107 protein-coding genes and 3 tRNA genes (1 of these 110 only partly in view) are annotated in these 115,343 nt (G+C 36.3%); 78 read left to right on the forward strand and 32 right to left on the reverse strand.

Features of this window, described 5'->3' with window-relative positions; all coding sequences use genetic code 11:
* The first annotated feature begins 102 nt into the window (after window positions 1-102).
* The 8 genes from ZA07_RS07695 to ZA07_RS07730 all read left to right on the forward strand — a co-directional run bounded on the left by ZA07_RS07695 (window position 103) and on the right by ZA07_RS07730 (window position 9,106).
* On the forward strand, window positions 103-552 hold the full coding sequence (locus tag ZA07_RS07695) for a PA2169 family four-helix-bundle protein (RefSeq protein ID WP_053971128.1): 450 nt from the start codon (window positions 103-105) through the stop codon (window positions 550-552).
* Window positions 553-711: 159 nt separating this feature from the next.
* Window positions 712-5,091: a DNA polymerase III subunit alpha gene (dnaE, locus tag ZA07_RS07700; protein ID WP_053971129.1), complete on the forward strand. Its 4,380-nt coding sequence runs from the start codon at window positions 712-714 to the stop codon at window positions 5,089-5,091.
* 18 nt (window positions 5,092-5,109) lie between these two features.
* Window positions 5,110-6,411, forward strand: coding sequence for a DUF2254 domain-containing protein (locus ZA07_RS07705; protein WP_053971130.1), 1,302 nt, complete (start codon window positions 5,110-5,112; stop codon window positions 6,409-6,411).
* A 148-nt stretch (window positions 6,412-6,559) separates the two neighbouring features.
* Window positions 6,560-6,877: a thioredoxin gene (gene trxA / locus ZA07_RS07710; RefSeq protein ID WP_053971131.1), complete on the forward strand. Its 318-nt coding sequence runs from the start codon at window positions 6,560-6,562 to the stop codon at window positions 6,875-6,877.
* Window positions 6,878-6,954: 77 nt separating this feature from the next.
* Window positions 6,955-7,497 (forward strand): ClpP family protease, encoded by a 543-nt coding sequence (locus ZA07_RS07715; protein WP_053971132.1) that lies wholly within the window; start codon window positions 6,955-6,957, stop codon window positions 7,495-7,497.
* A 4-nt stretch (window positions 7,498-7,501) separates the two neighbouring features.
* On the forward strand, window positions 7,502-8,431 hold the full coding sequence (locus tag ZA07_RS07720) for a DUF58 domain-containing protein (RefSeq protein WP_053971133.1): 930 nt from the start codon (window positions 7,502-7,504) through the stop codon (window positions 8,429-8,431).
* Between the two features lie 66 nt (window positions 8,432-8,497).
* Window positions 8,498-8,571, forward strand: a tRNA-Asp gene (locus tag ZA07_RS07725).
* Window positions 8,572-8,776: 205 nt separating this feature from the next.
* Window positions 8,777-9,106 (forward strand): YegP family protein, encoded by a 330-nt coding sequence (locus ZA07_RS07730; protein ID WP_053971134.1) that lies wholly within the window; start codon window positions 8,777-8,779, stop codon window positions 9,104-9,106.
* Between the two features lie 105 nt (window positions 9,107-9,211).
* Here ZA07_RS07730 and ZA07_RS07735 read toward each other — a convergent pair whose 3' ends face one another.
* Window positions 9,212-10,069 carry a hypothetical protein gene (locus ZA07_RS07735; protein WP_053971135.1) on the reverse strand — a complete coding sequence of 286 codons (858 nt, stop codon included), beginning with the start codon at window positions 10,067-10,069 and terminating at the stop codon, window positions 9,212-9,214.
* Between the two features lie 82 nt (window positions 10,070-10,151).
* Between ZA07_RS07735 and ZA07_RS07740 the strand changes: the two genes are divergently transcribed.
* On the forward strand, window positions 10,152-11,342 hold the full coding sequence (locus tag ZA07_RS07740) for a site-specific integrase (protein WP_053971136.1): 1,191 nt from the start codon (window positions 10,152-10,154) through the stop codon (window positions 11,340-11,342).
* Window positions 11,343-11,367: 25 nt separating this feature from the next.
* Here the strand turns inward: ZA07_RS07740 and ZA07_RS07745 are convergent, their stop codons facing one another.
* From ZA07_RS07745 to ZA07_RS07755, 3 genes are all read right to left on the reverse strand, one after another.
* Window positions 11,368-13,167 carry a restriction endonuclease gene (locus ZA07_RS07745; protein WP_053971137.1) on the reverse strand — a complete coding sequence of 600 codons (1,800 nt, stop codon included), beginning with the start codon at window positions 13,165-13,167 and terminating at the stop codon, window positions 11,368-11,370.
* Between the two features lie 8 nt (window positions 13,168-13,175).
* A complete protein-coding gene (locus tag ZA07_RS07750) occupies window positions 13,176-13,418 on the reverse strand; it encodes a hypothetical protein (RefSeq protein WP_053971138.1) in 243 nt (80 codons plus the stop codon).
* Between the two features lie 85 nt (window positions 13,419-13,503).
* Complete coding sequence (locus tag ZA07_RS07755) at window positions 13,504-13,677, reverse strand: hypothetical protein (RefSeq protein ID WP_157492090.1); 174 nt, start codon at window positions 13,675-13,677, stop codon at window positions 13,504-13,506.
* 174 nt (window positions 13,678-13,851) lie between these two features.
* On the opposite strand from ZA07_RS07755, the gene ZA07_RS07760 reads away from it, so the two are divergent.
* From ZA07_RS07760 to ZA07_RS07820, 13 genes are all read left to right on the forward strand, one after another.
* A complete protein-coding gene (locus ZA07_RS07760; protein ID WP_053971140.1) occupies window positions 13,852-14,580 on the forward strand; it encodes an SOS response-associated peptidase in 729 nt (242 codons plus the stop codon).
* Between the two features lie 79 nt (window positions 14,581-14,659).
* Entirely contained in the window at window positions 14,660-15,715 is a 1,056-nt protein-coding gene (locus tag ZA07_RS07765) for an endonuclease (protein WP_053971141.1), read from the forward strand.
* A 1-nt stretch (window position 15,716) separates the two neighbouring features.
* Window positions 15,717-15,941 carry a hypothetical protein gene (locus ZA07_RS07770; RefSeq protein ID WP_053971142.1) on the forward strand — a complete coding sequence of 75 codons (225 nt, stop codon included), beginning with the start codon at window positions 15,717-15,719 and terminating at the stop codon, window positions 15,939-15,941.
* Between the two features lie 17 nt (window positions 15,942-15,958).
* Entirely contained in the window at window positions 15,959-16,717 is a 759-nt protein-coding gene (locus ZA07_RS07775) for a hypothetical protein (protein WP_053971143.1), read from the forward strand.
* Between the two features lie 101 nt (window positions 16,718-16,818).
* On the forward strand, window positions 16,819-17,166 hold the full coding sequence (locus ZA07_RS07780; protein ID WP_053971144.1) for a hypothetical protein: 348 nt from the start codon (window positions 16,819-16,821) through the stop codon (window positions 17,164-17,166).
* Window positions 17,167-17,213: 47 nt separating this feature from the next.
* Window positions 17,214-18,068: an AAA family ATPase gene (locus tag ZA07_RS07785; RefSeq protein WP_053971145.1), complete on the forward strand. Its 855-nt coding sequence runs from the start codon at window positions 17,214-17,216 to the stop codon at window positions 18,066-18,068.
* Entirely contained in the window at window positions 18,069-19,046 is a 978-nt protein-coding gene (locus tag ZA07_RS07790; protein ID WP_053971146.1) for a DUF3871 family protein, read from the forward strand.
* Between the two features lie 18 nt (window positions 19,047-19,064).
* Window positions 19,065-19,319, forward strand: coding sequence for a hypothetical protein (locus ZA07_RS07795; protein ID WP_157492091.1), 255 nt, complete (start codon window positions 19,065-19,067; stop codon window positions 19,317-19,319).
* A 345-nt stretch (window positions 19,320-19,664) separates the two neighbouring features.
* Complete coding sequence (locus ZA07_RS07800; RefSeq protein WP_053971148.1) at window positions 19,665-20,726, forward strand: AAA family ATPase; 1,062 nt, start codon at window positions 19,665-19,667, stop codon at window positions 20,724-20,726.
* Window positions 20,727-20,777: 51 nt separating this feature from the next.
* Window positions 20,778-21,431, forward strand: a complete 654-nt coding sequence (locus ZA07_RS07805; protein WP_053971149.1) for a GIY-YIG nuclease family protein — start codon at window positions 20,778-20,780, stop codon at window positions 21,429-21,431.
* Between the two features lie 213 nt (window positions 21,432-21,644).
* On the forward strand, window positions 21,645-22,871 hold the full coding sequence (locus ZA07_RS07810) for an ABC-three component system protein (protein WP_053971150.1): 1,227 nt from the start codon (window positions 21,645-21,647) through the stop codon (window positions 22,869-22,871).
* Window positions 22,871-23,383 carry an ABC-three component system middle component 4 gene (locus tag ZA07_RS07815; protein WP_053971151.1) on the forward strand — a complete coding sequence of 171 codons (513 nt, stop codon included), beginning with the start codon at window positions 22,871-22,873 and terminating at the stop codon, window positions 23,381-23,383. Before ZA07_RS07810 ends, ZA07_RS07815 begins: the two co-directional genes overlap by 1 nt.
* The gene (locus tag ZA07_RS07820) at window positions 23,367-25,424 is read left to right on the forward strand and encodes an ATP-binding protein (protein ID WP_053971152.1); all 2,058 of its coding nucleotides are present in this window, start codon (window positions 23,367-23,369) and stop codon (window positions 25,422-25,424) included. Before ZA07_RS07815 ends, ZA07_RS07820 begins: the two co-directional genes overlap by 17 nt.
* 228 nt (window positions 25,425-25,652) lie before the next feature.
* On the opposite strand, the gene ZA07_RS07825 is transcribed toward ZA07_RS07820, so the two are convergent.
* The 3 genes from ZA07_RS07825 to ZA07_RS07835 all read right to left on the reverse strand — a co-directional run bounded on the left by ZA07_RS07825 (window position 25,653) and on the right by ZA07_RS07835 (window position 26,650).
* Window positions 25,653-25,925: a hypothetical protein gene (locus ZA07_RS07825; protein ID WP_053971153.1), complete on the reverse strand. Its 273-nt coding sequence runs from the start codon at window positions 25,923-25,925 to the stop codon at window positions 25,653-25,655.
* A 226-nt stretch (window positions 25,926-26,151) separates the two neighbouring features.
* Entirely contained in the window at window positions 26,152-26,436 is a 285-nt protein-coding gene (locus ZA07_RS07830; RefSeq protein ID WP_053971154.1) for a GNAT family N-acetyltransferase, read from the reverse strand.
* 7 nt (window positions 26,437-26,443) lie between these two features.
* The gene (locus ZA07_RS07835; RefSeq protein WP_053971155.1) at window positions 26,444-26,650 is read right to left on the reverse strand and encodes a (4Fe-4S)-binding protein; all 207 of its coding nucleotides are present in this window, start codon (window positions 26,648-26,650) and stop codon (window positions 26,444-26,446) included.
* Window positions 26,651-27,135: 485 nt separating this feature from the next.
* Between ZA07_RS07835 and ZA07_RS07845 the strand changes: the two genes are divergently transcribed.
* From ZA07_RS07845 to ZA07_RS07880, 8 genes are all read left to right on the forward strand, one after another.
* Window positions 27,136-28,674, forward strand: a complete 1,539-nt coding sequence (locus tag ZA07_RS07845; protein WP_157492092.1) for a DUF6377 domain-containing protein — start codon at window positions 27,136-27,138, stop codon at window positions 28,672-28,674.
* 308 nt (window positions 28,675-28,982) lie between these two features.
* The gene (locus ZA07_RS07850; protein ID WP_053971158.1) at window positions 28,983-32,132 is read left to right on the forward strand and encodes a TonB-dependent receptor; all 3,150 of its coding nucleotides are present in this window, start codon (window positions 28,983-28,985) and stop codon (window positions 32,130-32,132) included.
* Between the two features lie 10 nt (window positions 32,133-32,142).
* Entirely contained in the window at window positions 32,143-33,654 is a 1,512-nt protein-coding gene (locus ZA07_RS07855) for a RagB/SusD family nutrient uptake outer membrane protein (RefSeq protein ID WP_053971159.1), read from the forward strand.
* A 12-nt stretch (window positions 33,655-33,666) separates the two neighbouring features.
* Window positions 33,667-34,518 carry a hypothetical protein gene (locus ZA07_RS07860; RefSeq protein ID WP_157492093.1) on the forward strand — a complete coding sequence of 284 codons (852 nt, stop codon included), beginning with the start codon at window positions 33,667-33,669 and terminating at the stop codon, window positions 34,516-34,518.
* Window positions 34,519-34,596: 78 nt separating this feature from the next.
* Window positions 34,597-36,072 (forward strand): glycoside hydrolase family 30 beta sandwich domain-containing protein, encoded by a 1,476-nt coding sequence (locus ZA07_RS07865; RefSeq protein ID WP_053971161.1) that lies wholly within the window; start codon window positions 34,597-34,599, stop codon window positions 36,070-36,072.
* Between the two features lie 12 nt (window positions 36,073-36,084).
* Window positions 36,085-37,554 carry a glycoside hydrolase family 30 beta sandwich domain-containing protein gene (locus ZA07_RS07870; protein WP_053972087.1) on the forward strand — a complete coding sequence of 490 codons (1,470 nt, stop codon included), beginning with the start codon at window positions 36,085-36,087 and terminating at the stop codon, window positions 37,552-37,554.
* 7 nt (window positions 37,555-37,561) lie between these two features.
* The gene (locus ZA07_RS07875; protein WP_053972088.1) at window positions 37,562-39,292 is read left to right on the forward strand and encodes a cellulase family glycosylhydrolase; all 1,731 of its coding nucleotides are present in this window, start codon (window positions 37,562-37,564) and stop codon (window positions 39,290-39,292) included.
* Window positions 39,293-39,338: 46 nt separating this feature from the next.
* The gene (locus ZA07_RS07880) at window positions 39,339-40,169 is read left to right on the forward strand and encodes an alpha/beta hydrolase (RefSeq protein ID WP_053971162.1); all 831 of its coding nucleotides are present in this window, start codon (window positions 39,339-39,341) and stop codon (window positions 40,167-40,169) included.
* 19 nt (window positions 40,170-40,188) lie between these two features.
* Here the strand turns inward: ZA07_RS07880 and ZA07_RS07885 are convergent, their stop codons facing one another.
* From ZA07_RS07885 to ZA07_RS07910, 6 genes are all read right to left on the reverse strand, one after another.
* On the reverse strand, window positions 40,189-40,764 hold the full coding sequence (locus tag ZA07_RS07885) for a TMEM175 family protein (RefSeq protein ID WP_053971163.1): 576 nt from the start codon (window positions 40,762-40,764) through the stop codon (window positions 40,189-40,191).
* Between the two features lie 10 nt (window positions 40,765-40,774).
* Window positions 40,775-41,128: a DoxX family protein gene (locus ZA07_RS07890; RefSeq protein ID WP_053971164.1), complete on the reverse strand. Its 354-nt coding sequence runs from the start codon at window positions 41,126-41,128 to the stop codon at window positions 40,775-40,777.
* A 118-nt stretch (window positions 41,129-41,246) separates the two neighbouring features.
* Entirely contained in the window at window positions 41,247-41,651 is a 405-nt protein-coding gene (locus ZA07_RS07895; protein ID WP_157492094.1) for a hypothetical protein, read from the reverse strand.
* 20 nt (window positions 41,652-41,671) lie between these two features.
* The gene (locus ZA07_RS16005; RefSeq protein WP_157492095.1) at window positions 41,672-41,848 is read right to left on the reverse strand and encodes a hypothetical protein; all 177 of its coding nucleotides are present in this window, start codon (window positions 41,846-41,848) and stop codon (window positions 41,672-41,674) included.
* Between the two features lie 32 nt (window positions 41,849-41,880).
* On the reverse strand, window positions 41,881-43,215 hold the full coding sequence (locus ZA07_RS07900; protein ID WP_053971166.1) for a DUF5723 family protein: 1,335 nt from the start codon (window positions 43,213-43,215) through the stop codon (window positions 41,881-41,883).
* A gap of 258 nt (window positions 43,216-43,473) precedes the next feature.
* Complete coding sequence (locus ZA07_RS07910; protein ID WP_053971168.1) at window positions 43,474-44,289, reverse strand: SDR family oxidoreductase; 816 nt, start codon at window positions 44,287-44,289, stop codon at window positions 43,474-43,476.
* Window positions 44,290-44,452: 163 nt separating this feature from the next.
* Between ZA07_RS07910 and kduI the strand changes: the two genes are divergently transcribed.
* The 12 genes from kduI to ZA07_RS07970 all read left to right on the forward strand — a co-directional run bounded on the left by kduI (window position 44,453) and on the right by ZA07_RS07970 (window position 57,004).
* Window positions 44,453-45,289: a 5-dehydro-4-deoxy-D-glucuronate isomerase gene (kduI, locus tag ZA07_RS07915; protein WP_053971169.1), complete on the forward strand. Its 837-nt coding sequence runs from the start codon at window positions 44,453-44,455 to the stop codon at window positions 45,287-45,289.
* 4 nt (window positions 45,290-45,293) lie between these two features.
* Entirely contained in the window at window positions 45,294-46,076 is a 783-nt protein-coding gene (locus tag ZA07_RS07920; protein WP_053971170.1) for a gluconate 5-dehydrogenase, read from the forward strand.
* 13 nt (window positions 46,077-46,089) lie between these two features.
* Entirely contained in the window at window positions 46,090-47,490 is a 1,401-nt protein-coding gene (gene uxaC, locus ZA07_RS07925) for a glucuronate isomerase (protein ID WP_053971171.1), read from the forward strand.
* Between the two features lie 14 nt (window positions 47,491-47,504).
* Window positions 47,505-47,843, forward strand: coding sequence for a cupin domain-containing protein (locus ZA07_RS07930; protein WP_053971172.1), 339 nt, complete (start codon window positions 47,505-47,507; stop codon window positions 47,841-47,843).
* Window positions 47,844-47,861: 18 nt separating this feature from the next.
* Complete coding sequence (locus ZA07_RS07935) at window positions 47,862-48,902, forward strand: sugar kinase (RefSeq protein WP_053971173.1); 1,041 nt, start codon at window positions 47,862-47,864, stop codon at window positions 48,900-48,902.
* An 86-nt stretch (window positions 48,903-48,988) separates the two neighbouring features.
* Window positions 48,989-49,657 carry a bifunctional 4-hydroxy-2-oxoglutarate aldolase/2-dehydro-3-deoxy-phosphogluconate aldolase gene (locus tag ZA07_RS07940; protein ID WP_053971174.1) on the forward strand — a complete coding sequence of 223 codons (669 nt, stop codon included), beginning with the start codon at window positions 48,989-48,991 and terminating at the stop codon, window positions 49,655-49,657.
* A gap of 1 nt (window position 49,658) precedes the next feature.
* Window positions 49,659-50,639, forward strand: coding sequence for a TRAP transporter substrate-binding protein (locus tag ZA07_RS07945; RefSeq protein WP_053971175.1), 981 nt, complete (start codon window positions 49,659-49,661; stop codon window positions 50,637-50,639).
* Window position 50,640: 1 nt separating this feature from the next.
* Complete coding sequence (locus ZA07_RS07950; protein ID WP_053971176.1) at window positions 50,641-51,102, forward strand: TRAP transporter small permease; 462 nt, start codon at window positions 50,641-50,643, stop codon at window positions 51,100-51,102.
* Between the two features lie 2 nt (window positions 51,103-51,104).
* Window positions 51,105-52,400, forward strand: coding sequence for a TRAP transporter large permease (locus tag ZA07_RS07955; protein ID WP_053971177.1), 1,296 nt, complete (start codon window positions 51,105-51,107; stop codon window positions 52,398-52,400).
* A gap of 10 nt (window positions 52,401-52,410) precedes the next feature.
* Complete coding sequence (locus tag ZA07_RS07960; protein ID WP_053971178.1) at window positions 52,411-53,877, forward strand: tagaturonate reductase; 1,467 nt, start codon at window positions 52,411-52,413, stop codon at window positions 53,875-53,877.
* A gap of 14 nt (window positions 53,878-53,891) precedes the next feature.
* Window positions 53,892-55,508, forward strand: coding sequence for a UxaA family hydrolase (locus ZA07_RS07965; RefSeq protein WP_053971179.1), 1,617 nt, complete (start codon window positions 53,892-53,894; stop codon window positions 55,506-55,508).
* Window positions 55,509-55,531: 23 nt separating this feature from the next.
* Complete coding sequence (locus ZA07_RS07970; protein WP_053971180.1) at window positions 55,532-57,004, forward strand: Ig-like domain-containing protein; 1,473 nt, start codon at window positions 55,532-55,534, stop codon at window positions 57,002-57,004.
* A 76-nt stretch (window positions 57,005-57,080) separates the two neighbouring features.
* Here the strand turns inward: ZA07_RS07970 and ZA07_RS07975 are convergent, their stop codons facing one another.
* The 5 genes from ZA07_RS07975 to ZA07_RS07995 form a co-directional block, all read right to left on the reverse strand.
* Window positions 57,081-58,331, reverse strand: a complete 1,251-nt coding sequence (locus ZA07_RS07975; protein WP_231628651.1) for a polysaccharide lyase family 1 protein — start codon at window positions 58,329-58,331, stop codon at window positions 57,081-57,083.
* A gap of 72 nt (window positions 58,332-58,403) precedes the next feature.
* A complete protein-coding gene (locus ZA07_RS07980; protein WP_231628652.1) occupies window positions 58,404-59,957 on the reverse strand; it encodes a DUF5123 domain-containing protein in 1,554 nt (517 codons plus the stop codon).
* 25 nt (window positions 59,958-59,982) lie between these two features.
* Complete coding sequence (locus tag ZA07_RS07985; RefSeq protein ID WP_053971182.1) at window positions 59,983-61,770, reverse strand: RagB/SusD family nutrient uptake outer membrane protein; 1,788 nt, start codon at window positions 61,768-61,770, stop codon at window positions 59,983-59,985.
* An 18-nt stretch (window positions 61,771-61,788) separates the two neighbouring features.
* Window positions 61,789-65,049, reverse strand: coding sequence for a TonB-dependent receptor (locus ZA07_RS07990; RefSeq protein ID WP_053971183.1), 3,261 nt, complete (start codon window positions 65,047-65,049; stop codon window positions 61,789-61,791).
* Window positions 65,050-65,369: 320 nt separating this feature from the next.
* Window positions 65,370-66,383 carry a LacI family DNA-binding transcriptional regulator gene (locus tag ZA07_RS07995; protein ID WP_053971184.1) on the reverse strand — a complete coding sequence of 338 codons (1,014 nt, stop codon included), beginning with the start codon at window positions 66,381-66,383 and terminating at the stop codon, window positions 65,370-65,372.
* Between the two features lie 300 nt (window positions 66,384-66,683).
* Between ZA07_RS07995 and ZA07_RS08005 the strand changes: the two genes are divergently transcribed.
* From ZA07_RS08005 to ZA07_RS08065, 13 genes are all read left to right on the forward strand, one after another.
* Window positions 66,684-68,120 carry a glycoside hydrolase family 28 protein gene (locus tag ZA07_RS08005; RefSeq protein ID WP_053971186.1) on the forward strand — a complete coding sequence of 479 codons (1,437 nt, stop codon included), beginning with the start codon at window positions 66,684-66,686 and terminating at the stop codon, window positions 68,118-68,120.
* Window positions 68,121-68,224: 104 nt separating this feature from the next.
* Entirely contained in the window at window positions 68,225-69,133 is a 909-nt protein-coding gene (locus tag ZA07_RS08010) for an alpha/beta hydrolase (protein WP_082316543.1), read from the forward strand.
* A 5-nt stretch (window positions 69,134-69,138) separates the two neighbouring features.
* Window positions 69,139-70,155, forward strand: coding sequence for a DUF4861 family protein (locus ZA07_RS08015; protein ID WP_053971188.1), 1,017 nt, complete (start codon window positions 69,139-69,141; stop codon window positions 70,153-70,155).
* A complete protein-coding gene (locus ZA07_RS08020) occupies window positions 70,155-70,574 on the forward strand; it encodes a cupin domain-containing protein (RefSeq protein ID WP_053971189.1) in 420 nt (139 codons plus the stop codon). The genes ZA07_RS08015 and ZA07_RS08020 overlap by 1 nt, the downstream gene beginning before the upstream one ends.
* A 7-nt stretch (window positions 70,575-70,581) precedes the next feature.
* Window positions 70,582-71,811 (forward strand): glycoside hydrolase family 105 protein, encoded by a 1,230-nt coding sequence (locus ZA07_RS08025; RefSeq protein ID WP_231628653.1) that lies wholly within the window; start codon window positions 70,582-70,584, stop codon window positions 71,809-71,811.
* Window positions 71,812-71,820: 9 nt separating this feature from the next.
* Window positions 71,821-72,864 carry a Gfo/Idh/MocA family oxidoreductase gene (locus ZA07_RS08030; protein ID WP_053971190.1) on the forward strand — a complete coding sequence of 348 codons (1,044 nt, stop codon included), beginning with the start codon at window positions 71,821-71,823 and terminating at the stop codon, window positions 72,862-72,864.
* Entirely contained in the window at window positions 72,861-74,471 is a 1,611-nt protein-coding gene (locus ZA07_RS08035) for a glycoside hydrolase 43 family protein (RefSeq protein ID WP_053971191.1), read from the forward strand. The genes ZA07_RS08030 and ZA07_RS08035 overlap by 4 nt, the downstream gene beginning before the upstream one ends.
* Window positions 74,472-74,545: 74 nt before the next feature.
* Entirely contained in the window at window positions 74,546-75,670 is a 1,125-nt protein-coding gene (locus tag ZA07_RS08040) for a sialidase family protein (protein ID WP_053972090.1), read from the forward strand.
* A 21-nt stretch (window positions 75,671-75,691) separates the two neighbouring features.
* A complete protein-coding gene (pelA, locus tag ZA07_RS08045; protein ID WP_082316544.1) occupies window positions 75,692-77,710 on the forward strand; it encodes a pectate lyase in 2,019 nt (672 codons plus the stop codon).
* Window positions 77,697-78,485, forward strand: coding sequence for a rhamnogalacturonan acetylesterase (locus ZA07_RS08050; protein ID WP_082316545.1), 789 nt, complete (start codon window positions 77,697-77,699; stop codon window positions 78,483-78,485). Before pelA ends, ZA07_RS08050 begins: the two co-directional genes overlap by 14 nt.
* A 40-nt stretch (window positions 78,486-78,525) precedes the next feature.
* Window positions 78,526-79,410: an alpha/beta hydrolase gene (locus ZA07_RS08055; protein ID WP_231628654.1), complete on the forward strand. Its 885-nt coding sequence runs from the start codon at window positions 78,526-78,528 to the stop codon at window positions 79,408-79,410.
* Entirely contained in the window at window positions 79,407-80,762 is a 1,356-nt protein-coding gene (locus tag ZA07_RS08060) for a glycoside hydrolase family 28 protein (RefSeq protein ID WP_053971194.1), read from the forward strand. The genes ZA07_RS08055 and ZA07_RS08060 overlap by 4 nt, the downstream gene beginning before the upstream one ends.
* Window positions 80,763-80,854: 92 nt before the next feature.
* The gene (locus ZA07_RS08065) at window positions 80,855-81,241 is read left to right on the forward strand and encodes a DUF1428 domain-containing protein (protein WP_053971195.1); all 387 of its coding nucleotides are present in this window, start codon (window positions 80,855-80,857) and stop codon (window positions 81,239-81,241) included.
* 10 nt (window positions 81,242-81,251) lie between these two features.
* Here the strand turns inward: ZA07_RS08065 and ZA07_RS08070 are convergent, their stop codons facing one another.
* The gene (locus ZA07_RS08070; protein ID WP_157492096.1) at window positions 81,252-81,824 is read right to left on the reverse strand and encodes a hypothetical protein; all 573 of its coding nucleotides are present in this window, start codon (window positions 81,822-81,824) and stop codon (window positions 81,252-81,254) included.
* Between the two features lie 239 nt (window positions 81,825-82,063).
* Complete coding sequence (locus ZA07_RS08075) at window positions 82,064-83,719, reverse strand: sodium/sugar symporter (RefSeq protein ID WP_053971197.1); 1,656 nt, start codon at window positions 83,717-83,719, stop codon at window positions 82,064-82,066.
* A 492-nt stretch (window positions 83,720-84,211) separates the two neighbouring features.
* On the opposite strand from ZA07_RS08075, the gene ZA07_RS08080 reads away from it, so the two are divergent.
* The 6 genes from ZA07_RS08080 to ZA07_RS08105 all read left to right on the forward strand — a co-directional run bounded on the left by ZA07_RS08080 (window position 84,212) and on the right by ZA07_RS08105 (window position 89,028).
* A tRNA-Arg gene (locus ZA07_RS08080) sits at window positions 84,212-84,283 on the forward strand.
* A 26-nt stretch (window positions 84,284-84,309) separates the two neighbouring features.
* Complete coding sequence (locus ZA07_RS08085; protein WP_053971198.1) at window positions 84,310-85,176, forward strand: zinc-dependent peptidase; 867 nt, start codon at window positions 84,310-84,312, stop codon at window positions 85,174-85,176.
* Window positions 85,177-85,247: 71 nt separating this feature from the next.
* The gene (locus ZA07_RS08090; RefSeq protein ID WP_053971199.1) at window positions 85,248-85,664 is read left to right on the forward strand and encodes an HPP family protein; all 417 of its coding nucleotides are present in this window, start codon (window positions 85,248-85,250) and stop codon (window positions 85,662-85,664) included.
* 381 nt (window positions 85,665-86,045) lie between these two features.
* Window positions 86,046-86,234: a hypothetical protein gene (locus ZA07_RS08095; protein ID WP_053971200.1), complete on the forward strand. Its 189-nt coding sequence runs from the start codon at window positions 86,046-86,048 to the stop codon at window positions 86,232-86,234.
* Window positions 86,235-86,329: 95 nt separating this feature from the next.
* Window positions 86,330-88,339, forward strand: a complete 2,010-nt coding sequence (locus ZA07_RS08100; RefSeq protein ID WP_231628655.1) for a sensor histidine kinase — start codon at window positions 86,330-86,332, stop codon at window positions 88,337-88,339.
* An 8-nt stretch (window positions 88,340-88,347) separates the two neighbouring features.
* The gene (locus tag ZA07_RS08105; RefSeq protein ID WP_053971201.1) at window positions 88,348-89,028 is read left to right on the forward strand and encodes a response regulator transcription factor; all 681 of its coding nucleotides are present in this window, start codon (window positions 88,348-88,350) and stop codon (window positions 89,026-89,028) included.
* Window positions 89,029-89,297: 269 nt separating this feature from the next.
* On the opposite strand, the gene ZA07_RS08110 is transcribed toward ZA07_RS08105, so the two are convergent.
* On the reverse strand, window positions 89,298-89,807 hold the full coding sequence (locus ZA07_RS08110) for a DUF456 domain-containing protein (RefSeq protein WP_053971202.1): 510 nt from the start codon (window positions 89,805-89,807) through the stop codon (window positions 89,298-89,300).
* Window positions 89,808-89,947: 140 nt separating this feature from the next.
* On the opposite strand from ZA07_RS08110, the gene ZA07_RS08115 reads away from it, so the two are divergent.
* From ZA07_RS08115 to ZA07_RS08125, 3 genes are all read left to right on the forward strand, one after another.
* Window positions 89,948-90,310: a BlaI/MecI/CopY family transcriptional regulator gene (locus ZA07_RS08115; protein WP_053972093.1), complete on the forward strand. Its 363-nt coding sequence runs from the start codon at window positions 89,948-89,950 to the stop codon at window positions 90,308-90,310.
* Window positions 90,307-92,166 (forward strand): M56 family metallopeptidase, encoded by a 1,860-nt coding sequence (locus ZA07_RS08120; protein WP_053971203.1) that lies wholly within the window; start codon window positions 90,307-90,309, stop codon window positions 92,164-92,166. The genes ZA07_RS08115 and ZA07_RS08120 overlap by 4 nt, the downstream gene beginning before the upstream one ends.
* Before the next feature lie 194 nt (window positions 92,167-92,360).
* Window positions 92,361-92,777, forward strand: coding sequence for a hypothetical protein (locus ZA07_RS08125; RefSeq protein ID WP_231628656.1), 417 nt, complete (start codon window positions 92,361-92,363; stop codon window positions 92,775-92,777).
* On the opposite strand, the gene ZA07_RS08130 is transcribed toward ZA07_RS08125, so the two are convergent.
* Genes ZA07_RS08130 through ZA07_RS08140 form a run of 3 tightly spaced genes read right to left on the reverse strand, consistent with a single transcriptional unit; the run spans window position 92,774 to window position 95,616 of the window.
* Window positions 92,774-93,640 carry a hypothetical protein gene (locus ZA07_RS08130; RefSeq protein WP_053971205.1) on the reverse strand — a complete coding sequence of 289 codons (867 nt, stop codon included), beginning with the start codon at window positions 93,638-93,640 and terminating at the stop codon, window positions 92,774-92,776. The genes ZA07_RS08125 and ZA07_RS08130 overlap by 4 nt on opposite strands.
* Before the next feature lie 54 nt (window positions 93,641-93,694).
* Complete coding sequence (locus ZA07_RS08135; protein WP_053971206.1) at window positions 93,695-94,822, reverse strand: glycosyltransferase; 1,128 nt, start codon at window positions 94,820-94,822, stop codon at window positions 93,695-93,697.
* Window positions 94,819-95,616 (reverse strand): hypothetical protein, encoded by a 798-nt coding sequence (locus ZA07_RS08140; RefSeq protein ID WP_231628657.1) that lies wholly within the window; start codon window positions 95,614-95,616, stop codon window positions 94,819-94,821. Before ZA07_RS08140 ends, ZA07_RS08135 begins: the two co-directional genes overlap by 4 nt.
* A gap of 215 nt (window positions 95,617-95,831) precedes the next feature.
* Here ZA07_RS08140 and ZA07_RS08145 point away from each other — a divergent pair, with 215 nt between their 5' ends.
* The 10 genes from ZA07_RS08145 to ZA07_RS08190 all read left to right on the forward strand — a co-directional run bounded on the left by ZA07_RS08145 (window position 95,832) and on the right by ZA07_RS08190 (window position 102,466).
* Window positions 95,832-96,467, forward strand: coding sequence for an outer membrane beta-barrel protein (locus tag ZA07_RS08145; protein ID WP_053971207.1), 636 nt, complete (start codon window positions 95,832-95,834; stop codon window positions 96,465-96,467).
* The gene (gene ruvC, locus ZA07_RS08150; RefSeq protein ID WP_053971208.1) at window positions 96,467-97,021 is read left to right on the forward strand and encodes a crossover junction endodeoxyribonuclease RuvC; all 555 of its coding nucleotides are present in this window, start codon (window positions 96,467-96,469) and stop codon (window positions 97,019-97,021) included. The genes ZA07_RS08145 and ruvC overlap by 1 nt, the downstream gene beginning before the upstream one ends.
* Before the next feature lie 28 nt (window positions 97,022-97,049).
* Window positions 97,050-98,189 carry a radical SAM family heme chaperone HemW gene (gene hemW / locus ZA07_RS08155; protein ID WP_053971209.1) on the forward strand — a complete coding sequence of 380 codons (1,140 nt, stop codon included), beginning with the start codon at window positions 97,050-97,052 and terminating at the stop codon, window positions 98,187-98,189.
* Window positions 98,190-98,202: 13 nt separating this feature from the next.
* Window positions 98,203-98,955: a cyclase family protein gene (locus ZA07_RS08160; RefSeq protein WP_053971210.1), complete on the forward strand. Its 753-nt coding sequence runs from the start codon at window positions 98,203-98,205 to the stop codon at window positions 98,953-98,955.
* Complete coding sequence (locus ZA07_RS08165) at window positions 98,952-99,296, forward strand: DUF4260 domain-containing protein (RefSeq protein WP_053971211.1); 345 nt, start codon at window positions 98,952-98,954, stop codon at window positions 99,294-99,296. The genes ZA07_RS08160 and ZA07_RS08165 overlap by 4 nt, the downstream gene beginning before the upstream one ends.
* 5 nt (window positions 99,297-99,301) lie before the next feature.
* Complete coding sequence (locus tag ZA07_RS08170; RefSeq protein ID WP_053971212.1) at window positions 99,302-99,919, forward strand: DUF4230 domain-containing protein; 618 nt, start codon at window positions 99,302-99,304, stop codon at window positions 99,917-99,919.
* The gene (locus ZA07_RS08175; RefSeq protein WP_053971213.1) at window positions 99,916-100,275 is read left to right on the forward strand and encodes an MmcQ/YjbR family DNA-binding protein; all 360 of its coding nucleotides are present in this window, start codon (window positions 99,916-99,918) and stop codon (window positions 100,273-100,275) included. Before ZA07_RS08170 ends, ZA07_RS08175 begins: the two co-directional genes overlap by 4 nt.
* A gap of 226 nt (window positions 100,276-100,501) precedes the next feature.
* Window positions 100,502-101,329 carry a hypothetical protein gene (locus ZA07_RS08180; protein WP_157492097.1) on the forward strand — a complete coding sequence of 276 codons (828 nt, stop codon included), beginning with the start codon at window positions 100,502-100,504 and terminating at the stop codon, window positions 101,327-101,329.
* Between the two features lie 98 nt (window positions 101,330-101,427).
* On the forward strand, window positions 101,428-102,006 hold the full coding sequence (locus tag ZA07_RS08185; RefSeq protein WP_053971215.1) for an alkylphosphonate utilization protein: 579 nt from the start codon (window positions 101,428-101,430) through the stop codon (window positions 102,004-102,006).
* 175 nt (window positions 102,007-102,181) lie between these two features.
* Window positions 102,182-102,466, forward strand: a complete 285-nt coding sequence (locus ZA07_RS08190; protein WP_082316546.1) for an STAS domain-containing protein — start codon at window positions 102,182-102,184, stop codon at window positions 102,464-102,466.
* Here ZA07_RS08190 and ZA07_RS08195 read toward each other — a convergent pair whose 3' ends face one another.
* Complete coding sequence (locus ZA07_RS08195; protein ID WP_053971216.1) at window positions 102,467-102,904, reverse strand: DUF4440 domain-containing protein; 438 nt, start codon at window positions 102,902-102,904, stop codon at window positions 102,467-102,469. It lies immediately after the preceding gene.
* Window positions 102,905-102,942: 38 nt separating this feature from the next.
* Window positions 102,943-104,043 (reverse strand): DUF4407 domain-containing protein, encoded by a 1,101-nt coding sequence (locus ZA07_RS08200; RefSeq protein WP_053971217.1) that lies wholly within the window; start codon window positions 104,041-104,043, stop codon window positions 102,943-102,945.
* Between the two features lie 264 nt (window positions 104,044-104,307).
* On the opposite strand from ZA07_RS08200, the gene ZA07_RS08205 reads away from it, so the two are divergent.
* From ZA07_RS08205 to ZA07_RS08210, 3 genes are all read left to right on the forward strand, one after another.
* Entirely contained in the window at window positions 104,308-104,829 is a 522-nt protein-coding gene (locus tag ZA07_RS08205) for a hypothetical protein (RefSeq protein ID WP_157492098.1), read from the forward strand.
* Between the two features lie 56 nt (window positions 104,830-104,885).
* A complete protein-coding gene (locus ZA07_RS16010; protein WP_157492099.1) occupies window positions 104,886-105,083 on the forward strand; it encodes a hypothetical protein in 198 nt (65 codons plus the stop codon).
* 85 nt (window positions 105,084-105,168) lie between these two features.
* On the forward strand, window positions 105,169-106,005 hold the full coding sequence (locus ZA07_RS08210; protein WP_053971219.1) for a hypothetical protein: 837 nt from the start codon (window positions 105,169-105,171) through the stop codon (window positions 106,003-106,005).
* A 65-nt stretch (window positions 106,006-106,070) separates the two neighbouring features.
* On the opposite strand, the gene ZA07_RS08215 is transcribed toward ZA07_RS08210, so the two are convergent.
* From ZA07_RS08215 to ZA07_RS08225, 3 genes are all read right to left on the reverse strand, one after another.
* On the reverse strand, window positions 106,071-107,981 hold the full coding sequence (locus ZA07_RS08215; RefSeq protein WP_082316547.1) for a M56 family metallopeptidase: 1,911 nt from the start codon (window positions 107,979-107,981) through the stop codon (window positions 106,071-106,073).
* 1 nt (window position 107,982) lies between these two features.
* Window positions 107,983-108,348, reverse strand: coding sequence for a BlaI/MecI/CopY family transcriptional regulator (locus tag ZA07_RS08220; protein WP_053971221.1), 366 nt, complete (start codon window positions 108,346-108,348; stop codon window positions 107,983-107,985).
* A 112-nt stretch (window positions 108,349-108,460) separates the two neighbouring features.
* Window positions 108,461-109,849 (reverse strand): dipeptidase, encoded by a 1,389-nt coding sequence (locus ZA07_RS08225; protein WP_053971222.1) that lies wholly within the window; start codon window positions 109,847-109,849, stop codon window positions 108,461-108,463.
* A gap of 122 nt (window positions 109,850-109,971) precedes the next feature.
* Here ZA07_RS08225 and ZA07_RS08230 point away from each other — a divergent pair.
* Window positions 109,972-110,053, forward strand: a tRNA-Leu gene (locus ZA07_RS08230).
* A gap of 195 nt (window positions 110,054-110,248) precedes the next feature.
* On the opposite strand, the gene ZA07_RS08235 is transcribed toward ZA07_RS08230, so the two are convergent.
* From ZA07_RS08235 to ZA07_RS08245, 3 genes are all read right to left on the reverse strand, one after another.
* A complete protein-coding gene (locus tag ZA07_RS08235) occupies window positions 110,249-112,120 on the reverse strand; it encodes an OmpA family protein (protein ID WP_053971223.1) in 1,872 nt (623 codons plus the stop codon).
* Window positions 112,121-112,404: 284 nt separating this feature from the next.
* On the reverse strand, window positions 112,405-113,493 hold the full coding sequence (locus ZA07_RS08240) for an FUSC family protein (protein WP_053971224.1): 1,089 nt from the start codon (window positions 113,491-113,493) through the stop codon (window positions 112,405-112,407).
* 80 nt (window positions 113,494-113,573) lie between these two features.
* Window positions 113,574-115,343, reverse strand: the 3' portion of a protein-coding gene (locus ZA07_RS08245; RefSeq protein ID WP_082316548.1) for a DUF4982 domain-containing protein. The gene runs 666 nt beyond the window's last position; only the last 1,770 of its 2,436 coding nucleotides appear in the window; its start codon lies beyond the right edge, outside the window; it ends in the stop codon at window positions 113,574-113,576.

A 115,343-nucleotide genomic window follows, 5' to 3' on the forward strand; every position in this document is an offset into this window, starting at 1 on the left:
ACTAGTTGCTTTCATAGCAATTACATGGTACCTTGATTTAGAGATGTTGAACAATGCGCATCTTTAAATAAGGTCATTGAAAAACTTAAAAATCTAAATATCATGGAATTTGCAAAAGATATGTCGAACAAGTTGAACGAGTTACTTGAAAAGAATTATGATGCCGAGAAAGGTTATTTAAATGCCATGGAACAAGTGGATAATGATCGTTTAAAAATGTTTTTTAAACGTCGAGCATCTGAAAGAAGCATGTTTGCTAAGGAGTTAAGGACTGAAATTCTTCAATACGGAGAGACGCCAGAAAAATCCGGTACGTTTCAAGGGGCATTGCATAGAAATTGGATGAATTTGAAAAATACGTTTTCTCAGAATAGTGAGGAGGCTGTTTTGGAAGAAGCTATCAGAGGAGAGGAAGCCAGTCTTGAAGAATATAATGCCATTTTAAAGGACAGGAACTTACCGCCAAGTATAGATTCCTTGCTAAATAAACATAAGAATGCCATTCAATCGGCCATCAATACCGAAAAGGTGCATGAAGAAAGTATTTCTTAATTTATTAAAATAAAATAAAAAAAAGCGTCGCTGTTTATGCGGCGTTTTTTTGTTTAAAACTATTGAAAAGTTCTTTGATTTTTTCCGATAAAACTCTTTATTTTTAATCACTTTTCTTATTCCAAATTTAAGAGTCACTTTAAAAAAATCAATTGTTGTATGTACCTCATTTTTGATACAGAAACCACAGGTTTACCAAGAAGTTTTCAAGCGCCAATAAGCGATACGGATAATTGGCCTAGGGCCATCCAGATAGCTTGGCAGCTTCATGATGCTATGGGGAATGTTATAGAACATGAAGATTTTTTGATTCAACCAGAAGGATTTAATATTCCTTATGATGCGGAAAAAGTCCACGGAATTTCAACGGCATTGGCTGAAAAACAAGGTGTGCCTTTGACTGAAGTTTTACATAAATTTCATGCCGTATTGCAGAAAGCCAAATTTGTGGTTGGGCAGAATGTGGAGTTTGATGTCAAGGTGATGGGATGTGAATTTTTTCGTGAGGATTTTGAAAATCAATTACAGGAACTACCTATTTTAGATACCTGTACTGAGAAAACGGCAGAGCTGTGTCAAATCCCTGGAGGACGTGGTGGGAGATTTAAACTGCCTACATTGACGGAGCTTCATGAGTTTTTATTCAACGAGCCCTTTGCTGAGGCCCACAACGCCACTGCCGACGTTGAGGCTACAACAAGATGTTTCTTTGAGTTAGTAAGAAGAGAGGAATTTGACAAAAAAGAATTGGATGTAGAATCTGATTATTTTGAGAATTTTTCACAAGCTAACCCTAGGGAAATTCAACTCATAGGTTTAAAGCACATCAATTTAAAAAAGGAGAGTGCCAAAATCTATGAGCGATTAAAAAAGCAGGAAGATTCGATATCGTCGGCTGAAATCAAACAAAACATTCAGGAGCTGGCCGATGTTGATTTTGTGCATTTGCATAACCACTCACAATTCTCCATTTTACAATCGACGATTAGCATTCCAGATTTGGTGGCCTCTGCCGCCAAACATAATATGCCTGCTGTAGCCTTGACAGATCATGCTAATATGATGGGAGCCTTTCATTTTGTGAAGGAAATTGGGAATTACAATCGATCAATAAAGGATAAAATTGAAGCCGCAGAAGAAAATGGAGAGAAAGTTGATGTTAAGCCTATTAAGGGAATTGTAGGATGTGAATTCTTTGTTTGTGAAGATCATACCAATAAAAATGTCAAGGACAATGGATACCAAATTGTTCTTTTGGCAAAAAATAAAAGGGGCTATCACAATTTGGCAAAACTTTCTTCTATAGCATATACAGAGGGGTTTTATTATGTGCCCAGAATCGATAAAAACTTAATAGAAAAGTACAAAGAAGATGTTATTGTGCTTACAGGAAACTTATATGGAGAGGTGCCTAGTAAGGTGCTTAATGTAGGTGAAAAGCAAGCTGAAGAGGCTTTGGTATGGTGGAAAGAAACCTTTGGTGACGACTTGTATATTGAGTTAATGCGTCACAATCAAGAGGATGAAAATAGGGTAAACAAAGTTTTGGTTGAGTTTGCTCAAAAACATGAGGTGAAACTGGTGGCTTCAAATAATACCTATTATGCAGAACAGGAGGATGCCAATGCCCATGATATTTTATTGTGTGTTAAGGACGGTGAGAAACAGGCTACACCTATAGGACGTGGACGAGGATTCCGTTATGGCTTACCTAATCAGGAGTATTACTTTAAATCTTCTGATGAAATGAAAGAGCTCTTTAAAGATTTGCCTGAGGCAATTACCAATATTCAAGAAATTGTAGATAAAATTGAGCCTTTTGAATTGGCTCGGGACGTCTTGCTTCCGAAGTTTAATATTCCTGAGGAGTTTCAAGTAGATGAAGATCAGGTTGATGGAGGAAAACGAGGTGAGAATAAATTCTTAAGGCATCTTACTTATGAGGGAGCTAAAAGGCGTTATGAAGAGATTACCGAATCCATCAAAGAACGACTTGACTTTGAATTGTCCGTTATTGAGAATACGGGATACCCTGGTTATTTCTTGATTGTTGAGGACTTTATTCGTGAGGCCAGAAATATGGGGGTTTCGGTGGGTCCGGGACGTGGTTCTGCTGCAGGTTCGGCTGTGGCTTATTGTCTTGGGATTACCAATATTGATCCTATCAAGTACGACTTACTTTTTGAGAGATTCTTGAATCCAGACCGTGTAAGTATGCCCGATATTGATATTGACTTTGATGATGAAGGTCGGGGACGTGTTATGGATTATGTAATCAATAAATATGGGGCGAACCAGGTGGCACAGATTATTACTTATGGTACCATGGCTGCCAAATCATCTATTCGAGATACAGCGAGGGTTTTGGATTTGCCATTATTTGATGCCGATAGAATTGCCAAGTTGATTCCGAATACCAAATTGGCCAAGATATTTGGTATGGATGAAAAGACCTTGAAAAGCAAATTTCGTTCAGAAGAGGTGGAAAACATCAATCAGTTATTGAATATTGCTGACGGAAGTGATTTGGAGGCTGAAACTGTCAACCAAGCAAGGGTTTTGGAAGGGTCTGTAAGAAATACTGGTATCCATGCCTGTGGCGTGATTATTACCCCTGATGATATTACCAACTTTGTTCCGGTTTCTACAGCTAAAGATTCTGATTTATACGTTACCCAATTTGATAACTCGGTAGTAGAAAGTGCTGGGTTGTTAAAAATGGACTTCTTGGGTTTGAAGACCCTTACATTGATAAAGGACACGGTCAAAATCGTCAAAGCCAAACATGGTATTGAATTGGACCCAGAGAATTTTCCTCTGGACGATCAAAAGACCTATGAGTTGTTCCAACGTGGTGAAACAGTTGGGGTGTTCCAATACGAATCTCCTGGGATGCAAAAACACATGCAGTCCTTAAAGCCTACCGTGTTTGATGACCTTATTGCAATGAATGCCTTGTACCGTCCGGGGCCAATGGAATACATTCCAGACTTTATTGCGCGTAAACATGGAGACCAGGAAATTGTTTACGATTTACCAGCAATGGAGGAATATCTAAAGGAAACCTATGGGATTACGGTATATCAAGAGCAGGTAATGTTACTCTCGCAAAAATTGGCCAACTTCTCCAAGGGTGATGCCGATATGCTCCGTAAGGCGATGGGTAAAAAGATATTTGCTTTATTGGAGAAACTGAAGCCTCAGTTTTTGGATGGCGGAGAGGCTAACGGACATCCGAGGGAGGCGCTGGAGAAAATTTGGAAGGATTGGGAAGCTTTTGCCAGTTATGCATTTAACAAATCGCACTCTACTTGTTATGCTTGGATTGCTTATCAAACAGCCTATTTAAAAGCTCATTACCCAGCCGAATATATGGCGGCGGTACTTTCAAATAACATGAATGACATCAAGCAGGTGACCTTTTTCATGGAAGAGTGTAAGCGTATGAAATTAAACGTGTTGGGGCCTGATGTAAATGAATCGTTCTATAAGTTTTCTGTAAACAAAGATAACGCAGTTAGGTTTGGAATGGGAGCTATTAAGGGTGTAGGTCATGGTGCTGTTAAGACCATTGTGGAGAATAGAAAGGAGAATGGGCCATATAAATCCATCTTTGATTTGGCAAAACGTATAGACTTAAGAGCAGCCAATAAGCGTGCATTCGAGAACTTGGCCTATGCTGGGGGGTTTGATTGTTTTGACGATACGCATAGAGCCCAATACTTTAAAGACGAAGGTGATGGCATTACCTTTTTGGAAAAGGCTATGAAGTATGGAGCCAAACATCAAGAGAACGAAAATTCTGCACAGGTAAGTTTGTTTGGGGATGCTAGTGAAGTGCAAATTGAGGAGCCTAAAGTGCCGCCTTGTGAAGAGTGGGGTACTATGGAAAAGTTGGCGCAAGAAAAGGAGGTAGTGGGTATTTATATTTCTGGACATCCATTGGATGATTTCAAAATAGAGATGAAAACCTTTTGTAATGCTGTGGTGTCCAATTTTAAAAACTTAGAGCCTTTTGTTAATCGGGAAATGGTTTTTGGAGGCGTGGTTACCGATATCCAACACCGTACCAGCAAACAAGGAAAAGGATGGGCCTTGTTTATCATTGAGGATTATGATGATAGTTTTGAGTTTCGGATTTTTGGTGAAGAATATCTAAAATTCAGGCACTTTTTGGTTAAAAATTCCTTTGTGTTTGTTAAAGCCTTTGTAAGAGAAGGTTGGGTCAACAAGAATACAGGTGTTAAAGGTGAGCCTCGATTGCAATTCAATAGTTTTCAATTGTTGCATGATGTCATGGATACCTATGCCAGAAAATTATCTGTACAATTGAATATTTTGGACTTAAAGGATGATCGTATTAAAACCTTACAGAATTTGTTTAAAGAGCATGAAGGTGACAAGGCGTTGACTTTTATCATTTATGATAATGAGGACCAATTAAAATTAACGATGCCAAGTAGAAGACAGAAGGTGAAAATTTCCCAAGAATTGTTAAATCAGTTGACGGAACAAGAGTTATTTTATAAATTGAATTGATTTGTCAAATAACCAACTATGGATAATTCCTATTTTTCAAGTTTTTGGAAAATAAAGACCTTTTTTAAAACCATTGCAAATAACATTGCCTTTATTCCCGGAGTCTTGGGAGTTGCCGGATTTCTGTTAGGTGTTCTTGCAGGTCTTTCCGAAAAATGGGGTATTACTCCCTATTTAATCGAAAAGGCCCCTTTTTTAATAATCAATAATTACGAAACAGCGGCAACACTGTTGAGTTATTTGTCAGCTGGAATAATTTCCATCATGGTGTTTAGTTTTTCCATGGTGATGTTATTGCTTAATCAGGCTTCCAGTAATTTTTCCCCACGCGTTTTGCCAGGATTGATTTCTGTACGAAAGCATCAGTATATTTTAGGTCTTTATTTAGGAACGTTACTTTATAATACCTTTGTAATGGTGGGTATTGAGCCAACAAAAGATCAATACCAATTGCCAGGGTTTTCTATTCTTGTTGGGATTATCTTAACCATCATCTGTCTGTTTTTTTTCATTTATTTTATTGATTCGATTTCTAAATCCATACAGGTTGAAAGTATATTGGACAGTATTTTCAATAAAGCTAGTAAGCGGCTTCAGTTTATCATTGACAACCAAAAGGATGCTGTTTCTTTTCCGGATTCGGAAAACTGGACATCATATTCCGCAAAGACGTTTGGGTACTTTAGAGGATTAAATAGGGAAGGACTTTTGGATATCTGTGAAAAGGAAAATTTTAAACTTGAGTTGTTGCAATATCAAGGTTTTTTTGTCGGAGAAGGAATGCCGCTTTTTAAATCGAGTAAGCCCTTATCTGATGACGAATTAAATAGTGTCTTTGATTTTATTCTTCTTAATAGATCCACTGAAAATGTCAGCGAGAATTATGTGTTGGGATTTAAACAAATTGCTGAGATTGGAGTAAGAGCTATGTCACCAGGAGTTAATGATCCCGGAACAGCAGTGAATACCATAGATTATTTAACCGAACTTTTTGCATTAAAATTACTGGAGGCTGATTGTGATTTTATCTGTAAAGAGGAAGGTAATCCCTGTGTGAAATTAAGAACCTTGTCTTTTTCAGATTTGTTGTCTCAAATCATGATGAGTTATAGGACTTACTGTAAGCAAGACATGACATGTAGTCAAAAATTGGTTGTGATGATGGCTACACTGGTTGCAAATCCAAACACAACTAAAATCCATAAGGACGCCATAAAAGAAGAATTGAATAAATTGATGTATGATGTGGAGGGCCATATAAAAAACGCACAAGATCTGGATCTTTTAAAACAGTTGGCGAATAAGGTATCCTTTGACTAAATATTAGTTTTTTAAAAGATTACCGCATAATCTGCAACAATGTCGGCATAAAAAAAACAAATTGTCAGGCTGTAAGGTTTGGCAGAATTTTTGACTAAGTTTGCATTATTAATAGATGAGTTAAGTAGAACATATTAAATTATATATTATGGCATTAGAAATCACAGATGCAACGTTTGAAGAAACGGTATTAAAAAGCGACAAACCAGTAATGGTTGACTTCTGGGCTGCATGGTGCGGACCTTGTAGAATGGTAGCTCCTATCATAGATGAATTAAGTAAGGAATATGAAGGAAAAGCAGTAATTGGAAAAGTAGATGTTGATGCCAATCAAGAGTTTGCTGCAAAATACGGTGTGAGAAACATTCCAACCGTATTGGTATTCCAAAACGGTGAAGTAGTAGGACGTCAGGTTGGTGTAGCTCCTAAAGGAACCTACAGTGAAGCTATCGATTCGCTTTTGTAAGATAAAAACATAAAGTATTGATAAAAGGTTTGCAGTTACTGCAAACCTTTTTTTATTTTTAGGTAAAATTATTTCATATGAGCAAAACAACTAAGGTCCAAGACCTATTAGACCATAAATTACTAGAGGAACGCAAAGTGTTTCTTTGGGGACAAGTGGACGATGATTCGGCCAAACATGTCATTGATAGATTACTATATTTGGATGCTTTGGAAACCAAAGACATCCATCTCTATATCAACAGTCCGGGAGGCTATGTAACTTCGGGTTTTGCTATGTACGATTGCATTCAATCTTTGAAAAGTGATGTGTCTACAATTTGTACAGGATTGGCAGCTTCAATGGGATCTATTCTTTTGTCTGTGGGGACAAAGGGTAAACGATTTATCCAACCGCATGCCAAAGTGATGATCCATCAACCAAGTGGAGGGGCTAGAGGACCAGCCAGTGATATTGAAATCACGGCACAAGAAATTCTAAAAACGAAAGAATTAAGTGCAAAGATTTTGGCCGATAACTGTGGACAGGATTATGAAAAGGTCTTAAAGGATTTTAATAGAGACCATTGGATGGATGCTGAAGAATCGGTGGCATACGGAATTGTGGATGCTGTAATTTAATCACGTGGATTTAACCAAGGAGCTTAATAAAACAAGTGGATTTACCAATTTAGAACTGTTGGCAAAACAGGTGGTGGAAGGGTTTATTGCGGGGATGCATAAAAGTCCGTTTCATGGTTTTTCAGCAGAATTTGCAGAGCATAAAATTTATAACAGTGGTGAGAGTACCAAACATATTGATTGGAAGCTCTATGCCAAAACGGATAAATTGTACACCAAGCGATATGACGAGGAAACCAATTTGCGGTGTCATTTGATTATTGATAATAGCAGTTCCATGCATTATCCAAACATGAGTTCCTTCTCCATTGATAGGCTTAATAAAATAGGCTTTTCTGCTTTGGCCGCTGCGAGTCTAATGCACATTTTAAAAAAGCAGAGAGATGCTGTAGGATTGAGTATCTATAGTGATGCCTACGATTATTACGCGCCGGAAAAGGGAAGTGATAGACACCATCATATGTTGTTGCATCAATTGACTCAAATGGTGTTAAACAAGCCAGAGAATAAGCAAACGGAAACTTTCACCTATCTACATCAGATTGCTGAAAAAATCCATAGGAGGTCCTTGATTTTCTTCTTTACAGATATGTTCCAAACCGAAACAGATCAGACTAAATTATTTGAAGCCTTAAGGCATTTGAAGTATAATAAGCACGAAGTCGTGTTGTTTCATGTTTTTGACAAGGAAAAGGAATTGGATTTTGATTTTGACAACGCACCCAGACGATTTGTAGATGTTGAGACGGGAGAACATATCAATTTATATGCGGAGAATATTCAGGAAAGCTATCAAAAAGCTGTGAAAGAGTACTTTCAGGCCGTTAAATTAAAGTGTGGGCAATACCAGATAAAGTACGTTGAGGCCAATATAAATGACGCCTTTGACCACATCTTGACGACCTACATGGTAGAGCGGCAAAAATTTATTTAAAAAAAGCAGAAAAAATATTTGACTTTTTAAAAAAGCCACGTATATTTGCATCCGCATTAAAGCAACGGTCTGGTAGTTCAGTTGGTTAGAATATCTGCCTGTCACGCAGGGGGTCGCGGGTTCGAGTCCCGTCCAGACCGCAACAATGCACAAAGCTCCAAGAAATTGGGGCTTTTTTTGTGTTTATAGGTTACTGAAAAGTAGTCCTTTTTCTCCCGTTTTAGGTGTCCTATTAGGTGTCCCAATTTACTTCTTGGTGTCCCTTTATTTTTTGTTAAAATATCTAAATAACAGGTTGTTAGTCGTGGTATTTGTATTTTTAAGTATTAATTTAAAATAAATATCATGGCAAAATTTGAAATTTACAAAGATAACTCTGGTGAGTTTAGATTTAGATTAAAGGCTAGTAATGGACAGAACATATTAGCTAGTGAAGGTTATAGTGCTAAATCTGGATGTAATAATGGGATTGATTCCGTTAAGAAAAATGCTCCAGATGATTCCAAGTACGAAAGACTTGAATCCAAGGGAGGAAGCCCTTATTTTAATTTAAAAGCTGGAAATAACCAGGTTATTGGTACAAGTCAAATGTATTCTTCCGTGAGTGCCATGGAAAACGGAATTGAATCAGTAAAAACAAATGCTCCATCGGCACCAATAGATGATTTATCTTAGAAAGGTTAGAATATCTTTCTTTTATTAATATAAGAGCTACAATCTTGTGGCTCTTTTCCTCTTTTAAAAATAATAAATAAGAAATCTAACTGTTGAAGGCTATTATTAATCCAAATAATTAAAGTGTTCCGTATCCCATTCTGCATTTGCACCAATACATCTTTGATAATAAACTGAAGTCGGATATCCATTTTGGTCATAACTATAGCTAGCATCATAGCAGCTAACATCTCCATTTGGTTCATAATACCTTACTAGATTGTTTACACTGATATAACTAGTGTTTTGGTCAAAAATATTACATGACTCTAAGAAAAATAGCCCATATTTTTTAAATAAAGCAAACATAGGATTAGGGTTATTGTCATAGTCATATGTGTGCCCTTCTGTATCTTCAATCATATTGCCATTAGAATCAAATTGAGCTGCCTCTATGTAAAAGGAATCAAAATTATGAGCATAATTTATTTTGTATGGTCTATTGTTTGAATCATAAGCAAGTGAGATAGTAAATTCTAATTCTAATTCTCCTTCAAAATTAACATCATACCCAATTATCTTAATTAATTCATTATTGCCATTATATGTATGGACATATTTATTCCAAAAAGTTCCTGGTTGGGATATGTCATTTTCCAAATTATCATACCCAGAACCAACAGTTCCCCCTATATAGTGTGTTGATATTTTACCATTTTCACCATATTCAAACTGATGTAGGGTACCAGAACATCCAAAAAATAGAGCTTTAGTCAATTGATTGTTTTGGTAAACCAATGTATCACGATAAAATCCATAAAAATCCTCATGATCTTCAGAGTATGAGCTAGTAATATATTTAAAATTGTATTGTTGGGAAGAATTGTTTTCTTCGTTAGAATTATCTCCGTCTGATGAACAGGATACCAAAGAAAATATATAAATACAGAAAAAATAGAATGAATTGGAACTGATTCGTTTCATTACAAATATAGGATTGATTAAATAATTTCTTAGAGGAGAGATAGCTAAATAACAAAAAATAAATCAATTTAAAAATTATAAGATGAAAATTAATATACTATTCATACCGTACATCGCAAAGTCAAATTCAAAAAAGCGATGCCCAATCAAATGTAGAATAACTTACCTTAAGAAAAGAAAGGAGTTCTCTACAGGAATATTTATAAATCCCAAACAATGGGACAGTAAGCAACAGGTTATCAAACCACCAGAACCTGACAGTGATATCCACAATACACAATTGAGCCTGATTAAGACCAAACTTAGTCGGGCTTTTTTGTTTTTACAGGTGGCTGGTTCAGAATTTTCAGTAGAAGATATCTACAGGCAGTACAAGGGAGTAGCTCCAAAAAATGATATGGGATTGATGCAGGTCTATAATCTACATAGTGACAGAATGAAAAAGTTGGTGGGTATAGAAATTGAAATGGTCACTTATAATAAGTACGTGGAGTCAGGTAACCACCTAAAGGATTTTATCAGGTTCAAATTCAAGCTAAGGGACATCCAAATAAAGACTCTTAAAAGCAGTTTTGTTGACCAATATGAGTATTATCTCAAGACTGAGAAGAAACTCCAGCAAAGCACCATAAACAAGGCTATACAGAGGTTTAGGAGAGTCATTAGATATGCTATTTCTGAAGATTATATAGGCAAAGACCCATTCATATTGTACAAGGCTAAAAGAGTCAAGAAACCTATTGTTTACCTCTCTAAAGAGCAACTGAAAACAATGGAAGAAACAGAGTTTGGAATCAAGCGTATCCAACAAATAAAGGATATGTTTGTTTTCTGCTGTTATACAGGTTTAGGATTTAAGGAAATGAAGAATCTTAGGAAGAAGGATGTCATCAATGAAGACGGTGATTTGTGGCTGCGGATTTATAGAGGCAAGACCAAAAGAGTCTATACGATCCCTTTACTTCCCAAGGCTAGGGTTATTTTAAATATTTATAGTGTGGAAGGAGAAGAATATATTTTTAATAATATATCCAATGTGAAGTTTAATCTCTATTTAAAGGAAATAGCTGATGTAGTAGGGATTGATTTTAACCTGACCCACCACCTTGCCAGAAAGACGTTTGCAACCACTGTATTGCTCTCTAATAAGGTTCCAATGGATGTTGTTAGTAGGCTCTTGGGTCATTCCAAATTGCAGACAACTCAAGACCATTATGGAGAGATTTTAAAGCAGCGGTTGATAGATGAAATGGATAAAATAGGGGGGAGTTGAAAGGCTTCCTCTTTTATTTAAAATTTTAGTCGTTGCCCATTTCCTTTCTTGCCTTTTCAATATCAATACTAGCTTTGTAGCCATGTTTTTCCATCAGGAATAATAGATTACTACCATTCAAAAGGGTTAGTGGTTTGTCCTTTATGAAATTATATGAATCCGAACCATAATCTGTAGTTGTGACCAAAATACCTTTTGAAGCTCCTTCATTTAATACAGTTCCATATAAATCCCTAACGGCAGAAACCCCAACTGTATTGGTATATCTTTTTGCTTGAATTACTATTTTCCCTCCTCTTATGGGGTCTGGGTCAAAGGCTATGGCATCAACTCCACCATCTCTACTTGCTTGAGTAACCTTAACAGAACCACCAGCAGGACTGAATTCCTTTTCAAATACTTCTCTTATTAGATGTTCAAAATCTTTCCAGTGCATGGATGCTAAATTTTGGAAGCTTTCAATTGGGATATTTTCGGGGTCAACAAATCTTGAATCAGTTTCATTGTTAATCATAATAGGTCTGATAGGTGCCAAATCCTTTAAGTTCTGAGCAGATATACCTTTTAAGTTTTTAAAGCATGATTTTGGATTTACTAAAGAGAGATTGATTTTGGAGAATTCATCTATTGTAGTTTGAACAGATAGTATGCAGATAGTATTTCTATTTCCTGTACTAGGATTTATGGCATTTGACCATCCATTTAAAACAATAGAGTCAATCCAGGAATGGATGTCATTTATGTATACTTCATTTATTGAATCAAGAACAATTTTATATATGGTTTCATTAAAAATCTTACTTAGTTCCTTTTCTGTGTATAAAATTGGTTTAAGTTCATTTCTAGTTTTAATAAATCTATGTTCTTTAACCGTGGGGAAATTTTCCAACTCAGGCAAAAGGTAATCCACTAGAATGTAGTTTTCTTTTTCAGAGTATTTGCATCTTACCTTAGGGGTAAATTCAATATTGTAATTTTTACTCTCAAGTAAAATTTTTATAAATAATGAAAAGGACTCATTATTCCCTTCTGTAATAGATTTTTTAATGGTCTCAATAATATTATTATGATTGTTTTTTTGTTGTAAGAAATACTGATGTTTTATGTCCCATATCTCTTTTAACTTGTCAATCTCAAAATGAAGTCTTTTGTACTCTTTATTTCTTTGCTCTTTAAATTCTGAATATCTTAAATTAAGAACTGTATTTTCTTCTTTAATTTTATTGGTAGCGATTTCTTGCAGCCTCCCATTTAGAATATTAAGTTTAGTTTTATTGAAACTGAGTGGAGCCAAATTGTTCAAATCAATTGGTCTTGGTGGATTTAAAGGATGTATTCTTTCTTTGAAATCCTTTAATAATACTTTTGGGTTAGGAAGTTCAAATTTGTCCAAATAAAAAAGGGAATCCCAATCTATAGCTTTGTTGGAGTTAACATTTTCTAAAATATGCTTAATATCTATAAAGTTTGGATTTTGGAAATTTAAATCCTCCATGTCTTTATTGACTTCTTTTGAAATTTTCTCTAATATTTCTTTATAATTATTAGTAAGGAATGTAAACTCCTTTTCTAATAAGGCAGTTTGTTGTTCAGCATATTCCTTTAGTTTTTGTTCCAAAGATTCTAGTGCAATTTCATTCTCCTTTTCATTTATTTTTTTTCTTTTTAGATATCTTATCAGAATGTAAACACTCAAGGTTAATAAAAGTATAGAGCCGATAAGGATGTAATATTCAGAAACAAAATCAAATATAGTTTTGAGAATAAATAATAGTAACCCAATGGCAACTAACAAAACAATTCCAGTATCCTTGCTCCTAGACATATTTACACCTATTTCACTATAATTAACTTTTTACCATTCAACTCTACCTTGTTGGAATAGAACATTCCCTTGTCATCACCAATTTCAGAAAAATCAATATTTCTTTTTTCATATTGTTGTCTAATAGCCCCTAGGTAATTTGCCCTAGCAGAGCCCCACCCATGATTTCCTATTTGGTTATTAAATTTTTCTATGATTTCTTGGTCTGTAAGCTTATCAAACTTATCCATATATTCTTCAAGTAAGCCCATTTATCAACTGTTTTCTAATATTTCAATTTTCTGATTTGTTAAGCCAAACAACTCATAAACCAATTGGTCATTTTTTGTGTCCATTTCATCCATTTTTGATAGTAGCATCCATTCTAAATTTTTTATTTGATTTATTGAGTTCTTTAATAAAATCTACAAATTTCAACTCATGCAGGTTTTGTAATGTATTTGGTAGTTTTTCCATTAAAAATTGGGATTGTAGGTATTTTGAAACTACATAATTTTGAATTAAGGACATAATTAGTTGGTTGGGCAATTTGAAATTATTCATTAATAAATTCAAGGGAGAATTTAAAAATAGTTCAAAAAATCAGAAAATTAAAGAATTTAAGGACAAACTGAGGACCTGAATAGGTCAAAGCAATTGTTATTTTAATGTCTGTTTGGGAGATTTTTTAACTAAATTTAATGCATGTGTTACCATATTTCATTGACCAAAACTAAGGAAGAGATAAAGGAACGTTTTTATGTCTTTCCAGAAGCACTGGATGTCTACAAACCTTTTTTTCATCGCAATGGTTTTGAGAAGGAATATATCTACATTATAAAGGATATTGAGCCCTATAATTTCACTCCAGCCTATTGGGGTATGCTACCTGAGAATTTTGAAATATTCCAAAGGGATGACTTTTTGAGAAAGACCAATACGTTAAATGCAAGAGCAATGCACCTGTTTGAAAGTCCATTGTTCAGAAAGCCATTGGAGTATAATAGATGTCTTATAATAGCTGATGGATTTTTTGAACCACATCAGTTTAATGGAAACAACTATCCCCACTATATAAGATGCAAGGATAGGTCACTTTTTTCTTTTGCAGGAATCTATACTGAATTGGATGATGACATCTACACCGTCTCCCTTATTACCACTGTAGCCAATGATTTCTTTAAGGAAATCCATAACAAGAAAAACAAGCATGGAGAATATAGAATGCCATTGATTTTGGATGAAAAGGATGAAATAGATTGGCTTGATCCTGATTTGCCATTTCAAGAGGTCATGGAACTTCTTTTTTCATTTACAAATAAGGATTTTGAGGCTTATACGGTTTCCAAGGATGTTATGAACAGTAGGGTAATGAGTAATAGGAAAGATGTTTTGGAGCCTGTGGTATACCCAGAATTAAATACGCTATTTTAATTTAAAGGATATTTTCATATTCAGGTACATTGTTTCAGCTTTAGATAAGATTATTTACTTTTATATAAAAAGTAATAGGATGTTTCAAAAGTTGTTCTTAATTGGTTTTATGTTTTTAATGGTTACTGGATTTTCCCAGATACCAACCTATTACCAAGATATTGATTTTACAGAATCTCCCAGTTCCATCAAGACGCAATTATCTGACCTGATAACTACCACACATACCACTGAAATTCCCTATACATCATCTGAGACAGATACTTGGGATGCAGTTAAATTAACTGATGAAGTACCTGAAAATATGAATCAAGTATTTCTGATATATGGTTTTGACAATAATGATGGAGATTTTGAAACGGATTATACAAGGGATAAGGATTTGTCATGCCATACCTCCAATTGTAGTGGTCTTTGGACTAGGGAACATGTATTTGCAAGGTCATTGGCAATACCATCGCTTACAACAGACCAACCAGGTCCAGGAACAGATGTACATAATCTTAGGGCTTGTGACGGTAATATGAACTCTACAAGGAGCAATAGGCTCTTTCAGGATAGTTCTGGGGACTCACACATAACAACCAGTGGTGAATGGTATCCAGGAGATGAATGGAAGGGAGATGTGGCAAGAATAATCATGTATATGTATCTAAGATATCCAACCCAATGCCTACCCAATAATACGGGTTATGGAAACAATATGTACCATCCAGATATGCCTGATGTATTCTTGGATTGGAATGAACAAGACCCTGTGTCAGAAGTGGAACTACAGAGGAATGATGTCCTTGAGGATATGCAGGGAAACAGGAACCCTTTTATAGATAATCCATATTTGGCAACAATGATATGGAATGGTCCTGATGCAGAGGATACTTGGAATTTGATGAGTATTGAGGAAGAGCAAATTGAGAAAATCAAGATATATCCCAATCCTGTTGTGACGAAACTTTACATTTCAAACAATACCAACGCGCAGTTTCAACATTCCATTTACTCACAGTCAGGTAAGAAGATAGCATTGCCACTTCTCAACAATGTAATAAATGTAGAGTCATTAGTGAATGGATTCTATATTTTAAAGCTTTTAAGCGGAGAGAAGGTCATCTATTATAAGTTTATAAAGAACTGAAATGACACTGGAGGACTTCAATAAATTGGATTTTGATTCAAAGCTTTATGAAGTTGTTGATAATGGCGTCTTTGTAGATAACTATGTGACATCAAGAGTTAGAATTAATTGCTACTCACTTCATAAATTTTTTGTAGAACTTGAATATGATGGGGATGAGAACAAAATCAAAGATGTGAGAACTTTTGTGGATGGAAACCAACTAGATAAATACATTAGAAAATAATACTTAAAACAATTATCATGAAAAAGTTTGAATTGTCAATGGTCGCCCTATGGTTTGTTCTAAATTTTTCATATGGACAAAATGGAACATTTACTGAAACATTTAATTCCTATTTTAATGATGGAAATTATAATCAGGCTTTAAGCGTATGTAATGACTATATCAATAGTAACCCTAATGATGAAGAAGCCTATACATTTAGGGCTATGGTATACATTGAATTACACGAGATTAAAAAGGCAATCAAGGATTATGATATAGTTCTTAGTCTAAATCCAAAATACGGATATTACTATTATCAAAGAGGTTATTGGAAATTCTATCTTAAGGATGTAATTGGAGCTATGGAAGATTTTTCAAAGGCGATAGTTTACGGTAAAGACCATTTTGATTATTGTCATTTTATCTACTATAGGGCTGAATGTAAAAAAGCATTAAATGATAAATATGGTATGATTCAAGATTATGGTTTAATGATTGACTATCTATCTGAAATAGGTATAAATAATTATAATGAAAAGGCCATTTTTAAATTTCAATTAGATGCTCTATATAATGCAAGGGCAATAGTTAAATTTGAATTAGAAGACCTTAATGCTGCTATTTTAGATTGGCAAATGGCAAATAAAATCAAAAAATATCACTCATATTATTATAATATTGGAATATCCCAATATAGATTGGGGGATGAAGATTTAGGTTGTTTAAATCTATATAAAGCATTAAATCTTGGAAGTCCCTTGGCTTCTGAGCTTATTGATGAATACTGTAATTAAAATTACCCCCTACAAGACCCAAATAATCCACAAGTCATCCCCCCAGACTTAGTGAATTGGGGATCCCCCCCGTCTAAGTTTAACATATAAAAAATTTAAAAATGGTTACGATTAAAAACTTTAAAGCCATCACAAAAAGTGATGGGGAGAAATTCTTTGCCCTAATTGTAGAGGGTGGCGTACAACCAGTCAAAAGTCAGAACACTGGAAGGATATATTTTACTACACGTTCAGCTACAGTGCCCACCACTTTTGATGAGGCTATCTGCAAACAGGTCATTGGGGAGGCATTCAATGGCGATATAGTAAAGGTGGATTGTGAACCTTACGATTACACCATAGAACAGACAGGAGAGGTCATACAGTTATCCCATAGGTGGGAATACAAGGATGAAGCCTTGGATGTCATGGAGAACATGGTGGTCAAGAAAAACCAAAAAATCAAGTAAAACCTAAAGGACTTCAAAATTGAGGTCCTTTTTTAATTTAAAACATTATGAAATTAACAACCGCAAAAAAACAAAGTATTAAGTTAAAGATAGGTCTTTCAGGAGCCTCTGGTTTTGGAAAAACCTATTCTGCACTATTGCTTGCCCATGGAATGACTGGTGACTGGTCAAAGATTGCCCTGATTGATACAGAGAATGGGAGTTCAAACCTCTACTCCTCATTGGGAGAATTTAACGTTCTGGATCTACAGGAGCCCTATACGCCAGAAAGGTATATAGAAGCAATTAAAACCTGTGAAAACGCCTCTATGGAGGTCATAATCATAGATTCCATATCACATGAATGGAATGGTAAAGGAGGATGTCTTGAAATTCATGAAAAACTAGGTGGTAGGTTCCAGGATTGGGCTAAAGTCAGTCCTAGGCACACGTCTTTTTTAGATGCCATTCTAAAGTCATCTAGCCATATCATAACCACAGTCAGAAGAAAGATAGACTATTCAATGGATGTAGGTTCCAATGGAAAGACAGTAGTTGTAAAACACGGAACCAAGGAGATTACCAGGGAGGGATTTGAATATGAGCTTACGGTCAATTTTGAGCTTATCAATGACAACCATCTAACTAAGGCATCCAAGGATAGGACAGGGCTCTTCATGAACAAAAATGAGTTTGTTATCAATCAATCAACAGGAAAGAAACTCAAATCCTGGTGCGATATGGATCGTGAAATTGAATTAGCTACTAGTGAGATAAACCAATGTCAAACATTAGAAGGATTAAGACATGTCTATGAAAAGTATCCTAACCTAAGAAAAGAACTCTATGATCTGATACTAACCAAGAAGGAATCACTTCAGGCAAAACAATCACTCATTGAAACCGACAAAAAAATAACTTAAATGGAAACAAACATTATAAACCAGAATGACCTGATAATTCAGGACGTGGACGTAGATGTTAGGGCGACCAAACCCTTTATTGAAGCCAATACCAAGCCAGTAAAATTAAAACACCTAAAGGACGATTGTATCATACCCGTATTCTCCAAGGACAATGAGATGACCATATCCCATTATCAGTTTATTGAGGCAGTAAATAATATGGTGCACAATTATTTTCCTGATGAGCAGATCCTGGCGCCAGATATCAGGGTGAGCCATGTTATTAAAGGCAGGGTTCCATCAGCTATAGGCAAGCCAGTTAAGGAGCTTTTGGAGGAAGAGAAGACAATCTATTATGAAAGATGTGCTTTTATAATTCAGGTTCCCTCTATTCAGCTGGAGGTGAATAACAACCATTTGGGATTGACCATTGGTGGGGTACGTGCCTATAACCAGGAAAACCTCTACAGTAAAAAATCCCTGGAACGTTTCAAGGTATTTATAGGGTTCAGGAACAAGGTGTGTACCAATTTATGTGTTTCCACGGATGGAATACTAAATGATGTTAGGGTGGGTTCAGTAACTGATTTATCAGAGCATTTTGGAAACTTACTGCATGACTACAACCAAGAACAGCACCTTAGTACAATTGAGGAATTTGGTGATATCAGTATCACTGAAGAGCAATTCGCACATCTGATAGGTAAACTCCGTATGGCACAATATTTAGGTTCCAACGAGGAAATAATAACACCTATGTTGTTCAATGATTCACAGATAAACAACGTGGTTAAGAACTATTATGTAAACCCTGATTTTGGTGTAGAGGATAACAAATCAATTAGCCTTTGGAAGCTATACAACCTGTTTACTGGTTCCAATAAGTCTTCCTATGTGGATAGTTTTCTTTCAAGGAGTGTATTTGCATTTGAGTTTGTAAAAGAACTGGCAATATCACTGGATCAGGGAAAGCCAAATTGGTATCTGAATAATTAATGATAGTTAAATAGACAGATGATGACTCCTAACCAATGGGCTGATTTTTTAAAATATGCTTCACCCTATAGTATTATGGTACTGACTTGGGACAACCAAATTGTGGAATTGAAATGCCCTTTTATTGTCAAGCTCAAGTACGACCTAGAAAATTTCAAAAGGCAAGAATTAGTAGAAGTTGAACAGGTTAAGCTTTCAACCAATCTTGTGACTGTTTTTATGGTGAGGGGTGAGGCATATTACTATTATCATTTCCATATAGTAATTAAATAAAAGTTGTATACTGTATTTTTTGAAAAACCAAATTTTTGAGACGGCTCAACTTTAAAAAAGCCACTGAAAAAAGAATGCTTAAGCTAGATTTAAAAGCCCCAAATCTACTTTTTTTAAAAAAACGTTTAAAAAAACTTGATATTTGTTAAACAAAATTATATATTTGCAAAATTATTGAAGTTGAGCAAGGACATTCTAATTTCTTTTTATAAAAATATTTACTTCACAGCGGCTTCATTTATAATTCGTTACAATAATAAATGGTCTGACCATACTGACTAGTCAGACTAAATAGAATGTTTCAATAGTTGGAACATAGACATAGACTCTTTTTAATTATTACGAATGGAAAAAGAAAGTAAAGAGACTATGATTAAGGCTGAATCAGCTTGGGATAAAATACAACGTGTACAAGCTGAGCCAGAACCTAAATTTATTTGGGCATCAATCCCACAAGGATCAGTGGGAATGTTTGTAGGAGCACCAAAAACTGGTAAAACAAGATTTGCTGAAAACTTAGCAGTATCACTCGCAGTAGGACGAGAGAAATTTTTTGATATGGAGATGATAGGGGAGCCTCAAAAGGTTCTCTTTATAAATCTTGAAGAGAGTGACAAGATTTACTCAAGGAGATTGGCTAAACTAGTTGATAATCTGAGTGAAGCTGAATTGAAGTTGTTCAAAAATAACTTCTTTATGGAGCCTGATGACTTTCCAGAGTTTTTAAACACTGATGACGATTGGAAAAAACTTGAGAGGTTAGTCCTAGAGGTAGACGCTGATGTTATAGTGGTTGATTCTGTGACCCACATGATGCCTTCTAATGTGGAGGATAGCACTTCTGCCAATAAATTTGTTGAAAAACTAAACCGTTATGTACATTTTTCTGGTAAGACAGTTATTTTAATTCATCATACCACAAAGGGCAATAATGGTCCGCTACAAGTAGACAAAGTTGCGGGGAGTAGGGTTTTGTTGCAGAAGATGCAGTATATCATTGGAATGTCCAAGGTGCCAGGAAATTCAACAAAGAAATATTTGGCCTTTTTAAATAATAAGTTTGTTCCTGTTGATGATACAATGGCAATTGAATACTCAATTGATCCTCATTTTGGATTTAAGAATTTAGGAAGTGCCAACGTTTATGCATTGTGCGGGAATACTGGTGCTACTATTGATCTAAGAGTTGATACTGAAAATAGGGATAAGATTTTAGTATTTATACAGAGTCAGGATAGTCAGGGTAGTCAGACTGTCTCAACCAAATTAATGAAGGAAACTTTTGTGGATACTAAAATTATGTCTAAGGACACTTTACATTCAAGCATTAGAAAATTGCTTAACGAAGAGCTTATTGAAAAATGCGGGAAGGGTTTGTATAGGTTAACTTTAAAGGTAGCTGATTAAAACCATAAATTTTAAGGGTTAAGGAGTCTCAGGGCTCCTTAACCATTAATTATGAAAAAGTATTATATATATAGAGCAACAAATACTCTAACTAATGAATCTTATGTGGGAGTGACGAGAAATGGTATAGAAAAGAGGAAAAGAAACCATATACAAAAAGCAAATAATGGTACAGGTCATCAATTTCAAGAGGCCATAGCGACCTACGGCCCAGATGCCTTTGATTGGGAGCAGATAGATACTGCTAGTAGCCCAAATGAACTAGCGATAAAGGAAAGACAATACATATCAAAATATGATTCCAAGGAAAACGGATATAACTCAGATTATGGAGGGGGAATTAAGAAAAAGGTTTACCAATATGACCTTAAGACGGGGAAATTGGTGAATACATTTGATAGCCTTTCTGATGCGGCTTCATCCTTCGTTGGGGTCACAAATAAGCAACTCTCTAGAGCTTGTTTAAGCGTGTCTAACTTGTGTAAAGGATACTATTGGAGCTACAGGCTACAAGAACCATTTAAACCTGGTCTAGATGACCGTAAGAAGGAAGTTTATAAATTGGATTCAGCAGGTAGTATTGTTGCCAAGTATACCTCTATTTCTTTAGCTTCAATTGAAACTGGAATAAATAAATCCAGTATAGCAAAAGTCTGTAGAGGTGAGAGGAATCAAGCTGGTGGATTTAGGTGGAGATATGTTTAAAATATAACTTGATTTAAAAGAAAGGGCATCATTAAGGTGTCCTTTTCTTATTGGCAGCTATAAGAGTGTTGGTATTTAATGACTTAATGATTTTGTTTAGGGTCTAGTTAAGACCTTTTTCTTATTTGGTAAACCTTAAAAATGACTATCTTTTATTTTTGTGAATAAAATTAATGTGGTATTTTTCTTAACTTTTAATATTTACCTTTTGGAATGATAAAGATAGTTCGCAAAAACACTAAAGAAGTAGATACAATTGTAATATTTATTCATGGATTTATTGGTGGCGAAGGAACTTGGGTTAGTGGAGATGGAACAATGCCATTCATAGATTCTATATTTAATGATGATTTGGTAAATAAGGTTGATATAGGTTTGTTTTTATATCATTCTAAACTAATGGAGTTATTTCCTAAAATCAAAACTCTTCAAAAGTTTTTAGGTAAGAAGAAGGTTACGATTAATTTACCTATTGATAATTTAGCTGATTTACTTTTAACTCAAGTGAAGTACATTTGCTCTGGTTATGAGAATATTATTCTTGTGGGTCATAGTATGGGAGGATTGGTAGGAAAGAAGTATATATTAAAAGACATTAAGAGAAATTCAATATCAAAGGTTAAGCTTTATATATCATTAGCTACTCCTCACTCTGGTTCTGATCTAGCAACTTACGGAAAAAGAATTATAGAAAATTGCCAAGTTAGTGACCTTGCCCCTTTAAGTGAAAATATAACCAAATTAAACGCTGAATGGGTTCAGTGTAAAGTACTGCCAAAAAGATTTTATGCTCAAGGTTTAAGTGACAAGGTAGTTCCGCCAATTTCTGGAATTTCACTAGATAGGGATGAATTAGAACCTATTTATTCAGATGATGATCATTTTAGTATAATTAAACCCGATGATGGAAGTGATGTTATAGTGCATGCATTAAGAACAGAAATAACTGAGTTTTTAACGCAAAAGGAAATCCAAGAAATTGAGAATAAGGAAAAATTTATAGATGAAGGTCAATATGATGATGAAATTTTTGTTTTAAAGTTATTATTGGCAGATGTGCATGCAACTTTGGTAGATAGCTCTAAAGAAGCTTTTTATAGTGCTGAATTTACAATTAGAAAATTAAATAGGCTTGGAGTAGAGATTTCTGAGTTAGAAAGTCTTTATCAGAAGGTTAAAGAACTTTTTATTTTGGAATTTGGTGATCTGTTAAATGGGACAATTTCTAATTCTAGCGCACTTGTAACTGCAATTCATAAAAGGATAGTAAAAGAAGATAAGAATCATTTGAAGTCACTTTATCCCTCACTTCAATCCTTCCAAAAATTTGGAATGCTACATCAACTGACCTCAATGGATGATAGTTTATGGTGGGCGAGGGAAAATAACATTTCAACATTGGAAGAATTTAAAAAAGAATATAAAAAGAAAACAAAGTAGTGAAATTACCAATTTTTATTCCAGATTCTGAAGTTCATTTGAAATTAGGGAAAATGTTATTGCTTTTAAGTGTATTGTCTACCAATAAAAAAAAGGAGCCAATTCTTACCTTAGAGAAGATTTCAATTTTTGAATTTTTAACAAAGCACCCTATGCTTCTAAATAGGATTCTCTATTATAAAAACAAAGAATTAATTGACCTAAATAATTCTGAGAAATTTTCAATTGAAGCGTTGTTTCCTAATAGAGGAGAGTTATTTAACCTTTCAAAAAATAAGGTTTTATTAAATCTATTAGTTGGCTATAAGTTTGTTGAAATTAAAATAAAAAAGGATTTTGAAATAAACTATTACATCACTGATATAGGATTAGAATTAGCGGATAGTTTGGATGCAATTTACTTTAAAAGATTAAGGCGTATATATCATAAGATTGTTCCTATAAGTTCTTTGAGCTACTCAAATATTAATAAACTAATTGAACCGTACCTAAACTATGGCATTGAAAATTAAGACCCCCAAACTTATTGTAAACAAACTTATACTTGTTGGGCATAGGAAAAATTATATAGTTCCTTTTAAAAAGGGGTTTAATTTAATTTATGGTGATTCTGATACAGGTAAATCAAGTATATTAAATTTAATAAATTATTGTCTTGGTTCAAGCTCAGTTGATTTATATGACGAAATTGAGATCGCTGGGAATTATTGTTTATTAGAAGTTTTTTTAGTAGGAGAAATATATACTATAAAGAGAAATATATTTAATTCTCAAGAGGATATAGAAGTTTTTAGATGTTATCATAATGAGATTGAAGACTATTTTCCAAAGTATTATTCACCAAATTTTAATAAAGTAAGTGAGGATGGTTTTTTCTCGGATTTTTTATTGTCTTCTTTAAATATACCAATAACTAAAATAAAGCAGTCTCCTTCTAAAGAGGACTCAAAAATGGTGTCCTTAAGCTTTAGAGATATTTTTAAGTTTAATTATTTGAACCAAGATAAAGTTGGTAGTAAAAAATTACTAGGTGAAAATTACGCTTATTTGGCAAAATTGAAAGAGACTTTTAAGTTGATGTTTAATGCCTTAGACTCTCAAATTTTACATTTAGAAGGGTCAATTTCCGAACTATCAAAAGAATATAATGAATTAAATAAAAAGAATAAATCTATATCAGGATTTTTAAGGGAAACTCAAATAGATTCCTTAAAAGCATTAGAGGAAAGAAAATCGGATTTAGAATCTCAGCTATTAGTATTGATTGATTTACTAGAAGATATAGATTCAAAAATAGTTGCGGACAGTAAAGAGCTTAATTATTTGAGAGAGGAAATTACAATTTTAGAAAAGAAATTGATTGACTCGTCAAATATAAGAGCTATAAAACACCAATTAGTTAAGCAAAATGTTGTTTTAAGGAATGAATATGCAAATGATATTAGAAAGATTATAGCTACTATAGAAGTCCTCAATAAATTCCCTAAAATAAAAGATAGGGATACCAGTTGTCCTGTATGTGACCAGAGTATTAAACTGAGCACCCTCAAGGATCAATTTGCTAATACAGATTCAGAATCTATTAAGGCAGAATTAAATGGGCTAAGGCGCAGAGCAAAGGAATTGGTTAAAATACATGATAATTTAAGGGAGGAGATATCAGAGTATGATACTAAAATTAACTTGGATACAGAAAAGTTAGAAGATTTGAGGTTCCAATTTGATAATCAAACTAAAAAAATTGTTACCCCATATGTCAACCAAAGAGATAATCTGGCTATTAAAATAGGGAGTTTAAGAAGTGATTTAAAAAATCTCCATCATCTATATAAAATACGGAAGCAACAAAATATAATTGAATCAGAAATTCTAGATTTAGAAAATAGAATAGGTGCATTTAGGGATGATTTAAAAGTTCTTAAGGAATCTGCTCCAAGCTTGGATAGGGTGTTCCTCAAATTAGGAAATAGCATAGAAGATTTTTTAAGGTATGTTGGAGTTAAAAATGTCAATAATATTTCAATATCTAAGAAAACGTATCTTCCAATTATAAGAAACAGAGATTATGAGAAAATCACATCAGGCGGGGTAAGAACATTAAGCTCAGTAGGCTTCTATTTAGCTATCCTTGAATATGCGATAAATAATGCTATTAATTATCCTTCATTTCTAATGGTTGATACTATTGCAAAATATATTGGAAAAACTAATGAAGCTGATTTAAAGAATACAAATTTAGAAGAGGACCTAAAGGAAGGAATGAAAGATGGGACTAAGTATGAAAATATCTATAATTATTTGATGGGGATTCATGATAAATCATCTGGAAGCTTTCAAGTTATAGTTGTGGATAATGATATTCCTAATACCTTGGAAAAAAAATTAACACCATTTATAGCTAAACATTATACTGCAAATCCTAGTAAAATAGGAGATGAAGTTGGATTTATTGATGATGTCTATAAGTCTGAATCATCTGAAATCCAAAGAAATATGATTGAAGAGGATGGGTATGATGTAGATAAAGATGAGGATGATGAATTTCCATTCTAATATTGATTACTTATTCCTTGTTTATTAAATATGAGTCCCGTCCAGACCGCAAAAATGCACAAAGCTCCAAGAAATTGGGGCTTTTTTTGTGTTTATAAGTTACTGAAGAGAAGCCTATCCTAGGCCATTTGAGTAGATTCTAAACCCACGGTTGAATGTCGAAAGAGATAAATTTGAAGGAACTATGACTTACCCTTTAAGTTGTCTTAAAATATCCAATAGGTACTTTTAATTGGGTAATAGTCCTATCTGTTTTAAAATAATAAATTCTCCAGCAATAATGACGAAACAAAGGAATAAGAAGAGCTTTAATTTTGTTTCTGATGCTTTATCCCGCCAAAACTCTCCATCAAAAAAGGAGAGTAGGTCAGGTTTAAATGAATACCAAACAGATTCGTTAAAGGAGTCCTTCTCTTTAAAGAACAACCTAAATAGTTTGGCAAAAAGAAATATATCCAAAATAAGGAATCCAACTATGGTAAGGATGAGTAGTATAATCATTTGGTTTTAGTAAGGGAATTTTAAAATAAAATTGATTGCTTAAAACATAGGTCTATTTACAATAATTAATGTTACAGATTACATTTGCATTTATACTCATTATAAAATAAAAAATAAGATGGGTATAGTTTTTATAAGCTGAAAATTGGTGTACTATCAAGACCGCAAAAATGCACAAAGCTCTAAGGGAATAGGAACTTTTAATCTTTTTTTAGAGGAATTTTCCCTAGAATCTCACATCTGCAATGGACTTGTTTTTGTCAAATTCAGCTTTGGCAAAGGGACAAAGAGGTAAGATTTTTACGTTCTGTTTTCGAGCCATTTCGACTGCCTCCAAAATCATTTTCTTTCCAAAACCTTTTCCAGAAAATCCCGGTTCGATGCCTGTGTGGTCAATAATGAATTTGTTAGAACCTGCCCATGTATAGGTCATTTCTCCAGCAAAAACACCATCTTCATAAATCACAAACCTTCCTTTGCTGCCTGTTTCCTCTCTTTCAATGCTTACCATATAATTTTTATTTTTTAATGCTTAAAGCGCCTGAAGGACATTTAGCCACTTGATTTATGAGCTCCTCGCTTGAGGCATTTTCAGGTTTTACCCACGGTTTTTCTTGTGGGTTGTAAACTTTGGGTAGTGTTTTTACACAAATTCCAGAATGGATACATTTTTCTGGTTTCCAAAGTATGGTAACCTCTCCGTTGCTGTATTCTTTTGTAGTCATAACTAGTTATTTTAATTTTTTTTCAATCCTACTATCAGAGGGTCAGCCAAATGAGGGCGACCAAGGCATAACGTATGATACCTAAATTAGAAAATTTAATGGAACTGTTGGTAACTATAATCATGAAACATTGAAATTGTTTTCTCGATACCTTAAAATAAAATTGCCATAGTAGAAATATGGGTTGAGGCGTTGATAGGATTGTATTTATTTCATGAATTTTCTGTTTATGGGAAAAAGGGATTATATCAATGGGTTTGATGAAACATTTTTTAGTTATATCTTGGACTGATTTTCCTGTTTTTTTTAATATCAATTTCGGAAATGTCTGATGGCTCAAATTATATCTAATGAATTTTATATCCTCTAGTGGCTTCAACATTAAAAGGAAGCGATTTATATTTTTTTTGTTTTCAGGACCATTTTTTGTTTTTCAAATATATTCTCAAACGCTTGATTCGTTGTTAGTATCTCTTGAAAGCACAATGTCTAAGAGATCTATATATGATGGGGAAAAGGAAACAAGAATTAATAATCTTAAGGATTTACTAAGTGATAAAAGTAATTCGCCGGAGAATAATTATTATCTGGTTAAAAAAATTATTGATGAGTACGCTTACTATAGTTTTGATTCGACCCTCTTTTACATCGAAAAAAACTTAAAATTAGCTGCTCAAATCCAGAATGAGCATTTTCTGAATGAGGGAAGATTGAAACTTTCCGGTTTATTGATATCTACTGGGCGGTATAAGGAAGCTGTAGATTTATTGACTCTTATTGATAAAGAAACACTGTCGGCAGATCTTATAAAAGACTACTATGAGAATCATATGGAAGTATATTCTCGATTGGATTTCTATACCCCTATTAAAAGGAATAAAGCCAAGTATCTACATTTATATGAAGCTTACAGGGATTCTTTACTATCTAAAATTGATGAAAGAAGTGACATGTTTTTGGGTATTCAGGAAAAGAAGCTTAGGGATGAAGGAAAGTTTGATGAAGCTCTTGATATCAACTTCAAAAGGGAGAAAATGGTTTCAACCGAGTCAAGGGCATTTGCTATTATTTCTTTTGAAAGAGCCATCCTATATGCCATTACTGGGGACATTGAGAATGAGAAAAAGTGTCTTATCAAATCAGCTATAGCCGATATTAAATCTTCTATTAAGGATAATGCATCCTTGACTCTTTTGGCTACCATTTATTTTCGGGAAAACGAGATTGAAAGAGCGCACAATTATATTAATTTTTCCTTTGAAGACGCTGAGGTTTATAATTCACAATTTCGGTTTGTTAATATCTCAAATATCTTGCCTTTAATCTCTAAATCTTATGAACAAAACAGTATGGAGCAAAAATCCAAGCTCACAATCATGTTAATATTTATAAGTGTTTTGGCGGTGGTCTTATTGGGAGCGCTATTCTATATTTTTAAACAAGTGAAGAAGCTTTCCGCGGCACGAAACAAACTAAAATTGGTTAACCGAAATCTAAAGGACCTAAACAACCAATTAAGTATATCCAATGATGATCTGAATAGGTTGTATACAGAACTTTCAGAGGCGAATAGAATTAAGGAGCACTACATCGGTACCTTTTTAAATCTTTATTCTGATTATTTGGAAAAATTGGATATGTATAGGAAAATGGTTAGAAAATATATCTCTACCAATAAATTTAAAGCTTTATTGGACATGACTAAATCCAAACAGCTTATTGATTCTGAAATGGAAGTCTTTTTCAAAAATTTTGATGAATCCTTTCTCCATATATATCCCAGTTTTATTAAACAGGTGAATGAATTTATGCAACCAGAGTTTCGGTTTGATGAAAAAACAGAAGGAAGGTTGAACACGGAGTTGCGTATTTTAGCATTGATAAGATTGGGTATTCAAAGTAGTTCTCAAATAGCAAAAATCCTTAGGTACTCAGTCAATACCATCTATAATTACCGTGTAAAGGTCAAGAATAACTCTAAAAATCGGGATGAATTTGAGGATTTAATCAAAAAAATTCACTAAAAATTTAATTTGTTGATTTTTTGCTTTCTTATTTTGATAAATTATCAAATAAGTAGTTCCTTAAATCTATTTTTTATTTAAATCATATCCACTTTTTTTATTTTACAAAAATTTATAATGATCATGTTATAAGGGTGTTATAAATTTTAATAGTTTATTTCGTCCACTTCTTTTGTACTTCATGTTTGATGCCGGTTGTAGTTCGATGTTCTTTGTTATAGTTGTTAAATATTTCTAAAAATTAGTATGGAAAGGTTGGCAATCGAACAAATCATTCAAACTATTAACTAACATTTATTAACATTAAAATGAGAATCAAGCATGTTAATTTTAATGGCTTAACTGTAATCATTTTTTTCTTATTTACAGTTTTGTCTTTTGCCCAAAACGGAACAATCACAGGGCATGTTTATGATGATTCTGGGATGCCAATACCAGGAGCTTCAGTAATTGTAAAAAATACTACTAACGGAACCGCTGCAGATTTTGATGGTCAATATACCATTGAAGCGCCCTCAGATGCTGTTCTAGTTTTTAGTTCTATTGGATTTAAAGCCAAGGAAGAACTCGTTAATGGCCGAGAGGTTATTGATGTGGTGCTAGAAACAGATGTTGCTTCTTTAGATGAGGTAGTGGTAGTAGGTTACGGAACCCAAAAGAAAAGTAGCGTTACAGGCGCAATCACAGGTGTTAAGGCTTCAGAATTAGAAGATCTGCCAGTGACTAGAATCGAACAATCTTTACAAGGGCGTACTTCAGGGGTTACAATAGCCGCAAACTCCGGACAACCTGGGTCTTCTTCAACTATTAGAATTAGAGGGATAACCACCTTGAACAATAATGAACCATTATGGGTTGTTGACGGAGTTATTGTGGACGCGGGAGGAATTGGTTATTTAAACCAGTCCGATATCGAGTCTATAGAGGTTTTAAAAGATGCTGCCGCCGCCGCGATTTATGGATCCCGTGCTGCTGCCGGAGTTATTCTGGTAACAACCAAGAAAGGAAAATCAGGAAAATTGACCTTGAACTATAGCGGTTATACGGGTCTATCAGGTCCTGCTAGAAAATTGGATTTATTAAATGCTACTGAATATGCGACTTTAATGAATGAGCGCTATGCAAATGGCTATAACCCAGGAAGTGGTGACTATCAGCTTCCATTTTCCAATCCTGAAAGCCTTGGTGAGGGGACAGATTGGCAAGATTTAATCTTTGATAATAGCGCTTTACGTCAAAACCATGAAATTAGCATAAGTGGAGGTACGGAAAGTTCTACATTTTATGCCTCATTCGGTTACTTAGATCAAGATGGTTTAGTCGCATCTGATATTTCCCATTACACCAGAAAGAATTTCAGATTGAATTCTGATCACAAGATTGGTTCCTTTTTAAAAATTGGTCAAACCTTCGGATATTCGAATGAAAAAAATCAAGGAATTGACACCAACAATTATTATGGGGGACCGCTAGCTTCTGCTATTAATTTAGATCCACTTACTCCTGAAATTGAAACGGATCCAACAGCTCTTAGCCAAGTGCCTTATATCAATGACGAAGGAGAACTAAGATCTGATTTAGTATATGCTCCTAATGGATATCCATATGGTATTTCAAATTATGTGGGACAGGAAATGACAAACCCAATGGCTTTCATCAAAACAAAAGAAGGGAACCACAGTTGGTCTGATAATTTTGTGGGAAATGCCTATGTTGAGGTCGAGCCAATCAAAGGCCTTAAAGTGAAGAGTACATTTGGAGGTAAATTAGCCTATTGGGGCGGTCGATATTTCAACCCTAAAGTGTACTTGAATTCCTCCTTTTTGGTTTCTCAAAATAGCTTAAGCAAAAACAATAATAGAGGTTTTGGGTGGAATATCGAAAACACCATAAACTATAGTAAGGAAATTAAAGATCACAGCTTTAATGTCTTAATAGGGCAAGGAGTTTATGTGGATAACATTACTCAGGGAGAATCTGTAACATACAATAACCTGCCTGTTAATTCTTATGATCTAGCTAGTTTTAATTTTGATTTGCCTTCAGAGCAAATTATTGCAAACGCTTATGAGGGTACAATACACAAAGTGACTTCTCTTTTTGGAAGACTTAATTATGCATACAAGGAAAAATACTTGGTGACAGGGATTATTCGTAGAGATGGTTCTAGTCGCTTTGGTTCCAACAACAAATATGGTACTTTCCCTTCATTTTCTTTGGGTTGGGTGCCTAGTAAGGAGGACTTCTGGCCAGAAAATGACATTGTCAATCAATTAAAATTGAAAGGTAGTTACGGGGTAACTGGAAGTGATCAAATTGGAGATTTTCAGTATCTGTCAACTATTAGTGGAGGCCGAAACTACAGCTTTGGAAATCAAGGTTCCATAGTGATAGGAAATAGCCCTAATGCTCCAGCTAACCCAGATTTAAAATGGGAGGAAACTAGCCAAACAAATGTTGGGTTTGATACTAGAATGTTTAATGGCTTTACTTTGGCTTTTGACTGGTATTTAAAGAAAACTACTGGAATTCTTCAAGGAGTTCCCATCCCCGGATATGTAGGTGCTACAGGTTTGCCAACCGGGAATGTAGCCGATATGGAAAACAGAGGTATTGATTTAGAACTGGGGTACTCTAAACAGTATGAAGATTTTGGATTTTCAATTAATGGAAACCTATCTACAGTTAAAAATGAAGTAACTAATCTAGGTACCGATATTGAATATCTAAATGGTGGAGAAACAATTCAAGCAAGTACATTTCCGATAACTAGAACTCAAGTGGGGCAACCCGTTAATTCGTTTTATGGATTTGTAACTCAAGGAATCTTTCAAAACCAAGCTGAAATTGATGCCTACACAAATGCTCAAGGGGAATTAATTCAACCTAACGCGCAACCAGGAGATTTTAGATGGAAAGACGTAGATGGCGATGGTTTAATAACAGATGAGGATAGAGACTTTATAGGTAGTTCCATTCCAAAGTTTACCTATGGATTGACTTTAAATGTCAACTATAAGAATTTTGATTTATTGGTGTTCGGACAAGGAGCCTCTGGAAATAAGATATTTCAGGCGGTAAGACGTTTGGATATAGGTACTGCAAATTATCAAACCTCTGCGTTGGGTAGATGGACAGGTGAAGGATCAACGAATTCTTATCCAAGGTTGACAACCAACGATACTAATAAAAACTTCACAAATCCGTCTGATTTTTACCTAGAAGATGGAGATTATTTCCGATTTAAAACGATTCAAATAGGATACTCTTTACCACAAGATTTGGTTCGTAAAATAGGGTTGTCCCACTTTAGACTGTACCTGACAGGAGAGAATCTATTCACGTTTACCAAATACAGTGGTTATGATCCTGAAATAGGTGGTGGAATTTTGGGGATTGATCGAGGTTATTATCCTCAAGCAAAATCAGGAATGTTAGGGGTTAATTTACAATTTTAAAAAAATGATTATGAAACTTAAGAAATTTAGTTATTTGATATTTTCTTCAGCCATTTCAATACTTTCCGTGTCATGTAGCAAAGACTATTTGGAAGTGGACCCAATGGGTACTTATCTGGAGAGCAATTATTATCAGAATGAAGAACAAGCTTTTTCGGGCTTGGTGGCTGTATATGACATTTTGGGAAAGGAGACCAGAGGGTTTGAAAATATGATCACTTTTATGAATGCAGCCTCCGATGATCATTACGCCGGTGGCGGTGGGCCAGATGATGGGGCTGGAATCCATGCTTTTTCACACTTTACGATTAGTCCTTCTACTATTCCCACAAGCTATTGGGATGATTATTATCAAGGCGTCTTTAGAGCAAATGTTTTATTATCAAAACTTCCAGAGGTTCCTATGGGCGACCAAACGAGAAATCGATTTATTGCAGAGACCAAAACCCTAAGAGCGTATTTTTATTTTCAATTGGTAAGAATGTTTGGAAATATTCCGTTGATAACCACGCCATTGGAAACTGCAGATATATATAGTGTTACCCAATCACCAAAGGCCGATGTTTATGTACAGATTGAGGCTGATTTAGAATCGGCAAAAGAACACCTTCCAATGACGGTGGATATAGGAACTGAAGGTGGCCGTTTGACTAGAGGAGCTGCTCAGGCCTTATTAGGTAAAGTGTATTTATATGATAATAAAAATGCTCAGGCAGCTCAAGAATTGGCCGAGGTTAATGGAGAGCCTGGAGGAACTAGTGTTTATGGATACCAACTATTACCGAACTTTTCAGATCTGTGGAATTTTGAAAACATTTTTAATTCTGAATCCATTTTAGAGACGACTAATACCAATCAGAGTAATGCAGATTGGGGGTTCTGGGGTTCTGGAGCTGATGAAGGAAACTCTGTAAATATAATGGTAGGTCCTAGAAGTTATGTTCGGTCTGCCGGTTCTATAGCTCCTGATTTTGCACCGGGATGGAGTTTCAATGTGTTTACTGAGAATTTCTTTGATGTCATGCAAGGAGATCCTCGTATGGATGCCACCATTGCCAATTTAAAGGCATGGAAGCAAGCCGGGGAAATAGATTATGCGCTTGGAGATCAGGATACAGGATATTATTTGAGAAAATTTATGCCTCTTAATGAAAATGCCACTGATGGAGGTGGAGCATTGGAGTTGAATTATCAACAGCATGTTTACATGATTCGTTTAGCTGACACCTACTTGCTAGAAGCTGAAGCCCTAGGAGGTACAGGTGCAAGAGCTCAAGCACTTTTAGATGCTGTTCGTGCTAGAGTTGGATTGCCTTCTATTCCAGTTTCATTAGAAGCTATTATGCATGAAAGACGCTTGGAATTGGCCGGTGAAGGACACAGATATTTTGATTTGGTAAGGACAGGTAATGCGGCTCAAGAATTAGGCGAGTTTGGTTTTGTTTCTGGTAAGAACGAAGTTCTGCCTATTCCGTTGAAAGAATTGGATAACACCTTATTGGTCCAAAACCCTAACTATTAAATTTTAAAAGACATGGTATTAAACAAATATATTTATAAAGCAACCTCCCTGTTTGGATTACTGGTGGTATTCCTAATAATGGGCTGCCAACCAGAAGATTCCTTTGAAAACAATGGATTAACAGATTATGATCTGAATTCTGATTTTACTATTTCTCCTATTTCTGGGGCTACCAATAGGTATTTATTGAAAAGTAATGGTAGTAATATTTTGAAACATTTATGGAATTCAGGAGATGGTGATTACATCGGGTCATCCGAGAATGAAATTTATTTGCCAGATGCAGGAACCTATCCCATTTCGCATACCGCAATAGGAAAAGGAGGCGCTACAAGTACTTCAACTCAGGAATTGATAGTAGAAATGTCAGACCCTGAAGGTGGCAATATGTTGTTAGGCGGCAAATTTCTAACCCCTGAGGATCATGCACAATGGAGTATTTTGAATATCAGTGCTTCTGGCGCCCAATGGACATTTAATGAGGGGAGTGCAACCATTGCAGCCTCAGGGTGGAATCAACAGGGTATTTTTCAGGCTGTTGAAGTGGAAGCGAATACAGACTATTCTATAGATATGAAGGCTTGGGGTGAAGGGTCTACAGATACCTGGTTTGAAGTGTATGTTTCCACTATTGCCCCAGTTCAAGGTAGCGACTATTCAGGTGACATTAGAATTGGTTTGAATACCTGGAACGGTTGCGGAAATACACCTTTTGAAGGTAAATTATCCCTCATTGGTTGTGCAGGAAGCGGCAATATCATAAGTTTTCCAGAGGCTGGACCAGTTTATTTTATTATAAAATGTGGTGGGGCTGATGTAGGTGAAATATCCATTACCAATGTGGAAATGAGAAAAGTGAATTGATAATTAGTTTTGAATTAGTAATGTTAGTTGAAATAGCCCATATTCAAAATTGACTATGGGCTATTAAAAATTAGAATAATGAAATCAGTCCTCATAAAATTAGTTTGTATCGCTGGAGTTTTGAATGTATCATGCCAGAATGAAGTGACTCAAAAGGAAATCCAAAAAGAATTAGAGCCAGTGTCTTTTGAAGTGAAAGAAGCTAAAGTGTATACCACTGCCGAAAATTCTGAATTAAGATTGACCAAAACCGATGATTTAGTCATACAAGAAGGGAACCAACCCTTGGAAACTGAAATATCAGTATTTGTTAATCCCCAAAAGACATTTCAATCTTTTATAGGGATAGGTGGAGCAATAACAGATGCTAGTGCAGAAGTGTTTTCTAAACTTTCAGATGTTAAGCGTGAAGAATTGTTGAATGCCTATTATGATAAGGATAAAGGAATTGGTTATAGTTTGTTAAGAACGCCAATACATAGTTCTGACTTTAGTAGTGAAACCTTTACATATATCAAAGAAGGGGATTCAAGCCTAACAAGTTTTTCCATTGACCACGATCGTAAATATAGGTTGCCGATGATAAAAGAGGCAATGCAAATTGCTAAAGAGCCTTTGATGTTTTATGCCTCCCCATGGAGTCCTCCCGCTTTTATGAAGGATACAAAAAACATGCTTCAAGGAGGTGTGCTTTTGCCAGAATACTTTCAGTCTTGGGCAAATTACTATGTGAAATTTATTCAAGAATATGAAAAGGAAGGTTTCCAGATATGGGGTGTCACGGTTCAAAATGAGCCTATGGCCAAACAAACTTGGGAATCCTGTATTTATTCAGCTGAAGCTGAAAGAGATTTTGTGAAAAATTATTTGGGTCCAACCTTCGAAAGAGCTGGGTATGGGGATAAAAAGATTGTGGTCTGGGATCATAATAGAGATTTAATGAACCGTCGTGCCAATATTATTTATTCTGATCCTGAAGCCTCAAAATATGTTTGGGGAATGGGTTTTCACTGGTATGAGAATTGGTCTGGTGGTGATCCATTGTTTGAGAATGTAGGGAAAGTAAACGAATCCTTCCCAGATAAAGGTCTTTTATTCACCGAGGGTTGCAATGAGAAATTTGATTCAGAAAAATATCAGTTTTGGCCGAACGCTGAACGTTATGGAAAAAGCATGATTCATGACTTCAACAATGGCACGATGGGGTGGACAGATTGGAATATTTTATTAGATGAAAATGGAGGTCCAAATCATGTTGGTAATTATTGTTTTGCTCCAATCCATGCGGACACCAAGTCAGGTGAGTTAATTTTTACGCCCTCGTATTACTACATTGGGCACTTTTCGAAATTCATTAGACCCCAAGCTAAAAGAATCAGTACGGCTGTGAGTCGTAGTGATTTGTTGGCGACCTCTTTTTTGAATACGGATGGAACTATGATTACGGTGGTAATGAACCAGAGCGACCAAGTAGTGGATTATAATTTATTTGTAGGTGAACAAAAAATGCAAATTGAAATTCCAGCTCATGCAATCCAAACCATAACCTATTAATCTATGTTGCTCATGTTTAAGAAATATACTGTTTTGCTATTTAGCCTTTTATTACTTTTTCAGTTGAATTGCTCAACCTCTGGAAATGACTCTGATTTGGATAATGGCCCAACGGGTAATTCCAATCCAGATACTGGGACTGACACTAATGATGTTGATTTTTGGTTAACTAAACCCGATCAAAGCGTATTGTTATCAAAGAGACCCACGATTTTAAACTTTGGGACGTCAAGTAATACTTTTTCGACTATTGAAGTGAACGAAAATTCAACCTTTCAAACGGTTGATGGTTTTGGGTTTACTTTAACAGGTGGTAGTGCCGAAGTAATCAATGGTTTGAGTTCTTCCAGTAAAACAACCTTACTTCAGGAGTTATTTGGTAGTGCTGAGGGCAGTATCGGTATTAATTATTTAAGGGTGAGTATCGGGAGTTCCGATTTGAATGCCTATCCTTTTACTTATAATGATATGTCGGAAGGGCAAATTGATGTTGAGCTCAATAATTTTAGCCTGGAACCCGATATGGAAGGTGTGGTATCTGTTTTACAGGAAATTCTTCAAGTAAACCCTAGCATAAAAATTTTAGGATCTCCTTGGACGGCACCTGTTTGGATGAAGGATAATGATAGTTTTATAGGAGGGAGTTTGCAAGCGCAATACTTTGGTGTGTATGCTCAATATTTCGTGAAATATATTCAGGCCATGGCATCCGAAGGTATACCTATTGATGCCATTACGATTCAGAATGAACCTTATCATGATGGTAACAACCCAAGCATGTTTATGACCCCAGAGGACCAAGCTAGTTTTGTCAAAAATCACTTAGGGCCTGCATTTGAAATGGCAAATATTGATACAAAAATTATTGTATGGGATCATAATTGTGATAATCCAAATTATCCAATAACCGTTCTTAACGACCCCCTTGCTAAATCCTATATCGATGGTTCTGCTTTCCATTTATACAATGGGGATATTGAGGCTCTTAGTACAGTTCGCAATGCTCACCCTGACAAAAACATATATTTTACAGAGCAGTATACATCCTCTAATGGGACCTTTGACGGGGATTTGCAATGGCATGTTAAAAATGTTGTGATAGGCTCAATGCGTAACTGGAGTAAAAATGCTTTGGAATGGAATTTGGCCAGTGACGAAAATTATCAACCTCACACCGATGGTGGATGTACTGTATGTAAAGGCGGTATCACGATAAGTTCGAGTGGAACCATTACCAGGAATGTAGGCTATTATATAATAGCCCATGCCTCTAAATTTGTACCAACAGGATCTCTGAGGGTTGCATCCAACATTGTAGGACAATTACAAAATGTAGCCTTTAAAACGCCTGAAGGTAAAATGGTTCTAATTGTTATGAATGATGGAGCTTCTATTGAAACCTTTAATATTAAGCATCAAGGAGAATGGGTGTCGACCACATTAGGTCCGGGTGCTGTAGGGACATATGTTTGGAATCAATAGGAAGATTATGAGATATATTTTAATGGTTTTGCTATTCATTGTGTCAATTTCTATGCAATCTCAAGGGTTTTTGCATGCTGATGGACAAGATATAGTTGATGGTGCTGGTGAAAGGGTGCTTTTAAGAGGACTCGGCCTAGGAGGTTGGATGGTTCAAGAAGGTTATATGTTGCAGACTTCAAATTTTGCAGGTCCCCAACATGCTATTAAGCAGAAAATAGTTGAGTTAATAGGACCAGAGAAAACAGAGGCATTTTATGACGCTTATCTAAAGAATTCTGTTACAAAAAGGGATATCGATTCATTAAAGAGTTGGGGATTTAATACAGTGAGGTTGCCGATGCATTACAACCTGTATACACCACCGATAGAAAAGGAAACCAATGGAGAAATTACATGGATCGAAAAAGGATTTTCTTTAACCGATAGTTTGTTGAAATGGTGTGAAGCAAATAAAATGTATTTAATTCTTGATTTGCACGCTGCACCAGGTGGGCAAGGAAAGGATACCAATATTTCTGATTATGATGAGTCCAAGCCTTCTTTGTGGGAAAGTGAAGCCAATAAACAAAAAATGATTGCCTTCTGGAAAAAAGTAGCTGATAGATATAAGGATGAATCATGGATAGGAGGTTATGATATTATCAATGAACCTAACTGGAGCTTTACGGGAAACCATCCAAACGGATGTGATGAAACCGATAATGGCCCCTTACGTCAACTTATGATGGATATTACTAAAGCGATAAGAGAGGTAGATGCCAATCACATGGTTATCATAGCTGGAAATTGTTGGGGTAATAATTACAATGGAATATTTCCACTTTGGGATGATAACACGGTGATTAGTTTTCATAAGTATTGGAACTTCAATACACAAGAGGAAATACAATTTGTACTTGATTATAGGAGCAAATTCAATGCTCCATTGTGGTTAAGCGAGAGTGGAGAAAATTCTAATGTTTGGTTTCGTGATGCAATTTCTCTCATGGAAAAGAATGATATAGGCTGGTGCTTTTGGCCCATGAAAAAAGTAGATAACATTGCAGGAGTTACTTCAGTGACAAAAAATCCAGCATTTGACTCACTTTTGAAATATTGGGAGCATGGGGGTGAAAAACCAACGGTGCAATTTGCAGAAGGAGCTTTAATGCAACTGGTTGAGAATTTTAAAATGGAACATGTCCGTATCCAGAAGGATGTGATAGATGCTATGTTCAGACAGGTAGAAACCGATACAACCTTGGCCTATACATTTCATGAAATACCGGGAAAAATACCCGCTGTAGAATTTGATTTGGGGTCTCATACCAATGCGTATTTTGATACAACTTTAGCAAATTATTGGGTGAGTACAGATGAACACTCGCAAGGTAATACAGGCAGAAAATTTAGAAATGACGCCGTTGATATACAAGTATCCACAGATAGCGAGAATCAAGGATATGAGGTATTCGATATAGCAGATGGAGAATGGTTGTTATTCACGGTAAATGTCAACAAATCAGCTAGCTATGATTTAGAGATTAGATATGCTTCTCCCAATCAAGGGGGGGAATTACATTTAGAAATGGATTCAAAAAATATAACCTCAAACATTGAATTGCCAGTTTCTAGTAATTCTTATAGCTCATTTCTAGTCAAAGGAATTTATTTAAAGGAAGGAGTTCACAAAATGAAAGTGGTTTTTGATACTGGTGGGTTCAAATTGAAGTATTTGAAATTTACACGTCAATAATTCAAGATTATTTAGGAAATTGTGTCTTATGATTAAATAATATAATATGATTCAAAGATTGGTTATTCTTCTTATTTTACTTGTTGGGTATACTGTTAATTCCCAAACGACTACCTATAGTCTTAAAGAGAATCTTGCATATTATGAAAACGGATTTGAGCAAGATGATGCTTATATTAAAGAGCGCTGTAAGTTAGATATTTATTATCCCACAAATCAAAATGGTTTTGCTACGGTTGTTTGGTTTCATGGTGGCGGATTGACTTCTGGAAATAAAGAAATTCCTGAGTCGTTAAAGAACAAAGGATTGGCGGTAGTAGCCGTTAATTATAGACTCTATCCTAAGGTAAAAGCTCCAGCATATATCGAAGATGCTGCGGCTGCGGTAAGTTGGGTTTATAGAAATATTGAACGTTATGGTGGAGACGCGTCTTTGATTTTTGTGTCTGGGCATTCTGCTGGTGGCTACCTCGCTAGTATGGTAGGTTTGGATAAGTCTTGGTTAGGGCATTTTGATATGGATGCCGATAAAATTGCTGGACTTATACCATTTAGTGGACATACCATTACCCATTTTACCGTGAGAGAAGAAAGAGGTATAAAAGGAACCCAGGCTATTGTAGATTCTTTGGCGCCCTTATATCATGTGCGTCCCGATGCACCTCCCATGTTATTAATTACTGGTGATAGGGATTTGGAGCTATTAGGTCGCTATGAGGAAACTGCCTACTTTCATCGTATGATGCAATTATCCGGTCATTCTCAAGTTCAGTTATTTGAACTGGAAGGGTATGACCATGGAGGAATGGCTTTTCCAGCTTTCCCACTTTTAGTAAAGGAGATTAACCGAGTTAAAAAAGCTATTAAAGAAAAATAATATTGATCTTAATGTCTTCTTATAGTTTTAATTGTTTCTCAATCCTGCTATCAGGAGTCAGCCAAATGAGGGCGACCAAGGCATAACAAATAATCCCTAAAATAGGGAATTTTATGGAACCGATTACACCCACAATATACAAGGCAATAGATAGGATTTCCTTTTTGTGATTTTTTATGGCCAAACCAATTTTAGAAGCTTTCCCCTCATGTTTTATGGCTGTTCTTTCAAGCACCAAGAAAGCGATGGCGCTCAACAGAAGATTGATTCCGTAAAGTGCAACTGGATTTTTGGCCCAGTTGTTTTCACCCATCCAAGCGGTCGTAAAGGGAACCATGGAGAGAGTAAAGAGAAGGGCTAAATTAGCCCAAAGTACCTGACCATTTACTTTTTCTATAGCTTGGAAAAGATGGTGGTGGTTGTTCCAGTAAATACCTAAATAAACAAAACTAAGGATGTAAGATAAAAATTTAGGAATGAGTGGTTTTAAGGTTTCAAAGTCAGATCCCATTGGGACTTTTAATTCCAAAACCATGATAGTTATTACTATGGCAAGAACTCCATCACTAAAGGCTTCTAAACGGCTTGTTTTCATCTTGTGGTTTTTAAGAGTAGGCGATGTAAATTAATTCTGTTAAGATGGCCATATTTTTTGCAAAGTGCATTCCTTCCAACAACCGTTTTTCGGTATTGGCCTCCTTCCAAAATTGATGAATGGTGAAAGAGGCTACAACTAGGAAAAGAGAAAGCCCAATAATGCCAATCAATAAAAAATATCCCGTGGCAATAGATAGTCCACCAAAAATAAGAGCGATACCACTTACCCTAACCATTAATCTTGGTGAAATCAACCCTTTTTTATCTGCATATTCTTTATAAGTATGGGTGTTAATCAAGTGGTTTATTCCATTAAGAATAAAGAAGAGTCCCAGTAGTATTAAAAGGATGGTTTTAATCAACTTACAATTGTTTTAATAGGTGTTAGAATCCAAATATTAAGAGTAAGTTACTTTCTTTTTTCTTATGGCTTCTTTTTTAAATGGAATATTTTGAGAATCTATTTTTTTAGGTCCAAGCTTAATTATATTGTTTTAATGCTTTTTTGAGTTCTTGAAGAGAATCGGGATCGGCAATTTGAGTGTCGATAACAAATTCTGTCTGGTTGGTAATCAGCTTTAAATCTCCTGCAAATTCTCGTATTTCAGTAATGTCGTTTAAGTTTATCTTTTTTGAAAAAAGTGTGTGCTTTAATAATACCTCGTTTTTTATAGTTAGGTATTGTTTCGTGTTTTCAAAAAGAGAAATCACCCAAAAGCAAATACCGGCTGACACCTGCCCGATACCTAAAGTGTTTAATGGAGGTTTGCTCCACGTTTCATAAAATATAGATAGTAAATGAAAAAGGATGCCGATGATAATCATGAAAAGCCCCAGAAGGGAATAACTTTTCAATCTTTTTTTGCTATATCTGATTTTGGTCATTGCGAATTTTTTAAAAGTGGTTAATTACTGGTTTCTTGTTTTTTCCCTACCCATGCTCCCACGAGTAATCCTACACCACCGCCTATAAACATGCTTGCAACCATGTCAATAATTTTTCCTTGAAAAGCAAACTGCGTGATGATTCCAATGAGAAGAATAATAAACCCTAAGATTTTAACCTTTTTTTTTCTTTGCATTGTTTTGTGTAAGGTTCATACCAAGTTATAATTTAAAGATACAAAGGGACCTTTAAACCTACATAAATATCCGTAGATTTTGAGTTATTACTAATCAAGTTGCTTAATACTGATCCAGATCCCACCATAAGAGGACCGGCCCTTAAACCAAAGCCCCAAGCAAAATTCCCATATTCTCTTAAGCTAAATGGGCTATAGACGCTAAACCATTTGGTAGTAAATCTTGGTGTAAGGGTGAAGTTGTTTATAATGTGACTTACCTTATGTTTTTTACTTGAAATCAAAGAAAAATCTCCGTTAATACTCGCGTAAAAATTATTCTTGATATGGTAATCTGCCATGAGGTGAAATGCCGTAGGCAGTTTGATTTTAATATTTCTAGATGTGGTCTCTCCGCTATAATAATCTTCTAAAACTTGTTGAAAGTCATCTTCATCAAAAATGTCTGCATCCACAATGTTGTTCATGTCATATTGCGTGACTTCGCCATTTTTGTAATTAATTGATCCGATATCCGTTATCGAAACCCCTAATTTTAATTTGTATGGGATGTAAGAATCAGAATTTATACCATCTGCATTTTCTTCATTCCATTGGTAGCTTAGACCTAAATCGGCACCAAAACCTGAGGTTAGGTGGTTGAACTTGATGTTTTCGGGAGAAAAATCTGGGTGACTCAATCCGTAACTTAGAGAACCATTGGTAGTTAGAGTGTTAGAGGATGCATCATATTGTCCAGATAACGTAGGCGTATTGAAAAAGGCTGAACCTGCACCCATTAAATATTTAAGTGTGATACCTCCCGCAAAGATATTTTTGTCCGTTTTTACAAGGGTTCTGGCATATGTGAACCCTATTTCACCCCAGGCGTTAACCTTCCCGACAAAGTTCTCCAAGTTGAAATTGAAATCTTGGGAATTATCAAAGCCGTCTTCCAGATTTTCATATAATTGACCGTTGATGTTATTTAGGTTTAAAAATCCCCTTGCTCTTGTTGAAAAACCAAAACTGCTTTTACTGTTTAAATTAAACATTAATGAAGGTCCTAATACATCAGCATTGAAAAAGAAGTTGTTGTCGTCTTTAGGAAATTTGTCAACGTCTTCATCAAAATCAAAGCCGCCATTTGATTTTAAGATATCGCCCACATTGATTGCAAAATAATCACTGCCACCAAGAGCGCTTGCTGAAGCCAAATTGATATCCACCCTATAAGGCGTGTTTACAATATAGGCAGGGTTTAAAATGACCCCATGTATACCTGAATAATGGTCTGTTGTGGCTCCTATGTATGATTGAGCGCTTATCCCTGTAGTGCATAATAAAACGAGGCAAATGAAGTAATAACTTATCGGATGTGGTTTCATGTAATGAGAGTTAAAATTGGCTGTTTTTTTAATTCCATTGAAATGAAAAAGTATTTGGTTTCCAATTCAAAAACACTACTTCATAATTTCTGGCCCCTTAAAGGGTATGATATTAAGAAGTTTTGGTTGCTGTCTTTGAAATTATATCAAAACTTTTTAAAAGACAAATTTTTCGAAAAGCTCTGTCTTTAAGTTAGCTAAAAAAAGATTGTGATTTTTCCCAAAACAAAACTAATATCGTCACAAAATCGATTGATTTTACACCCCAGAAAACGTTTTAAATCCGCCGTCCACATATAGCACAGTTCCCGTGATAAAGCTTGAGGCGTCAGATACTAAATAGAGAAGAGAGGAAATAAGTTCTTCTGGTTTTCCAAAACGTCCCATAGGTGTGTTTTGAATAATGGTTGCTCCTCTTTCAGTAAGGCTTCCATCGGCATTGAGAAGCAGATTTCTGTTTTGTTCGCCAATAAAAAAACCAGGCGCAATGGCATTGACCCTTATCGGATTTTCATATTTCTTGGCAAATTCTACGGCTAACCATTTCGTGGTGTTTTCAATGGCAGCCTTAGAAGCTGAATAACCCAGAACTCTAGTTAAAGTCTCTTGGGCAGCGATAGAGGAAATATTAATAATATTCGCATGAGCATTTTTAGACATTTCCTTACCAAATACCAAAGTTGGTAATAAGGAACCTTTCAAATTAAGGTCTACAACCTTGTCAAAATCGGCCATGTCCATATCAAAGACACTTTCTTCAGGTTGGATGACAGCTCCTTTGATATTGCCTCCTGCCGCATTAACCAAAATATCAATTTTATGGAAGCGCTCAAGAATCTCTTCTTTGACCGTTTCTAAACTCTCTTTGTCTAAAACATCAGCCACCATCCCAACTGCCTGCCCTCCGAGATTGCCTATTTTTTTGGCTTGCTCGTCAAGACTCTGTTGGGTTCTTCCTAATAGTATCACTGTAATGCCTTCTAGGGCTAAGCCTAGAGCCATAGCGCCTCCAAGGGCTCCGCCACCACCAGTAATAACAGCAACTTTTCCTATATAATTGTGTGCAATTTTCATGAGATTGATGTAATTTATTGATTTAAAATGGGTTGCTCCTCCAAATCACCGTTGCTAATTCCTTAAAAAAGCCCCTATTAAATTGTAAAAATAAAAATTTATGATATTTAAAATAAAATATTTTATATTTGTGTAATCGATTACAATGCGAAAATAGAAAATTATGATGAATTATAGCTTTAGATATGCTGCCAACCCTACAGATGCCAATAAATATAGTACTGAGGAGTTACGAGAGCATTTCTTAATTGAGAATTTATTTGTTGAAAATCAGATCAATGTGACCTATTCCATGTACGATAGATTGATTGTAGGTGGTGTGATGCCAGTAGGGCAATCCTTAAAATTGGAGACCATTCCTTATTTGAAGTCTGAAAACTTTTTGGATAGAAGAGAATTGGGGATCATCAATATCGGCGGAACAGGTTCTGTTACGGTTGATGGAACGGTCTATGAGTTGAAAACAAAAGAGGCGCTTTACGTAGCCAAAGGTCATAAAGACGTTTTGTTTGCAAGTCTTGATGGGGAGCAAGCTTTATTCTATATCAATTCAGCTCCGGCGCATCAAAGTTTTACAACTAAAAAAATAGGTCGTGAAGATGCTGAGATTATCGAGTTAGGAGATGAAAAGCAAGCCAACAAGCGTATCTTAAATAAGCTTATCGTTAATAGTATAGTGGAAACTTGCCAGTTGCAAATGGGAATGACTGAGTTGCTGCCAGGTAACGTATGGAATACGATGCCAGCACATACTCATGAGAGAAGGATGGAGGCGTATTTCTATTTTGATTTGGATCCAGATCAAACCATTTGTCACTTTATGGGGCAGCCACAAAATACAAGACACATTTTCATGAACAATCACCAAGCAGTGCTTTCGCCAGAGTGGTCTATCCATTCTGGAGCAGGAACATCTAACTATACGTTTATTTGGGGTATGGCAGGAGAGAATTTGGATTATGGAGATATGGATGTGTGTCCTCCAAACGAATTAAAATAAAAGCATGGAACTTTTTAGTTTAAAAAATAAAAGAGCTTTAGTCACTGGTGGCACCCACGGATTGGGAATGGCTATGGCTGAAGGCTTAGGGAAGGCTGGTGCCGAACTTATTATTACCAGCACCACCCCCGAAAAATTGGAAAAGGCCTTGGCCTATTACAAGGAATTGGGGTTTCAGGCCTCTGGGTACTTGTTTGATGTGACTGATGAAAATGAATCGGCTAAACAGGTGGCTTTGATGGAAGAGGAAGGGCCAATTGATATCCTAGTGAATAATGCGGGTATCATCAAACGTGTTCCCGCTGAAGATATGTCGGTTGAGGAGTTTCGAAGAGTTGTTGATGTCGATTTGGTGGGGGCTTTTATCATGTCCCAACTGGTTGGAAGAAGTATGATCAAAAGAGGAGATGGTAAAATCATCAATATTTGCTCTATGATGAGTGAACTTGGTAGAAATACCGTGAGTGCCTATGCCTCTGCTAAAGGAGGTTTAAAAATGTTGACTCGAAATTTAGCAACAGAATGGGCTAAATATGGAATTCAAGTTAATGGTATAGGTCCTGGATATTTTGCCACTTCCCAAACAGAGCCAATAAGAGTGGATGGCCATCCATTTAACGAATTCATTATTAATAGAACACCAGCTGCCCGATGGGGAGATCCATCCGATTTACAAGGTGCTGCAGTGTTTTTGGCTTCCAAAGCAAGTGATTTTGTCAACGGACAAATCATCTATGTCGATGGAGGTATTTTGGCAACCATAGGGAAGCCAGCCAACGAAAATTAAATGTCATAACTGTATGAGCAATCATTTTATTCATGATAATTTTTTGTTAGAGAACTCTTATGCGGAAGAGTTGTATCATAACTATGCCAAAGAGCTTCCTATTATAGATTATCACAACCACTTACCACCTCAGGAAATGGTTGATAATAAAATATATGGAAATTTATCCCAAGTTTGGATCAATGGTGACCATTACAAATGGAGAGCCATGAGAACCTTAGGAATTGATGAACATTTTATTACTGGGGAGGCATCAGACAAGGATAAATTTTTGAAATGGGCCGAAACGGTGCCCTATACCTTGAGAAATCCATTGTACCATTGGACACATTTAGAATTGGCAAGGTATTTTGGGGAGTACAATTTGTTGAGTCCAAAAACGGCTAATCGTATCTATGAAGAAACCTCAGAGAAATTAAGTTCAGAGGCTTACAGTTGTCAGAACCTATTGCTAAAGATGAATGCCGAGTTGGTTTGTACTACTGAAGACCCCATTGATAATCTTCAGTATCATAAACAATTGAGCGGTGGTGATTTCAAAGTAAAAGTATCAACTGCCTTTAGGCCAGATAAATCTATACTAATCGAGGCTGAGGGCTATACAGATTACCTGCAAAAGTTAGGGGAAGTTACCCAGATTGAGATTCAATCCTATCAGGATTTGTGTGATGCTTTGTTACAAAGAGTTGCATATTTTAATGAAAATGGGTGCAAGTTATGCGATCACGGACTCAATTATATTGATTATTTACCAGCATCCGATCAGGAAATTAATCAAATTTTCACGAGAAAATTGCAAGGTGAGACCTTGTCAGTAGAAGATATTCAAAAATTCCATACAGCTATTTTAATGTTTTTGTCAGAAACATACCATAGCTATGGTTGGGTGCAACAATTCCACTTGGGAGCTTTGAGAAACAATAATGCCAGAATGCATAGGCAATTAGGACCTGATACGGGATGGGATTCCATAGGAGACTATCCGCAGGCAGTGAATCTATCTGCTTTCTTAAATGCTCTTGATAGTAAAGATAAACTAACCAAGACCATACTTTATAATTTGAATCCTTCAGATAATGAAGTGATGGCGACCATGATTGGTAATTTCAATGATGGTAGCGTTAAAGGAAAAGTACAGTTTGGTTCGGGCTGGTGGTTTTTGGACCAAAAGGATGGAATGACCAAACAGTTAAACGCCTTATCCAACATGGGACTTTTAAGTTGCTTTGTTGGAATGTTGACAGACTCCCGAAGTTTTCTTTCATTTCCAAGACACGAATATTTCAGAAGGTTGTTATGTCAGATTTTGGGAGATGAGATAAAACGAGGTGAACTTCCTAATGATATGGAATGGATTGGAAAGATTGTTCAGGATATCAGCTATTATAACGCTAAAGATTATTTCAAATTTTAAAAAAGAATCTAGCAATGAATCCGTTGTTTTTTGAACAATCGTCCGCGTCTTGGGAGCAGGTAGAACCTAAAATTAAAAGGCGGATTGTAAGTTATGATAATCACCTTATGATGGTTCACGTGCTTTTTGAAAAGGGTGGCGTTGGTGCCTTACACCATCATCCACATTCTCAAGTAACCCACATCGCTTCTGGTAAGTTTGAAGTGACCATTGGTGATGAAACTAAAAAATTAAGCAAAGGGGATTGCTTTTTTATCCCTTCAAATACCATTCATGGGGTAAGCTGTCTGGAAAGCGGTTTGCTGGTAGATGTGTTTAGTCCCATGAGAGAAGATTTTATAACTAAAGAATAATTATAACCACTAGAATACATGAGCAAAGTAGTAACATTTGGAGAGATCATGCTAAGATTGGCTCCACAAGGATTTTTAAGATTTTCACAAGCTAATAATTTTGATGTCGTTTATGGAGGAGGAGAATCAAATGTAGCTGTTTCTTTAGCAAACTATGGTGTACCTGTAGATTTTGTGACCAGATTACCAAAAAATGACATTGGAGAATGTGCCATGATGGAAATGAGAAAGAGAGGCGTAGGCGTAGATAAGATCGTATGGGGTGGAGACCGTTTAGGAATCTACTTCTTAGAGACTGGGGCTGTATCACGTGGTTCTAAGGTGGTATACGACCGAGCGCATTCTGCGATGAGTGAGATTCAACCAGGCATGATTGATTGGGATGAGGTATTTGAGGGAGCCAATTGGTTTCACTGGACAGGAATTACTCCGGCCATTTCACAAAGTTCTGCAGACGTTTGTCTAGAGGCTGTTAAGGCTGCTAGTAAAAAGGGTATTACCATTTCAACCGACTTGAATTACCGTGCTAAATTATGGAAATATGGTGGCGATAGAGAAGCTATCATGACCGAATTGACGTCATATTGTGATATCATTCTTGGAAATGAAGAAGATGCTGAAATGCACTTTGGAATTAAGCCAGAAGGTATTTCTGTGCAAACAGAAGGGCACAATGTCAAAGCTGAGGCCTTTTTGTCTGTTTGCCAACAGATGATGGAGAAGTTCCCAAGAGCTAAAAAAGTGATTACTACTTTAAGAGGATCAATCTCGGCTTCACATAACACATGGGCTGGAGTTCTTTACAACGGAGAGAAAATGTTTGAAACCAGACAATATCAAATTACGGATATTGTTGACCGTGTGGGAGGTGGTGATTCCTTTATGGGAGGTCTTATCTATGGTTTATTGACCTATCCTGATGATGATCAAAATGCCTTGGATTTTGCTGTTGCAGCTTCTTGTTTAAAACATACCATCAAGGGAGATGCCAACTTGGTAACTATTGATGAGGTGAAAAAACTTATGGGAGGAGACGCTTCTGGAAGAGTGGCTCGCTAATTAAAAATATTTAAATGGGTTCATGTGGATGCTGTAATGAAAAGAACGGGTCATTCAGCATTCACAGGACTATAACATAACAGATTATGGCACAATATACACGACTTGAGGTGGCTCAAGTAATGAAAGAGAATGGAATGATTCCATTGTTTTTTCATAGAGATATAGAATTAAGTAAGAAGGTTTTAAAAGCCTGTTTTGATGGAGGTGCTCGTTTGTTAGAGTTTACCGCGAGAGGTGACTTTGCTCATGAGGTTTTTGGTGAATTGGTAAAGTATGCTTCGGCAGAATTGCCTGGGATGATTTTAGGAGTAGGATCAGTTACCGATGCAGCAGCAGCTTCCCTATATATGCAATTGGGAGCCAATTTTATTGTAACTCCTGTTTTGAGAGAGGATATCGCTGTGGTATGTAACCGTAGAAAAGTATTGTGGTCTCCAGGATGTGGTTCCTTGACTGAAATTGCTAGAGCAGAGGAATTAGGCTGTGAGATTGTCAAGTTATTCCCTGGTGATATTTACGGACCGCAGTTTGTAAAAGGTGTTAAAGGGCCACAGCCTTGGACATCGATTATGCCTACTGGTGGTGTTTCTCCAGAAGAAGACAACCTAAGAGCTTGGTTTGACGCAGGTGTTACTTGTGTAGGAATGGGTTCTAAGCTTATTTCAAAAGATATTTTAGCAAATAAAGATTTTAAAGGGTTGGAAGCAAAGGTGAAAGACGCTTTAGACATCATTAAGAAAGTTAGAAAATAAGATGCAAAACAAACTTCTTGCAGCATTATCGTTACTTGGATTTTTAATTTTCATGGGCTGTGATAATACAAAGGAGCACCGTGTTATTAAACTAGGTCATGGACTGGATGTGAATCATTCGGTACATAAAGCCATGGTGAAAATGGGTGAGGATCTCGCCGAAATTTCAGGTGGTAAAATGGAATTGGAAATTTATCCAAGTCAACAATTAGGAACCGAAAGGGAATGTGTTGAATTGCTGCAAATAGGAAGTTTAGACATGACCAAAGTTTCTGTTGGAGTCATGGAAAATTTTGCGCCGAAAATGAAAGTGTTTGGTCTTCCCTATTTGTTTAGGGATAAAAAACATGCGTTTCAAATTTTAGATGGTCCTATCGGGAAACAACTTTTGGATGAAGGAGAGGATTATTGGATTAAGGGTATGGGATATTATGATGCTGGTAGCCGAAGTTTTTATACAAAGGAAAAACCCATTGAAGAACCATCTGATTTAAAAGGAATGAAAATCCGGGTTATGGAAAGTGCCTCGGCCATTGAAATGGTTAAAAGTTTAGGAGGCTCTCCAACACCTATTTCATGGGGTGAATTATACACCTCTCTACAACAAGGCGTTGTGGATGGGGCAGAGAACAATCCTCCTAGTTTTTATTTGTCTAGACACTATGAGGTTTGTAAATACTACAGTTTAGATGAACATACCTTACTTCCTGATGTCTTAATCATTGGGAAGCATACTTGGGATCATTTATCAGAACAGGAACGTGTTTGGTTGCAAGAAGCCGTAGACAAATCTGTGACTTATCAAAGAGTGCTTTGGGAAGATTCGGAAAAAGAAGCTCTAGAGGCCGTTAAGGCAGCTGGCGTTTCAGTCATATTGCCAAACAAGGAGCCTTTTTCAGAAAAAACGAAATCGGTTTACAAGCAATATGAACAGGATCCCGAAATCAAAGAATTGATAGATCAAATAAAAAGTACCAGATAATATGAATCTTAGAAGCAGAATTGATTTGATTTTGGGTAGACTACTTATCACCATTATGGCGGTGATGGTCGTGAATGTTTTATGGCAGGTCTTTACCAGGTTTGTGGTTGGGACCCCAAGTTCATTTACAGATGAATTGGCAAGATATCTTATGATTTGGTTGGGAATTTTGGGAGCAGCTTATGTTTCAGGTAGAAACATGCATGTGGCAATTGATGTTTTGCCTCAAAAAGCAACTACCGAAACCCAGAAAAAAATAAAGCGCATAGTCTATATCTTGATTATTGCATTTGCCTTTTTTTGTTTGGTAATAGGAGGGATTAGGCTTGTTTACATTACCTCTGTATTAGGACAGCATTCGCCAGCCTTACAAATTCCGTTAGCATGGGTTTATTCTTGTATCCCCTTGAGTGGCCTATTGATTATTTTTTATAAGATTTCTGATATTAAAACCCTTAACTAACCATGGATTATTTCCCAGTAATTGTACTAGTTTTTAGTTTTATTGCTTTATTGTCAATAGGAACACCAGTCGCTTGGAGTATCTCTATTTCATCTGTTTTAACCATGTTGGTGAGTATTCCTAGCTTACCAGCACTTACCACGGTTTCTCAAAGGATGGGTACTGGATTGGATAGTTTTGCCCTTTTGGCAATTCCGTTTTTTATACTCTCGGGCCAATTAATGAATAAAGGGGGCATAGCCCATAGGCTTATTGCATTTGCGAAAACCTTGGTTGGATCACTTCCAGGTGGGTTAGCCTTAATCAATGTTATAGGCGCCATGTTAATGGGTGCTATTGCGGGTTCGGCTATGGCTTCGGCTTCAGCTATGGGAAGTATTTTGGGTCCTGAAATGGAGAAAGAAGGCTATTCAAAAGAGTTTGGTGCTGCTGTAAATATCACCTCGGCAACCACAGGATTGGTTATTCCTCCTAGCAATGTATTAATCGTTTATTCATTAGCTAGTGGAGGTGTATCTATTGCCGCTCTGTTTTTGGCAGGATATATTCCAGGCATATTAACAGGATTGTTTTTAATGTTGGTGGCATCGTTTTGGGCCAAAAAGAAAAAATATAAGCAAGGAGAGCGTAGCTCTTTAAAGGAGGTAACAAAGACCTTTATTGCGGCTTTGCCAAGTTTAATGTTGTTGGTAGTAGTTATTGGAGGTATCGTTAGCGGGATTTTTACAGCGACAGAGGCTTCTGCCATTGCCGTGTTGTATACCTTACTTCTCGGATTTTACTACAAAGAAATCACCTTTAAATCGCTTCCAGAGATCTTGTTGGATTCTTCGTCTACTACGGCAGTAGTTATGTTATTGATTGGAGCATCTATGAGTATGTCATGGGTGATGTCTTATGAGAACATACCCCAAGATATAAGTTCTGCTTTGTTATCTATAAGCGACAATAAGATTGTCATTTTATTGATTATTAATTTGCTGCTTTTGTTTGTAGGGATTTTTATGGATATGACCCCAGCGGTTTTAATATTCACGCCCATCTTTTTACCAGTGGTAACGAAATTGGGTATGGACCCCATTCATTTTGGAATTATCATGGTGCTTAACCTTTGTATAGGACTTTGTACACCTCCTGTAGGATCGGTGCTGTTCGTAGGTGTTGGTGTGGCACAAACTACCATACAAAAAGTTGTAAAACCTTTGGTTCCTTTATTCTTGGCAATGATTGTTGCCTTGTTTTTGGTAACCTATTTTCCAGAGTTGACCTTGTGGTTACCTCGATTGTTTAATTTGTAATTGTTTAGGAATGGCACAAAATATAGATAAGAAACAACCATTAAATAGAAATAATGTCTCTGTGGGAGACCCATTTCCTATTAAAGTCCTTCAATTTGGAGAAGGCAATTTTTTAAGAGCTTTTGTGGAATACGCATTTCAAAAGCTGAATCAAGCAGTAGATTTTAATGCAGGAATCGCTGTAGTTCAACCTATTGATCGTGGTATGGTATCTATGCTCAATGATCAAGATGGACTTTACACACTATTCTTAAAAGGATTACGAAAAGGGCAGGTCATTGATCAGAGTGAATTGATAGCCAATATTGTCAAAGGTATCGACCCTTATACTCAATATGATGCTTATTTGGCTCTAGCCAGAGAAAGCTCTTTACAATTTATTATTTCTAATACTACGGAAGCTGGAATCGCTTATCAAGCAGATGATCGGGCAGATATGACACCGCCAGCTTCCTTTCCGGCCAAATTAACAAGATTTCTTTGGGAGCGTTTTGAACATTTTTCTGGCGATCCAGAAAAGGGGCTTACCATCATACCTTGTGAATTAATTAATTACAATGCTGATACCCTTAAGAAAATCATCTTGGATTATTGTAATGATTGGGAATTGGGAGACCGTTTTAAAACATGGATAAATACAGCATGTACCTTCCATAATACGTTGGTAGACCGCATTGTTCCAGGATATCCAAAGGACGATATTGATGCTTATTTGGCAGAATTAGATTATCACGATAATTTGGTTGTAACAGCTGAAGCTTTTTTCCTTTGGGTCATAGAGGGAGGAGCCGATTTAAAGGCCAAACTTCCATTTGATAAAACCGAATTGGATGTGAAAATCGTGGAAGATATGCAGCCCTATCGAACTAGAAAGGTTCGAATTTTAAATGGGGCCCATACTACCATGGTGCCATTTTCTTTACTTTATGGAAATACTACGGTGAAGGAAACTGTGGATAATGAATTTACAGGAGATTTCGTCAATAAAGCCATTTTTGATGAAATCATTGAAACTTTGGATATGGACAAGACCGAATTGCAAGAGTTTGCCCATGAAGTTTTGGACCGTTTCAGGAATCCATTTATTAAACACCAGTTGGCAGACATTGCCTTGAATTCCATATCAAAATTTAAGGTTCGTGTACTCCCTAGTTTGCTGGAATATGCCCAAAGGAAAAGTGCCTTACCAGCTCATTTAACATTTGCATTTGCTTGTTTGATAAGATTCTATAGAGGCACATGGAAAGGAGCTACTCTTCCGGTTAAAGATGGTGCAGATATCGTTGCATATTTTGAAAATGCTTGGAAGGAAAACAATTATGACAAACTTGTGGAAAATGTGTTAGGTCAAGTTGCTTTTTGGGACGAAGATTTAAATCAAGTGCCCAACTTGTCAAAGGCAGTGGCTACGGCACTGAAGGAAATTGAAGAACATGGTGTAGAGAAGGGATTCAAGAACTTTAAAGAATCCTTATAAAAAGATTCAGGATTATGCAGAAACAATTAATAAAAGTCCATCCATCTGATAATGTTGCTGTGGCACTTATCAACCTTTCTAAGGGTGAAAATGCGTTTTTAGAAGAACAAGAAATCTTGTTGGTTTCAGATGTCAAAGCAAAGCATAAAATTGCTTTAACGGATTTGGAGCCATCTGATAAAATAATCATGTATGGGGTGTTGGTTGGAAAAGCCAATACTAAAATTAAAAAGGGTGAGGTTCTTACTACGGGTAATGTAACCCATCAAAGTGAGAAGGTGTTTGGCAAAACGGATAGTATTGGGTGGAATCCACCCAATGTAGATAAATGGAAAGACCGCACTTTTATGGGATATCATCGTGAAGATGGTCAAGTAGGTACAGCCAATGTTTGGTTGTTTTTCCCATTGGTTTTCTGTGAAAATCGAAATATTGAAATCCTAAAAGAAGTTTTTGAAAAGGAACTTTTAACCCAAAAAACAAATAGCCATAGAATGCTGTTGCGCTCTTTGGTGAATGATGGGGAAAGCTCGGTAGCGACAGAAACGCATGAGGTAACAACCAATGTATTTGACAATATCGAAGTGAAATTTATTACCCATGCTGGTGGTTGTGGTGGTATTAGACAAGATTCTGAAACCTTGGCCCGATTATTAGCTGGATATGTAAAAAACCCCAATGTGGCTGGAGCTACGGTATTGAGTTTAGGGTGTCAAAATTTACAGATAGATATATTTAATCAAGCATTGGAAGCTATCAGCCCTGATAATAAGAAGCCCATTTTAATGTATGAACAACAAAAAATGGGGACGGTTGATGAAATGCTTTCCGCTATTATTAAAAAGTCATTTGAAGGCATTAAAGAAGCTAATAAAATAGAACGTAAGCCAGCACCGCTATCCAAGTTAAGATTAGGTTTGGAATGTGGCGGCTCAGATGGTTTTTCAGGTATTTCTGCAAACCCAACTTTAGGCTATACGTCTGATCTTTTGGTAGCCTTAGGAGGGACAGCGATACTGTCAGAATTTCCAGAGTTATGTGGTGTGGAGCAGGAGTTGGTTAATCGTTGTGTGACGGAAGAAAAGGCTGATAAGTTTTTGGGTCTGATGAAAGATTTTGAAGCGTCAGTGGTTAATGCAGGCTCTGGATTTGATATGAATCCGTCACCTGGTAACATAAAAGATGGTTTAATAACAGATGCCATGAAATCGGCTGGAGCTGCCAAAAAGGGCGGTATTTCGCCAATTGTAGATGTCTTGGATTATGGAGAATATGTGACTGAATCTGGATTGAATCTGTTATGTACACCTGGAAACGATGTGGAAAGTACGACGGCTATGGTAGGATCCGGAGCCAATGTGGTTCTTTTTACGACTGGATTGGGAACACCAACGGGTAATCCGATTGCTCCTATTATAAAAGTATCTTCCAACTCCGAATTAGCTGAGAAAATGAATGATATCATTGATATCGACACCGGAGGCATTATCAAAGGCGAAAAGACCATTGAGGAAATGGCTGAGCAAACTTTGGAGGAGATTATAGAAATTGCTAGTGGCACAAAGCAAGCCAAGGCTAAACTTTTAAATCAAGATGACTTTATTCCTTGGAAACGAGGGGTTTCTTTGTAGTTTTTAACCTATTTATACATGCCATGAAAAGATTTTTTGCCCAAATTTTGATTTTTACTTTGGCTTTCTGTTATACCAGCTGTAGTGAGGATTCCCCTAGTGAGGAAAACGATGTCAAAGTGAGTTCCATAACCATTGCTGGAGAGACGATAACGGATGGAGGCAGCAGTCAGCTATCGGTTCAGGTAGTACCAACCAATGCGGCCAATAAATCGGTCAATTGGTGGGTTTCCAATACAGCCGTAGCGACTATATCTAACTCTGGTTTACTAACAGCTGTATCCAATGGGTCTATTGTAGTCCAAGCCATAGCAAAAGATGGGTCTGGTGCATATGGAGAAAGATCCTTTTCAATATCGGGGGTGGGTTCTATTCCTGATAATATAGTGCAAACCAGTCAAGAAATTCTTCAAGCGATCGCTAATGCTTCTGCAGGAGATATTATTTACATTCAAGGAGGGGAATATGAATTCAGTTCCACCATTCAAATTTCTGGATCAGGAACAAATGCAAATCCCATCATTTTAATGGCTAACCCTGAAGCTACAGAACATCCCAAGTTTAATTTTTCTTCTATGACTGAAAACTCAAATAATAGAGGGGTTTATCTTTCTGGGGACTATTGGCATATTAAGGGTATTGATATTTTTGGAGCTGGTGATAACGGTATGTATATAACGGGGGATAACAATCTGATAGAGTTTTGCACCTTTAGTGAGAATGCCGACTCTGGATTACAAATTTCTTCAGGAGGAAGTAACAATACTATTTTGAATTGCGACTCCTATTATAATGCTGATTCGACCTTAGAGAATGCCGATGGATTTGCTTGTAAGCTTACTGCTGGTTCCAATAATAAGTTTATTGGTTGTAGGGCTTGGCAAAATTTAGATGATGGCTGGGATGGCTATTTAAGGGACAATGATGATATCACCACTTATTATGAAAACTGTTGGGCCTTTAATAATGGCTACTTAATGGACGGCACCCCAGGAGCTGGTGATGGTAACGGATTTAAAACTGGTGGTAGTGATGACAAGACCTTAAAGCATCATGGTGTCTATAAAAACTGTATTGCAGCAGGAAACATTTATGATGGCTTTGATCATAATAGTAATAGGGGAGATGTCGAATTATACAATTGTTCGGCCTACAACAATGGAAGAAATATTAATTTCAGCAGTACCAATATTGCTAATTTCCTTTTGATTAAAAATACCCTTTCTTTTTCAGGTGTTAATTCTGATTCCTATTCAGCTACCCAAACAGAAATTAGTCATAACGGTTGGCAATCAGGTTTGGTGACCGATGCTTCCGATTTTGTAATTGTGGATATTAATCTTTTGGCCTCCCCCAGAAATGCTGATGGAAGTTTGCCAGATATTGACTTTCTGAAACTTGTTTCTACGAGTGATTTAATTGATCAAGGAGAGGATGTAGGATTGCCTTTTTCAGGGACAGCTCCCGATATTGGAGCCTTTGAATTTCAGGATTAATTAAGGATAATTTACTCTTTAATTATTAGAGAATTGGCATAAACCTCAATGTTTGAATAGTTGGGGTTTATCGATTTTAGGTTGGAATCCTTTTTATTTGGATCCAAGCCATTTTGTAACTCCCAGTCATCTGGTATGCCGTCTTCTCCTTGAAATCTAGTTTTTTCGAAATGAGTTGAGGCCAACCTCCAACATTCATTTGGGAATCAATAATCCCGTTTTGGTAAGAAACTGCGCCATGAAGTACATTGCTGGCGATTCTTAAGTCTACGGCATCTCTATGTAGACTAGCTCCTGCAGTTGTCAATACGCAATCATAAGCAGTTAGTGCCGTTTGAGTTACCGTATTATTAAATATAGCAATCGGTTCTATTAATTTAGCCTCATTCGGATTTTCACATTGAACGCCGCCATTCCAATTATCTTCGGAAACGGCTGGGTAGCCATATACAAAATTGCCATCCACAAAAAATTGGCCATAAGGTTCAGAAGGGCTTACGATCCGATCCAATTTAGATGAGGTTGTTGCAGGACCCGATTTAAAATAATTGTTGACAAGGTTGTAGCGACCTTTTTCTCCTCCATAAATGCTGTTTTCACCCCAATTGTAGATGACGTTGTTTCTAAAATCTACAAATTCATTTTCCGAATTTTGAGTAGTATTAGAGCCACTGAAACGCGGATTTCTGCTATTGTTGTGTGCCAATAGGTTGTGATGGAAAGATGCTCTTACACCGCCCCAAATGCCGCCATAACCATGTGCTCCTTTGTGATGAACAGAACGATTTAAAGCTTCAGAGATGATACACCATTGCAGGGTGAAATTTTTGTTGTTATAAAAGGAGGCATTTTCATCGGTCCCCCAACTTATGGAGCAATGGTCTATAATCACATTATTGGTGTTTCTGCATCCTAATGCATCACCTTCAACCTGATTAACATCCCCCATACGGAATCTTAAATATCTAACAATAACATTGTCCGCCTTAATAGTAACGGGATACCCTTTAATTGTAATTCCATCGCCGGGAGCTGTTTGCCCCAATATGGTTAAATCTCCTTTGTTGATATCCAATTCCCTCTTTAATTCAATGGTGCCAGATACGTCAAAAATGATGATGCGAGGTCCACTTTTCAAGATACCTTTTCTTAGGCTACCCTCTCCGTCGTCATTTAGGTTGGTGACTTTGTAAACAAAGCCATATCTTCCTCCTGACGCAAATTTACCAAAACCTTCAGCCGATGGGAATGCCAAATCTTGAGAGGAGCAAGAGGTGCTAAAATTTAAAAAGAGGGTAATAATAAAAAGAGGTGCTAAAAGTTTCATGTGTATAAAATTAAAAAAAGAGGAGTGATTTTTATTCACTCCTCCCTTTATAGACTAATTCAAACTAACTTATTATTGAAGCCAACGTGGGTCTCCAACATTAAAATCGATTAACGATTGAGTGGTTACTGTGAAATCTCCATTTGCAGCGTCCACATATCCAGGGTCTACTGTGGTGTAGGTAGTAGAGGTATCATATCTAGCTACTGATGAATCATACAATGTAGGTGCATTGAAGTAATTATTGTTGGCAAATGTGATGGTTTCATCTGTCTCATTTCTATCTGAATAACCTTCTACGGCAGTATCAGTAATCAAATTATTGGTAACCGTAATATCATTACTGTCAAATCTTACGTAAAAGATTCTTCTACTATCAGAATTTGAGCAGGCGTATAGCGTACAATTAGCTAAATTAATATTGCTTGTCAAGCCCACACCATTAGAATCTCCGGCTGCATCAATTCTAAAGAAATCTCTTCCTGGTGCACAGTTATTGAAAGTACTAGTATTTACATCGATATTTAAAACATCTGAATTTCTAAAGTCGATAAAATCACCTCCATTCGTCAACACATTTGTCACAATACTATTTTCTACTGTGAAAGAGTTTAGAACCGCCCCCGTTACATTACCGTAAATAAGTGCTTTGTCATAATCATGAATGTTACAACCACTGATAAGAATACTGTCATAACTACCCGTTCCATCAAATTTTAAAACTTCAACTACGCTATTGGCTAGGTCTCCAGTTAAGTCTAAATCTACCAGATTAACTTCGGTAGCTCCTGTTGCCAATACAAATCCAATTTTTAATAAAGGTTTGTCAAAGCTATATAAACCTTGGATAGTAATTGGTTTATCTAATGTTACAGAACCAGATTGAGCTGTATAATCTCCAGCATCCAAAACTAAAGTGGCACCTGGTTCAGCGTCGGCAATCATTTGGAAAAGATCATCATCAGGAGTCACTAATTGCCCGTCTCCAATGTCAATTCCTGTTGTAAAGTATTGGACACCTCTTAAAGTAGCATTATTAAAAATTTGAGCTGTATAATCGGTTTCTCCTGTAAGTCCAGAAATGATTGCAACACCACTAGCTTGCTCTTCAGGAGTGATATTATGAACAATTCCTCCTGGTTCAATAGTTATATGGGTTACCGCACTGTTTGGCAACCAACGTAAGGTGGCCTCGGTGGCTAGAATGTCTCCTGGCTCAATTGGTAAAAACAACTGTTCTGTGAGGGTTTCAGCAGTAATATAAGTGTATTTTGAGTCTTCCAACCCTCTACTGCTTAGTGCTTGAACTCTTATGTAGTACAAAGTTTCACCTTCTAATGGAACTAAAACTGGTAACTCGTCAGAGCTTACAGTAACAGATTCTACAATGTTGTTGAAATTTTCATCTTCACTAAACTCCGCTAAATAGGTGTCAACATTATCATCGACAGTCCAGTTAAGTTCTACATTCACTTGATTTCTAATGAAGGCAGTCAGGTTTATAGGTGCAAACTCCCTGCTCACTTGAAGTTCCTCGATCAATTCATCTGGCTTATCACAACTATTGAAAGCAAGAAGTAATGCCAAAGCGGCTAAAAAGGGTTTGATTATTTTGGTTGTTTTCATAACAAAAGTGTTCTTTCGGTTTTTTTTAATATCCATAATCGTTTACTAATTGTCCGTTACTTCCATCAATAAATATTTGCCAAATTGGCCAAAATTGTCTGTTGTCTGGATTGATACCTTCTTCGTAAATGGAATTAATGGTCTCATCAGCCAAAATAGTCCAGTCAAATGCTGAATATTCTGGTCCTGGGTCAGTATTTTCGTCACGATTCAAACCATAGATATCTAACGTTTCTTCGTCCTCTTCATATCGATAATATACGGTGCTAGGAACATTGGAATATTCACCAGTTCTGTTTCTTAAATTGAACATTTTTACTTTTGCTTCATCTAAGCTCGATGCTAACATGTTCCAACGAATTAAAGCTTGTTTTCGTTCCATTTCTCCAGTAAATTCATAGAAATGTTCCATTTGAATGGCCTCTAACATGGCATCTGAACTTGAAATCGCATTCACATAGTTGTCTACTTTCTCAGCGTGCAATTCAGAAGGGAAAGCTCGCATTCTTATTTCTTTTAAGTATGGTGCTGCTGCTCCAGGTCCTTGAAGTTCATTGGCTGCTTCTGCAGCAATTAGTAATACCTCAGCAAAACGCATGTAAATTTTGTTAACACCATCGTCGTTGGTTGAAGTCACATAGCGATTCATCCACTCGTAACGGTACTTTCCAAAATACCAAGTATCAAGGTTGACCAATTCTTGCTTAGAAAAACCATCAGTAGGATTACCCCATTGATAAGGTACACAAGTGACATCTCTACGGGTATCATCTTCATCAAAATCATAAAAGACAAATGGTAATGGTCCGGCTGCTCCACCGCGAGCTTGACCTGTGTGTTGGTCAACGCCTCTGTGACGAACTGCAAATGAAAACAAGACACGTCCTCTACCAGGAGAGAAAGGGATTTCCCATAAGGATTCACCTCCAGCTGTAAGTACCTCTTCATTATAATTTCTCCAAAATGTTTCAAAAGAAGATTCTAAGTGAGCCATTCCACTTTCTATCACATCAGTAGCCTCGTCTAAAGCTAAGGCATACATGTTGTCAACAGAAAGGTCTGGGTCATTACTTCTTCTTATTCCGTCAGGGTACTGTTGGTAACCACTAGCTACCATAGCAAGACGAGCTCTAAAGCTTTTTACAAACGCTTTGTTAATTCGCTCTACTGAAGTAGTGTATGCTGATTCATTTGGCCAAGCTACAAGAGTAGAGGCTTCTCCTAAATCTTCGATGATTTGTTTATAAACGATATCTCTACTTGATTTTGGAAGGTAAATGGTTTCTGTGGTAATTGGTTCAAATCTAGCAGGAACGTCTCCCCACGCCTTCATTAAATCAGCATAATAAATGGCTCTCAAAGTAAGTGCCTCACCTAAAAGCTGACCCAATTCTGTACCCGGCTCTGGGTTACCATAAGTTCTCAAACCTCTAACACAAATATTAGCACGCTCAATTCCCAAATACATCATGGCCCAAGCATTGTTGTTGGAATTCATTTGTGAATTGGTTGGAGTCATGCTGTAATTCATTAACTCCCCTTGTGAACTTCCAGCATCATCTGAGCTATAATGGAACTCACAATCGGTATTGAATCCGTAAAAAGGAATAAAACGACCTCTATAAGAGTTTGTTTGCCCCATTGGCTCCATAATACCATCTATAGCCCCTTTGGCTAAACCTGGGGTTGAAAAGATGATGGATTCATCCAGTGTGGATTGGGCAGGAGCCTCTAAAAAGTCTTCCTCAAATTCTTGGCAACTGAAAAACAGCCCAATGAGCAAAATTCCAGCTATTCTATATATATGTTTCATCTTGATAGTCATTTTGAATTAAAAGTTTAGGTTTAAACCAAATACGAGTTGTCTACTTCTTGGATATGGAGAATAATCCACTCCAGGTGTTAGAGGTGTTCTTCTTCTTGTAGAGACCTCTGGGTCAAGACCAGAATAATTCGTTATTATAAATACGTTGTTTGCAGTGGCATAGAATCTTAATTTTGTAATTCCAGCAGCTTCTAATAACGAATTTGGAACGGTATACCCTAAAGTTAAGGTATTTAATCTTAAAAACGACCCATCTTCAACGGCCCAATCACTAAACACAAAGTTTTGCATGTATGGTGACCACATGGTAGTATTGGCATTAAGAGCAGCCAATTCTTGTGGGTCTGTTACCAATTCACCAGTCGTTGGGTTTAAGTTTGTCCATCTGACGCCATCAGCCATTTCTGAAGAAAGGTTTCTATATTGGCCATTCTGGTTTGCCGTATTAAACTCAATTTTATTAGCATTGTATACGTCGTTGCCAACGCTAAAATTAAATGCTGCAGTCAAATCAAATCCGTAAGCATAAGCATTCAGAACCATACCTCCTGTTAAGTTTGGATTAGCATCTCCTATTACGTCGTTATCATCAACATCTACAACACCGTCACCATTAATATCCTTTAATTTCATCATACCTGGTTGAACGTCACCTACAACAGGGCTGCTGTCTGCAACTCCATCTAGCAGCGTGTAAGTGCCAGTTGTCGCATCATAGCTGAAATCTGAAATTTCATACCTTCCATCGCTTTGGTAACCATACATAAGACCTATTGGTTCTCCAACCTGTATAAAGTAGTCGTTTCCTATTTGAGTAGAAGCCCAATTAGTGTTGGTTCCAAAATCGTCCATGATTCCTAACGATCTAACTTTGTTTCTATTCATAGCCACGTTAAAGGATAGGTTCAATCCGTAATCTTCTTTTTGAATGGCGGCAATATTTAAGGAAGCTTCCAAACCTTTGTTTTCTAACTCTCCCATGTTTCGGTATTGGCTATCGTAACCAGTACCAGGAGTAGGGAATCTAATCAATAGGTCTTGAGTAATATTTCTATAAACTTCTACGGCTCCATCTAATCGTCCGTTAAATAATCCGAAATCCAAACCTAGGTTTTGAGATACGGTAGTTTCCCATTTCAAATCTGGGTTAGCCATAATACTTGAAGGCGCCCAATAATTATTGATGTCATTTAAATACGCCGTGTTTGAAGATTCAAAACTTTGAACCGTTTGTCCTGCAGGAATATTATTGTTACCTACTTCTCCATAACTTACACGAAGTTTCAATAGATCTAACCAATCTGTGTTTTGAAGAAATGGTTCTTCAGACATTTTCCATGCCAAGGCCGCAGAAGGGAAGTATCCCCAGCGATTGCTTCCAAGAAACTTACTGGAACCATCCATACGATAAGTTGCAGTCAAAAGATATTTGTCAAATAAATCGTAGTTCAACCTTCCAAAAAAGGATAATAATTTATCATCAGGACTGTAGAAATTGTCTACGGAAAGCGGTGTTCCTTGAGTAGTTAAATTGATGGATGTTCCGAAATCAAAATCTTTTGGAAATCCTTGAATCTCACTGGTAACTAAGTTGTTCTTGGCAACAATCATCTCTTCCCCTAAAAGAATTTTTAGTCGGTGATTATCGTTTTTAATAAGGTTTGCAAAATCATAGTTAATCGTATTTGCATTTCTGAAATCTTCTCTTTTTCTATCTCTAATTAATAAAGAAGGAAGACCTTGATATTCTGCTGGAGGTCTGTTGTTGGAATAATACGTAGATCTACCATAAAAACGATAGTCTAAGTCAAATCTATTATTCAAACCAAAGTCACTTTTAAATTGTAAGTTATCAATGATTTCCCAAGAAAAACTACCTATCATGTTTAAGTTTTTTCTTGTTTGTCTTCTTTGATTGTCATTTACGGCAACAAAAGGATTAACCAAATAGCTGGATAGTGCTTCGTCTGTATTGGTTGTTGTTAATCCAGGTAAAGGAATTGGAGAGTAACCAACACTATGTCTTAAACGGGCATCTGCGGAGGATACCTCATTTTGTTCGTTTGCACCACCACCATTAATTTCAGTGTCGGCATAACGTACTGTAAATGAAAGGTCAACTTTATCACTTGCTTTTCCTTTTAAAGCTAACGTTAAGTTGTCTCTTTTGAAATCAGAACCAACCATGATTGCCTTTTCATCAAAATGGGCATAATTGAAATTGTAGTTGATTTTATCTGTACCACCGCGTACCGATAAGTCTCTACTTTGAACCTCTCCTGTTTGACCATAAATTTGTTCTTGCCAGTTATTTCCTTGCATTCCTATGTATTGGTCATAATCAGAATAGGATCCAAAATAGGTTTCGTAAGAATCGATATTGTCTCTTAAAAGGGCATATTCATATTGCCATTTTACATAGTCTTCTGGTTCTAAAACATCAATAGTGTTTGCTAGCTTCTTAAAACCATAAAACATATTGAAGTTTACTGATATTTTTCCTGTTTTTCCGCTTTTGGTTGTGATAATTACAACCCCATTAGCACCTCTAGATCCATAAATAGCAGTAGAAGATGCGTCTTTTAAAACACTGATATTCTCAATGTCAGATGGGGATATATCACTCATGCTGTTAACAGGAAATCCATCAACAATAATTAAGGGTGAGCTATCTTGAGTTAAAGATCCTGCTCCACGAACTCTAATGTTTATTTCTGCGTCTGGAGATCCTTCGGTTGAGGTTACTTGAACCCCTGCTAAACGTCCTGTCAGTGCTTCAGCTGCGCTAGCAATTGGTTGTGCAGCAAGGTCATCTCCATCTATGGCAACAACCGATCCCGTGAGGTCAGATTTTTTGGTAGTACCATATCCAATAATAACTACTTCGTCTAAAGCCTCCTGGTCTGGTTGTAGAACGACATCAATCGTTGTTTTACCATTTACTGGAACTTCCTGAGAGATAAATCCGGTGTATGAAAAAATTAAAATTACGGAAGAATCGTCGAGGTCTAGGGAATAGTTTCCGTCAAAATCGGTAGTTGTTCCTTTGGCCTTTCCTTTTACTAAAATATTGGCTCCTACCAAAGGGCCTCCTAATTCACCATCGGTTACCGTTCCTGTAATTTGTTTCGTTTGAGCCTGAATAAAAGAGGAGCTCAAAACAAAAAGAAAAAGGAGGAATACCGACCGTGAATTACTTTTCAAAATTCCAAATGTTTTCCAATGTAAAAACTTGGAAAACAAGTCATCAATTAAATTGTTGTGCATAAAAAGTTAGTTAAAAAAATTAGTAATAAACATGTAATCGATTACACAAATTTATTATTAATTTTGAATTACGCAATTAATTATTGATAAAAATTTGAATATCGCAATTTTAATAACTTTAAATGAAGAATTAGCAAAAGTAATTCGATGCCTGTTGTAAAGGTGTTAAATAAGAACTAGTTGCGTTATTGGAAAGCGATGAAGAGAGGTTTAATAGGGTGAATGATTATACACAATAAGTATATAAATTATGATAACTGACTAAATTAAGACCGAAGCGCCCCTAAATAGGATTGAAAAATAATTCTTGTTTCTAAGTTTTATTTACTCTTGGAGGAGTCCCTCACGATAAGTTCTGGATCCAAAACAACCTTTTTTTCAATCTTCACTTTTGAGGCATTTTTTATTTGCTCCAGAAATACTTTAGCGGTCATTCTGCCCATTTCCAAAGGGAATTGGTTGACCGTACTAATAGTAGATTCCATGAATTTTGTAAATGGCTCATTACTGAAGCCTACCACCGCAAAGTCTTGAGGGACGTTATAGCCTAATCTTTTTAATTCTTGGATGGCGCCTAAAGCAACAAAATCACTTGATGACACAAGTGCATTAGGTTTGGGGTCGAGATTGATTAGGCTTTGGATGGCCATGGCTCCATTCTGCAGGCTACTTTTTGTTTCAATGATGTATGATTCATTGATTTCTAGGCCTGCATCAAGTAGTGCTTGTTTGTAACCTGAAAAACGATCTTTATAGATAAGAAGGGAGCGGTCTCCTCCAACATGGGCTATTCGTTTATATCCCATGTCAATGAGGTGTTTAGTTGCTTTGTAGCCTCCTTCAAAGTCATTGATGGTAACTGAGCTAACTCCGTCCATTTGTAACTTCCTGTCAAAAAAGATAAGGGGAACATTTTTATCGATGACCTTTTTGAAGGGTTTGGTTTCGGTATATGAAGTTGAAATTAAAATACCATCTACTTGGGCATTTAATAGGGTTTCAATATTGGCAGATTCCCTTTCCGTGCTCTCGTGAGTTTGGCAAATGATTACGTGGTATCCATGAGGGTTCAATTCTTCTTCAATCCCTCTAATGACTGAGCCGAAAAAATTACTATCTACTCTTGGAACTACAACTCCTACATTATGGCTTCGTCCTCTTTTTAAAGCCAAGGCCAATTTGTTTTGCTCGTAATTCATTTTAGATGCAGCTTCCAAGACGAGGGCTCTTGTGGCTTCACTAATTTTTGGGTTGTTATTTAGGGCTCTTGACACTGTTGCAGCCGTAATGTTTAGCTCTTTGGCTATGTCATAAATCGTAGTCTTTTTCGCCATTGAATTAGAAGATATTAGTGAAGAAATGGGTCTACAAATATAATTATTTTTTCTTTTCAGAAATCTTGTTATCGATTACAATATAAAATAAATATCCTTTTGATAATTGTAAAATACAACAAAATAGGGTTTTAAAAATCCTAATATGAAATAAAATCACTATGTTTTTTTTCAATAATGCAATAAATAATAGAGCTTTTTGCATATTTACTTGGAAAGTATTTTGAAATTTTTTAGGTTTGGTAATCGATTGCATTTTTGCTTTTCGATAAGTTTTGAATTCATTTTATATAGTTCTTTATGAGGGTGAGAAATTTTTTTGGGTTACTTTTTTTAATGCTGGTTTCTGTTTTGGGATGTTCCGATAAAAAGGAGTCGGTCGCTTTTAATCCATGGAGTGATATGAAGACGGTTTTGGAAACTATAAAGGCACCAGAATTTAAGAATGAAGTATATAATATAACGGACTATGGAGCACAGGGAGATAGTGTTTTCGACAATACAAAAATTATTGATTCGGTAATACGTCTTTGTTCGTCAAATGGAGGAGGTAAAGTTGTGATACCGGAAGGTAAATTTTTCACAGGTCCTATTCATCTTCAAGACAATGTCAATTTACATCTTGATAAGGATGCTGAAATTTTATTTAAAACCGATCCCAAGGCGTATTTGCCAGTAATACATACCTCCTATGAAGGAATAGAATTGATGAATTACTCGCCATTGGTGTATGCTTACAAAAAAACAAATGTGGCTATAACAGGTTCTGGAGTTTTAAATGGGCAAGCGAATGAAACCAATTGGTGGCCATGGTGTAAAAAGGATGTTTATGGTTGGAAAGAAGGGGAGCCATCTCAAAGAGATAGTTTGAATTTGCCAAGATTGATGGAGATGGGGCAGGCAGGTGTACCTCTTAAAGATAGAGTTTTTGGAGATGGGCATTATTTGAGGCCTACATTTATTGAGCCCTTTGAATGTAAAAATGTGTTGATTGAAGGGGTGAAAATCGTTAATGCTCCTTTTTGGGTTATACACCCTATCAAATCTCAAAATGTGATTGTGGATGGTGTTACTGTGGAAAGTCATGGGCCTAATAATGATGGTTGCGATCCAGAATACTCCAAAAATGTGTGGATAAAGAATTGCACGTTTAATACCGGTGATGATTGTATTGCTATTAAAGCAGGTCGTGATAATGAAGGTAGGCGAGTAGGTATAAAAAGTGAAAACATCATTGTTCAGAATTGTAAAATGATTGATGGACACGGTGGCGTGGTAATTGGAAGTGAAATGTCGGCAGGTGTATCCAATGTTTATGTTGAAAACTGTGAAATGGATAGTCCAAATTTGGATAGAGCTATTCGAATTAAAACCAATTCCAGAAGAGGAGGTGTAGTTGATGGAGTTTATGTCAGGAATTTAAATGTCGGACAAGTTAAAGAAGCCGTTTTGAGAGTCAATTTATTTTATGGCATTTATGCTGGACAGGAAGGTGAATTCATACCAGAGGTGAAGAACATTCTTTTAGAAAATGTCAAAGTAAAGAATGGAGGTAAATATGGAATTCTAGCCAAAGGTTATGCTGAATCACCTATTTCCAATATTACATTTAAAGATGTTGTTATAGATCAGGTCGAAGAACCTTTTTCTATGGAGTCTGTAGAAAATCTGAAATTAATAAATACAAAAATTAATGGTGAACTTATGGAATTTCCAATTGAGTCCGCCAAACCTTAAGTTGAATTTTTAGCAATTGAGTTTACTATAAATTAGTTTGAATTGAAATGTTGTTTTTTAAATAAGCCTGATAGCTGTCAGGCTTATTTTTTAGATGAAATGGTATGAAAGTGAAATTTCCAATCATATGTTTGATAATGCTGTTGACTTCCTACGGAATGGCTTTTCAGCAAATTAAAAAGGATACATCCTATACTGTAGCCTCTACCTACAAGAAGTTGGTTAAAAAGCATCCAGATATCAAAGAGGTGGCAATACCTGAAACACCTAATTTGACAATTCAGAAAAATTTGGTTTACGGAACCATAGGTGACCGAAAGTTGCGTTTAGATCGTTTTGAGAATACATCTGTTTCCAATGCCCCTGCTATAATTTTGGTTCACGGTGGAGGTTGGAAATCGGGAGATAAAAAATTGATGGCACCTTTGGCAGCCCACTTAGCTTTAAAAGGATATCAATGTTTTGCAGTAGAATATCGTCTATCAGATGAAGCTAAATACCCGGCAGCTATAGATGATGTTACAGAAACAATTCGTTTTATTAGAAAACATGCCAAAGAATATCAAATTAATAAAGACAATATAGTCGTTTTAGGAGCTTCGGCTGGGGCTCAAATAGCCACTTTGGTAGGTTATTTGGAACCTGATTTAGTTCGAGCCGTTGTGAATATTGATGGCGTGCTGGCTTTTAGGCATCCAGAATCATCAGAAGGAGATATGGCAGCCTTTTGGTTGGGAGGTGTTTATGAAGAGGCTCAAGAAAATTGGGAAAATGCTTCGCCTATTAACCATGTTTCCAAAAACTCCCCGCCAATTTTGTTTATCAGTAGTTCGTTTCCCAGATTCCAAGCTGGAAGGGACGATATGATTAAAAAATTAGATAACTATAATATTTTTAGTGATCATTATACATTGCCAGGGAGTCCTCATTCTTTCTGGTTGTTTCACCCATGGTTTGAGGAGACTTTAAACCATATTACTGTATTTTTAGATAAGACATTAAAGAAAAATTAAACCCTATGAAAAAACGAAATTATATTGCTGTAATATGTCTTGGAGCTTTGTTCTTGGCTTGTAAAAATGAAAAGAAAGAAACTCCTGATGAAAAGGTTGAAGTAGAACAGGCGGAAAAGACTATCCCTAACACCTATGCCGAAATTGCCATTGCCCAAGGAGGTGAATGGGTGGATGGACCGAGAGGTCATAAGGAATATGCCAATGGAACATCTTTTAAAAATGTTGACAATCTTAAAGTTCCAGAACAACATACTGATCACTCGTGGTACATTCGATATGAAGGTCCAGGTTGGGAGAGTAATAAAGTAGGGTACAGGTTGTATTTAGATTGGCGAAATGCTATAGATATTTTTGGTAAAAAAACCGATACCATGGTTTTGGCCCAAGTGGGGCAAGATGGATTTGATTCCTATCATGAGCCAGAACCCTGGGGGCAAGATATACTTAAAGTTGGCAAAGGTTTGGGAGTAGGTTCCCTAGGTAGATTAGTCAATAATGAAGTGCAGCATTTCCAAGAAGTCGATTCAACCTTTGCTTCCGTAGAAAATTCTGATGCCTTATCTACTGTTCATGTCAATTACTTTGGATGGAAGACAGGAGATGAAAGTATTGATTTGAAATCTACCTTGAGTATTCAGCCAGATAAAAGATATACCAAGCACACTATTAAACCTTCAAAAGCAGTAAATGGTATTGTAACAGGAATTATCAATCACGAAGTGGACTATTTGGAAAAACTAAGTGAAAACAAAAAATGGGGATATATTGCTACTTATGGCGAACAAACTTTGGTGCCCGATAAATTAGGGATGGCGGTTTTTTATGAGTTAGGAACTACTGCAGAAGTCAAAAAAGGAGAGTTTGATTATTTGGTAGAATTTAAACCAACAACAGAGCCTATTTCCTTTTACTTTTTAGGTGCTTGGGAACAGGAACCCGATGGTATCAAAAACAAAAAAGAGTTTGAGGCCTATTTAGATGGGTTGTTGGCAGAATTGAATTCTAATAATAAGATGTAATGAAAAGGAGCGTCCAAATTTTTCTTGTTGGATGTCTATCCTTAGGAATCCAGTTCTTGTGTGCCCAAGAAAAAAAATGGACTATTGAAGACTGTGTCAATACTTTTTCCCAAGAGGAAGCGGTTCCTACCAAAGTTGGATATCAATATTGGTTTGCCGACAAGGATTTTTTGGATGGACGAACCATAAAAATGAGTGTGGTTTCTCCTGGAAAATCTACCCATGCACCTCACAAACATGCGGAAGATGAATTCTTTTATGTTTTGGAAGGGACAGCTACATTCTATCTAAATGGAAAAGAACAAGTCGTTGGACCTAATACAAGTTTATACTGTCCGTCAAATAGCATGCATGGTATTAGTAATGCTGGTGAAACAGATTTGAAATATTTGGTTATCAAAAAGTATGATAAAAAGTAAAATTAAGATGATGAATAAACTATCGGTAGCAATTGTTTTAACCCTTGGTCTTTTTTTAAGTTGTAAGGACCAAAAAAAGCAGATTGAAACAGAAGAATCTGTATCTGAACAAATCGTGGTTGATACCTTGAAGTGGTCAGAACGAATGGCGCTTTCAGAGATTGAACGTTTTCCAGACCCTACCTTACTCGATTTTAGAGAAAAACCTAGATGGAGTTATACCAATGGCTTGGTATTGCAGGCCATGTCTAGAGTTTATGAGCAAACTCACAATCAAAAACTCTATGACTATATCTATGATTATGGAAATAGAATGATTCATGAAGATGGCTCAATTGAAACTTATAAGTTATCAAACTACAACTTGGATATGATTAAGTCCGGAGATGCCATTTATTATCTCTATCAAAACAAACAGGAACCTAGATTTAAACAAGCCATGGATACCCTTCATAAACAATTAGAAGGACAGCCTACGACTTCTGAAGGTGGATATTGGCACAAAAAAGTTTATCCATTTCAAATGTGGTTGGATGGTGTTTATATGGCAGAACCATTTCATACCAAATATGCCAAAACCTTTATGAGTCCTGAGGAAGCCAAAAAGGTTTACGATAAAATAATGCTTCAGTTTGATTTAATTGAAAAGCATAGCCGGGATTCTGAAACTGGTTTGTACTATCATGGATGGGATGAAAGTAAAGAACAAAAATGGGCGAATAAAGAAACCGGTTTATCGCAACATTTCTGGTCACGAGGTATGGGGTGGTATGGAATGGCCATGGTAGACGTTTTGGATGTTTTACCAGAAGATTATGAAGGCAGAGACCGTTTGCTTACTTACCTAAATCAATACGCAGAAGCAATAGTGAAGTATCAAGATGAAAGTGGGGCATGGTATCAAGTGCTAAATCTTCCAGATAGAGAAGGAAACTATCTGGAAGCTACCGGAACTTCTATGTTTACTTATACCTTGGCAAAAGGAGTTAATAAGGGGTATCTTCCTGAATCTTTTAAAGCATATGCCGACAAAGGTTTTCAAGGAATTCTGGATACTTTTATTACAGTTGAGGATTCAGGTGTCGTTAATCTAAATCAATGTTGTTCAGTAGCTGGTTTGGGGGGTAGCCCTTACCGTGATGGATCCTTTGAATATTATATTGGAGAGAAAATAAGATCTAATGACCCAAAAGGGACCGGTCCATTTATCATGGCCGCTTTAGAATTGGGTAAATAGTAACAAATCATGGCTTCCATTAATACTGCTTTATGTTCTTTTGGAATGAGTGGACTTGTGTTTCATGCGCCATTCATAGAAGCACATCTCGATTTTAATTTATATGGGGTATTGGAGCGCTCTAAAAATTTGGCAGAAGGAACCTATCCAGGCATCAAAACTTTTCGGACATTAGAGGAACTTCTAGCTGATGAGAAGGTTGACTTGGTAGTTGTAAATACACCTAACATCACCCATTTTGAATTCACCAAACAAGCCATTTCGGCGGGAAAGCATGTAGTTGTTGAAAAACCTTTTACTGTAAGCTCTGAAGAATCTGAAGTATTAATGGCATTGGCGAAAGAACATCAAGTATTACTTTCTGTCTTTCATAATAGACGATGGGATAGTGATTTTTTAACCGTCAAGAAAGTTCTTGAACAAAAAGTTTTAGGAGATATTGTTGAGGCCGAATTTCATTTTGACCGTTTTGAGCCTGCTTTGAGTTATAAGGTGCATAAAGAGACCCCGACCGAAGGAGTGGGAAGCTTGTACGATCTCGGCTCCCATATTATCGATCAGGCGATTCAACTTTTCGGTATGCCAAAAAGTGTGTTTGCTACTTTGGATGGTTTTCGAGAACACTCGAAAGTGGTTGATTATTTTGATGTCAAACTGTATTATCCACATCATTACGTGACTTTAAAATCAAGCTATTTTGTTAGAGAGCCTTTGCCAGCATTTAGTGTTCATGGAACCAAGGGGTCTTTTTTGAAATCGAAGGCCGATATACAAGAAGCTGTACTTCAAAAGGGAATCAAACCAAATACCGAATTCTGGGGTGTGGAGCCTGAAAAAGAGCAAGGATGGCTTCATTATATGAAGGATGGTCAATCCATTAAAACTCATCAAGCGACCGAAATGGGCAATTACATGGCTTATTATGACCAAATCTCTAAAGCTATAATAAATCAGGAAAAACTTCCTGTAACAGCAGAAGAAGCCACCTTGGTTATAAAAATTATTGAGGCCGCTCTTAGAAGTCATCAAGAAAAACGCATCATAGATTTATGAAAAAAATAGTTGTTCTAGCAAGTTTATTTATAATAGGGAATTTATATTCCCAAACAAAGAATGTGTCACAGGTTTGGGTTTCCGACAATGGCGATGGAACCTATACCAATCCCATTTTGCACGCCGATTATTCCGATCCCGATGTGGTGCGCGTGGGAGATGATTATTATATGACGGCTTCGTCGTTTACCTGTACTCCTGGTTTACCCATTCTTCATTCCAAGGATTTGGTAAATTGGGATTTGGTGAATTATGCACTTCCTAAACAAGTGCCATTGGATGTATTTGACAAACCCCAACATGGTAAAGGCGTGTGGGCACCATGTATTAGATATCACAATGGGGAGTATTATATTTATTATCCAGATCCCGATTTTGGAATTTATATGATCAAAACCAAAGACCCAAAAGCTGCTTGGTCTGAACCTGTATTGGTTAAAGGAGGTCGCGGACTCATTGACCCTACCCCGCTATGGGATGATGATGGTCAGGTCTATTTGGCTTATGCTTTTGCTGGAAGTCGCGCTGGAATTAAAAGCCTTTTGGTTATCGCTTCTATGAACGATGAGGGAACCAAAACCAATGATGATGAAGTGATGATTATTGATGGCCATGATGGAGAAGATACCATTGAGGGGCCTAAATTTTATAAACGAAATGACTATTACTACATTTTTGCACCTTCAGGTGGTGTAGCTACCGGTTGGCAAACCATTTTAAGGTCAAAATCCGTATTCGGACCTTATGAGAAGAAGAAAGTTCTACATCAAGGAGCAACCGACATTAATGGTCCGCATCAAGGAGCTTGGGTAGAAACCCAAACTGGAGAGGATTGGTTTATCCATTTTCAGGATAAGGGAGCTTACGGACGTATTGTACACATGCAACCCATGCATTGGGAAAAGGGCTGGCCAGTAATGGGAGTCAATCAATCCAAGAGTGGTGTTGGGGAGCCTGTAACTACTTATAAAAAACCTAATGTAGGTAAGACGTATGACATCGTTACACCGCCAGATTCAGATGAATTTAACACACCAACAGTAGGTTTGCAATGGCAGTGGCAGGCAAATAAACAGGTGTATTGGGGATTTCCAACATCGATGGGACATTTTACCATGTATTGTAGACCACTTTCTGAAGAGGCCAACAATATCCATGATGTGCCCAATTTATTATTACAAAAATTCCCGGCGGAAACTTTTACAGCTACTTCAAAAGTGACTTTTAATGCACGTCACGATGGCGAAAAAGTTGGTTTCTTGGTTATGGGGTTGGATTACAGCTATCTTCAAATGAAACAGGAGAATGGAGACTTATTTCTGTCTCAGGTAACTTGCATGGATGCTGATAAAGGGACTAAGGAAAGACCTGGTGAAAAAGTAAAATTGAAGACGAATACCATATATCTGCAGGTGCGAGTGAGTGGAGGAGGTCAATGTGATTTTTATTACAGTTTAAATAATAAAAAGTTTACAAAACTTGGAGAAACGTTTACAGCTCGAGAGGGTAAATGGATAGGAGCCAAGGTGGGCTTTATGGCATTGCGAGAGGGTGTTATTAATGACTCGGGGAGTCTCGATATTGATTGGATTCGATTTACAAAATGATGAAGGAGGCGCACCGCATTACTTATAACATAACAATTGTCTTAGTTGGGCTTCTTTTATTTCAAAGTTGTCAAATGCATAAACCAAAAGAGCTTGCATTTACCGTGAAGGAGGATTTGTTTGACTCTTTAAAGGTGGCTGATTTAGGATTGAATTATCCCAAAGGCATTGAAACTTTTACGGTGTTTAAACCATCAGATAGCTCAGATCACTTCAGTAATGGAGTTGTAATGACTGCGTTCAAAGGGTATTTGTATTGTCAATGGCAAAGTTCCCAAATGGGTGAAGATTCAGAAGATACGTGGGTGGCCTATAGTAGAAGTTTAGATGGAAAAACATGGACTGAACCTATGGTCCTTCAAGAATCCCAAGACGAAGGGTACAGTTCATCTGGAGGCTGGTGGAAACACGGAGATACCTTAATAGCCTATTTTAATTATTGGCCATCTAAGTTGACTCCAGAAGGAGGATATGCCTTTTATAAAACTAGTTTGGATGGGATTCATTGGTCTGAAGGAAATCCCGTTGTGATGAGCGGTGGAGAACCTATTCAAGGAATTTTTGAGCAAGATCCGTTTGCTTTAGAAAATGGTCGTATTATCAATGCAGCTCACTTTCAACCTGGATTAAATGCTTCTCCCATTTATACAGATGATGCCTCTGGTGTTCGTGGTTGGAAGCGCAGTGAGTTTACAAATAGTGCAAATAAAAATGATGTTTCTAGAGAAATTGAGCCTAGTGCCTTGGTTCAAGAAGATGGTACTTTGGTTATGATGTTTAGAGATCAGTTTAGTTCTTTTTGTTCTATGGCATCCTTCAGTGATGATTCCGGTGAAACCTGGTCTAAGCCAGAATTAACGACTATGCCAGATTCGCGCTCAAAACAGAGTGCAGGTAATTTACCTGACGGCACAGCCTATTTGGTGAATAATCCTGTTCGTTCCAAAGTGCGCATGCCTTTAGTAATCACTTTGAGTAAAAATGGAAAGAATTTTGATAAAGCTTTTTTATTACGAAAAGGAGAAGGTGATATTCAGCCCCTACGTTATCAAGGAAAATACAAGCGATTGGGGTATCATTATCCCAAATCTATGGTACATGAAGGATTTCTTTATGTGTCCTATTCAGTCAATAAAGAAGAAGTGGAATTTGCCAGGGTTCCTATTGGGAGTTTGGAAATGAATGAAAGCCGCAATTAGCTTAACTTTAAAAAACAGAACATGAAAGTGAAATTCACAAATTATATATGGCTTTTAATATTTGGTTTTATGGGTGTTTCAAGCTTGAAGGCTCAAGTGCATGATCGCTCATGGAAACAGGTTATTTACCAAAAGGAAGCTTCTTGGTTTGCCACTAATGAAGCCAAACAGGTAGCTGAAAATGTATTGCTTTATCAAAGGGATATAGGTGGGTGGCCTAAAAATGTACCCATGCATTTAACGCTTTCCAAAGCAGAAAAGAAGGAATTGGAAGCTTTAAAATCTACTGGTTTGGAAGCCACCACGGATAATGGAGCAACAACCCAAGAGATGTTATTTCTCTCCAAGATGTATGCTCAGACTGCTGATGAGCGTTATAAGGAGAGCTTTTTGCAGGGATTGGGTTATATTTTGGAAGCGCAGTATGAGAATGGTGGGTGGCCACAATTTTATCCCTTAAAAAAAGGGTATTATTCACATATTACCTATAATGACGACTCCATGGTTCATATCATGAATTTGTTATTGGAATTACGAAATAACTCCGATTATTACTCTGTTAAACCTTCAAAAGAACAATTGGAAAGGGTAAATGAAGCCTTTAAGAAGGGTATTGATTGTATTCTCAACACGCAATACAAGCAAAATGGAATTCTTACAGGTTGGTGTGCCCAACATGATGCGGTTACTTTGGAACCTGCCAAAGCGAGAGCCTATGAATTACCTTCTTTGAGTGGCGCTGAGTCTGTGGGAATTGTAAATCTATTGATGTCAGTTGAAAATCCTTCAATAGAAGTTATTAACGCAGTAAACAGTGCAGTCACTTGGTTTGAAAACAGTAAAGTTTTGGGACTTCGCCAAGAACGAACCTATGATGCCAATGGCCGGGTAGTTGATAAAGTCATGATTGCTGATAAGGATGCCCTACCATTATGGGGCCGTTTTATGGAGTTGGATGACAATACACCTTTTTTTTGTGATCGGGATGGTGTTAAAAAATATAAGCTTTCAGAAATTGGTGCTGAAAGAAGAAATGGTTATCGATGGTATACAGATGCGCCTTCAATGGTATTGGAAGCTTACCCAAATTGGAAAAAGAAATATGTGTTTTCCAAATCTAAAGGAACTCAAAGTTCACATGAGATAGTAGTTTCAAAGGACGGTACAGGAGATTATACAAGTATTCAAGAGGCTATAAACAATACTAAGGCATTTCCTTATGATCGACTAACTATTTTTATCAAAAATGGGGTGTACAAGGAAAAAATTAAGGTACATGAGTGGAACACCAACTTATCAATTATTGGAGAGAGTAGGGAAGGGACAATTATTACCTATGATGATTATTTTAATAAAATAGGTCTTGGTAGAAATAGCACTTTTTATACTTATACACTGCTAGTAGAAGCCAATAATGTGGTTCTTAAAAACTTGACTATTGAAAATTCTTCAGGCGAAGTAGGGCAAGCCGTGGCTTTATCTGTTTTTTCTGATGAGGTAGCTGTCATCAATTGCAAACTTTTAGGAAATCAGGATACCCTTTATGCTTCTGGGAAAGGAAAACAATATTATAAGGATTGTTATATTGAGGGTACCACAGACTTTATCTTCGGAAGTGCCACCGCCTATTTTGAAAATTGTCAAATTCATAGCAAAAAGAATTCTTATGTGACTGCAGCTTCCACGCCTCAAGAATCAGAATTTGGATATGTTTTTAAAGACTGTAAGTTAACGGCTGATGATGAAGTTACAGAGGTTTATTTGGGCAGGCCTTGGCGAATTTATGCGCAAACAGTATTTATCAATTGCACATTGGGAAGCCATATTTTACCAGAAGGTTGGCACAATTGGTCCAAACCAGAAGCGGAGCAAACAGCTTTTTATGGGGAATATAGCAACTCAGGAAAAGGATTTGCACCTAAAAAGCGTGTGGAATGGTCCCATCAATTAACAAGTAAGGAAGCAGAACAATATACATTAAAACATGTTTTGGGGAACGGACTCCCCAACGACAAAAAAGAATGGTATGAAACACTATAAACTTAACTTTTTACTGATATTTCTGGTCGCATTATTTATTCCAATAAATAAGGTGACGGCACAAGTCGAATTGCAGCCTAAACAACAGCTTGTTTCCATTCACACCATAGGTGACTCCACCATGGCTGATAAAGTGAATCCGGAAGAAAACCCTGAAAGAGGTTGGTGCCAGTTGCTGCCTATTTTCTTGAATGATAAAGCGGTTGTTAAGAACCATGCTGTGAATGGTAGAAGTACTCGAAGTTTTATTCAACAAAAACGATGGGATTCAGTGTATTACAAATTAAATCGAGGTGATTACGTGTTTATCCAATTTGGACATAACGACCAGAAAGAAAATGATTCGTTACGTTATACAAATCCTCATACCGCTTATAGACATAATTTAATCAAATTTGTTCAAGAGGCAAGAGAAAAGGGAGCTCATCCGGTATTGTTTTCTTCCATAGTAAGGCGTAATTTTAATGAAAATGGCACCTTGGTCGATACCCATGGAGATTATCCCATGGAAGTAAGATTAGTTGCCCAAGAATTTGAGGTGCCTTTTATCGATTTACAATATGCCACCGAACAGATGGAAGAACGTTATGGGGTTGAGGCATCCAAAAAATTACATTTACACTACGCGCCTAACGAAATAGCTTATTATCCAGAAGGAAAAGAGGACGATACCCATTTATCAATTGAAGGAGCAACAGAGGTTGCAAGATTGGCAGTGGCGGAATTAAAAAATAAGGTTCCAGAGTTTACTAATTTAATAAAAGAAGAGGAGTAAGATGTTTAGACGAATTTCTATATTGTTTTTTATGATATTTATGAATCTTGTGAATAGTCAGCCCGAAGAGGTGAATTTATGGGCTCTGGAAGTTCCAAACTCCATAGAAGATAACAGCTATCAAGAAACTTATGAATTTGAAGAGACGGTGAAGACGAAAACTTTTAAAGTATCTACGCCGACACTCCAAATTTTTAAGCCAGCGCAGGCAAATGGTACTTCTGTTATCATTTTTCCAGGTGGCGGATATGAGTATTTATCTAGTGAAAAAGAAGGAGTAAAAATAGCCCATTGGCTTAATGACTTGGGAGTCACGGCTATCATTTTAAATTACCGATTACCTTCAGATGCGATTATGACTGATAGACGAATTGGGCCCTTACAAGATGCTCAGGAGGTTGTAAGGTATGTGAGAAGGCATGCCGCTGATTTGGGTATAGACGAAAAAAGGATCGGGATAATAGGTTTTTCAGCCGGGGGACATCTGGCTTCTACTTTGTCCACCCAATATGATAGGGAGGTTTATAAACATGATGATGTAAGCGCTAGACCAGATTTTTCCATTTTAGTCTATCCTGTTATTTCCATGAAGGATGGTATCACACACGCTGGATCCAAATCACGATTAATAGGCGCAAAGGCTTCAGAAGTGGATGTGGAGCAATATTCAAATGAGCTACAAGTAACCGCCAACACGCCCATGACTTTTTTGGTGCATGCCACCGATGATGGTTCTGTGCCAGTTGAAAACAGTATCAATTACTATATGGCGCTAAGAAAGCATCGCATTTCAGCTGAGATGCATGTCTATAAGGATGGTGGTCATGGATTTGGATTGGGCAGGGAAGGAACGCACACAAGTTGGCCAAAACAATGTGAAGCCTGGATGAAAGCAAACCATTTATTGGATACAAAATCTTTATGAAGGCATTCAAGTCATTTGTGTTTGTTTTTTGTATTGGCATAATTAATCTATGCTATTCACAAACAAATGTGCAGGATTCTGTGATTGTTAATATAGAAAAGCAGATTAAACTGCCTCAAATCCCAAATTATCAAATTAATGTATTGGACTTTGGAGCGAAAGGGGATGGCAAATTCAATAATAAAAGAGCCTTTGATAAGGCTATGGGTACTCTTGCTAAAAAAGGAGGAGGTACTCTTGTTGTTCCGAAGGGAAATTTCAAAGTAAATGGTCCCATTCATTTTGTGAGTCATGTGAATCTTCATTTGGAAGAGGGTTCAAAAATTACTTTTGGAAACAACCCAAAAGATTATCCCAATGTCTTAACTAGTTGGGAAGGCACCATGTTATACAATCACAGTCCCTTTATTTATGGAATAGATCTAGCAGATGTCAGTATTACTGGAAAGGGAACAATAGATGGGGATGGAGGCAGTGTTTGGACTAATTGGAAGTCTAAGGAAGGCGACGGAAAGGCTTTGAGCCGAAAGATGAACCATGAAGAACAGTCGCTTGAGACACGGATTTTTGGTGAGGGTTTTTATTTAAGACCGCAATTGATTCAATTTGTCTCTTCCAAAAATGTACTGATTGAAGGGGTTACCATTGAAGATGCTCCTTTTTGGTGTGTCCATATACTGAAATGTAGCAGCATCACCCTTAGAGATTTAAAATACAATGCCCATAACAAAAATAACGATGGTATTGATATCGAGCATTCCGAATTAGTGCTTATAGAAAAGGTAAGCTTTGATAATGGTGACGATAATATTGCTATTAAGGCAGGAAGGGATCATGATGGTAGGAATGCCAATATGCCCTCTAAGCAAATTATAATAAGAGATTGTACATTTAAAGGGCTTCATGCTTTGGTGATTGGTAGTGAAATGTCTTCTGGCGTTGAAGATGTTTATGGCTATAACTGTAAAGCGAGTGGCTATTTAAAAAGAGGCATTTACATCAAAACCAATTCCGATCGTGGTGGATATATAAGAAACATCCATTTCAATCAGTTGGATTTTCAAGATGTAGAGGATGCTATCTACATTACCTCCAATTACCATGGGGAAGGAAGCGGATTGTTTCCTTCAGAAATTTCCAATCTTTATTTTTCCAATTTAAGTTTTACCAAAGCCTCTAATACAGCTATTGTTGTGGAAGGGTACCCAGAAAAACCTGTTGAAAACATCTATTTTGATTTTATTGAGGTGGGTTCTACGAAAAACGGAATGACCATATCAAAAAGTAAGAATGTGCAAGTGAACGAAGTGGTGATAGGTGAAAAGCAAACGGTGCCTAGTGCTGTCCGTTAATGTTTATGAAGAACCTTTTGTGAAACGTTCTCCGAATTATTGATTAAATTGGTTTTCAAACTAATGAAAAGAAATTAAACAAAGTTTTAATCATGTCACAATATATAGACGGTTTCGTTTTTCCACTTCCTCATATTTATCTGGATGAGTACAAAATTTCGGCTGGAAAGATAGCCGAAATTTGGAAAGAGTATGGTGCTCTTGCGTATTTTGAGTTTGTTGGTGATGATTTGGCTTTAGAAGGAACGAAGTCTTTTATTGATGTTGTAGATGTCCAAGAAGATGAGGTAGTTGTATTTGGTTGGGTTGTTTTTCCCTCCAAAATAATACGTGACCAAGCCAATGAAAAAGTCCCATTGGACCCCAGAATGGCAGATCTTGTTGCACCATTGGTATTACCTGGGAAATTGATTTTTGATGCAAGTAGAATGATTTATGGTGGGTTTAAGTCTTTGATCCAATCCTTAGAAGATCATTAAAACAAGCTTGTTATTTGATTTTCCGGAGGATCTTTTTTAGGGCGCTTACCATTAAACCATTAGTGCTTTTTACTAAAGTTAAGTCATTATTGTCCTTTTCATCTAAGGTAACTTGCCCTAAGACTTTCCTCGAGTAGATGGTTTCCAAAGTATTCAAATCGTAAACTTGTAGTATGGTATAGGCTCTATTCTTGCTTTTTCCATAGGGTTTGCCAATTTTAAAACTGCCTATGTCATCTTCAATACTTTTACTTTCAATATTGATCACATAGTCAAAATGGGTTATTTTTTTAAAGTTTTCGAGGCGAAGGGTATCCGGGTTAATTGGTAAATGTGGTAAAGCATAAGGAAGGCTATCGGCAACAACGAGCTGACTTCCTAATTGGTTGTAAAAGAATGTATAGGCTAATTTAGTTTGTTTTTTCTGAATGCTGTAAGGCACATTCGGATCATTAAGTAGCCATTTACCCTCTCTGTAGTCTATTCCGTAAGGTGTGGATTCCAAGTCATGTAAATAGGTAGCCGTATGGCAAGAGGAGACTATCAGTAGGATGAAATATATAAGGTTTATTGACTTTTTCATTTCATTTAAATGATTAAATAAATATATGTTTTTATAGCTAGCAATTAAATAAGTTTCTTAAATCAAAGTTGAAGTTTAATGCCTTTTTCCCTACCACTTAATTCCAGTATTTAATATATAAATTGATTCAATTATCAAGATATTTGGTCTTTTAAGGGTAAATTAAAAATGTGCTATTAAAAGGAAAGCCCAAGAGTTAATACTTGGGCTTTTGAGTTTATTATAATTAGAAATAAATTTTATTTCCAGAAATAGGCATATAGGACCACTAGCACCAACATAACGGCAAAGGCACTAATATTGAATAAAGGAGATGTTTTAAATAACTCTTTATTAAGGTTGATGCCCTTAGGATCATTTTGTCCTTTGTTCTGTAACATACTAATGACAATGATTACGATAGCTGTCAATAAAAAGGTGATTCCCATTTGGTCCATAAACGGAAGGTCAACAAAAATGGAACTGTCAGACCAGCCTTTAGGAGCCACTTTAAAATACATAGCAATAGGAATAGAAACTAAAGCCCCTACTATAGCCGCTTGATTGGTTGTTTTTTTCCAGAATAATCCTAAAATGAACACCGCCAAAATACCAGGACTCACAACTCCCGTATATTCTTGGATAAATTGGAAGGCTTGGTCTATACCACCTAATAATGGTGCCATAATACCTCCAATAACCAAGGCTACTGCGGCAGATATTCTACCAACAGTTACCAAGGAAGTTCCACTGGCATTTTTATTGATATAAGGTTTGTAGATGTCCATTGTGAAAATGGTTGAGGTAGAATTCAACATAGATGCCAAAGATGAAACAATGGCTGCCGCCAAAGCAGCAAACGCTACACCTTTAAGTCCTACAGGTAAGAACTGCAACAACCAAGGATAGGCTTTGTCTGCTTGATCTAATGAAGGAATATTATGTTGAGCCATGGTTCCCAATTTAGCCATGATTTCAGGGTCGTTAACCATTACATAAGCAGCAATACCAGGAATCACAACAATTAATGGGATGATTAATTTAAGGAAGGCTGCCAGTACGATTCCTTTTTGAGATTCTCTCAATGATTTTGCAGCAAGAGTTCTTTGGATGATGTATTGGTTGAATCCCCAGTAATATAAATTGGCAATCCACATTCCACCAATCAAGACCCCAATTCCAGGTAAATCTTTATAATACGGATTGCTTTTATCTAAGATCATGGCAAATCTTTCGGGCGCACGATCAAAAATAGTTTCAAATCCTGCAACAACACCTTCCCCTCCAGATACGGTATTAAGAGCTAGATATGTTGTAACTAGTCCTCCCAAAACTAAGAAGACCACTTGAATTACATCAGTCCAAGCTACAGCTGAAAGACCACCATAAAGCGAATAGGCTGCAGCAAATAAGCCAAGACCTATAACTCCATACATCATAGGGATTCCCATAATAGTCTCAAGCGCCAAAGCTCCTAAATATAGTACAGAAGCTAGGTTTACAAATACGTAAAGGGCTATCCAAAAGATAGCTAAAATGGTTTTTAAGTTGGTAGAATAGCGCTGTTCAACAAATTCAGGAATGGTATAAATTCCTTTTTCAATAAAAATGGGAAGAAAGTATTTTCCAACAATTATTAAGGTCAAGGCGGCCATCCATTCATAGGAAGCTATCGCTAATCCTACGGCAAAACCAGACCCAGACATCCCAATAAACTGTTCCGCAGAGATGTTTGCTGCGATTAGGGAAGCTCCAATAGCCCACCAAGGCAGTGATCGGCCTGCTAAAAAGTAATCTTCGGTACTCTTGGATTCTCCTTTTTTGCGTCTGGAAACCCAAAGGCCTACTCCTAAAATCAGTACGGCGTAGGCGATAAATACTGCGTAATCTAAAAATTCAAAGTGCGTAGTGTTCATCTGTTTTTAATTAATTAAAATGGTTTAGAAAAAGTTTTCCAATGCAATGAACCTAGTGGAAATGGGTAGCTGCCCCAAGTGTTGCATATGTTTTATAATTTGTAAATGTATGTTATTGTAATTAATTGATAAAATATCATGAGGCATTATTGTTAAAAAATAGAGGATTTTAGCACTTTAGTTATTGGGAATTTCAAATGTAGATTTTATTAAACCAGTTTTAATACTCAAAGTTCATAGGAAATCTCGATTTTGTTTTAAAAGCATTTCTTACCAGGAGGTAAATAGTGGAAGTTTGAAATTGTTTTATTTAATATTTAGAAGTATATTTGTTATTCAATTGGTTGACGAAAATATTCCAATATAAAGAAGTTGTGTTGTTTATCCCGTCTAAGATGGGGTAAAAGGTTGGAGAGTTTGTAATGAGCTCAACGCCAATGGAAAGCTTTCCTTTTCTTCTCTTAGAGAGAATTGGGATGCTTTTTTGTTTTCGGCCTCATAGTTCAAGGGATAGAATAAAAGTTTCCTAAACTTTAGATCCAGGTTCGAGTCCTGGTGGGGCTACTAAATCTTTTATGCGCCCCAAATAAATGCTCCAAATACTCCTTGAAGAAGAAGAGAATATAGAAAGAATAGGTAAGCAAGTTTTCTTGATGTTATACATCATAGGTATGGCAACTTTCCTAAGTGTTCGATTTTTCCGTTTTTTGGAAATGGCCTATGTGGAGTATATTGACAAAAAGCTGTTTTATACGCATTTAAATGTAGGATTAAAAAAGCTTCAACCGCACCAACAAGTCATTCTAAAACGAAAATTCAGGTTTTATCAATACCTAACCCCAAAACAACAAAGCTTTTTTGAGCATCGAGTGGCTCGATTCTTAAGAGAAAAGGAATTTGTAGGTAAGGGGCTTGCGGTGACAGACGAAATGCAGGTTCTTGTGGCGGCAACTGCAGTAAAAATGATGTTCGGGTTAAGGGATTACAGGTTGCAAATCATCCAAACCATTTTTATATATCCTGAGGCTTATTACTCTAGACTTAATGACGCTTACCATAAGGGGGAATTTAATCCACAAAAGAACTTGTTAGTTTTCTCCTGGGAAGATTTTAAGGATGGATATCAAATTGATGACGACAACATTAATTTGGCTATTCATGAAATAGTACATGCAATACATTTTAATTTTTTAAGCCGAAGAGGCAAAAGTGCCAGTGCAGGTATTTTTCTGAATTCACATGCAGAATTGGTTTCTTATTTGAATAACCACCCAAAGGTGCTGGAAGAAATGCAGAGTTCTGGTTATTTTAGGGCTTACGGTTTTACTAATGACTTCGAACTTTTAGCAGTAATAATGGAAAATTTTATTGAAACTCCAGAGATGTTTAAAAGGGAATTTCCACATATTTACCGTTTGGTAAAGCAGATGTTAAACTTTCATTTTAAGGGGTATTAACTGACCGATGTCATAATTTTTATGGGTTGTAAATCTTAAATTTAATTAGATAATTTATTAAAGTTTTCCTCATGAAAAGATTGGTTCCTGTTTCAGAAATAATGAGTAAGGAGGTTATTGCCATTACTCAGGATGATGGCCTTGATGTGGCTGAACATTTATTTAAAAAACATCATATAAGACATATTCCAGTAGTTAAAGGTAAGCGAATCGTTGGGATGTTGAGTCTCACAGATCTCTTAAGAATTAGCTTTGCAGATGAGGTAGAAGATGAGGAAGAAGTGGAAACTATTGTCTATAATATGTTCACCATTGATCAAGTTATGACTAAAAATTTGATAAGTGTAAGCCCAGATAGTACCATAAAGGAGGTTGCTGAAATTTTAGCTTCCAAAGAATTTCATGCCTTACCAGTGGTATTTAATGATGATTTAGTGGGAATAGTGACTACTACAGACTTGATCAAGTACTTATTAAAGCAGTATTAGGTGTGCAAAATACTTAAATTCAGTATTTTGAGGCTCCAATTAAAGACGATAATTACAACCCTAATTGCAAGAAAAATGCATTTCAACGAATAAATGTGCTTTTTATCGTTATTTTTTTGGTATCGATAGTGACTGAATCTATATTTACTATTCCTTCTTAAGACCCCAAATTGACGATTCAATACAACTTATTAAGGAACTAATTAATCCATTAATCATGACCTTGCGTCATGCTCCCTCAATTGAAATAGAAATTCCCCCTAATATAGAATTTTTATTTTGCAATAATTAATCCATGTATCCCTCAATTAAGGTTCTGTTTCAGAACGAAACGTACCTGTATTTGTATTTAAAATTGTTTAATTATAAAATTGAGATAGCATGAAATCCCTAACATTAACTTTACTAGCTGCTTTATTCTGTGTTGCATTGACTAAAGCTGAATTAGACCCCAACAAAAAATTGAAAAAAGAAACTCAAGAAACTGTTTCTAAATCAGATCAGTTTGCCTATAACTTTGAAGTCAATAGGCACGTAAGGAAAGATAAAATTCCAGCCGGAGCAGAATAATACTATAAAAAAAGCCTTTCAATGCGAAAGGCTTTTTTATTTATTGAATCTTACCTTAATTATTTTAAATTTGAGATATATCAAATTTAGATTCTTTGCTTAAAAAAGTTTTATTCATACTTTTTCTTTTTGCCACCGGTAATATATTGTCTCAAACTATCATTAGGGATAGTGCCCTGTATTATCATGAATTATCAAAAGATAGAACGCTAAGTCTTAACGAGAGAATAGAACAATCCAAAAAGGCTGTTAAATTTTCTTCCCAAACAGGCTTTGATTCGCTTCAACTTAAGACAAGCAGGAATTTGGCCTATTTATATTTGTTGAAACGCGACTATGATTCTCTTAGAATCTGGAATCACGCAAACCTTAAATTGGCTGAGAAGTTGGATGATTCTAGTTCCATAGCCATGACCTGTTATTATCTTGGGTATTATCATCGTGCTACCATGTCAAACGACAGTGCCTATTTTTATTATTATAAAGCATCCAAATTATTTAATTCCTTGAATGATTTAAGAAATGAAGGAGAGGTTCTTTATAATATGGCTAATATTCAATTTGATGAAAAGGATTATCTAGGTGCTGAAAGTAATGCTATCATGTCTTTAAGATTGATTCAGTCCCTTCCCAAGACAGAGAACAATCTTGATACGCTTTGGTCTATTTTTAATTTGCTCGGAATTATTTCAGATCAACAGGGTCTTTATGACCAAGCTATTGAGTATTATGAAGAAGGGATGACTTATAGTTCTCAAATTGAAGATCATTTGCTGTATGATTTACATTCATTCAGCAATATTGCTTTGATCTATAAGGAACAAAAAAACTATGAAGAAGCTTTAAAAATTTATGATAGGTTGTTGCAAAATAAGGAGGAACTCATGGAAGATCCAGGAAATTATGCAACGATATTAAGCGAATTTGCAGCTGTAAAATATTATTCAGGTAACTATAAAAATGAAAACATTAGCTCTCTTTTTGGTCAAGCTTATCATTTAGCTGATAGTTTAAATGAAGGGTTGTCCATAATGTGGGTCAGTTTGTATGCTTCTGAATATTATCTGGAAGAACATAAAAAGGATTCTGCCTTAATTTATGCTAACCGAGCGTTTAATTTAGGTAAGGAAACGAATTCAAATGATGTTATTTTAAGATCCCTTCTTTTAAAATCACAACTGGAGGATGAAGATAAAGCTAAATCCTATCTTCGGGATTACATTACTTTAAGTGACAGTTTGCAGGTTAGGGAACGGGCTACTCGAAATAAGTTTGCCCGTATAGCTTATGAAACCGATAACCTAAAGGAGCGTAATAAGCAAATTGCAAGAGAGCGTATGTATTTGCTTATTTTTTCGGGCGCTTTAATGTTAACATTTTTGCTTATTTATGTTATTGTCAATCAGCGCAATAAAAACAAGGAGCTCCAGTTTGTACAAAAACAACAAAAGGCGAATGAAGAGATCTATAATTTGATGCTTTCCCAACAAGACAAAATTGATGAAGCTAGAGTATTAGAAAAAAAACGTATATCACAGGAATTGCATGATGGCGTTTTGGGAAGACTCTTTGGAACGAGATTGACACTAGATAGTTTGAATATGATGTCTAATGAAGAGGCTGTAGAAACACGTGGTAAGTATATTCATTCTTTAAAAGAAATAGAAGAGGATATCCGGAAAGTGTCCCATGAATTAAACACAGATTTTGTGGCAGGTTCGGGTTATTTTGATATCATAAAAACGCTAGTTGAAACTCAGACAGAGGCCTATGGTCTTAAGTTTGAACTTTACAATGATAGTAGTATTGATTGGGACGATGTATCTAATAAGACTAAAATACATATATATAGAATTGTTCAAGAATCCCTTCAAAACATATATAAACATGCCCAAGCAATCAAGGTTGAAATTAGTTTTAAAGCTAAAAAAGATGTAATTTGTCTTGAAATTTCTGATGATGGTTTAGGGTTTGATGTTGAAAAATCCAGAAAAGGAATTGGACTTAAAAATATGACCTCTCGAGTTAAAGAAATAGATGGAGAGTTTCATGTAGAGTCACAGCCAGGAGCAGGCACTACCTTAACTATTTTAACCCCTATTTAAATTTAATTATGCAAGAAAAAGTAACCATTCGAATTTTAATGACCGATGACCATCCCATCATTATAGAAGGTTACCAAATGACCCTTAAAGCAACCAAAAAGGAACATCAAACTTTAATTATTGATATTGCCAATAGTTGTGATGAGTCATTGAAATATATGAACGAGGCTTACGAATCCAATAAACCTTATGATGTTTTGTTTATGGATATTAGTTTGCCACCCTCAAAAGATGGTAAATATACTTCAGGAGAGGATTTGGCTCGTCACGCCCGAAAAATAATGCCTCAATCAAAATTAGTCATTCTCACCATGTTTAATGAACCATATCGGGTTCATAACATTATTAAAACCATAAACCCTGAAGGATTTTTAATTAAAAGTGACTTAACGTCCAGTGAATTGGCAAGTGCTTTTCAGGCAATCATTAACAATCCCCCATTCTATAGTGGTACGGTTAATAGTATTTTAAGAAAGTCGATTTCAAATGACTTAGGTATTGATGATACCAATAGAAAAATACTTCATTTATTAGCCCAAGGGGTAAAGACTAAAAGTCTAGTGGAGCACATAAGTCTGTCCATGAGTGCTATAGAGAAAAGAAAGAAACATCTCAAGGAGTTGTTTGATGTGGTTGATGGAAATGATGAGGCCCTTTTGGAAGAGGCCAAAAAGAAAGGTTTCGTTTAGTTAAATGGCTGTTTTTTAGTTCTTTATTGTTTTATTTACGGTTTTTACCGTAACAAGTTTGTGGTTAAACCGTAACACATTGTTTAAAGGAAGACTTATATTTGAATATCAACAACAACTTAATTAATCCCTCACAAGATTTGTTGATAATAGCATTTACACTAACCTTGTGACCTTTTTTAGAAGGTCATAAGGTTTCTTCAAAGCTCAATTAATTCGAAACCTTTTTTGCCTCCTCTTCAGTATTTTTAAAAATACTGATGTGCCATTTAGAACGAAAATATCTCAGAACTGTGCTGAATGAGTATTTTTATAAACAAGCCTAGATAAATCATGGCTACTAGAAACTTGATAAAAGTTCCCGTTAAAAAACCCAGAAAGGAACCAAAAGCTGCCTTGACTGCTGTTTGATGGTCTGCCCTGTTGATTAATTCTCCCACAAATGCTCCCAAAAACGGCCAAATGATAATACCGAAGATTCCAAAAATGGGAAAGAATATAGCAACCACCAAGCCAACCGTAGTACCGATGACACCTTTTTTACTTCCACCAAATCTTTTGGTTCCCATAACCGGTATGGTGTAGTCTAAAACGACAATTACTAAGGCAATGACCAAGGTGACTCCCAAAACCCACCAATTATTAGTCACAGCTTTAGTTAAATATAAAAGCAGTAAACCAACCCAACTTAAAGGAGGGCCAGGTAAAACAGGGAGGAAGCTTCCTAAAATACCAACTAGCATAAAAACGAAACCAAAAACAACTAAGAGAATGTCCATAAAATTTTATTTGTTAGACTAAGATATTGAAACATTGTTACATTTATAACTAAAAAAATAGTTTAAACTAAAAATTTAGTTATATTTGTATTGAACTAAAACTTTAGTTGAATAAATAGACCATAATTATGATTGATAAAATGAAACCTTTAACTAAAGCAGAAGAAGAGATTATGCAGGTACTTTGGCAATTGGGAAAGGCTAATGTAAAACAAGTTATAGCGGAACTCCCCAAGCCAAAACCGGCTTATAATACCGTGTCAACCATTGTGCGAATTTTGGAAAGCAAGGGGTTTGTAGATTACGAAAAGCAAGGGAAGGGTCATATCTATTTTCCTTTGATTAAGAAACAGGATTATAGCAATCAATCCTTGACGACCTTAATGGACAATTACTTTCAGGGTTCCTTTAAAAGTATGGTTTCTTTTTTTATGAAGAAAAACGATATCAGTTTAAATGAATTGGAAGCAGTTTTAAAAGAAATCGATAAAGAAGAGAAATGATGATACACTATCTTATACAACTATTAGCTTACCAACTCCTTTTCCTTTTGGTTTATGATTTATTTCTTAAGAAGGAAACCTTTTTCAATTGGAATCGGGTTTATTTATTGGTCACTTCTGCCTTATCATTTGTAATCCCATTAATAAAAATCGAAAGCTTTAAAGAGGTAGTTCCCCAAACTTATATTTGGTCCCTTCCAAAATTGAATATCGATACTCAAGGACCTATCATCTTGGATGAAGTGATATTGCAAGGAACAACCAATAATGTTAATCCACTTTGGTATTTGTATGCCATCTTGATTTTGGGAGGTGTTCTATCGCTTCTATATTTTCTTTATCGGATTTATACGATTTCACGACTTATCAAGACCCATAAAATGGATAAGGGGACGGTGTATCATGTTGTGGAAATTCCTAACAGCACTACAGCATTTTCATTTTTCAATTTTGTGTTTTTAGGCGCCAATATTCATGAAACCGAACGAGGAGCGATTGTTGATCATGAAAAGGTTCATGTGGTGCAACGGCATACCTATGATTTAATCTTTTTTGAGTTACTACGTATCCCATTGTGGTTTAATCCCCTCATATATATGTATCAAAGCCGCATGTCTGATTTGCACGAATTTATCGCCGATCAACAAGCTGTCAAACAAAATAAAAAACAATACTATCAAAATCTGTTGTCACAAGTTTTTGAAACTCAAAACGTGTCCTTCATCAACACTTTTTTTAAAAAATCATTAATCAAAAAACGACTAGTTATGTTACAAAAATCGAAATCAAACCAAATTCAATTATTTAAATACGCTCTTTTAATTCCGGTAGTTATGGGAATGTTAATTTACTCATCATGTGCTGACGATTCAAACTCAGTAGCTGACAATGAATTGAATTTAGATCAGTATTCTTATACTTTGAAGAAGGGTGAAAGTCTTACGGGAGACAAGCAGGTCATTCACGACCGCTATGAGGCTTTTTTAAATTCACATCCAGATTATGTCGCTTGGGGTGTCATTAGTGCTAATGAGGATCAAATTTCTTACAGTGTGCATCATAAGGATGAAAGTCTTCCTGAAGGCTTTACAAAAACAAAAGTCAGTTCTTCTGAAGGCGAATATACCATGTATATGAATTTTCCTAGTGGAGAAACAACTACTTCAGCTGATTTGTTGCATAAAATAAATGCCGTAAAGGAACAAATCGAAATTGAAGGAAACATTTCTGAGGATGAAGAGAAAGGCATTCAGCTTTTATTTAAAATGTTAACGTTAGATACGAGTCCAAATGAAAAGTTGATAGGAGAAGTTCAGACTTATATGAATGCCTCAAATAAAAGCGAATTACACCAACGAATTACTGATTTATTTGAAGCTATTCAGGTAAAAGGTGATATGACTATTGAAGAAGATCTAGCTTTAAAAACATTACTGACTTTGGTTTCTGAAGAAGGCTTAAATGGTCCATTTTATGAAGAAATCAAGGATCGTATTGAGATTCCCTTTGCCATTTTAGACAAGGTTCCTGCCTTTCCAAATAGTGGTCCCTTTGATTCAGAGGAAGCAAAAAAGAAGGCCTTTAGCCAAGAGATTAGTCGTTTTGTGGCAATGAATTTCAATACCAATTTAGCAAATGGTTTGGGATTATCTGGGGTTCAAAAGATTTCAGTATTTTTTAAAATAGGTATAGATGGAAATATTAAAGAAGTCAAGGCTAGAGCGCCGAAACCTGAGCTTGAAACTGAGGCTATAAGAGTCGTTAAAATGCTGCCTACTTTTATCCCAGGAGAGCACCAAGGTAAAAAAGTAACCGTGCCCTATTATTTACCTATAAAATTTCAAGTCAGTCAATAACAATAAACAGTAAGGGCTCAAAATTTTCTTTTCATTGAATTTAAAATCCGAAGATTCTCTTCGGATTTTTTTGTTTCTTGATAAGATGGCTTTGAATAATAAAAAAATCGTACTTTTCGGTGTCATAACAACACATGAAAGGTATCGCTTTTGTTTTTGGGCTGTTGTTGCTAATTTCTTGCGACGATTTAAAAGTGAAAAAAACATCTTCTGAAGCCATTTTAAATGAAGAACTCAAAACATTTAATTGGAACGAAGTAGATGCCTATCCCTCTTTTTCGGTATGTGATGAATCCTTAAATCAAAATCAACGTAAGGAGTGTTTTCAAACTACTTTGACTAAGCTTATTACCAGAAAGCTTACTTCTGAAAATGTAGTGGTAACAAGAGATGTAAGGGATACCATTTTATTGAAATTCCAAATTTCAAAAGATGGCCTTCTCAATCTACTTTCGGTAGAAGCCGATTCTTTAACTTATAAGGAAATCCCCAATTTAAATGGGTTACTTCGAGTAGGCCTGGATTCCCTTCCTGAGGTTTATCCGGCACTAAAACGCGGACAACAGGTCACTACAGAATTTGTACTTCCTGTGGTGGTTATGGTAGATTAAAATTCCATTTTCAATCCAGCAGCAAAATCCACAGGGAAATCGGCGTAATTGTCTATTAAAACGGCATAGATGTGGTGGTAGTCCAAAATCAATGATATTTTTTTGAATAGTCTAATATCTGCCCCCAGTCCTAAAATAAAAGGAGCGTCTAGCCCAGATGAAGATTCTGTAAATTCCATCCCGTTTTCATCTATTTGGGTGATACGGGCAAAATTAAAGGTGGCCGCTTTTAAATTAGCATACATATCAAAGCCATTAAAATTCAAGAATTTGAATTTGTATCCCAAGGATAGTTGGGTTAATTGATGTTTAAATTTGTTGGTGTCTGGCTCGTATCTTAAGTTAAAGAAGATTGAATGCCTAGGAAGTTTTTTCTTGTTGAACAACTCTATTTCTGCACCAAAAAATGCCGTGGTTTCATCCGTTGGATTTTCAACAAATGGATGATTGGTCATACCTCCAAATAAGGCTAATGAAGTCCCTAGTTTAGTTCTTTCCTTAGCATTAAAATTGGGATCCACGCTTTTGTTGTAATCATTTAAAAATTCTCGTAAATCAAAAAGGGTGAAGTTAACTTTATCTACCTTTTTCATTGGTGCTGAAGTCAGTGATTGCAGTGCGGTTTTATATTGCTCTTGATACCGTTTGTCTTCCCCTCTGGTATTTAAAAGCTCTACTATGTCACCGCTTTCCGTCTTGATGAAATATCTGAATTTTTTGTCTGAAACATTCCAGAGTAAGTCCAATTTTCCTTCTACTTCCGTTTCAAGTGTAAGGGTTTCATTGTCAATTTGGTAATCGGTTTGAGCAAAAAATGTAAAGCAGGTGAAAAAGAGTAGGGCGGCTATTAAAGGGTGTCTCATGAGAAAAACTTTTCTAGGGTAAATCTAATAAAAAAAGATAGATTTCCTATTGACCTAATTTTTGAAGGCTCTATCCTTCCAAACATATTGTTTTCTGAGGGAAAAGATAGCCATTGCTGAGCAATAAAACGGATAAATCAAAGTGCTAAAAACAAAGGATTTTAAGAGATGTTCTTGGGATGTGAACCTTGTCATCTTATAAAGAAATAAAAAGTCAATTGCTGATTTTAAGAAGAATAATTTTATAAAAGTGACTAAGGGAATTAAACCAAATATGGAAAGAAAAATACCAGTAACCATAACCATGTTTGTTGCGAAAACTAGTAAGGCAAGCCCTTTTCCAAATGCACTTCCGTAATGACCAGTTTTGGAAGCCCATCTAATCCTTTGGTTTTTGAGGGCTTTAAAGTTTGCCGTTGGTTGCGTCTTCACTAGGGCATGTTCTGATTTTAAAAAATGAACTTCGTTCGGATATTTTTCTCCTGCTTGCTGAAGCAAAAAAACATCATCTCCACTTGCAAGATGATCATGGTTTTCAAAACCGTTAAGAATTTTAAAGAGTGATTTTTTGTAAGCCAAATTAGCTCCATTACACATAAAGGGTTTCTTCATTCCAAAACTGCCAATGGTAGTGCCAATTAAACTTAAAAAGTCCAAGGTTTGAAATTTGTGGAAAAAGGAAGATTTATTAAAGTAGGTGACCGGGCCAGCAATCAGAACAGACTTGTTTTTTTGTATAAACCCATCAAAACTGCTCAGCCAATATTTAGGGAGTTTACAATCGGCATCGGTAGTAATGATCCAAGGATGTTTGGCTTGGACGATAGCTGTATTGATGGCATCTTTTTTTGGGGAATGTGACTTTCTGTTGTTTTTTAGAATGGAATATTCAAAAGCATGTGTTTTCTTAAAATGTTCTATAACCATTACCGAGGTGTCTGTAGATTCATCGTCTACAAAAAGCACTTCAAACATAAGCTTTGGATAATCTAGTTGAGAAAGGGATTCCAAAAGAACGGGTAGGTTTTCTGCTTCGTTCCTAAAGGGAATAATTATGGAAAATGAGGTGGTTTCCTTGATGTCTTCTAAATGGAATTTTTCCACTTTTTCAAAACCAGCAATAAGCCGCCCTATGACAATAAGATACACGATGGTGACGATGGAAAAAACCAATATTATCATGCGGAAACTGGGTCTGGGAATTTAAATTTCAAAACAAAATAACTTCCTAAAATGGCTGGAAGGGCCCAATTGAGTATCCACATGGAGGTAGTGACACCAAGAATGGTTAGTTCGTTGACGCCTGCATAACTGAACAAGTAAATCCCTATGCTTCCTTTTATGACTAAATCCAAAATAAAAACCGTTGGTACCAAAGAAGCTAAAAGATACATACTGCTTACAATTATCATACTATCAAAATATGAAAGTTGGACACCTGCCAAATTCAGAAGAACAAAAAATTGAAAGGAAAAAACTAAGTATCTTAAAAGTGAAAGAGTCCAAATTTTTACATAAACCTTGATAGAAATAGCTTTGTAGAATCTAAATAAGCTATTAACGGCATAGCCCTTAACATATAAATCCTTTTGACTTAACTTTTTTATAATAAATGTGATCCCTAGCAAGCAAGCCAATATAAAGATGGTCGAGAAAAGTAATGTGTTTTGAGGGTTGTATTGTCTGACGAAAATCAAAAGTCCAAAGATTCCAAAAATTATGGTTGCTCCCAATTGTGATAGGTTCCCCAGTAATTTTAATAATACGATTTTCTTTCTTTCACTTGGCGCAAAATACAGGGCATTAACGCCGTATTCTGCTATTTTATTGGGTGTGAAAATAGAAGCTGTAAGTGACGCTAGGGATTGCTCTAAGGCCTCCAAGAAGGTGATCTTAATTAGGGGTTTGACCAAAATTTTCCACTTTGAAACTTCCAAGAACCAATTGAGAGAACTCAAAAGAATTAAGAACCCCATGTTTTTTATAGAATAAAGTTTTGTTTGACTTATGAAGCTATTGAGATCTTTGGTTTTGAGGTCCGAGTTGAGGAAAACCTTGTAGTAAATAAAATAGAAGGCCGCAAGAACTAGCCCTATTTTTACAAGCACAAAAAAGAATTGTTTAGTTTTGTATGGATTGGATTCAGTCACATTTTAAGCCGTCAACGAATACAAATTAAATTGAATAACACATGAGCACCAAATTTACTTTTCCAAAAACCCTACTTATCCTTGGTATTCTAATTTTGAGCACTCAAGGTTTTTCACAAATGGAGGCGGCCAAATGGAAGGCGCAACTGTCATTAGGAATCAATCACCCTGACGGATCTGGTTATCCTAGACCCTTTTATGCAAAGGACATCAATTTTCCAACGGTAAACTTGGGGGTTCAACATATGTTTAAAGAACGCTTAGGAGCTAAATTGGACTTTGGATTTAATCGTTTTTCTAGTTTAAATGACACACCGGAGTTTAAAACCAACTATACCAGAATCAATGCCCAAATCGTTTATGATGCCTCCTCTTGGATGAGACCCATCTCTTATAGAATGGGACTGGTGGGTCATGCAGGCCCCGGTTATTCTATAATTAAACCATTGGGAATTTACAGAGACAACACTAATTCTTATTTAAATGCCATGGCAGGTATTGAAGTGCATTATGGAATTACAAGATCACTATCAGTATTTGCTGATACGTCCTTCATTTATGGGTTTGCCAAAGATTTCGATCCTATTACAGATGGTTATGGCTCTTTCAATGGCAATTTATGGACTTTTACGGTAGGTGTTTCTGTATCATTAAGTGGATGTTATTATTGTGATTAATGGCTAAAGAAAAAATCATATTGGGTATTGATCCCGGAACAACGATTATGGGGTTTGGTTTGATAAAGGCGGAAGGGAAATCCATGAGGTTTTTACAACTTAATGAACTCGACCTTAAGAAATACACGGATCATTACCTGAAACTGAAGAAGATTTTTGAAAGAACCATAGAATTGATTGATACCTACCATCCAGACGAAATTGCAATTGAAGCACCTTTCTTTGGTAAGAATGTGCAGAGTATGCTTAAATTAGGACGGGCTCAAGGAGTGGCTATGGCTGCTGGGTTGTCTAGAGAAGTTCCTATCACTGAATACTCCCCCAAAAAAATTAAGATGGCCATCACAGGTAATGGAAATGCGAGCAAGGAACAAGTAGCCAAAATGCTCCAAAGTACCTTAGGCTTGAAAGAATTGCCAAAGAATTTGGATGCTACCGATGGTTTGGCCGCAGCGGTTTGCCATTTTTACAATGAAGGTCGGGTAGAGGTAGGAAAAAGTTATTCTGGATGGGCTAGTTTTGTCAAGCAAAACGAAAGTCGTGTAAAGAAATAATTATTCACTGTTAATTGTACATTGATATATGGCTGGAATCTACATCCATATTCCTTTTTGTAAACAAGCCTGTCATTATTGTGACTTTCATTTTTCAACTTCTATAAAAAAGAAAGATGAACTTGTTCAAGCTCTAATGGAAGAGTTGGTTTTAAGAAAGGACGAATTAAAAAACCAAGCCATTGAAACCATTTACTTTGGCGGCGGAACTCCAAGTCTGCTCAATTTGGAGGAGTTAGAGCATATTCTAAATACCATCAACAAGCATTTTGAGGTGATGGAAACACCTGAAATCACTTTGGAAGCCAATCCAGATGATTTGACTCCAGTCAAAATAAAACAATTGGCCAGTTCACCCATTAATCGATTGAGTATTGGGGTGCAATCCTTTTTTGAAGATGATTTAAGGACGATGAATCGAGCTCATAACTCAAGTGAAGCCAAACAGTGTTTGGAATTGGCCGTTAAACATTTTGATAATATTACCGTCGATTTAATTTACGGTATACCCAATATGTCCATAGATAAATGGAAAGCCAATTTACAGACGGTATTTGACTTGGGAATTCCCCATATTTCCAGTTATGCCCTTACTGTGGAGCCTAAAACGGCATTGGCCAGTTTTATTAAACAAGGCAAATATCCGCCAGTAGATGAAAATCTATCCAAAGAGCATTTTGATATCTTGATTGAGGAAACTGTTCGACAAGGCTATGTGCAGTATGAAATTTCAAACTTTGGAAAGCAAGGGTATTTCTCCAAACACAATACCTCCTATTGGCAAGGGAAACACTATTTGGGCATAGGACCTTCGGCACATTCCTTTAATGGACAACAACGCAGTTGGAATATCCCTAACAATACCAAATACATTCAAGGCATTCAGAAAAAGGAATTGCCATCGCAGATAGAGGATTTAACCATTCAGGACCAATATAATGAATATGTAATGACTGGACTTCGCACCATTTGGGGTGTTTCTATCAAACAAGTTGAAGAAGATTTTGGATTGGAGTTTAAGAATTATTTACTCAAACATGTTGAGAAATTTATTGAGCAGGGGGTGCTGGTTCTAACGGATGCAGATTCAGGTGCTCCCATTTTAAAAACGACGGAAAAGGGGAAATTTTTAGCCGACGGATTGGCGTCTGAGCTTTTTTGGATTTAGTATCTTTGAGATTATGATTACAACTATTCAATACAATTCAAGAAAATTACAAATAGATTTATCAAAACCAGTAGATCTCTCTATTCCTATTAAGGCAATAAAAGATACCGTAAATGCTTGGTATGTTGAGGAACCCAAGATTTCTCCCGTGAAGATGGGGGAGTGGGTTGGTAGTGTAGAGCAAGGTTCGGCAGTAAACTTTAATGATATTTGGTTTAACCCACATGCTCATGGAACGCATACCGAATGTGTAGGGCATATCACAGATGAGGTACATTCTGTAAATCATCATTTAAAAAAATATTTCTTTTTGGCAGAGTTAATTACCGTAGCTCCTGAAAAAATGAATGGCGATTTTGTTATTTCCAAGAAACAAATTCAATTTGCCTTAGGAAATAAAAAACGGGATGCCATTATCATAAGGACTATTCCCAATACTAAAGAAAAATTGACGCAACAATGGTCTAATTCCAATCCACCTTATTTGTTGGCAGAAGCAGTCATTTATTTGCGGGAAAAGGGAATAGAGCATCTTTTGATTGATTTGCCTAGTGTGGATAAGGAAAAAGACGAAGGCCGATTAGAGTCTCATAACGCCTTTTGGAACACTAGTGGAAGAATTAGATACGAAGCAACGATTACAGAGTTGATTTATGTGCCTAATGATGTAAAGGATGGTGAATATTTTTTGAACTTACAAGTAGCCCCAATAGATAATGATGCATCACCAAGTAGACCTATTTTATACCAAGTTTTGGAATCATGAAAGCCATTTTGAAATTAGAAGAATTAGCCATGTTCCTACTGGGAATATTTCTTTTTAGTCAATTGTCTTTTAGTTGGTGGTGGTTTTTGGTCTTTATAATGGCTCCAGACATTGGAATGTTGGGATATTTAAAAAATGAAAAAATAGGAGCGTGGTTTTACAACCTTTTTCATCATAAGGGATTAGCCCTTTTGTTGTATTTGGTGGGTGTTTATAGTTCTAACGAAACCATGCAGTTTGCTGGAATTATTCTATTTGCTCATGCATCTTTTGATAGGTTGCTTGGGTATGGTTTGAAGTATGAACAAGGGTTTAAGTTTACTCATCTAGGTGAAATATAAGAAATATGGAAGCGTTTTTAGGTCTTATAATTGGCATATTGGTTACCATGGCGTTGGTGACCTTGGTCAAGCATGTGAAGTCTAAACAAGTAAGGCATTCTCAATCCATTATCCTTCTGGATAAAATTCAAAAGGTTTGTAAGTTTATTACTGTTGAAGGAGACTTTGCTGAGATTTACCATTATGAAGACGTTAAGGAAAAGTTTCTGAAATTAATTTCAAGTCGGAAAAAGGCATTAGTAGTTATCAACGCTAAGGCTTATGTAGGATTTGATTTTTCTAAAGTAAAATTACGGGCGGATGAGAATAATAAGAAAATCATTCTTCAAGAGTTTCCCCAGCCTGAAGTATTGAGTATTGAGACCAATCTCAACTACTATGATAAAAAGGATGGTATGTTTAATAAATTTGACGCCTCCGATTTAACAGGATTACATAATGATGCCAAACAACATATTCTGGAAAAAGTGCCAGAGAGTGGTTTGTTTGCCATTGCCCAAAAGGAAGCATTGGATGCTATTTTAATGATGGAAACCATGGTGCAAACCATCGGATGGAAGCTGGATTATTCCACCTTGAAAATTGATAAGAAGGACCAGGCCATAATCGATAAACAATCATGAATATAGAAGATTTAAGAGCCTATTGTCTGGGTAAATCCCAGGTAACCGAAGCTTTTCCTTTTGATGAGCATACTTTGGTATTTAAGGTGCTGGGAAAGATTTTTGCTTTTGTTCCGCTAGAAAAGTGGGAAGCTGGTGAACCCACCATTAGTCTGAAGTGTGATCCAGATTACGCTCTAGAGTTAAGAGCTCAGTACTCAGGTATTCAAGGCGCTTTTCATCTTAATAAAACCCATTGGAATTCAGTTGATTTAGGTAATGGTGAGGTTTCCATAGCACTTTTAAAGTCTTTAATCAACCATTCATATGATTTGATTGTAAAAAGTCTTCCTAAGAAACAACAAGATTTAATTTAGTCAATTTAGCAGTGTTTATTGGTTCTTCCATAACCTGATGGAAATTATTTTTGGTCTTGTAAGTTGCTGATTGTTAAAGCAATGTTTTTTTTCGTATCTTTATAAGGAATTTCTTTCACCCCTGTTCTAATTACATAGCGCACTTCCCCAAAAGTAACAAGGATTGTCCCAAATAGAATGTAGTTAATATTATAAACCAATATACTAACTCTAAATTTCTATTATTATGAAAACAATCAACCGTTTTTTAATGGCAATGGCTGTTATGCTCTTTTTTGCCACAAATACTTCTCAAGCCCAAGAAGAAAATACCAGACCCAAATTTATTTCAGTAACAACCATGCATTGGAACATGGGCATGGATCCTGATGACTTTAGTATGGATGAATGGAAAGCTGTAGAAAAGGAATATGTCGATAAGGTCATCAAGAACAACGAGTATGTTATCGGTGTGAGTTATTACACCCATTACATTACACCTTCAAACACCGAAATCCTTTTTGTAAAAACCTATCCGTCTTGGGAGGCCATTGAAAAATCTTTTGAGCGCGAACAAGAGTTGGCAAAAGCCGCTTGGGGTAGTGAAGCGGCCATCGAGAAGTTTTTTAAAAAGAGAAACAATTACTATATGTTAGAGCATTCTGACGAAATTTATGTTCCCATAGACGGTGCTAAATTAATGGATGGAGCGCCTTCAGATGGTATGATACTCTATGTAAGGAAAAATAAACTTTCCAATTATTTAGATGGTACTGAAAAAGAATTCATGGAAGGTCACATGCTACATGCCAATAATATTGTCAATAAAAACGAGTTTGTCAAGGCTTATTATCCGCACATGCATGCCTGGGGGGCAGATAAAAGTGAATTTATAGAGGCTTATTTTATAAGCTCAATGGCCGATTATGAAAAAATGTTTGAAAGAAACGAAGCCTTGGCTAAAGAAAAATGGTCTGAGTCTGAACGTGAATCCATGGGTAAAAAGTACGGTAAGTATTTTACGGGTGAACACGGAGATTATATTTATAAGTACGTAGGAGGTATTACTAACTAAAACCTATTTCTTATTTAGACGAAAAGGGGCAATTTAGCTCCTTTTTTTATTGCACTAATCGAAATCTCAGGGTATTTTTGCATCAAATAAATGTGATTATGAGTATTCGACAAACATTGGAAGAAAGAAGCCAAAATTCGTGTGAATTATGTGGCTCAAAAGAAAAGCTGGAAGTCTATATGATTCCTCCTTCTCTTAATGAAACTGTAGATAATAGTTTGTTGGTATGTGATACTTGTAAGGGGCAGATTGAGGAAACCTCAGACATGGATTCCAATCATTGGCGTTGTTTAAATGATAGTATGTGGAGTGAATTTGTACCTGTTCAAATTATGGCTTGGCGCATGTTGCATCGCATCAAGAAAGAAGGTTGGCCACAAGACTTACTAGATATGATGTATTTGGACGATGAGGCCTTAGCCTTAGCCAAGGCAACAGGTGAAGATAAAGACGAGAGTGAAAAAATAATCCATAGGGATGTGAACGGTGTAATATTGGAAACCGGTGACTCTGTGGTATTGATTAAGGACTTAAAAGTAAAAGGATCTTCTATGGTTGCCAAACAAGGGACCGCCGTAAGAAATATTAGACTGGACCATGAAAATGCCCAATATATAGAGGGTAAAGTAGACGGGCAACAAATCGTTATTGTCACCGAATACGTCAAAAAGGTGTAGGTTTTAGACTAATAAAAAAGTAGGTCGTCGGAGTATTTGGTAATCCAAATAATTTAATCTAAATGGGTGGTTTTTAATCGAATTAATTCAGGTTCGAAAGAAAAAAAGTCTATCTTAGCTGTCCCTTTTCCTGATTAATGGCATAAAGTATTAAGCAATTAAAATTTATGTTATTATGAACCTCATTATCAAGCAAAAAGAAAATCATTTTGAACTTTCAGGGTTTTTAACCCGACAAAACCTGCCTCGTTTTCAGAGGAGATTCCAAGACATTTTTCAAAAGCATTCCGAAGTAAAGGTAAACATTGAAGGCCTTAGAAGTATTGACCGCTTTGGTGTCATGGCTCTGGCTAGATTGCATAACCATGCTTTAATGCAAGAAAAAGCATTTTCCATTATAGGTTACGGTAGTAAGGAACTCTATGAAGAGTTTCAAACCGAGGATGTACTGGTGGCTTAATTAGCAGGAAAGATCTGCTATGATGCGCCATTGGCCGTTTATCTTTTTAAAGATGATCAAAAACACGCCATCGGCATTGCCTATGTCTCGTTTTAGGTGAAACTCACCCATAACATAATAACTTTCGTTTTCTATGGGTGATATACTTTTGATGACAAAATGAAGGATCCCACTTTCTTTGGAAGTGGGATATCCTTTTTTATAATTATCTAATGTTTTTTGCCAACCGCTTGCAATACCTTGACTTCCGAAGAATTTTAAGGAATCACTTTTCCAATAGCCTTCCATAAACCCTTCCAGATCGTGCTGGTTCCAAGCCTTTTCCTGTTCCTTCATAACAGCCAAAATGGCTTCTTGGTCTGAATTATAGTTGGTGGTTTGTGCCAAACCCAGTTGGCAGGTAAGCAGTAGTACTAATGCAAAAAAAATAGGCTTCATAACGTGGTGTTTATAAAGCCTAATGTAATGATAATTGCTTAAAGCGCTTTCTTTTGATGTTTAAAAAAGGCATCGGCCTGCAATTGCATAAGCTCTCGGGCCTTTTTCTTTTTGTAAGCATACAATTCCTCTTCGTCTGCAATGTCGTTGTAAATCTTGTTGTTTAGAGTTCTATCTGTTTCCAGTAGAACCTTACGTTCGTTAACTTTTTGTTCTACCCAAGTTTTTACAGCTGTTTCGGCATCTTCCAGTTTGAAGTCATATTCCCCTTTTGGAGAAAGTAACTTGGCGATGATAGGAGAAGTTTCAATAGCTAAGAACAAAAGAAATATAAAAAACGACGGCAGCCATGGTAATGAATCCAAGGCATTGACACGGGCCATCAAACCGTCAAAACCATCTATAATGGGTTGGGTATTGGTAACCTGCTGGTCATATTGCGCCTTTAACTGAGAGATTTGTGTCTCGGTTTCTGCTATTTTTTGTTTGTTTTCTGTTTTTAATTGCTGCAGTTCGGCAAGGGCAGCATCGTGTTTATCGCGTTTTTCTTGATACACCGGGCCTTTTCCCAATTTCATGGTGCCAGAGGTGCCTTCGGCCTCAGTGATGTAGGTATTATAAAGGGTGTTTACCTCGGTTTCCTTGACATCTATTTGCTTTTGTAGACTGATGAGGTCATTTTCTAAAGCTGTTATCTCAGGATTGTATTGTTCGGCTATTTGGTTTTGATTGGCTAGGGTGAGCTCGTTTTTTTGTTCCAATAGCACTTGGTCAATTTCCTTTTCAAAGATTTTAAGTTCCAGAGGTTTTGAGATGACCACTGCAATGATAACTGCCAGAATGATACGTGGGGTAGCTTGAATGATTTCATCCAGCACCTGATTTCTTTTTTTGATGGTAGAAACTATAAACCTATCGAGGTTAAAGATGAGCAGTCCCCAAATAAATCCAAAAAAGATGGCTGCCAAGAGATTGTCAAAAACTGTGTAAAGAGCATAGCCAGAAGCAATAAAGGCCATTAATGCCGTAAAAAAGACCGTGCCGCCTATACCAGCATATTTGTTCTGCTCACCATTTGAGCATTGATCCAGAATGTCTGTATCTGCGCCACTGCAGAGAATAAAAAATTGTTTAATCATAACTGTTCGTTTTGTGGTTGATTGATAGGGTATTAGAACGTGAAAAATATGGAATTGTTACATAATGTTGATAAATTAAATGTAAAGACACTTGTTTGAAAATAGAAGACGTAGGAAATTGTTTTCAATAGTAAATTGAAATCCGTAGTTTCGTTCCTACTTGAATTATAATCTTATATGAACCTTAATTTTGTAAAAACCTGCTTTTCCATTTTTTTAATTGGCTTTATAATTTCCTGCGGAACTTCTAGAAAAACAATGTTGATGGAAAACAGCAGTAATCGAGTCAAGGATAGTTTGGCTTTTGAACTTTGCAAAATGTATGGGCTTGATCAAGGGGTAAGGGAGTCAAGTGGTTTTCAAGGCAAATGGAACTTTATATTTTCGGTTGATTCTCTAAATTTTGACAGGGCTATGACCTTTATCAAAAAATATGGTTATCCCACTGAAAGTCTTGTGGGGAGTGATAATTATAAAATAGAATGTGTTTCTAGTTCGTTTTTTGCCATTTTATTGCATAACCCACATCGCATAGTTAATGAAAGGGAACATTATAAAACCTTGCTGAATGAGGTGCATGAAAAAAGATTGTCTCCTTCAGAGTTTGCTAATATTATTGATAAATACTACTGGATTAAAAGAGGCAATAATAAAAGGGTTTTAGTGGGATCTGACTTCGGGAAACCTTGTTTGGAAACCAAAGAAGAAACTAATCAAATTAGAAAAGAAATCGGTTTGCCGTTACTCCAGGATTCTGAATTTATAAATTGTCCTGAGAAAATGTAATATTTAAAAGTAGATTCAGCTTTTCTATATGAACTAGTTTTTAAATAGTTATTAAAATGAGTTATAAAATAATCATAGGGTTTATCTCATTTCTTATTAGTTTAGGATCTGTTTTATTAATCAAGCCAAACATAGAGGGCTATCTGAAATCAATTGGAGTAGTTTATTTGGTATGTGTCTTGTTTACTGGAATTGGTTTGGTCGTTATTTGCCAATTCATAACTAAATACATTTGGCGAATCAAGAACCTATAAGAACCGTTTAATTATTTGGGATATCTGTGAAAGTTAAAATTGAAATTGTGTCCCATTGTTTCATCCATAAATAATATTAGTCGAAATGAGAAACATCTTTTTTATAATCATGGTTTGCTTTGCTTGGGGAGTGCGGTCTCAAGATAAAACCATGGATAACGGTATCCATGTCCTATTTATAGGAAATAGTTTGACCTATTTTTACGATATGCCGCAAACACTTCAAATGATGCTTAACGAAACGCATCCCAATATTAAAATTCACCAAAGCACGTTTCCTGGCCAATCTCTATCAGGTCATTTATCGGATATCATAACTTCAAGGACAGAAAACGGAATCAGTACTCGGAAAAAAGTAGAAGGGGAACAAACGGAAACCGAACTCAAGCTGGCTGAAAGACCTTGGGATGTTGTGGTATTACAATCAGGAACGGTTTCTTTTTTGATTCCAGAGGTCCGGGAGTTTAAAATAAATACGGCTATTACTGAGATTAAGGATAAAGTAGGGAACCCAAATTGTAAGTTTATACTCTTCGGTACATGGCCCTCCAAAGAAGGATATCCAAAGGAATATTGTTATCCATCTAGAATCGTGGATCCATCTATAGAAAAAGAAAAATGTTGTTCCCCAATTCTGGAAAGTTTGGAACAAGAAATAAAAACCATCGATAAATCCTACGAGTTGGTGGCTCAGGAAAATGATTTATTAAAATCGAACAACGGTGAAAAGTACTTTGAGGTTCTCACTCAATTTCCGGAATTAGAACTTTATGATGATGATATTCATCCAAATAAGAACGGTGCCTTTTTAAATGCCTGTATCTTTTACCAATTGCTCACAAACAAAAAAGCAACTGATTTAAAATACATTGGGGATATCGAACCGGAAACGGCCAAACTTTTAAAGCAAATTGCTGGATAAGAGGCTGCTTTGACAACAAATACCCTTAAACAAAAAGCCTCGATATGTTCGAGGCTTTTTATCATTTATTTTTTTGACCAGAACTTGACGGTTCCTTTGTGGTCGTTAATGTTCGTGTTGATGTTAATATTTGGTTCCTTTTTAACGATTTTTAAAATCTCGTTATAAGTTACTTTCTTGTCATTGTAATAGTAGGTGATATCATCATTTTTATGACTCCTTACAAAGTCGTAAGCAGATTTAGGAGTGTTAGCATCTAACTTGTCAACAGGAACTTCAATCACTTCAATAACCTCTGGTGCTTCTGGAGCAGGAGGTGGCGGTGGTGGCGGTACGGGTGTTAATTTTTCTTTAGAAGCCAGTTCGTAATAAGCTTTATAAAGCTTCATGACATCAGTGTATTGATTCTTTAAATCTTCTTGCGAGCCCTTGTTGTTTTTTATATAAGCACTCACCGCTTTGCTATAGGCTTCAGTCTCTTTGGTGTAATGCTTATAGAGTTTTTGTAGCTCTGGAGACATGCTTCCCATTTCTACTGGAGGAGTAGGAGGTGGCGGTGGTGGTGGCGGAATGTTAGGAAAGGGCTCTGCATGGGCTTTCTGTTCTTTAGTCATCAAGCCGTATAAGTATTCCAAGCGTTCAACCTCTTTTTTCAGGAACCTTTGCTCTTCTTTGGGTTGTGAATTATACTTTTTGGCCAACTTATTGTACTCGGCTATTTGTGCTTTAGAGGCACCTTCTTGGAGCTCAACTTTTTCCGGAGCGCTATTTAAGTTTTTAGGATCATTCTGACTCACTATCGCAAAAGGTTTATTTCCTTTTTCTCGAATGATTTGCTGATTGTAAGTGACAATACGATGAAAGCCATAAGGGGTGAAGGAGTTAAAAATAAACCATACATCTTCATCCGACACTGGTTTGCCATCATTTACGTGAACATTGATAATTTGGTTACGTATTTCAGGAGTTATATCCTGATGTAATTGATTAAGCACTGAAGCAAATGTGCCTTTAGTGGCATTGATGCCATCTATTTGATACGTTCCTTGGTTCAATACTTCCACTTTAATACTTCGAGCGGTGTGATTGGTTTCAGAAAGTTCATAGTTTAAACCAGTTTCAACAATTTTGTTGGTGCTAAAACTGTAAATTAATAGGGCTAGTAATGGCAGTAATACCAAACTTTTAAGCCATTTGACCTGTTTTGAGGTGTGTGTTTTCATAACTGTAAGTCGTTTTTTGATTAATGAATAATTGATGGATGATACCAGTTGGTTATGTGATGATGATATGGAATAGTCCAACAGTATGTTTTGATAGTTTTTGGTTTCAAAGCCATGTGACAATACCGCTTGGTCTGCTAAAAACTCATGATTTAGTTTGATGTCCTTTTTGATTAAATAAATCAACGGATGAAACCAAAGAAAGATTTGCATCACTTCTATAAGTAGGATGTCTAACGTATGTTTTTGCTCCACATGGATCTGTTCATGGAGCAGTATTTCGTCTGGAATGTTTTTGGAGTCAAATTGGCTTTTTTCAACAAAAACATATTTTAAAAAGGTATGGGGAACAATGCTTTCAAGTATCAAAACCTGAATGTATGCTACGCGGGGGATTTTCTGGTTCCGTTTGATTTTTAAGTGCAGACTCCAAAGATTTTTGATAAAACGTAGTCCGAAGAACAATACTCCAGAACCGTATATAACTCCTAAGTACAAAGACCAATTGAAGGATTCCTCTGTAGGCATGTCTTCCATGGGAAGAAGTGTGGGATCAAATGGAACACCTTCTGGTTCTGCAGGGATTTCCACATAAGTGGTCCAGGTAACTAACGGAATTAGGAAAGCCGCTATTAAACTGCCTAATAGGTAAAAGCGTTTGAATTGGTGTATGCTTTCACGTTCTAAAAACAGCTTGTAAAATAGCATCAATACCAATAAGCAACCTGATGATTTCAATAAATAGATCAGCATCTTATTTCTTTTTTATCTCGTTATCGATAAGCGCTTTTAAATCTTCTAATTCTTCCTTTGTCAAATTGGTTTCTTTGGTGAAAAAGGAAGCAAACTGACTGGCGCTGTCGTTAAAAAAGTTTTTGATGAGTCCGTTGACTTGTTTAGAGAAATAGTCTTTCTTTTTTACAAGTGGATAATATTCTCTGGACTTCCCATAAACTTTGTAATCTATAAACCCTTTGTCCTTAATACGCTTTAAAAGCGTAGCCAAAGTGGTTGGAGCTGGCTTGGGATCGTCATAAGAATCCAACAAATCTTTCATGAAGGCCTTTTCCAGTTTCCATAAATGATTCATAAGTTCTTCTTCTGAATTTGATAGCTGCATTTCTACAAGATTAGAGTTAACTCTACAAATGTAGAATAAATATTTAATTCTACAAGTATAGAAGTAAATTATTTTGATAAAAAAAAGCCGCTTTCAAGAAGCGGCTATGGATTTATTTGGATAATTCGGTGAAATATTGATAGAACCATGGAATGGTCTCGATACCTTTAAGATAGTTCCAAAGCCCGAAATGTTCGTTAGGGGAGTGGATGGCATCGCTATCCAGTCCGAAGCCCATTAAAATGGTCTTACTTTTTAATTGCTCTTCAAACAAAGCAACAATAGGGATGCTTCCGCCGCTTCTTTGCGGAATTGGGGTTTTTCCAAAAGTCTCATGGTATGCTTTGCTCGCTGCCTGATAGCCAATACTGTCTATTGGTGTCACATAGCCTTGACCTCCGTGATGGGGTTTTACTTTTACTCTCACCCCCTGAGGAGCAATGCTCTCGAAATGTTTAGTGAATAAGTCGGTAATCTCATGCCAATCTTGATGAGGCACCAATCTCATGGAAATTTTTGCGTACGCTTTACTTGGTAATACGGTTTTGGCACCTTCACCGATGTAACCGCCCCAAATACCATTTACATCCAAAGTGGGTCTGATAGAGTTTCTCTCATTCGTAGTGAAACCTTCTTCACCATACACTGAATCAATATCAATAGATTTTTTGTAGGCCTCCAAAGAAAAAGGTGCCTTGGCCATTTCGGCACGTTCTTCAGTACTTAATTCTTCGACCTTATCATAAAATCCTGGGATGGTAATGTGGTTGTTTTCATCATGAAGGGACGCAATCATTTTGGATAAAACATTGATGGGATTGGCCACAGCCCCACCATACAGTCCAGAATGCAAATCCCTATTAGGACCAGTAACTTCCACTTCCACATAACTCAAACCTCTTAAACCTGTAGTGATGGAAGGCACATCTTTGGCAATCATTCCCGTATCAGAAATAAGAATCACATCATTGGCCAATTTTTCCAAGTTTCTGGGTACAAACCAAGCCAAATTTTCAGATCCAACTTCTTCTTCACCTTCAATCATAAATTTCACATTGCATGGTAGTTGGTCTGTTTTGGTCATGAATTCCAAAGCTTTAACATGCATATACATTTGTCCTTTGTCATCACAAGCGCCTCTGGCAAAAATGGCGCCTTCAGGATGTAAATCCGTTTTTTTTATAACCGGGTCAAATGGGGGCGACGTCCATAAATCAATGGGATCGGCGGGTTGTACATCATAGTGTCCATAAACCAAAACTGTCGGTAAATTTTTGTCGATTATTTTCTCACCATAGACAATTGGGTTTCCAGGCGTTTCACATATTTCTGCAAGATCACAACCGGCATCCAATAAGCTTTTCTTAACGGCTTCAGCCGTATTTAAAACATCTTTTTTATAGGCTGAATCAGCACTGATAGAAGGCATTTTAAGCAAATCAACCAATTCGGAAATAAATCTGTTTTGATGGGTTTCTATATAATTTGAAATGTCTTTCATGGGTGTTTTTATATTTCTTCAAAGGTACGAAAAAGGGGATGATTAAATTTTTATTTGGAATGCTTGGAATTTAAAAGGAATGTGTATATTTGCATCCCGATATTTATCGGAGTTTAATGATTGCGGGCGTGGTGGAATTGGTAGACACGCTAGACTTAGGATCTAGTGCCGCGAGGTGTGAGAGTTCGAGTCTCTCCGCCCGCACGAAAAGTAAAGCTTCTTGGAAACAAGAGGCTTTTTTTATTTAAAGAATTTTAGAATATTGGAAATAATGGGAGACGAGAAGTTTATGCTGAGCGTAGCCGGAAAGAATATCTTTGTTAGAACAAAAAAACCTTAAAGAGTTCCTTGAAGGTTTTTTTGTGGACTAAAGTTTTATATGGAGTTCTATTAGAAAATCTATTTTTTAACGATTAAAAACTCTGAACGTCTATTTTTGGCATCTTCTTCCTCGGTACAATTGGATTTACAATCAATTTTGGGCTCTGAACTTCCCATACCTTTTGCAGTTAGTCTGTCTTTGCTAATGCCTTTAGAAATCAGATATTGCATGGTGGCTTGTGCTCTTCTTTCAGAAAGTTTTAGGTTATAGTCCTGACTTCCTTGTGTGTCTGTATGTGATCTTACCAAGATTTCCATTGTGGCATGTGTGTTCATAATGGAAACTAGTTTATCAAGTTCTAAAGCACCCTGTGGGGTAATGTTGCTTTTGTTGAATTCAAAGTAAATGTTATTCAATTTGACTTCAGTTTCTGTAATTATTTCATCGAGTGGACTTAGGGCAGCACTTACACTAATCTCGGTTTTTTGGGAAGCTGAAACAGGAACACTTATACTGTTATAGCCTGCTTTGGAAACGGTGATGAAATAATCAACTTCACAACCTACTTGAAAAGCAGTTTGTCCTTTATCGTCAGATGATTGTGTGGCTATTTTATTGTTTTGAGCATCTGAAAGGATTATTTCGGCTCCAGGAATAATGTTATTGGTTTTACTATCAGTAACCAAGGTTGTGATGTCTAATTTGCAAATAGGATTGGCAATGAAAAGGTTGTCTGCCCCATCTCGGTTGGAAGAGAAATAACCTACTTTTTTGGTGTCATTCATACTAAAAGAAAAATCATCATGATTAGTATTGATACCATTTCCTAGGTTTTCTGCTTCATTATCGGCGTTTAGGTCCAACTTGAAAACGTCCAATCCTCCATAGCCTTGTTTGCCATTTGAGGAAAAGTAAAGAATATTGTTCTTGCTGCTAAATGGGAATCCTTCCTTACCAGCTGAATTAACTTTAGGCCCCATGTTTTCTGGTTGTCCATAACTGTTACCATTAACACTTATTTTCCAAATGTCAGTATCACCAATCCCACCAGGCATATTTGAGGCAAAGTATAGTGTTTTACCATCGTGGCTAATACTAGGATGAGTCACGGTATATTCTGTACTATTGATAGGTAGTGCCTCGATATTTTCCCATCGACCATTCACTAAAGTAGCCTTGTAGATACCTTGTTGCGCTAATTTGACACTATTCTTCTTAATTTTTTTATATGATTTCTCGCTGTGACCATCTCTTGAAAAATACATTGTTTTACCATCCGAACTAATGGTTATTGGGCCATCGTGATAAGCTGTATTCAGTTCTTTAACTTCTTGAGGTCTAGATAGGGAGCCATTGTCATTTCTTTTAGAACTAAAAATGTCTAAATAAGGGGTTTTTGTTCCTTTGTCTTCTTTGCTAGTCTCTTTTCTTGTACTTACAAAATAAAGGATATTGTCGTTTGATAAAACGGCACCAAAATCACTTTCTTTAGAATCACTGATTTTGCATTTTTCTACCGTAAATGATTTGTCTTTGTCTGCCAATTGGGGAACGTAATCTGGATTTGCTAAATAGGCCTTTGCTCTTTGATCATCAGGTTTTAACTCAGAAAACCTATCCATTTGCTTTTTGGATGCTTCATAATTCCCTTCAGACTTAAGAATTTGGGCATATCGGTAGTAGGTTTCGGCGTCCTGTTGACTTTTTACAGCTTTGGCGTACCATTTTGAGGCTTCCTTGGTATTGTAAATATTATAATAACTATCACCTAATTGTTTATAAACATAGCCGTTGGCCTTTCGGTCATTAACAAGTTCTAAATAGGCTTCAATGGCATCCACATACTGATAGCCATCATAAAGTTTATCGGCTTTTTCTGTTAATTCATTTTGACCGAAACCTGTTGTAATACTTAATGATAAAATTAGAATACTAAATATTTTCCTCATGCTTTAAGTTGTTTTAGTTAGAAATCTCTAAGAGATTGATACTTTCTGCGCGAAATTTAAGGCAAATTATTACAGTATTTCATAAGATTCTGATGTTTTTGCATTTTAAAAAGTAGTAATTGCTTTAAATTTTGGTCAATGGTGACCTTAAAGGGAAGAGGAGAGTTCGGTTGGGCAAATAATGGTGACAATATGAATGACGACAGAAGCCTGTTTTGATAAGTGTCACCCTTGATTAGGGATGCCGATTGAAGAGTGTTTTGCTTTTTTGTTTCATCGCTTTTTTAAGACCTGTTCTTTTTCATCTTATTTCCGATTAATGCGAGTCCTTTGATACTGTGAAATCTTAGTTTTTCTTTGTGTAATGTCCAGCCGCCAAAGGCTCCCAAAATACTACCTATGCAGATTTCAGTAAATCTTAGGGTAATCAGTTCATCGGGATTATGAAACAGAGGATGGGCCGCTTCAGAGAGTAAAATGGTTAATGGAGTGATAAAAACCACGGCCCACGCATAGTGTCTTACAACCAGAATTTCAATAATAAATTGCAAGATAATTATGGTAATAGCTATGCTAAAAGGAGATTCTACAATTCCTAGAATAAACCAACACAGTCCAAGGCCAATAAAGGTTCCCGTTATTCTGTAGAAGGATCGTTGCCAAATATGGTACAAAGAAGCTCCTTGCATAACGGCCGCACAGGATATGGGAATCCAATAGGGATTATCTAATTTCATGAGGTGACCTAAAGCCAAAGCCACACACATAAAGCAGCCGGTAATAATTGCTTCCCAGTAATCGGCATATTTTCTGAAATCTTTATTAGCAGCCTCAGATTCTGATTTATTCGTTTCAGATGACGGAAACAAGAAAATATAGATGAGTCCGAGAATACAAGAAAATATAGTTCCTAGACTAACCATTCCTATTTTTATGGGAATGGATGATAGGTCAAAAGGCATACAAATGGCCATGGAAGCTACCATGATAAAAAAGAAACTTCTTGGTGGGGAGGCCTTGTAGTATAATGCTACCCAGTGAGCCAAGAAAGAAAATATGCCAAAGCTGAAAATCGCAACCAATGGATGAAAACTAAAAATAAGTCCGAAGGAAAAGGATACCATAAATCCAAACGAACAAATCAATAGTGTAAGAATCCGATGGGTTTTAGAGCCGCTACCTGGAAGGTAAAGGATCACCAATGCACTTAAACTAGCCAAAAGGGCTTGTTGCAAATTATTAAAATAGATGCCCAAAAGCAAAGGCGTTCCCACGCAAATAGCAGCCAAAAGAGCCAAATGCCATTTTCTGGAATTTTTCCTAAAGGTGAACAGAAGCCGAAGCTCAGTGGAAATCGTTTGTGATGCTTTCATGGTTAAATATCATGCAAAAATAATGATAATCTGCTCATGCTATTAACCGAAAGCTATTGCTTTTCTCTATTTATAGATATTTACTTTTCCGTTTTTATGATGATGGAGGCTGATTTCAATTTTTTTCCTTTTACCGTCAGTTCCATGCTTCCTGCTGTGTTGGTTGACTTCATTGAAACTACCAGTTTGCCGCTAAACAGCTTCATAGTTGGTTCATGAAACAATTCTAAAGATGTGGCATCCCCATTACAGGCGGCTCTATAGGAACCATTTCCGGTGACATTAAATTCTAATTGGTTGGTGGCAGTCGGACAGGGATTTCCATTTTTATCAACTACTGAAACAGTAACAAATGCTAGGTCTTCACCGTTCGCTTTTATGGTTTTGGAATCCGGTTCCAAAACAATTTGATGGGGCTCGCCAGCAGTTGTGATTTCTTTTTCAGCTACCGCTTTACCATTTTGATCCAGTGCAACAACCTTTAAGGTTCCAGGTTCATATTTGACATCCATCCACATGAGACGATATCGATTCTGAGGTGTTTTGTCATTTTTCTTTTGTATTCCTAAACTTTTTCCATTCAAAAACAATTCAGCTTGGTCAAAACTGGTGTAAACAAAAACTGGGGTGGTCTCGCCTTCACGCCCTTCCCAGTTCCAATGAGGTAAAATGTGCAAAGTTTCATCTTGGGTGTTCCAGCGACTTCTGTATAGGTAATAACGATCTTTGGGTAAACCTGCTAAATCATTGATGCCGAAATAGGAGCTTCGTGATGGCCAGACTTCATCATATGGGGTTGGTTCGCCAAGATAGTCGAATCCAGTCCAAACAAATTCGCCAATAACCCAAGGTTTATCATCCTGTAAAATGAAATCCTCGTCTGGTAAATTAGACCAACTGCAATATTCTAGATCGTAAGAGGAGGATTGAAAGTCATCATATTGTTTCATGCTGGCAATTTCTACTGGGAACTTGTAAATGCCTCTTGAACTCACTGTGGAAGCAGTCTCCGAACCTAAAATAAATCCTTGGGGAAATTTTTCATAAGCTTCTTCGTAGAGGTGTACCCGGTAGTTTAATCCTGGGACATCCAAAAGTGCTCCAAATCCAGATTCCATTACCGCTTTAACTTGGTCCATGCCTACAGTAACCGGCCTGGTAGGGTCTTCTCTATGAAAAATATCTTGAAGCCATTTGGCACGTTTGACTCCTTCTGTTCCCCATTGATCAGGGACTTCGTTGCCCGAACTCCACATAACAATAGAAGGGTGGTTTCTGGTTGCTCTTACCAGGTTGACGACATCTTTTTCGGCATACTCGTCAAAATATAAATGGTAGCCATTGTCAACTTTAGGCTTTTTCCACTCATCAAAACTCTCTGCCAAAAACAAGAATCCCATCTCATCACATAACTCCAGTTGCTCAAAAGAAGGCATGTTGTGCGAACTTCTTATTGCATTGGCTCCCATGTCCTTTAAGATTTTAAGTTGACGTTTTAGTGCAGACCTGTTGACAGCAGTTCCTATTGGGCCTAAATCGTGATGAAGACAAACTCCTTTAAATTTTGTGATTTCTCCATTTAGGCTAAACCCTGTTTTTTGATCATATTGAATGCTTCTTATTCCAAATTTTGTTGTAATAACATCCTGTAACTCATTTGAAGAGAATAATCTAGTAACAGCTGTGTATAAATGTGGCGTTTCCGGACTCCATAACATAGGATTTTTAACAAGGAAATTTTGATCGAATTCATCATTAAAAATAGTTTCACTAACATTTGAGTCCATTGTAATACCATCTGGGCCTATGATATCTGTAACGATACGTAAATTTTCTCCACTTACTTTGGT

It is taken from the genome of Mangrovimonas sp. ST2L15, assembly GCF_001280515.1.
Lineage (GTDB): Bacteria > Bacteroidota > Bacteroidia > Flavobacteriales > Flavobacteriaceae > Mangrovimonas > Mangrovimonas futianensis.

Coding starts and splice junctions, on each gene's coding strand:
- ZA07_RS07695 (WP_053971128.1), top strand. CDS start 103: ATGGAATTTGCAAAAGATATGTCGAACAAGTTGAACGAGTTACTTGAA.
- dnaE (WP_053971129.1), top strand. CDS start 712: ATGTACCTCATTTTTGATACAGAAACCACAGGTTTACCAAGAAGTTTT.
- ZA07_RS07705 (WP_053971130.1), top strand. CDS start 5,110: ATGGATAATTCCTATTTTTCAAGTTTTTGGAAAATAAAGACCTTTTTT.
- trxA (WP_053971131.1), top strand. CDS start 6,560: ATGGCATTAGAAATCACAGATGCAACGTTTGAAGAAACGGTATTAAAA.
- ZA07_RS07715 (WP_053971132.1), top strand. CDS start 6,955: ATGAGCAAAACAACTAAGGTCCAAGACCTATTAGACCATAAATTACTA.
- ZA07_RS07730 (WP_053971134.1), top strand. CDS start 8,777: ATGGCAAAATTTGAAATTTACAAAGATAACTCTGGTGAGTTTAGATTT.
- ZA07_RS07735 (WP_053971135.1), bottom strand. CDS start 10,069: ATGAAACGAATCAGTTCCAATTCATTCTATTTTTTCTGTATTTATATA.
- ZA07_RS07740 (WP_053971136.1), top strand. CDS start 10,152: ATGAAAATTAATATACTATTCATACCGTACATCGCAAAGTCAAATTCA.
- ZA07_RS07745 (WP_053971137.1), bottom strand. CDS start 13,167: ATGTCTAGGAGCAAGGATACTGGAATTGTTTTGTTAGTTGCCATTGGG.
- ZA07_RS07750 (WP_053971138.1), bottom strand. CDS start 13,418: ATGGGCTTACTTGAAGAATATATGGATAAGTTTGATAAGCTTACAGAC.
- ZA07_RS07755 (WP_157492090.1), bottom strand. CDS start 13,677: ATGTCCTTAATTCAAAATTATGTAGTTTCAAAATACCTACAATCCCAA.
- ZA07_RS07760 (WP_053971140.1), top strand. CDS start 13,852: ATGTGTTACCATATTTCATTGACCAAAACTAAGGAAGAGATAAAGGAA.
- ZA07_RS07765 (WP_053971141.1), top strand. CDS start 14,660: ATGTTTCAAAAGTTGTTCTTAATTGGTTTTATGTTTTTAATGGTTACT.
- ZA07_RS07770 (WP_053971142.1), top strand. CDS start 15,717: ATGACACTGGAGGACTTCAATAAATTGGATTTTGATTCAAAGCTTTAT.
- ZA07_RS07775 (WP_053971143.1), top strand. CDS start 15,959: ATGAAAAAGTTTGAATTGTCAATGGTCGCCCTATGGTTTGTTCTAAAT.
- ZA07_RS07780 (WP_053971144.1), top strand. CDS start 16,819: ATGGTTACGATTAAAAACTTTAAAGCCATCACAAAAAGTGATGGGGAG.
- ZA07_RS07785 (WP_053971145.1), top strand. CDS start 17,214: ATGAAATTAACAACCGCAAAAAAACAAAGTATTAAGTTAAAGATAGGT.
- ZA07_RS07790 (WP_053971146.1), top strand. CDS start 18,069: ATGGAAACAAACATTATAAACCAGAATGACCTGATAATTCAGGACGTG.
- ZA07_RS07795 (WP_157492091.1), top strand. CDS start 19,065: ATGATGACTCCTAACCAATGGGCTGATTTTTTAAAATATGCTTCACCC.
- ZA07_RS07800 (WP_053971148.1), top strand. CDS start 19,665: ATGGAAAAAGAAAGTAAAGAGACTATGATTAAGGCTGAATCAGCTTGG.
- ZA07_RS07805 (WP_053971149.1), top strand. CDS start 20,778: ATGAAAAAGTATTATATATATAGAGCAACAAATACTCTAACTAATGAA.
- ZA07_RS07810 (WP_053971150.1), top strand. CDS start 21,645: ATGATAAAGATAGTTCGCAAAAACACTAAAGAAGTAGATACAATTGTA.
- ZA07_RS07820 (WP_053971152.1), top strand. CDS start 23,367: ATGGCATTGAAAATTAAGACCCCCAAACTTATTGTAAACAAACTTATA.
- ZA07_RS07825 (WP_053971153.1), bottom strand. CDS start 25,925: ATGATTATACTACTCATCCTTACCATAGTTGGATTCCTTATTTTGGAT.
- ZA07_RS07830 (WP_053971154.1), bottom strand. CDS start 26,436: ATGGTAAGCATTGAAAGAGAGGAAACAGGCAGCAAAGGAAGGTTTGTG.
- ZA07_RS07835 (WP_053971155.1), bottom strand. CDS start 26,650: ATGACTACAAAAGAATACAGCAACGGAGAGGTTACCATACTTTGGAAA.
- ZA07_RS07845 (WP_157492092.1), top strand. CDS start 27,136: ATGTCTAAGAGATCTATATATGATGGGGAAAAGGAAACAAGAATTAAT.
- ZA07_RS07850 (WP_053971158.1), top strand. CDS start 28,983: ATGAGAATCAAGCATGTTAATTTTAATGGCTTAACTGTAATCATTTTT.
- ZA07_RS07855 (WP_053971159.1), top strand. CDS start 32,143: ATGAAACTTAAGAAATTTAGTTATTTGATATTTTCTTCAGCCATTTCA.
- ZA07_RS07860 (WP_157492093.1), top strand. CDS start 33,667: ATGGTATTAAACAAATATATTTATAAAGCAACCTCCCTGTTTGGATTA.
- ZA07_RS07865 (WP_053971161.1), top strand. CDS start 34,597: ATGAAATCAGTCCTCATAAAATTAGTTTGTATCGCTGGAGTTTTGAAT.
- ZA07_RS07870 (WP_053972087.1), top strand. CDS start 36,085: ATGTTTAAGAAATATACTGTTTTGCTATTTAGCCTTTTATTACTTTTT.
- ZA07_RS07875 (WP_053972088.1), top strand. CDS start 37,562: ATGAGATATATTTTAATGGTTTTGCTATTCATTGTGTCAATTTCTATG.
- ZA07_RS07880 (WP_053971162.1), top strand. CDS start 39,339: ATGATTCAAAGATTGGTTATTCTTCTTATTTTACTTGTTGGGTATACT.
- ZA07_RS07885 (WP_053971163.1), bottom strand. CDS start 40,764: ATGAAAACAAGCCGTTTAGAAGCCTTTAGTGATGGAGTTCTTGCCATA.
- ZA07_RS07895 (WP_157492094.1), bottom strand. CDS start 41,651: ATGACCAAAATCAGATATAGCAAAAAAAGATTGAAAAGTTATTCCCTT.
- ZA07_RS16005 (WP_157492095.1), bottom strand. CDS start 41,848: ATGCAAAGAAAAAAAAAGGTTAAAATCTTAGGGTTTATTATTCTTCTC.
- ZA07_RS07900 (WP_053971166.1), bottom strand. CDS start 43,215: ATGAAACCACATCCGATAAGTTATTACTTCATTTGCCTCGTTTTATTA.
- ZA07_RS07910 (WP_053971168.1), bottom strand. CDS start 44,289: ATGAAAATTGCACACAATTATATAGGAAAAGTTGCTGTTATTACTGGT.
- kduI (WP_053971169.1), top strand. CDS start 44,453: ATGATGAATTATAGCTTTAGATATGCTGCCAACCCTACAGATGCCAAT.
- ZA07_RS07920 (WP_053971170.1), top strand. CDS start 45,294: ATGGAACTTTTTAGTTTAAAAAATAAAAGAGCTTTAGTCACTGGTGGC.
- uxaC (WP_053971171.1), top strand. CDS start 46,090: ATGAGCAATCATTTTATTCATGATAATTTTTTGTTAGAGAACTCTTAT.
- ZA07_RS07930 (WP_053971172.1), top strand. CDS start 47,505: ATGAATCCGTTGTTTTTTGAACAATCGTCCGCGTCTTGGGAGCAGGTA.
- ZA07_RS07935 (WP_053971173.1), top strand. CDS start 47,862: ATGAGCAAAGTAGTAACATTTGGAGAGATCATGCTAAGATTGGCTCCA.
- ZA07_RS07940 (WP_053971174.1), top strand. CDS start 48,989: ATGGCACAATATACACGACTTGAGGTGGCTCAAGTAATGAAAGAGAAT.
- ZA07_RS07945 (WP_053971175.1), top strand. CDS start 49,659: ATGCAAAACAAACTTCTTGCAGCATTATCGTTACTTGGATTTTTAATT.
- ZA07_RS07950 (WP_053971176.1), top strand. CDS start 50,641: ATGAATCTTAGAAGCAGAATTGATTTGATTTTGGGTAGACTACTTATC.
- ZA07_RS07955 (WP_053971177.1), top strand. CDS start 51,105: ATGGATTATTTCCCAGTAATTGTACTAGTTTTTAGTTTTATTGCTTTA.
- ZA07_RS07960 (WP_053971178.1), top strand. CDS start 52,411: ATGGCACAAAATATAGATAAGAAACAACCATTAAATAGAAATAATGTC.
- ZA07_RS07965 (WP_053971179.1), top strand. CDS start 53,892: ATGCAGAAACAATTAATAAAAGTCCATCCATCTGATAATGTTGCTGTG.
- ZA07_RS07970 (WP_053971180.1), top strand. CDS start 55,532: ATGAAAAGATTTTTTGCCCAAATTTTGATTTTTACTTTGGCTTTCTGT.
- ZA07_RS07975 (WP_231628651.1), bottom strand. CDS start 58,331: ATGAAACTTTTAGCACCTCTTTTTATTATTACCCTCTTTTTAAATTTT.
- ZA07_RS07980 (WP_231628652.1), bottom strand. CDS start 59,957: ATGAAAACAACCAAAATAATCAAACCCTTTTTAGCCGCTTTGGCATTA.
- ZA07_RS07985 (WP_053971182.1), bottom strand. CDS start 61,770: ATGAAACATATATATAGAATAGCTGGAATTTTGCTCATTGGGCTGTTT.
- ZA07_RS07990 (WP_053971183.1), bottom strand. CDS start 65,049: ATGCACAACAATTTAATTGATGACTTGTTTTCCAAGTTTTTACATTGG.
- ZA07_RS07995 (WP_053971184.1), bottom strand. CDS start 66,383: ATGGCGAAAAAGACTACGATTTATGACATAGCCAAAGAGCTAAACATT.
- ZA07_RS08005 (WP_053971186.1), top strand. CDS start 66,684: ATGAGGGTGAGAAATTTTTTTGGGTTACTTTTTTTAATGCTGGTTTCT.
- ZA07_RS08010 (WP_082316543.1), top strand. CDS start 68,225: ATGAAAGTGAAATTTCCAATCATATGTTTGATAATGCTGTTGACTTCC.
- ZA07_RS08015 (WP_053971188.1), top strand. CDS start 69,139: ATGAAAAAACGAAATTATATTGCTGTAATATGTCTTGGAGCTTTGTTC.
- ZA07_RS08020 (WP_053971189.1), top strand. CDS start 70,155: ATGAAAAGGAGCGTCCAAATTTTTCTTGTTGGATGTCTATCCTTAGGA.
- ZA07_RS08025 (WP_231628653.1), top strand. CDS start 70,582: ATGATGAATAAACTATCGGTAGCAATTGTTTTAACCCTTGGTCTTTTT.
- ZA07_RS08030 (WP_053971190.1), top strand. CDS start 71,821: ATGGCTTCCATTAATACTGCTTTATGTTCTTTTGGAATGAGTGGACTT.
- ZA07_RS08035 (WP_053971191.1), top strand. CDS start 72,861: ATGAAAAAAATAGTTGTTCTAGCAAGTTTATTTATAATAGGGAATTTA.
- ZA07_RS08040 (WP_053972090.1), top strand. CDS start 74,546: ATGCATAAACCAAAAGAGCTTGCATTTACCGTGAAGGAGGATTTGTTT.
- pelA (WP_082316544.1), top strand. CDS start 75,692: ATGAAAGTGAAATTCACAAATTATATATGGCTTTTAATATTTGGTTTT.
- ZA07_RS08050 (WP_082316545.1), top strand. CDS start 77,697: ATGAAACACTATAAACTTAACTTTTTACTGATATTTCTGGTCGCATTA.
- ZA07_RS08055 (WP_231628654.1), top strand. CDS start 78,526: ATGAATCTTGTGAATAGTCAGCCCGAAGAGGTGAATTTATGGGCTCTG.
- ZA07_RS08060 (WP_053971194.1), top strand. CDS start 79,407: ATGAAGGCATTCAAGTCATTTGTGTTTGTTTTTTGTATTGGCATAATT.
- ZA07_RS08065 (WP_053971195.1), top strand. CDS start 80,855: ATGTCACAATATATAGACGGTTTCGTTTTTCCACTTCCTCATATTTAT.
- ZA07_RS08070 (WP_157492096.1), bottom strand. CDS start 81,824: ATGAAAAAGTCAATAAACCTTATATATTTCATCCTACTGATAGTCTCC.
- ZA07_RS08075 (WP_053971197.1), bottom strand. CDS start 83,719: ATGAACACTACGCACTTTGAATTTTTAGATTACGCAGTATTTATCGCC.
- ZA07_RS08085 (WP_053971198.1), top strand. CDS start 84,310: ATGCTCCAAATACTCCTTGAAGAAGAAGAGAATATAGAAAGAATAGGT.
- ZA07_RS08090 (WP_053971199.1), top strand. CDS start 85,248: ATGAAAAGATTGGTTCCTGTTTCAGAAATAATGAGTAAGGAGGTTATT.
- ZA07_RS08095 (WP_053971200.1), top strand. CDS start 86,046: ATGAAATCCCTAACATTAACTTTACTAGCTGCTTTATTCTGTGTTGCA.
- ZA07_RS08105 (WP_053971201.1), top strand. CDS start 88,348: ATGCAAGAAAAAGTAACCATTCGAATTTTAATGACCGATGACCATCCC.
- ZA07_RS08110 (WP_053971202.1), bottom strand. CDS start 89,807: ATGGACATTCTCTTAGTTGTTTTTGGTTTCGTTTTTATGCTAGTTGGT.
- ZA07_RS08115 (WP_053972093.1), top strand. CDS start 89,948: ATGAAACCTTTAACTAAAGCAGAAGAAGAGATTATGCAGGTACTTTGG.
- ZA07_RS08120 (WP_053971203.1), top strand. CDS start 90,307: ATGATGATACACTATCTTATACAACTATTAGCTTACCAACTCCTTTTC.
- ZA07_RS08130 (WP_053971205.1), bottom strand. CDS start 93,640: ATGAGACACCCTTTAATAGCCGCCCTACTCTTTTTCACCTGCTTTACA.
- ZA07_RS08135 (WP_053971206.1), bottom strand. CDS start 94,822: ATGATAATATTGGTTTTTTCCATCGTCACCATCGTGTATCTTATTGTC.
- ZA07_RS08140 (WP_231628657.1), bottom strand. CDS start 95,616: ATGGGGTTCTTAATTCTTTTGAGTTCTCTCAATTGGTTCTTGGAAGTT.
- ZA07_RS08145 (WP_053971207.1), top strand. CDS start 95,832: ATGAGCACCAAATTTACTTTTCCAAAAACCCTACTTATCCTTGGTATT.
- ruvC (WP_053971208.1), top strand. CDS start 96,467: ATGGCTAAAGAAAAAATCATATTGGGTATTGATCCCGGAACAACGATT.
- hemW (WP_053971209.1), top strand. CDS start 97,050: ATGGCTGGAATCTACATCCATATTCCTTTTTGTAAACAAGCCTGTCAT.
- ZA07_RS08160 (WP_053971210.1), top strand. CDS start 98,203: ATGATTACAACTATTCAATACAATTCAAGAAAATTACAAATAGATTTA.
- ZA07_RS08165 (WP_053971211.1), top strand. CDS start 98,952: ATGAAAGCCATTTTGAAATTAGAAGAATTAGCCATGTTCCTACTGGGA.
- ZA07_RS08170 (WP_053971212.1), top strand. CDS start 99,302: ATGGAAGCGTTTTTAGGTCTTATAATTGGCATATTGGTTACCATGGCG.
- ZA07_RS08175 (WP_053971213.1), top strand. CDS start 99,916: ATGAATATAGAAGATTTAAGAGCCTATTGTCTGGGTAAATCCCAGGTA.
- ZA07_RS08180 (WP_157492097.1), top strand. CDS start 100,502: ATGAAAACAATCAACCGTTTTTTAATGGCAATGGCTGTTATGCTCTTT.
- ZA07_RS08185 (WP_053971215.1), top strand. CDS start 101,428: ATGAGTATTCGACAAACATTGGAAGAAAGAAGCCAAAATTCGTGTGAA.
- ZA07_RS08190 (WP_082316546.1), top strand. CDS start 102,182: ATGAACCTCATTATCAAGCAAAAAGAAAATCATTTTGAACTTTCAGGG.
- ZA07_RS08195 (WP_053971216.1), bottom strand. CDS start 102,904: ATGAAGCCTATTTTTTTTGCATTAGTACTACTGCTTACCTGCCAACTG.
- ZA07_RS08200 (WP_053971217.1), bottom strand. CDS start 104,043: ATGATTAAACAATTTTTTATTCTCTGCAGTGGCGCAGATACAGACATT.
- ZA07_RS08205 (WP_157492098.1), top strand. CDS start 104,308: ATGGAAAACAGCAGTAATCGAGTCAAGGATAGTTTGGCTTTTGAACTT.
- ZA07_RS16010 (WP_157492099.1), top strand. CDS start 104,886: ATGAGTTATAAAATAATCATAGGGTTTATCTCATTTCTTATTAGTTTA.
- ZA07_RS08210 (WP_053971219.1), top strand. CDS start 105,169: ATGAGAAACATCTTTTTTATAATCATGGTTTGCTTTGCTTGGGGAGTG.
- ZA07_RS08215 (WP_082316547.1), bottom strand. CDS start 107,981: ATGCTGATCTATTTATTGAAATCATCAGGTTGCTTATTGGTATTGATG.
- ZA07_RS08220 (WP_053971221.1), bottom strand. CDS start 108,348: ATGCAGCTATCAAATTCAGAAGAAGAACTTATGAATCATTTATGGAAA.
- ZA07_RS08225 (WP_053971222.1), bottom strand. CDS start 109,849: ATGAAAGACATTTCAAATTATATAGAAACCCATCAAAACAGATTTATT.
- ZA07_RS08235 (WP_053971223.1), bottom strand. CDS start 112,120: ATGAGGAAAATATTTAGTATTCTAATTTTATCATTAAGTATTACAACA.
- ZA07_RS08240 (WP_053971224.1), bottom strand. CDS start 113,493: ATGAAAGCATCACAAACGATTTCCACTGAGCTTCGGCTTCTGTTCACC.